This is a genomic window from Klebsiella sp. KP20-425-1 (assembly GCF_025813515.1).
GTDB lineage: Bacteria > Pseudomonadota > Gammaproteobacteria > Enterobacterales > Enterobacteriaceae > Klebsiella > Klebsiella pneumoniae.
On the sequence record NZ_CP109614.1, the window covers coordinates 1,351,181 to 1,464,197 of the forward strand.

The following is a 113,017-nucleotide window of genomic DNA, read 5'->3' on the forward strand; positions in this document are numbered from 1 at the left end:
CGCTCTCAGGGCAGCATGGCGCTGACCTATAAGCCGCTGTCTGACAGCAGCTGGCAGGAGCTGGGCGCACGTGACCCGCAGCTGGTCTCCGGCGACTACAAACTGCAGGTCGGCGACCTCGATAACCGCAGTAGCCTGCAGTTTATCGACCCGAAAGGCCACACCCTGACGCAGTCGCAAAATGACGCCCTGGTAGCCGTATTCCAGGCCGCATTTAACAAGTAATCAAAAGGGCTGGAGCAATCCGGCCCTTTTAATATATAGTGACGCAAACGTGTGCGTATATACATCATCCTTCAAATTGCCTCTTTGTTGGCCGCCTTCGTTCACCCCAGTCACTTACTTTTGTAAGCTCCTGGGGATTCGCTCAGTTGCCGCCTCGATGCACTTTGAATGATTTTGTGTATAGGTGGAAACGTATTTTTAGGCTCAATATCACTGGAGTAGTGAAAGATGAAAAAGCAAGCTGAGTTGTATCGTGGTAAGGCGAAGACAGTATACAGCACCGATAATCCGGACCTGCTGGTACTGGAATTCCGTAACGATACGTCAGCAGGTGATGGCGCGCGCATCGAGCAGTTCGATCGTAAGGGCATGGTGAACAACAAATTCAACCATTTCATTATGAGTAAACTGGCAGAAGCGGGCATCCCTACCCAGATGGAAGCGCTGCTCTCCGATACCGAATGTCTGGTGAAAAAACTGGATATGGTGCCGGTAGAGTGCGTGGTGCGTAACCGTGCGGCAGGCTCGCTGGTAAAACGTTTAGGCATTGAAGAAGGTATCGAGCTGAATCCGCCGCTGTTCGACCTGTTCCTGAAAAACGATGCTATGCACGATCCGATGGTCAACGACTCCTACTGCGAAACCTTCGGCTGGGTGAGTAAAGAGAATCTGGCGCGGATGCGCGAGCTGACCTACAAAGCCAACGACGTGCTGAAAAAACTGTTCGATGACGCCGGTCTGATTCTGGTGGACTTTAAGCTGGAGTTTGGTCTGTTCAAAGGCGAAGTGGTGCTGGGCGACGAGTTTTCGCCGGACGGCAGCCGCCTGTGGGATAAAAACACCCTCGATAAAATGGACAAAGACCGCTTCCGCCAGAGCCTTGGCGGCCTGATCGAAGCCTACGAAGAAGTGGCTCACCGCCTGGGCGTTAAGCTCGACTAACCCGCCCGCCGCCAGAAGATGGCCTCATCTTCTGGCGTCTCTTGCTGTTTCCTGTGGTAATCCTGCGCTGAACCGCCTACGATCTCTGCTATTGATACATAACAGGGAATGAGGTGCTTATGCGCTGGCAAGGGCGTCGCGAAAGCGACAATGTTGAAGATCGACGTGGACAATCAGGCTCGCCGTTTGGCGGCGGCGGGGGCGGCGGCTTCCGTCTGCCGAGCGGGAAGGGCGGCATTGTACTGCTGATTATTGTGCTGGTGGCGGGCTACTACGGCGTGGATTTGACCGGCATGTTGACCGGCGAACCGATGCCGCAGCAGCAGACCTCCACGCAGCGCTCCATCAGTCCGAAAGACGATGAAGCGGCGAAGTTTACTTCCGTCATTCTGGCTACCACCGAAGATACCTGGGGGCCGATCTTTGAAAAGATGGGCCGCCAGTACCCGCAGCCAAAGCTGGTGCTCTACCGCGGCGCGACCCGTACCGGCTGCGGCACCGGTCAGTCGGTGATGGGCCCCTTCTATTGTCCTGCCGACAGTACGGTCTATATCGACCTGTCATTCTACGATGAGATGAAAAATAAACTGGGCGCCGACGGCGACTTTGCCCAGGGGTACGTCATTGCTCATGAAGTGGGTCATCACGTACAAAAACTGCTGGGCATTGAGCCGAAGGTCCGCCAGCAACAGCAGCATGCCACGCAGGCCGAAGCCAACCGCCTGTCGGTTAAGATGGAGCTGCAGGCAGACTGCTTCGCCGGCGTCTGGGGTCATAATATGCAGCAGCAGGATATTCTGGAAACTGGCGATCTGCAGGAGGCGCTGAACGCCGCCGAGGCCATCGGCGACGATCGTCTACAGCAGCAGAGCCAGGGACGCGTGGTGCCGGACAGTTTTACCCACGGCACCTCGAAACAGCGCTACACCTGGTTCAAACGCGGTTTCGATAGCGGCGATCCGGCGCAGTGCAATACCTTCGGCAGCGCGCTGTAATCGTCCCCCATGATGGACGCGCTGCTTAACCTCACCGCGCAAATGGCGCGGGAGGGGATCCGTCGCCTGCTGGTGCTCAGCGGCGATGAGAGCTGGACGCTGCAGCAGGCGCAGGCGCTACGGGAGAGGCTCGGCGGCGATGGCCTGTGGGTTGGCCCCGAGCCGGTTTCTGCGCCCTGCGTGGCGCCCGGCGCGCTGAAAACGCTGCTGGGGCGGGAAGTGATGCACGCCTTTTTCGATGCCCGGCGCGGGTTTGATGTGGCCGCCATGGCGGCCCTGAGCGGCACGCTGCGGGCGGGAAGCTGGCTGGTGCTGCTGACGCCCCCCTTCGCCGACTGGCCGACCCGGGCGGATGAGGACTCTCTGCGCTGGAGCGATACGCCTGACCCTATCGTTACCCCTAACTTTGTTCACCGCTGCTGTCGGCAGTTTATCGCCGATCCGGAGGTGTTGCTCTGGCGGCAGTCGGACCGGCCACGTTTCCCGCTGGCCGCCCCGCGTCCCGACTGGCATCCCGCCGATGGCCGCCCGCAGGCCGAGCAGGCGGCAATCCTTGAGCAACTGATACGCCTGCCGCCCGGTATCGCGGCGGTGACGGCGGAGCGTGGACGGGGGAAGTCCGCGCTGGCGGGCATGCTCCTGCGCCAGCTTGGGGGCGAGGCCATCGTCACCGCCCCAACGCGTAGCGCTGTCGAGGTGCTGGCCAGCTTTGCCGGGGAGACGTTGCGCTTTATGGCGCCCGATGCGCTGCTGGCGTCGAAAGAAAAGGCGGCGTGGCTGATAGTCGATGAGGCCGCGGCTATCCCGGCTCCGCTTCTCCGGCAACTGGTGAGCCGTTTTCCCCGCACGCTACTCACCACGACGGTGCAAGGGTACGAGGGCACCGGTCGCGGGTTCCTGCTGAAATTTTGCGCCAGTCTGCCCCATCTGCAATCGTTCACCCTGAACGCCCCGATCCGCTGGGCGGCGGGCTGTCCGCTGGAGTCAGCCATCAGTCAGTTGCTTATCTTTAACGATGAGGCATTTCGCGACGCGCCGATGGGGGAGCTAGCCCTGGAGGCGGTCAATCAGTCCTGCTGGCAAACGCAGCCAGCGCTACCGGAGGCGATGTACCAGCTATTGTCCGGGGCGCATTACCGAACTTCCCCGCTCGATCTGCGGCGCATGATGGATGCTCCGGGCCAGGCTTTCCGCTGCGCTCGCGCCGGCGGCGCGGTAGCGGGCGCCCTGTGGCTGGTGGCCGAGGGGGGACTTTCTCGCGAACTGAGCCGGGCGGTATGGGCGGGTTTTCGCCGGCCGCGCGGGAATCTGGTCGCCCAGTCGCTGGCGGCGCACGGCGGCAGTCCCCTGGCGGCGACGCTGCGCGGGCTGCGGGTCAGTCGGATCGCTGTCCATCCCACCCGCCAGCGGGAAGGCCTGGGGCGGAAGATGATCGCCGATATCGCCGCCGATGCCGCTGGCTATGACTATCTCTCCGTCAGCTTCGGCTATACCGCTGAGCTGTGGCGCTTCTGGCAACGCTGCGGGTTTACCCTCGTACGGCTGGGTACCCATCGCGAGGCCAGCAGCGGCTGCTATACGGCGATGGCCCTCTATCCGTTGACCGCGGCAGGGCGCCAGCTGGCGCAGCGGGAGGCGCAGCGGCTGCAGCGCGATGAATACTGGCTTCGCCCGTGGCGAGAGGAATCCGCGCCGCTGCCGGCCGTCGCAGACGCTATGCTTAGTGATGAGGACTGGCTGGAAGCGGCGAGCTTTGCCTTCGCCCACCGCCCGCTGGCCGCGGCGCTGGGCTGCCTCAACCGCCTACTGATGCAGGCCGACATGCCGTTGCCGGCCCTGCGGGGACGACTGCAGGGCAAAGAGGAGGCCGCACTCTGCGCCGTGCTGCAGCTGACGGGGCGTAAAGCCTTGCAGGCGAGATGGCGTCGGGAGGCCGCTGACGCCTTGCGCTTCCTTGATGCAGCGCGCGCTGATGCGCTGCGTCAGCAGGTGGCGCATCTGCAATTTTTTTAACTAACTCATTCAGTTAAATGGCATGGTCATATCTGGCGAGCGGCGTACACTGCCCGCAAACACTAAGGAGACAGCCATGAAACACGATCATTTTATTGTTCAAAGTCCTGCGACGCCTGCGCAACAGCTGTTGCTGCTGTTTCATGGCGTAGGGGATAACCCGGTCTCCATGGGGCAAATCGGCAGCTGGTTCGCGCCGCAGTTTCCCGATGCGCTGATCGTCAGCATTGGCGGTGTGGAACCTTGCGGCCCCAACGGTCGGCAGTGGTTTTCGCTGCAGGGGGTGACGGAAGAGAATCGTCAGCAGCGCGTCGACGCCATTATGCCGACCTTTATTGAAATTGTACGCTACTGGCAGGAGAAAAGCGGCGTCAGTCCACTGGCCACCGCGCTGATCGGTTTCTCTCAGGGGGCGATTATGTCGCTGGAGAGTATCAAAGCGGCGCCGGATCTGGCTTCGCGGGTCATCGCCTTTAATGGCCGCTATGCGACGCTGCCGGAGACGGCAACGACGGCCACTACCATTCACCTGATCCACGGTGGTGAAGATCGGGTTATCGACCTGGCGTGGGCGGTGTCGGCCGAGGAGGCGTTACAGCAGGCGGGCGGCGACGTGACCTTAGATATTGTCGACGATCTCGGGCATGCCATTGACGATCGCAGTATGCAGTTGGCGATCGAGCGTCTGCGTTATACCGTGCCGAAGCACTATTTTGATGAGGCGCTGAGCGGCAGTACGCCAAAAGGGGATGATATCATCGAAATGCTGTAACCCCGGTGAGCGGGGTTACAGGCGGGCGGTACCGCGATAAAGGCAAACTTACGGTTTCTTCGACTGGTCGTGCTTCGGCCAGTCGTCGTCGTCGTCCCATTTATCGTTAAAATCACGGTGCGGCGGCAGATCGGGTTTGTTGTTGAGGAATTTTTTGTGGTCAACGCGATTCAGATCTTTAATCACGTTGATAATTACCCCCACCAAAAAGACCAGCACCAGAATCCACCAGTGTTTAATAAGCCATTCCATGCGCGCTTCCTCTTTACGTCAATTCGTCAGGCGACCAGCTGTTCCATGACGCGTTGATACATCCGCGCCAGCAGCTGCAGGTCGGCGGCGTTCACACATTCATTAATTTTGTGAATCGTTGCGTTTACGGGGCCCAGCTCAACCACCTGCGCCCCCATGCGCGCGATAAACCGTCCGTCTGAGGTGCCGCCGTTGGTTAACAGCTGCGGTTTGATCTCATTATAGTGCTCAATCGCGTTGACGACCGCATCCACCAGCTTGCCCTGTCCGGTGAGGAACGGCTGGCCGGAGAGCCACCACTCCACGCTGTAACGCAGCTGGTATTTTTCCAGCAGGGCGATCACCCGGGATTTGATCATCTCGTCCGTCAGCTCCGTACTGAAGCGGAAGTTGAACTGGACGAACATATCGCCGGGGATCACGTTATTGCTGCCGGTGCCGGACTGCACGTTGGCGATCTGCATGCTGGTCGGCGGGAAGAACTCATTGCCTTTATCCCACTCGATATTGACCAGTTCCGCCAGCATCGGCGCCGCGCGGTGGACAGGGTTATCGGCAAGGTGCGGATAGGCGACATGGCCCTGCACGCCGTGAATAGTCAGGTTGCAGGTCAGCGAGCCGCGGCGGCCGTTCTTCACCACATCGCCGACCACTTCGGTACTGGAAGGTTCGCCGACCAGACAATAGTCCAGACGCTCGTTACGCGCCATCAGCGTCTCCACCACTTTGACGGTGCCGTTTTTGGCGCTGGCCTCTTCATCAGAGGTGATCAAAAACGCCAGTCGGCCCCTGTGGTTCGGGTACTGCGCGACAAAACGCTCTGCGGCAACCACCATCGCCGCCAGCGAGCCTTTCATATCCGCCGCTCCGCGGCCAAACAGCATCCCGTCACGGATGGTCGGTTCGAACGGGGGATTGATCCAGCGGTCGGCGTCGCCTGCCGGGACTACGTCGGTGTGGCCGGCGAAGGCCAGCGTCTCGCCGTGGCCGCGCCAGGCCCAGAAATTCTGCGTATCGCCGAAATCCATCGGTTCAACGGTAAAGCCGATCGCACGCAGGCGTTCAATCATTAACGCCTGGCATCCCGCATCATCGGGGCTAAGGGAAGGGCGGCGAATAAGCTGCTGAGCCAGCTCAATGACCGGGCAAGACATAGACTATACCTCGTTAAACTGCTGATAACTTGCTTCACTAAAACCCAGCAGCATAGGACGACCGGGCGCGCAGAGCAATGGGCGTTTGATAATTGCCGGCATTTCCAGCATCAATGCGGCAGCGGCGTCGGCATTATCGATGCTGTTGCGCAGCGACTCGTCGAGTTTGCGCCAGGTGGTGCCACGGGTGTTCAGCAGCGCCTGCCAGCCCAGCTCGGCAATAAAGGTATCCAGTTGCGCGCGCTCAAGGCCATCGGCGCGGTAATCATGGAAGCGATACTCAATCTGATGCGCTTCCAGCCAGCGGCGGGCTTTTTTAATGGTATCGCAGTTTTTAATTCCGTACATGGTGAGCATAGATAAACCTTTTACATTCAATTAAGCGGTTAACTCAGATATTTCCGAATATATAAGTCTTACTGAAATAATACGTGATTCAGATGAATAAATATAACTTTTTACCGGGGATCTCATTCGATATATCGGGTGGTTAAATGTTGGCCACCTGTGGGCATGATGTGAGGGCTTTAACATTATTGCAAAAATGTTGTCTGAGGTTGCTCTACGTCACATTATGTTTACATACGAAGCGGCATAGTAGCGACAACCAGAGGTTTTATCTCTGTCAGCGGTCCATAAGACAATCAGAGCAATAGGGGAGCACAACTTCCCATCGGTAATGAAGTTATATAGAATCGACCATAATAATAAGAGAGGCTATTATGATTGAACATGAACTGGGGAACTGGAAAGACTTTATTGAAGGCATGCTTCGTAAATAAATTTCCGCAATGTGAGCAGGGGTATAACGCGAAATAAATAAGCGCGCTAGGGTTCTGAACACATAAAGAAGGCGACCACCGTGGTCGCCTTTTCTGTTATTACGCCTCGCCGCCGAAGCTCGTCGGTTTATTGCGGACGCTCCTTTAGCGGAAAACGGCGACGCACCAGCACAAAGAACAGCGGCACGAAAAAGATCGCCAGCACGGTGGCGGAGATCATCCCGCCCATCACTCCGGTGCCGACCGCATGCTGGCTGCCGGAACCGGCGCCGGTGCTGGTCGCCATCGGCAGCACGCCGAAGATGAACGCCAGCGAGGTCATCAGGATGGGGCGCAGGCGCTGACGGCAAGCCGACAGCGTGGCGCTGAGCAGATCCTGGCCCTTCTCGTTGAGCTCATTGGCGAACTCGACGATCAGAATGGCGTTTTTCGCCGACAGGCCGATCACCGTCAACAGACCCACCTGGAAGTACACGTCATTCTCCAGCCCGCGCATCCAGGTCGCCAGCAGGGCGCCAATCACCCCCAGCGGCACCACCAGCATCACCGAGAACGGCACCGACCAGCTCTCGTACAGCGCCGCCAGGCACAGGAACACCACCAGCAGAGAAATCGCGTACAGGGCCGGCGCCTGAGCGCCAGAGAGGCGTTCCTGGTAGGACATGGCGGTCCATTCGAGGCCAAAGCCGGTGGGTAACTGCGCGGCCAGCTTCTCCATCATGTCCATCGCGGTACCGGTACTGATACCCGGCGCCGCCTCACCGACGATCTCGACCGCTGAGTAGCCATTGTAGCGTTCCAGCCGCGGCGAGCCGGTCTCCCAGCGCGAGGTGGCGAAGGCCGAGAATGGCACCATCGTGCCGCTGCTGTTGCGCACGTACCAAAGATTGATATCGTCAGGCAGCATCCGGTATTTCGCCGCCGCCTGGACGTAGACTTTCTTTACCCGGCCGCGATCCATAAAGTCGTTGACGTAGCTCGACCCCCACGCGGTTTGCAGCGTATCGTTGATGTCGTCAATGGAGACGCCAAGCGCCTGCGCTTTACGCTGATCGATATCGACCTGCAGCTGCGGACTGTCATCGAGCCCGTTATGCCGGACGCGGGTCAACAGCGGATTTTTCCCGGCCAGCTCAAGTAGCGTATCGCGCGCCGCCATCAGCGCATCGTGCCCCTTCCCGGCATGATCCTCCAGCTCCATATCGAAGCCTGCCGAACTGCCGAGGCCGCTGATCGCCGGCGGGCTGCTGGCGATAACCCGCGCTTCGTTAATCTGATTAAACGCTTTGGTGGCGCGTTCAATAATGGCAAAGGAGGTGCCGGTTTGCGGGTCGCGCTGGTCCCAGTCTTTGAGACGAACGAACATACGGGCCACGTTCTGCCCATTGCCGCCGGGGCCGGAGCCAACGGTAGCGAACACCGACTCGACGTTCTGCTTCTCGTTATTGAGGAAGTAATCTTCCGCCTTCTGCACCACCTTCAGCGTCTGCTGCTGGGTGCTGCCGCTCGGCAACTGGACCGAGGTGGTGAACATCCCGCGATCCTCCAGCGGCAGGAACGAGGTCGGCAAATGCAGAAACAGGAACACCATCCCGCCGAGCAGGACGACGTAGATCAGCATCCAGCGCAGCGAGCGGTGCAGTATTTTGCCGACGAAGGTTTCGTAGCGGCTGGCGCTGCGGTTGAAGGTGCGGTTGAACCAGCCGAAGAAGCCTTTTCTTTCATGGGATTCACCTGGCTTAACAGGCTTAAGCAGCGTGGCGCAAAGGGCAGGGGTGAGGATCATGGCCACCAGCACCGAGAGGACCATCGCCGCGACGATAGTGATTGAGAACTGGCGATAGATGGCGCCGGTGGTGCCGCCGAAGAAGGCCATCGGCACGAATACCGCCGACAGCACCATCGCGATCCCCACCAGCGCGCCCTGAATTTGTCCCATCGATTTGCGGGTCGCCTCGCGTGGCGACAGGCCCTCCTCGCTCATGATGCGCTCGACGTTCTCCACCACCACGATGGCGTCATCCACCAGCAGGCCGATCGCCAACACCATCGCGAACATCGTCAGGGTGTTGATGCTGTAGCCACAGGCATACAGCACCGCGAAAGTGCCCATCAGCACCACCGGCACGGCGATGGTCGGGATCAGGGTGGCGCGGAAGTTCTGCAGGAACAGATACATCACGAGGAAGACCAGCAGGATCGCCTCCAGCAGGGTTTTCACCACGTCGGTGATGGAAGCCTTCACGAAGGAGGTGGTCTCGTAGGCGACCTTATATTCCAGACCGTGGGGGAAAAACTGCGCCAGCTCATTGAGGCGATTGATCACGCGCTCCGCGGTGGCCATTTCGTTGGCGCCGGAAGCCAGCTTGATCCCGAGGCCTGAGGCCGGCTGGCGGTTGTAGCGGCTAAGATAGTCGTACTTCTCCGCCCCCATCTCGACGGTGGCGACATCGCCCAGCGTCACCTCTGAACCATCCTGATTGACGCGCAGAGTGATATTGCGGAACTGCTCCGGGGTTTGCAGCAGAGATTGCGAGTTGATGGTGGCGTTCAGCGCTTGCTTATCGACCGAAGGCGTCCCGCCAAGCTGGCCGACGGCAATCTGGGCGTTCTGCGAACTGATGGCGTCGGTAACATCCTTGGTGGTCATCTGGTAGCTGTTGAGCTTCGCCGGGTCGAGCCAGATGCGCATTGAGTATTGCGAACCGTAGGCGTCGATATCCCCCACGCCGTTGACGCGGCTGAGCGGGTCCTGGATGTTACTGGCGACGTAGTCGGCGATATCTTGTTTATCCATACTGCCGTCAGTGGAGACGAAGGCGAGCGTCAGGATATTGGTATCACCGGTCTTGCGCACCGTCACCCCCTGGTTTTGCACCGCCTGCGGCAGCTTACGCATCGCCGACTGTAGCTGGTTCTGAACCTGCTGCACGGCTTCATCCGGGTCGGTACCGGCGGTAAAGCTGAGGGTGATCGTCGCCTGGCCGGTGGCGCTGCTCTGGGAGGACATATACATCAGGTTATCGAGGCCGGTCATATTCTGTTCGATAACCTGAGTGACGGTATTCTCCAGGGTTTGCGCGGAGGCGCCGGGATAGTTGGCGGTGATCCGCACATTCGGCGGGGCGAGGTCGGGATACTGTTCAACCGGCAGCGACAAAATGGCAAGGGTGCCCGTCAGGCATAACAGGATTGCCAGCACCCATGCAAAAATGGGGCGATCGATAAAGAAATTCGCCATCAGAATAAAAACCTCATATGCACATTTTCTTGTTATTGCACAGCCTGTGCCACTTTAGCGCCAGCCTCTCCGACAATCGTGGAGAAATTAAGGAGATAGTGTAATTTATCATGTTGCTTTTGCCGTATCGTAAAGAAACCTCGAGCTTTCCTGCCAGCAGGTAGCGAGTCTGCTTCGTCACCGCAGACCGGCGCATTATCCCTTGCCGGTGTGAAACCTCATTTCATTTAAGTCAAAAAAATTGATCCAAAACGGATTCTCTCCAGAAAAAGTTTATCCTGGGCAATTGGACATTGTTCCGGCGTCATCTTGTCGGGTAATAAATAGGCATGCGCATTGAGGGGTTATTCACCAAGAAGACAAAAGGAAGCCATGAACCACTTTATTTTGAGCGATAGCCGAAAGTGCATCGGCTGCCAGGCCTGCGAAGTGGCCTGCGTGATGGCGCATAACGAGGAGCAACACGTGCTGACCCCGCAGCGCTTTTTGCCACGTATCACCGTGATCAAAGCGGAGGGCCAGCGTAACGCCATCACCTGCCGCCACTGCGAGGACGCCCCCTGCGTCCGCAGTTGTCCCAACGACGCCATCGCCCAGTCCGGCGACAGCGTTCAGGTCCGTCAGGAGAAATGCATTGGCTGTAAATCCTGCATGGTGGCCTGCCCGTTCGGGGTGATGCAGGTGGTGGTGACGCCGCAGGCCGCAGACCTGGTGAAAGCCAGCGCGCACAAGTGCGATCTATGCCAGGGCCGCGAGGCGGGGCCGGCCTGTGTGGAAAACTGTCCCGCGCAGGCGCTGACTCTCGCCGACGATGAGACGTTGATCACCCTGGCGAAGCAGCGGCGACTGCGCTCGGCATGCCAGGAGGTGCAGCCGTGGCAGCGCGCTACGCCGCTCTGCAGCCAGCCCAATGCTGGCGCGAAGGTCAGGCAAATGGCGATGACGCCCCCGCGCGGGGAGCCGGATAAGCTGGCGGCGGAGGTGCGTAAGAGCCACTTTGAGGAGATCTATCAGCCGTTCACCCCGCAGCAGGCGCAGCAGCAGGCCGCCCGCTGTCTCACGTGTGGGGAGCACAGTATTTGCGAATGGACCTGCCCGCTGCATAACCATATCCCGCAGTGGATCGAGCTGGTTAAAGCGGGGAATATCGCCGCCGCGGTCGCGCTTTCCCATCAGACCAACTGCCTGCCGGAGATCACCGGCCGCGTCTGTCCCCAGGACCGGCTGTGTGAAGGCGCCTGCACCCTGCGCGATGAAAGCGGGGCAGTCACCATCGGCAATATTGAGCGCTATATTTCCGACCAGGCGCTGGCCAGCGGCTGGCGTCCGGACCTTTCGCAGGTTAAGCCGAGCGGCAAGCGGGTGGCGATTATCGGCGCCGGGCCTGCCGGGCTGGCCTGCGCCGATATGCTGGTGCGCCACGGCGTCCAGCCGGTGGTCTTCGACCGTCATGCGGAGATTGGCGGTCTGCTGACCTTCGGCATTCCGGCGTTCAAGCTGGATAAATCGCTATTGGCCCGGCGGCGGGCGATCTTCAGCGAGATGGGTATCCGCTTTGAGCTCAATTGCGAGGTGGGGAAAGATATCTCCATGGCGACACTGCTGGCCGATTATGACGCAGTGTTCGTCGGCGCCGGAACCTATCGCTCCATGAAGGCGGGGCTGCCGAACGAAGAGGCCCCCGGGGTCTACGATGCGCTGCCGTTCCTCATCGCCAACACCAAACAGGTGATGGGGCTGGCGGCATCGGCGCAAGAGCCTTATGTCAACACCGCCGGGCTGAACGTGGTGGTGCTGGGCGGCGGCGATACGGCGATGGACTGCGTGCGCACCGCGCTGCGCCACGGTGCCCGCCAGGTGACCTGCGCCTATCGGCGAGATGAAGCCAACATGCCGGGCTCGAAAAAAGAGGTCAAAAACGCCCGCGAAGAGGGGGCGCTCTTTGAGTTTAACGTCCAGCCGGTGACGCTTGAGCTGGACGAGAACGGGCGGGTTAACGGGGTACGCTTTTTGCGCACCGAGCTGGGCGCTCCGGACGCCGGGGGAAGACGCCGTCCGACGCCGATCCCCGGCAGCGAGTTTGTTATGCCGGCAGATGCGGTGATCATGGCCTTTGGCTTCCACCCGCACCGCATGCCCTGGCTGGAAGCGGCGGGGGTGGCGCTGGACAGTCAGGGGCGTATTAAAGCCGGAGTGGAGAGCCGTTACCGTTATCAGACCAGTCAGGAGAAGATCTTTGCCGGCGGCGATGCCGTGCGCGGCGCAGACCTTGTAGTGACGGCGATGGCGGAAGGCCGTCACGCGGCGCAGGGGATCCTGGACTATCTGGCGCGGAAAACGACGCCGCTTCACTGACGACAAACCCGGCTCCGCAGCGTAGTATGAGGGCGTCCTTTTACGCTGTGGGGTCGGTATGTCACTCAATATTCACGTCATTAAAGATAAAATCCTCTCTGAGAACTGGTTCGTACTACGCAACATGACCTATGAGCTGACGCGGGCGGACGGCAGCGTCGTGCGCCACAAGCGCGAGGTCTACGATCGCGGCAATGGCGCCACCGTGCTGCTGTATAACCGCCATAAGCAGACAGTGGTCCTGGTGCGTCAGTTCCGTGTCGCCACCTGGGTCAATGGCAATCATGACGGCATGCTGATTGAAACCTGCGCCGGGCTGCTGGACAACGACGAGCCGGAAGCCTGCATTCGTAAAGAGGCGGTGGAAGAGACCGGCTACGAAGTGGGCGAGGTGAGAAAGCTGTTTGAGCTGTTTATGTCGCCAGGGGGCGTCACCGAGGTAGTGCATTTCTTTATCGCCGAGTACAGCGACGCGCAGCGAACCACCAGCGGCGGCGGGGTGGATGATGAAGCCATCGAGGTGCTGGAGCTGCCTTTTAGCCAGGCGCTGCAGATGGTCGCTGACGGGGAGATCCGCGACGGTAAGGCGGTCATTCTGCTGCAATATCTGCAAACCTCCGGCCTGATGTCGGGGAACTCTGACAAATCCGATTGAGTAACCCGCTGCCGTTGTCCAGGATAGGCGCCGTGGTCGGGTTTATCTGGGGTCGGGCGGTTCATGCTTTTTCGCGTCATCTTTTTCCTTTTTCTGGCGGTGCTGCCTTGCTCGCAGGCATGGTCGGCACCGACGCAGCAGCGCTTCAACGACTGGCTGGTCACCTGTAACAACCAAAATTTCTGCGTCACCCGTAACGTGGGGCTGCATCATGGCCTGGTGATGACCCTCAGCCGCAGCGCTGGGGCAGTCACTGACGCCAGTCTGCGTATCGAGCTGGGCGGCACCGGCAATCCAGTGGCGACGCTCGCGCCGATAGCGCCGCGCCTGCTGCTGGATGGTAAACCGCTGTCCCTGACCGACAAGCGCTGGCACATTGAAGATAAGCTCATTAAAACCGCCGACAGCGTGACGATCGATGCGTTTCTCCAGCAGGTTCAGGAGGGTAAAGCGCTCTCGCTGGCCAATGGCCTGCAGACCATCTCCCTGCAGGGGTTGAAAGCGGCTCTGTTTTTTATCGACGATCGGCAAAAGCGGGTAGGTAGCGAAACGGCCTGGGTCGGCAAAGGGGAAGAGCCGCCGCTCAGCGTACCGCCGGCGCCGGCGCTGCGCGCGGTGGCGAGCGCGGAAACGGCGCAGTCGCCGCTGGGGCGTGAGGAGCTCAACGATCTGATGGACTACGGTAATGAGCGGATGACCAACAGCCACTGCTCCCTCGATCCCTTCCGCCGTGAAATTCGCGTTACTGCGCTGACGGATGACAAAGTGCTGCTGATGACCAGCTGCGAATCCGGCGCCTACAACACCGTCTGGCTGGCCTGGCTGGTCTCCCGCCAGCGCCCCTATGTCGCCCGTCAGGTGCGGCTAACGTTGCCATTCCAGCCGCCGGGCGAGGCGCCGCGTGAGATTGAGCTGATCAACGCCAGCTATGATGACCGCCGCCATGAGCTGGTGACCCTGGATAAAGGCCGCGGGGCCGGCGATTGCGGGATCCAAACCCGCTGGCGTTTTGACGGCCAGCGGTTCAGCCTCTCCCGCTACGCGCAGCAGCCGACGTGCGACAACTGGCAGGGGCCAGATGCCTGGCCCACGCTGTGGATCACCCGTTAAGCACCTGTTCGGCGGTGGCGACGATATGGTCGACCGTAAAGCCAAAGAACGGGAACAACTGCTCTGCCGGGGCGGATTCGCCATAGCCGGTCATGCCGACGATCTTGCCTTTTAAGCCGACATATTTATACCAGTAGTCCGCTATCCCGGCTTCGACCGCCACCCGGGCGCTGACGTCCGACGGCAGCACGGATTCGCGCCAGGCCTCATCCTGGGCGTCAAACACATCAGTGGAAGGGAGCGAGACGACCCGCACATTTACCCCTTTGGCCAACAGTTTTTCCGCGGCCAGGACGGTGATCTCCACTTCCGAGCCGGTGGCGATGAGGATCAGGTCGGGCTTGCCGCCGGCATCCTTAAGCACGTAGCCACCCCGGGCGATATCCTGCACCTGTTCCGGGGTACGCGGCATCTGCGCCAGGTTTTGTCGCGACAGGATCAGCGCCGTCGGCCCGCCCTGTCGCGCGATAGCCGCCTGCCAGGCGACGGCGGTCTCCACCTGGTCGCAGGGGCGCCAGGTGCTGAAGTTGGGCGTCAGCCGCAGACTGGCCAGCTGTTCCACCGCCTGGTGCGTCGGCCCGTCTTCCCCAAGACCGATCGAGTCATGGGTATAGACCATGATCTGCCGGGCCTTCATCAGGGCTGCCATGCGCGCGGCGTTGCGGGCGTACTCCACAAACATCAGGAAGGTCGAGGTATAAGGAATAAAGCCCCCGTGCAGGGCAATGCCGTTGGCCACCGCGGTCATGCCAAACTCGCGCACGCCGTAGTGGATATAATTGCCCGCAGGATCTTCTTTAATCGATGTCGATCCAGACCAGATGGTCAGGTTACTCGGCGCAAGATCCGCAGAACCGCCCAGCAGTTCCGGGAGGTGCGGGCCGTAGGCGTTCAGCGCGTTTTGCGAAGCCTTGCGGCTGGCGATTTTCGCCGGCTCGGCCTGCAGTTTCGCCACGTAGTCGCGGGCGGTCGCGGCAAAGTCTTCCGGCAGGGCGCCATTCATACGTCGGGTTAGCTCAGCGGCCAGCTCCGGGAACTGCTGCTGGTAGGCGGCGAATTTCTCGTTCCAGGCGTGCTCCGCTTTTTCCCCGCGCGGACGCGCATCCCAGCCCGCGTAGATCTCTTTCGGGATCTCGAACGGAGGATATTTCCAGCCAAGCTGCTGGCGGGCCAGCGCTACCTCTTTTTCGCCAAGCGCCGCCCCGTGAGACTCCTCTGAGCCGGCTTTGTTGGGCGAACCGAAGCCGATGATGGTCCGGCAGATAATCAGTGACGGTTTATCTTTCACCGCCTGCGCTTCCGTTATCGCCTGTTTGATAGCCTGCGGATCGTGGCCGTCGATATCGCCTATGACGTGCCAGTGATAGGCGCGGAAGCGTTCCGCCGTATCATCGGAAAACCAGCCTTCGGTTTTGCCGTCGATGGAGATGCCGTTGTGATCGTAAAAACCGATCAGCTTGCCCAGTCCGAGCGTGCCGGCCAGCGAACAGGCCTCATGGGAGATCCCCTCCATCAAACAGCCATCGCCCATGAACACCCAGGTGTGATGGTCAATGATCTCATGGCCGGGGCGATTAAATTGCGCCGCCAGCGTCCGTTCGGCGATGGCCATCCCAACGGCGTTCGCCAGCCCCTGGCCCAGCGGGCCGGTGGTGGTTTCCACCCCAGGGGTATAGCCATGCTCCGGGTGGCCGGGCGTTTTAGAGTGCAGCTGACGGAACTGCTTCAGTTCAGACAGCTGCAGATCGTAGCCGGTCAGGTGCAGCAGACTATAGAGCAGCATCGACGCGTGGCCGTTGGACAAGATGAAACGGTCGCGGTCCACCCAGTCAGGGTTCTGCGGATTGTGCTTGAGAAAATCGTTCCACAGCACTTCGGCAATATCAGCCATCCCCATCGGCGCACCGGGGTGGCCGGAGTTGGCTTTCTGCACGGCGTCCATACTCAGGGCGCGGATGGCGTTGGCAAGCTCTCTTCGGGACATATTTTTCTCCGTGAGACTAAAGTGACAGTTTGGCGGCAAGCAGATCTTCCAGTTTGCGCTGATCGACGGCGAACAGGCGGATCCCCTCCGCTAGCTTTTCGACCGCCATCGGATCCTGATTATGTTCCCAGCGGAACTCCGCTTCACTGAGCGGCACCGGACGCGGCAGGATCTGGCTGGCAGGGATCAGTTTGCGCACCACCGGGGTATCGCTGGCCTGCAGCTCTTTTAATAAAGGCGGGGCGATGGTCAACCGGTCGCAACCGACCAGCGCCAGGATCTGCTCGGTGCGGCGGAAGCTGGCGCCCATCACGATGGTGTTGTATTTATGCTGTTTGAAATAGTCATAGATATTGCGCACCGATTTCACCCCCGGATCTTCCTCCACCACGTAAGGCTCCAGCGGTTTGCGCGCCTGATACCAGTCATAAATACGCCCAACGAACGGGGAGATGAGATAAACCCCGGCCTCGGCGCAGGCCCGGGCCTGGGCGAAGGAAAACAGCAGCGTCAGGTTGCAGTGGATCCCCTCTTTCTCCAGCACCTCCGCGGCGCGGATCCCCTCCCAGGTGGATGCCAGCTTGATCAGGATCCGCGACTTATCAATGCCCATCTCCTGATACAGCGCCACCAGGTGGCGAGCCTTCTCGATACTTTTCTCGCGGTTGAAGGAGAGCCGGGCGTCCACCTCGGTGGAGACCCGCCCGGGAATGCTTTTGAGGATCTCCGCGCCAAAATTGACCGCCAGCTTATCGCAGGCGTGAGCCACCTGCGCTTCGCGGCCGCCACCCTGTTTTTTGGCCCAGGCGATAGCGTCGTCGATGAGGCCGCTATAGGACGCCAGGCCGGCGGCCTTCAGCAGCAGAGAGGGGTTGGTGGTGGCGTCTTCCGGATGGTAGTGGCGGATGGATTCGATGTCTCCGCTGTCGGCGACCACCGTGGTGAACTGCTTGATGCTGTCTAACTGATTCATGGATAAGTCCTCCTGGAACAAGGTGTTACATGAGTGCTTGCCGGTATACGGTATAAACATTGATGAGGTACATAACCAAAAAGCATAGCAGACAGGGCTATTATTGGCGGCGAATCCGGGTAACATAACCGCTATAAATTGATAACAACAAAATCATAACGATGGCCAGAGTTTGGCGGTGTTCAAAGTTTATCGCCCCGCCAGGAGGGATACTGTCTGCCACTGAAAGGTGAACGACAGGATGGTCATCACGCTTTTCCCCTACGAACGATACGTGAAAGAAAGGAATAGAAAATGGATGAGCAGTTAAAACAGAGCGCCCTCGACTTCCACGAATTTCCGGTTCCCGGAAAAATCCAGGTCTCGCCGACCAAACCTCTCGCCACCCAGCGCGATCTGGCGCTGGCCTACTCGCCGGGCGTCGCAGCCCCCTGCCTGGAAATCGAAAAAGATCCGCTGGCCGCCTACAGATACACTGCCCGCGGCAACCTGGTGGCGGTCGTCTCCAACGGCACCGCGGTGCTGGGGCTCGGCAACATCGGCGCGCTGGCCGGTAAGCCGGTAATGGAGGGCAAAGGCGTCCTGTTTAAGAAATTTGCCGGTATCGATGTGTTTGATATCGAAGTCGATGAGCTGGATCCGGACAAATTCATTAACGTCGTTGCCGCCCTCGAACCAACCTTCGGCGGTATCAACCTGGAAGATATTAAAGCGCCGGAGTGTTTCTACATCGAGCAGCAGCTGCGCGAGCGGATGAATATCCCGGTCTTCCATGACGATCAGCACGGCACGGCGATCATCAGCACCGCGGCGATCCTCAACGGTCTGCGCGTCGTCGAGAAGAATCTGTCCGACGTGCGGATGGTGGTCTCCGGCGCGGGCGCGGCGGCGATCGCCTGTATGAATCTGCTGGTGGCGCTGGGGATGCAAAAGCACAACATCGTGGTCTGCGATTCGAAAGGCGTTATCTATAAAGACCGTGAGCCGAACATGGCGGAAACCAAAGCGGCCTATGCGGTGGAAGACGATGGCAAACGCACCCTCGATGACGTGATCGACGGCGCCGACATTTTCCTCGGCTGCTCTGGCCCGAAAGTGCTGACTCAGGAGATGGTGAAGAAGATGGCGCGGGCGCCGCTGATCCTCGCCCTGGCCAACCCGGAGCCGGAAATCCTGCCGCCGCTGGCGAAGCAGGTCCGCGATGACGCCATCATCTGTACCGGCCGCTCCGACTACCCTAACCAGGTCAACAACGTACTTTGCTTCCCGTTCATCTTCCGCGGCGCGCTGGACGTCGGCGCGACGGCGATCAACGAAGAGATGAAGCTGGCGGCGGTGCATGCGATTGCCGAGCTGGCCCATGCCGAGCAGAGCGAAGTGGTGGCCTCCGCCTACGGCGATCAGGATTTAAGCTTTGGTCCGGAGTACATCATTCCGAAACCATTCGACCCGCGGCTGATCGTCAAGATCGCCCCCGCGGTGGCGAAGGCGGCGATGGACTCCGGTGTGGCGACGCGCCCGATCGCTGATTTTGACGCCTATATCGAGAAACTGAGCGAGTTCGTCTATAAAACCAACCTGTTTATGAAGCCTATCTTCTCTCAGGCGCGCAAAGAGCCGAAGCGCGTGGTGCTGGCGGAAGGGGAGGAGACTCGGGTGCTGCACGCCACCCAGGAGCTGGTGTCTCTGGGACTGGCCAAACCGATTCTGGTGGGGCGCCCGAGCGTGATTGAAATGCGCATCCAGAAGCTGGGCCTGCAGATCAAGGCCGGCGTTGACTTTGAGATCGTCAATAATGAATCCGACCCGCGGTTTAAAGAGTACTGGAGCGAGTACTACCAGCTGATGAAGCGCCGCGGCATTACCCAGGAGCAGGCGCAGCGGGCGGTGATTAGCAACACCACGGTGATTGGCGCCATCATGGTGCATCGCGGTGAAGCGGATGCGATGATCTGCGGGACTATTGGCGAGTACCACGATCACTACCGCGTGGTGCAGCCGCTGTTTGGCTATCGCGACGGCGTCAGCACCGCCGGGGCGATGAATGCGCTGCTGCTGCCGAGCGGCAACACCTTTATCGCCGATACCTATGTCAATCACGATCCGTCGCCGGAAGAGCTGGCGGAGATCACCCTGATGGCGGCGGAAAGCGTGCGACGCTTTGGTATTGAACCGCGCGTGGCGTTGCTGTCGCACTCCAACTTTGGCTCTGCCGACTGTCCGTCAGCCAGCAAAATGCGTAAAACCCTGGAGCTGGTGAAGGCCCGCGCCCCGGAGCTGATGATCGATGGCGAAATGCATGGCGACGCCGCGCTGGTGGAAAGCATCCGCAACGATCGCATGCCGGACAGCCCGCTGAAGGGGGCGGCCAATATTCTGGTGATGCCGAATATGGAAGCCGCCCGGATCAGCTATAACCTGCTGCGCGTCTCCAGTTCGGAAGGGGTGACCGTCGGGCCGGTGCTGATGGGGGTGGCGAAGCCGGTGCATATCCTGACGCCGATCGCCTCCGTACGTCGGATCGTTAATATGGTGGCGCTGGCGGTTGTTGAAGCGCAAACCGAACCGCTGTAATTTTCTATTTCCCCCGTTAACGCGCGGATCCGTTTCCGCGCGCAATATCAGGCAGGCCGGTGAGTAAAAAACGTTGAGCCTGCCTTTTTAATTCCACCGCAATATTATTTTCTCTCCTGAGTGATCCACTTCACCTTTTAACCCCACTTGCCGAAATTTGTTATTTGCCGCGCTGAAATGTCGTCACCATGAGGACAGATTTCAGGGGGCAATCAGTCATGGATAAAGAACGCATTATTCAGGAATTCGTACCAGGCAAACAGGTCACGCTGGCGCATCTGATTGCCCACCCGGGAGCGGAGCTGGCGAAAAAGATCGGCGTACCCGAATCCGGCGCGATCGGCATTATGACGCTGACGCCGGGAGAAACAGCGATGATCGCCGGCGATCTGGCGATGAAGGCCGCCGACGTGCACATCGGTTTTCTCGACCGGTTTAGCGGCGCGCTGGTGATCTACGGCTCGGTCGGCGCGGTGGAGGAGGCGCTTCTGCAGACCATCGGCGGATTAGGCCGCTTATTAAATTATACCTTGTGCGAATTAACGAAAAGTTAATTGAGAGCGACCATGAAGCGTATTGCGATTGTCGGCGCCGTCGGTGCAGGAAAAACCACGTTATTTAATGCCCTGCAGGGGAATTATTCCCTCGCCAGAAAAACGCAGGCGCTGGAATTTAACGATCGTGGCGACATCGATACACCCGGGGAATATTTCAGCCATCCGCGCTGGTATCACGCCTTAATTACCACCTTGCAGGATGTGGACACCCTGATTTATGTCCATGCGGCCAATGATACCGAAAGTCGCCTGCCACCCGGGTTGCTGGATATTGGCAGCCGAAAGCACCTTATCGTGGCGATCAGCAAAACGGATCTGCCGGATGCCAACGTCGCCGCGGTGCGGCAGCTGCTGGACGGGATGGGGTTTCAGGCGCCGGTTTTCGCCCTCAACGGTTGCGATCCGCAAAGCGTTGCGCCGCTGGAAAATTACTTGAGTGAGCTCAGCCAAAAGGAGGAAGGGCCAGGTGAAGAAACTCATTACCGCTAACGATATTCGTGCCGCCCACGCGCGCGGCGAACAGGCGATGTCAGTAGTTCTGCGCGCCAGCATTATCACCCCGGAAGCGCGCGAAGTCGCCGAGCTGCTGGGATTCACTATCACCGAAGACGATGGCGCCGCGCCGGCGGCGACAGCGGCGGACAGCGACAAAACGGAAAGCCAGCGGATCCGGGAAACCATCCTGGCGCAGCTGCCGGAAGGCCAGTTTACCGAAAGCCTGGTGGCGCAGCTGATGGAAAAGGTAATGAAGGAGAAGCAGTCCCTGGAGCAGGAGGCGATGCAGCCGGGATTTGACTCCGTGACCGGCAAAGGCGGCATCAAAGTGATCGACGGCAGCAGCGTGAAGTTTGGCCGCTTCGACGGCGCCCAGCCGCACTGCGTTGGCTTAACGGACCTGGTGACTGACCAGGATGGCAGCAGCATGGCGGCCGGATTTATGCAGTGGGAGAACGCCTTCTTCCCGTGGACGCTGAACTACGACGAAATCGATATGGTGCTGGAGGGCGAGCTGCATGTGCGCCATCAGGGGGAAACGCTGGTCGCCAAAGCGGGGGACGTCATGTTCATCCCGAAAGGCTCCAGCATCGAATTCGGTACCCCGTCGACGGTGCGCTTCCTGTACGTCGCCTGGCCGGCAAACTGGCAATCGCTATGAACGATTTCATTACCGAAGCGTGGCTCAGAGCGAATCATACGCTCAGCGAAGGCGGTGAAATCCATCTTCCTGCCGATGCCCGCCTGACGCCCTCGGCGAGGGAACTGCTGGAAAGTCGGCATCTGCGGGTCAAATTTCTCGACCGCCAGGGGCGCCTGTTTGTCGAGGATGACGAACAGACGCCGCAGCCGGTGCATGTCCTGACCAGCAGCGACCATCCGCCCCAGGCCTGCTGCGAGCTTTGTCACCAGCCGGTGGGCAAAAAGCCGGACACCTTAACTCATCTGACGGCCGATACCCTGGTGGCGAAAAACGATCCGCGGCTGGCCTTCCGCGCGGTGCTGGACAGCACCATCGCCCTGACGGTGTGGCTGCAAATTGAACTGGCGGAGCCCTGGCAGCCGTGGCTGACGGATATCCGTTCGCGGCTGGGCAACATCATGCGCGCCGATGCGCTGGAGGAACCGCTGGCGGCGCAGTCGATAGCCGGATTCAGCGAGGCGCAGCTGCATCGTCTGTCCCATCAGCCGCTGCGTTACCTGGGTCACGATCACCTGGTGCCGGAGGCCCGCCATGGGCGCGATGTCGCGCTGCTTAATTTGCTGCGCGGCAAAGTGCGCGAGGCGGAGGTGACCGCGGCGCAGGTGTTTATTACGCCGCAATTTGCGGTCCAGCGTGCCGATATTCTACAGGCGCTCAACCGCCTCTCCAGCGCGGTCTACGTGATGATGATCCTGGGCGTGACGGACGCGCCGCCGGCGCTCAGCCAACTGCAGCAGCTGGGAGGTGAAGATGATCATTGACCAGTGTCGCAAACTGGCGCTGCGCGCCCCCGCCAGGGTGGTGTTCCCGGATGCGCTGGACGTCCGTGTGTTGAAGGCGGCGCATTATCTGCAGCAGCAGGGCCTGGCGCATCCGATCCTCGTCGCCAGCCCCTTCGCGCTGCGGCAGTTCGCCCTTGGCGAACGTCTGCCGCTGACCGGGGTGCAGGTCATCGATCCGCACAGCAACCTGGCGATGCGCAAGGCGTTTGCCGCCGCCTGGCAGGCGCGCGCCGGCGATAAAGCGCCCGCTGACGCGGTCGACAAGCTGGCCGACCCGCTGATGTTCGCCGCGGCGATGGTCAGCGCCGGGCAGGCCGAGGTGTGTATCGCCGGAAATCTCTCGTCAACCGCCAGCGTGCTGCGCGCTGGTCTGCGCCTTATCGGCCTGCAGCCGGGGTGTAAAACGCTCTCTTCGCTGTTTCTGATGCTGCCGCAGTATACCGGACAGCCGCTGGGGTTTGCCGACTGCAGCGTGGTGCCGCAGCCGACCGCGGCGCAGCTGGCGGATATCGCGATTGCCAGCGCCGAGACCTGGCAAGCGATCGCTGGCGAAGCGCCGCGGGTGGCAATGCTGTCCTTCTCGACACACGGCAGCGCCCGGCATCCCTGTGTGGCTAACGTCCAGCAGGCCACGGAGATCGTGCGTCAGCGGGCGCCGCAGCTGATGGTCGATGGCGAGCTGCAGTTTGACGCCGCCTTTGTACCGGACGTCGCTGCGCACAAAGCGCCCGGCAGCCCGCTGCAGGGACGGGCCAATGTGCTGGTCTTCCCGTCGCTGGAGGCGGGCAACATCGGCTACAAAATCGCCCAGCGGCTGGGCGGATATCGCGCCATCGGGCCGCTGATCCAGGGCCTGGCCGCCCCGCTTCACGACCTCTCGCGAGGCTGTAGCGTAGAGGAAATTATCGAACTGGCGCTGGTGGCGTCGGTACCGCGCCAGACGGACGCAAGCCGGATCCCCGACTCGTCCACGCTGGTTGAATGAATGGTCCCCTTCAGGACCCCTTATGAGAGGAAAACACAATGGAAGCATTAGGAATGATTGAAACCCGGGGCCTGGTTGCACTGATTGAGGCCTCCGACGCCATGGTCAAAGCGGCCCGCGTCAAGCTGGTGGGAGTGAAACAGATCGGCGGGGGCCTGGTGACCGCCATGGTGCGCGGCGATGTCGCGGCGTGCAAAGCCGCGACGGATGCCGGGGCGGCGGCGGCTCAGCGTATCGGTGAGCTGGTCTCTGTACATGTCATCCCGCGCCCGCATGGCGATCTGGAAGAGGTCTTCCCGATTAGCTTCAAGGGCGACAGCAACATCTAACGGGGGAGGGGGTGCCGGAAAGTTCTGGCCGGATAAGACGCCAGCGCGTCGCTATCCGGCCATGAAAAGGCATGAATGCCGGATGGCGTTGCGCTTTTCCGGCCTGCACATCACACGCGGAGACGGACATGAAGCTGGCTGTGGTAACCGGATATGTGGTCTGCACCGTACGCCATGAAGGTCTGGCCCACGACAAACTGCTGATGGTGGAGATGCTCAATGCCCGCGGCGAGCCCGACGGGCAATGCGCGGTCGCCATCGACAGCATCGGCGCGGGATGCGGAGAGTGGGTACTGCTGGTCAGCGGCAGCTCGGCGCGACAGGCGCACGCACACGGCGCCTCTCCGGTCGATCTGTGCGTGATTGGTATCGTGGATGAGGCTGCGGCCGATGGTCAGGTGCTCTTCCATAAGTAGGGTGAAAAATCATGAATCAACAGGACATTGAACAGGTAGTGAAAGCGGTACTGCTGAAAATGAAAGACAGCAGCCAGCCTGCCGGCACCGTTCATGATATGGGCGTTTTTGCCTCACTGGATGACGCTGTCGCGGCGGCAACGGTGGCCCAGCAGGGATTAAAGCGGGTGGCGATGCGTCTGCAGGTGATTCAGGCCATTCGTGAGGCGGGTGAAAAGTATGCCCGTGAACTGGCGGAGCTTGCGGTGACGGAGACCGGCATGGGACGCGTTGAAGATAAGTTTGCCAAAAACGTGGCGCAGGCGCGCGGCACGCCGGGCGTGGAGTGTCTGACTCCGCAGGTGCTCACCGGCGATAACGGCCTGACGCTGATTGAAAATGCGCCCTGGGGCGTGGTGGCCTCGGTGACGCCGTCCACCAATCCGGCGGCGACGGTGATCAACAACGCCATTAGCCTGATAGCCGCCGGCAACAGCGTGGTCTTCGCCCCCCATCCGGCGGCGAAAAAGGTCTCGCAAAGGGCAATTACCCTGCTTAACCAGGCGGTAGTGGCCGCCGGCGGCCCGGCCAACCTGCTGGTGACCGTGGCGAACCCGGATATCGACACCGCCCAGCGGCTGTTTAAGTACCCTGGCATCGGCCTGCTGGTGGTGACCGGCGGCGAAGCGGTGGTCGAGGCGGCGCGCAAACATACCAACAAACGCCTGATCGCCGCCGGGGCCGGCAACCCGCCGGTGGTGGTGGATGAGACCGCCGATCTGCCGCGCGCCGCGCAGGCGATCGTCAAAGGCGCCTCGTTTGATAACAACATCATCTGCGCCGACGAGAAGGTGCTGATCGTGGTCGATAGCGTCGCCGACGAACTGATGCGCCTGATGGAAGGCCAGCAGGCGGTGAAACTCACGGCGGCGCAGGCCGAACAGCTCCAGCCGCTGCTGCTGAAAAATATCGACGAGCGCGGCAAAGGCACGGTCAGCCGCGACTGGGTCGGCCGCGACGCGGGCAAAATCGCCGCGGCGATTGGCCTGCAGGTGCCGGCGCAAACCCGTCTGCTGTTCGTGGAAACCCCCGCCAGCCATCCGTTTGCGGTGACTGAACTGATGATGCCGGTGCTGCCGGTGGTGCGGGTGGCGAACGTCGAGGAGGCCATCGCCCTGGCGGTGCAACTGGAAGGCGGCTGCCACCATACGGCGGCGATGCACTCGCGCAATATCGACAACATGAACCAGATGGCGAATGCCATCGACACCAGCATCTTCGTCAAAAACGGGCCGTGCATCGCCGGGCTTGGGCTGGGCGGCGAGGGCTGGACCACCATGACCATCACCACCCCAACCGGGGAAGGGGTAACCAGCGCGCGGACCTTCGTTCGTCTGCGTCGCTGCGTACTGGTGGATGCGTTTCGAATCGTATAAGGGATGAACATGGCGCACGACGAACAACGCTGGCTTTCGCCGAGACTACAAAAAGCCGCTGCCCTGTGTAACCAGGCGCCCGCCGCCAGCGAGTCGCCGCTGTGGCTGGGCATCGATTTGGGCACCTGCGACGTGGTGTCGATGGTGGTTGACCGTGACGGCCAGCCGGTTGCGGTATGCCTTGACTGGGCCGACGTGGTGCGCGACGGCATCGTCTGGGATTTCTTTGGCGCCGTCACCCTCGTGCGCCGACATCTTGCGACTCTCGAGCAGCAGCTGGGCTGCCGCTTCACCCATGCGGCGACCTCGTTTCCGCCCGGTACCGATCCGCGCATTTCGATCAATGTCCTGGAGTCCGCCGGGCTGGAGATCAGTCATGTGCTGGATGAGCCTACCGCGGTGGCCGATCTGCTGCAGCTCGATAACGCCGGGGTGGTGGATATCGGCGGCGGCACCACCGGGATCGCCATCGTTAAACAGGGCAGGGTGACGTATTCGGCGGATGAAGCCACCGGCGGCCACCATATCTCCCTGACTCTGGCCGGGAATCGCGGCATCGGGCTTGAGGAGGCGGAGCAGTACAAGCGCAGCCACGCCGGGGAGATCTGGCCGGTGGTTAAGCCGGTGTACGAGAAGATGGCCGAAATTGTCGCCCGACATATTGCCGGACAAGGGATTGTCGATTTGTGGCTGGCAGGCGGCGCCTGTATGCAGCCGGGCGTGCATGAGCTGTTTCGTCAGCGCTTCCCGGCATTACCGGTGCATTTGCCGCAGCACAGCCTGTTTATGACCCCGCTGGCAATCGCCAACAGCGGGAGGGAAAAAGCGGAGGGGATGTATGCAAGCTGAACTGCAGACGGCGCTGTTCAATGCCTTTGATACGCTGAATCTTCAGCAAATGAAAAGCTTCAACGTTCCGCCGGTGACGCTGCACGGCGTCGGCGCGCTGGCGGCCTGCGGTCCGCAAGCGCAGTCCCGGGGCCTTAGGCATCTGTTTGTCATGGTTGACAGTTTTCTCCATCAGGCGGGAATGACCGCCGGGCTGGAGCGTAGCCTGGCGATGAAAGGGATTGCTATGACTCTCTGGCCCTGTCCCGCCGGCGAACCCTGCGTCACCGATGTCTGCGCCGCCGTCGCCCAGCTGCGGGACGCGCGCTGCGACGGCGTGGTGGCCTTTGGCGGTGGATCGGTACTGGATGCGGCGAAGGCGGTGGCGCTGCTGGTCGCCAATCCTGAGCAGACGCTGGGGGAGATGACGGAGCACAGCGAGTTGCGTCCACGTCTGCCGCTGATCGCGGTGCCGACCACCGCTGGCACCGGGTCTGAAACCACCAATGTAACGGTGATTATCGATGCGGTGAGTGGACGCAAACAGGTGCTGGCGCATGCCTCGCTGATGCCGGATGTGGCGATCCTCGACGCCGCGCTGACCGAGGGCGTCCCGCCGCATATCACGGCAATGACCGGGATTGATGCGCTGACCCACGCCGTCGAGGCCTACAGCGCCCGCCACGCCACGCCGTTTACCGACAGTCTGGCGATGGGGGCGATAGCCATGATCGGCGAGGCGCTGCCGAAAGCGGTGGGCTGCGGTCAGGATCTGGCGGCGCGGGAGAACATGCTGCTGGCTTCCTGCATGGCGGGGATGGCGTTTTCCAGCGCCGGGCTGGGGCTATGCCATGCCATGGCGCATCAGCCGGGGGCGGCGCTGCATATTCCGCACGGTCTGGCCAACGCCATGCTGCTGCCAACGGTGATGGAGTTTAACCGCATGGTGCGCCGGGCGCGCTTCAGCCAGATCAGCCGGGCGTTAACCGGCAAGAAAACCGATGACCGCGAGGCTATCGCCGCCGTGCGCGAGCTGATCGCCGAGGTCGGTCTGACGATGCGGCTGACGGAGGCTGGCGCGACGTCCGCGCACTACGCCGCCTGGGCGCAAGCGGCGCAGGAGGACATCTGTTTGCGCACCAATCCACGCACCGCCAGCCGGGAGCAGATTATCGAGCTGTACGCGGCGGCGCGATAAATGCCGATTTTCCCGGAGGCGTGTGGCTGTGGCTTTCCCGGCTCGTGCTGCGCTTAGCCGGGCTACAGGATCACAGCCGTCTGCTATGCCGTAGCCCGGGTAAGGCGTTCACGCCGCGGCCCGGGAAAGTCGCCTGAGTGCGGCTAATGTCCCGGTATTCACAGTATCTACAAATCATAAATGACAGGGAGTAAGGGCTATGGGAATTAACGAAATCATCATGTACATCATGATGTTCTTTATGCTGATTGCCGCCGTGGACAGGATCCTGTCGCAGTTCGGCGGCTCGGCGCGCTTTCTCGGCAAACTGGGGAAAAGCATTGAGGGATCCGGCGGTCAGTTTGAAGAAGGGTTTATGGCGATGGGCGCGCTGGGCCTGGCGATGGTCGGGATGACCGCCCTGGCGCCAGTGCTGGCTCATCTGCTTGGTCCGGTGATTATTCCGCTGTATGAGATGCTCGGCGCCAACCCGTCGATGTTCGCCGGCACGCTGCTGGCGTGCGACATGGGCGGTTTCTTCCTCGCTAAAGAACTCGCGGGCGGCGACGTGGCGGCCTGGATGTACTCAGGCCTGATCCTCGGCTCTATGATGGGTCCGACCATTGTGTTCTCCATTCCGGTGGCGCTCGGCATTATCGAACCAACCGATCGCCGCTGGCTGGCGCTCGGCGTGCTGGCGGGCATTGTCACCATTCCCATCGGCTGTATCGCCGGCGGTCTGGTGGCGATGTATTCCGGGGTGGAGATCAACGGCCAGCCGGTAGAGTTTACCTTCGCGCTGATCCTGATGAATATGATCCCGGTGATCATCGTCGCCGTGCTGGTGGCGCTGGGGCTGAAGTTTATTCCGGAAAAAATGATCAACGGCTTCCAGATCTTCGCCAAATTCCTCGTGGCGCTGATCACCATCGGCCTGGCGGCGGCGGTGATCAAGTTCCTGCTCGGCTGGGAGCTGATCCCCGGGCTCGATCCGATCTTTATGGCGCCTGGCGACCAGCCCGGCGAAGTGATGCGCGCCATCGAAGTCATTGGCTCTATCTCCTGCGTGCTGCTCGGCGCTTATCCGATGGTGCTCCTGCTGACCCGCTGGTTTGAAAAGCCGCTGATGCGCGTTGGTAATCTGCTAAAAATCAACAATATGGCTGCCGGCGGCATGGTCGCTACCCTGGCGAACAATATTCCGATGTTCGGCATGATGAAGCAGATGGATACCCGCGGAAAAGTGATCAACTGCGCCTTCTCGGTGTCAGCGGCGTTCGCCCTCGGCGACCATCTCGGTTTTGCGGCGGCCAATATGAACGCCATGATCTTTCCGATGATTGTCGGCAAGCTGGTCGGCGGCGTTACCGCGATTGGCGTGGCGATGCTGCTGGTGCCAAAAGATGAAAACGTACCGGCGCCTGCCAACAACGAAGCGGAGGCGCACTCGTGAACACGCGCCAGCTGTTGAGCGTCGGTATTGATATCGGCACCACCACCACGCAGGTGATCTTCTCGCGCCTGGAGCTGGTGAACCGCGCGGCGGTTTCCCAGGTGCCGCGTTATGAATTCATCAAACGCGACATTAGCTGGCAAAGCCCGGTCTTCTTTACGCCGGTTGATAAGCAGGGAGAACTGAAAGAGGCCGAGCTTGAGGCGCTGATTCTGGCTCAGTACCGGGCCGCAGGGATCGCTCCACAAGCGGTGGATTCCGGGGCGATCATCATCACCGGCGAAAGCGCGAAAACCCGCAATGCCCGCCCGGCGGTGATGGCGCTCTCGCAGTCGCTGGGCGATTTTGTCGTCGCCAGCGCCGGGCCGCATCTGGAGTCGGTCATTGCCGGACACGGCGCCGGGGCGCAGACCCTGTCCCGGCAGCGGATGTGCCGGGTGCTCAATATCGATATTGGCGGCGGTACCTCGAACTATGCCCTGTTTGACGCCGGAAACGTCAGCGCCACCGCCTGCCTCAACGTCGGCGGCCGCCTGCTGGAAACCGACGCTCAGGGGCGCGTGGTCCACGCGCACCCGCCGGGGCAGCGGATTGTCGATGCGCTGTTTGGCGCCGGCACTAACGCCCTGGCGCTGACCGCCGGGCAGCTGGCGCAGGTGGCGCGCCGGATGGCGGCGCTGATCGTCGAGGTGATCGACGGCACCCTCTCACCGCTGGCGCAGGGGCTGATGCAAACCGAAGTACTGCCTGCGGGTATTCAGCCGGAGGTGATTACCCTTTCCGGCGGAGTGGGGGAGTGCTACCGCCATCAGCCCGCCGATCCTTTCTGTTTTTCCGATATCGGGCCGCTGCTGGCCACGGCCCTGCACGAGCATCCGCGCCTGCGTGAGATGAACGTGCAGTTCCCGGCGCAAACCGTGCGCGCCACGGTGATTGGCGCCGGGGCGCATACGCTGTCCCTGTCCGGGAGCACCATCTGGCTGGAGGGGGTTCCATTGCCGCTGCGCAATCTGCCGGTGGCTATCCCGCAGGATGCCGCCGATCTGCCGAACGCCTGGCTCCAGGCGCTGACGCAGCTCGATCTGGCTCCCGAGGCGGACGCTTACGTGCTGGCGCTTCCCGCTTCACTTCCGGTGCGCTACGCCACCTTACTGACCGTAATTGACGCCCTGCTGGCGTTTGTCGCCCGCTTTCCCAATCCCCGTCCGCTGCTGCTGGTGGCCGAGCAGGATTTTGGCAAAGCGCTGGGCATGCTGCTGCGGCCACAGCTTCCACACCTTCCGCTGGCGGTCATCGATGAGGTGAGCATCCGGGCGGGAGACTATATCGACATTGGTACGCCTCTTTTTGGCGGATCGGTTGTGCCGGTGACGGTGAAATCACTCGCATTTCCTTCCTGAGGGAACGACTTATGAAACTAAAGACCACATTGTTCGGCAATGTTTATCAGTTTAAGGATGTAAAAGAGGTGCTGGCGAAAGCCAACGAACTGCGTTCGGGGGATGTGCTGGCGGGGGTAGCGGCGGAGAGTTCGCAGCAGCGCGTGGCCGCCAAGCAGGTGCTCTCCGATATGACGGTGGCCGATATCCGTAATAACCCGGTGATCCCGTATGAGGAGGACTGCGTTACGCGCCTGATCCAGGATGACGTGAACGAAACCGCCTATCAGCGGATTAAACACTGGACCATCAGCGACCTGCGGGAATACGTGCTCAACGACGAGGTCACCAGCGACGATATCGCCTTTGTCCGCAAAGGGCTGACCTCCGAGGTGGTGGCTGCGGTGGCCAAGATCTGCTCCAACGCCGATCTGATCTACGGCGGTAAAAAAATGCCGGTGATCAAAAAAGCCAATACCACCATCGGTCTGCCGGGGACCTTTAGCTGCCGCCTGCAGCCGAACGATACCCGCGACGACGTGCAGAGTATTGCCGCGCAAATCTATGAAGGGCTCTCCTTCGGCGCGGGCGACGCGGTGATTGGCGTCAACCCGGTCACTGACGACGTGGAGAACCTGAGCCGGGTGCTGGATACGGTGTACGGGGTGATCGACAAGTTTAACATCCCGACCCAGGGCTGCGTGCTGGCGCACGTCACTACCCAGATTGAAGCCATCCGCCGCGGCGCGCCGGGGGGGCTTATCTTCCAGAGCATCTGCGGCAGTGAAAAAGGGCTTAAAGAGTTCGGCGTCGAGCTGGCGATGCTCGATGAAGCGCGGGCGGTGGGGGCGGAGTTTAACCGCATCGCCGGGGAGAACTGTCTTTACTTTGAAACCGGGCAGGGCTCGGCGCTTTCCGCTGGCGCTAACTTCGGCGCCGACCAGGTGACCATGGAAGCGCGTAACTATGGCCTGGCGCGGCACTACGATCCGTTCCTCGTCAACACCGTGGTGGGCTTTATCGGGCCGGAGTATCTCTATAACGACCGGCAAATCATTCGCGCCGGACTGGAAGACCACTTTATGGGCAAGCTGAGCGGCATCTCAATGGGCTGCGACTGCTGCTATACCAACCATGCCGATGCCGACCAGAACCTCAACGAAAACCTGATGATCCTGCTGGCGACCGCAGGCTGCAACTACATCATGGGCATGCCGCTCGGCGACGACATCATGCTCAACTACCAGACCACCGCCTTCCACGATACCGCGACCGTGCGCCAGCTGCTGGGCCTGCGGCCGTCGCCGGAGTTTGAACGCTGGCTGGAAACGATGGGCATTATGGCAAATGGTCGCCTGACCAAACGGGCGGGCGATCCGTCACTGTTCTTCTGATGACGCGGGGATGACACATCATGGATCAAAAACAGATTGAAGACATTGTACGCAGCGTAATGGCGTCAATGGGACAACCACAGTCGCAGCCGCAGGCCCCCGCAGCGTCGACACCGGCCTGCCATGCCGCCTGCGCCAGCGAAGCGGTGGTGGAAAGCTGCGCGCTGGACCTGGGCTCAGCGGAAGCGAAAGCCTGGATTGGCGTACAACATCCGCACCGCGCCGAAGTACTGACTGAACTGAAACGCAGTACCGCGGCGCGCGTTTGCACCGGCCGCGCCGGCCCGCGTCCGCGCACTCAGGCGCTGCTGCGCTTCCTGGCCGATCACTCGCGCTCGAAAGACACGGTGCTCAAAGAGGTGCCGGAAGCGTGGGTGAAAGCGCAGGGGCTGCTGGAAGTGCGTTCCGAGATTAGCGATAAGAACCTCTACCTGACGCGTCCGGATATGGGCCGTCGCCTCAGTCCGGAAGCGATTGATGCGCTGAAGGCGCAGTGCGTGATGGATCCGGATGTGCAGGTGGTGGTGTCCGATGGCCTGTCGACGGATGCCATCACCGCCAACTACGAAGAGATCCTGCCGCCGCTGCTTGCCGGCCTGAAACAGGCGGGTCTGAAGGTCGGGACGCCGTTCTTCGTGCGCTATGGCCGCGTCAAGATTGAAGATCAGATCGGCGAGATCCTCGGCGCGAAGGTGGTGATCCTGCTGGTTGGCGAGCGCCCGGGGCTCGGCCAGTCGGAGAGCCTCTCCTGCTACGCGGTGTACTCCCCGCGGGTGGCGACCACCGTCGAGGCCGACCGGACCTGTATCTCCAATATCCACCAGGGCGGCACCCCGCCGGTAGAAGCCGCCGCGGTGATCGTGGATTTAGCCAAACGCATGCTGGAGCAGAAAGCCTCCGGCATCAACATGAGCCGTTAAGGAGGCATCATGCCAGCATTAGATTTGATTCGACCCTCGGTTACCGCGATGCGCGTGATTGCCTCGGTGAATGACGGTTTCGCGCGCGAGCTTAAATTACCGTCGCATATACGTAGCCTCGGACTCATCACGGCAGATTCTGACGATGTGACGTATATTGCCGCCGACGAAGCGACAAAGCAGGCGATGGTGGAGGTGGTCTATGGCCGCTCCCTCTACGCCGGCGCGGCCCATGGTCCGTCGCCTACCGCCGGCGAAGTACTGATCATGCTTGGCGGCCCGAACCCGGCGGAAGTTCGCGCCGGGCTGGATGCCATGATGGCGCATATTGAAGGTGGGGCGGCATTCCAGTGGGCTAACGACGCGCAAGATACCGCCTTTCTGGCGCACGTGGTGTCGCGTACCGGCTCTTATCTTTCATCGGCCGCTGGCATCGCGTTGGGCGATCCGATCGCTTATCTGGTGGCGCCGCCGCTGGAGGCGACGTTTGGTATCGATGCGGCGATGAAGTCGGCCGACGTTCAGCTGGTGACCTACGTCCCGCCGCCATCGGAAACCAACTATTCGGCCGCCTTTTTGACGGGAAGCCAGGCCGCCTGTAAAGCCGCCTGCAATGCCTTTACCGATGCCGTTCTCGATATTGCCCGTCATCCTGTACAGCGTGCGTAATGGAGGGAGCGATGATCAATGCGCTGGGATTGCTCGAAGTGGAGGGCATGGTCGCGGCTATAGACGCTGCGGATGCCATGCTTAAGGCGGCCAATGTGCGCCTGCTTAGTCATGAAGTGCTCGACCCGGGCAGGTTAACGCTGGTGGTGGAGGGCGACCTGGCGGCCTGCCGCGCCGCGCTGGATGCCGGGGCCGCCGCTGCCCGGCGGACCGGCTGCGTGATCAGCCGTCGGGAAATTGGCCGCCCGGAAGAGGATACCCAGCGGCTGATCGGCGGTTTTCAGCCACCGCCGCCAGCGCCCATGCCGCCTGCTGACCCGGCTTCATCGGAAGCCTTACTGACGCTGCTGGCTTCAGTTCGTCAGGGCATGACGGCCGGCGAGGTCGCCGCGCATTTTGCCTGGCCGCTGGATAAGGCCCGCCAGGCGCTGGAGCAGCTCTTTTCCGCAGGGACGCTACGAAAACGCAGTAGCCGCTATCGTCTCAAAAATCCATAACCTGTCGGAGGTGCCGGGAGCGGCTTGCCCCCGGCTTTAACGATTATGAAAAAGCGTCGTTCTGCAAATTTGCACCATCTCTGTTGCGAGGCGTTGCCGGAAGACACCAGGCTGACGCCTCAGGTTGAAATTGACAATATTCATCAACGACACACAACCGATGTGTATGAGCACGCCCTGACCATTACCGCCTGGCAACAGATCTACGATCAGCTGCATCCGGGGCAGTTTCGCGGCGAATTTACCGAAATCCTGCTCGATGAGATCCAGGTCTTCCGCGAATATACCGGGCTGGCGCTGCGCCAGTCCTGCCTGGTCTGGCCGAACTCCTTCTGGTTTGGCATTCCGGCGACCCGGGGAGAACAAGGTTTTATCGGCTCGCAGTGTCTGGGCCGGGCAGAAATCGCCACCCGTCCCGGCGGTACGGAGTTCGAGCTCAGCACGCCGGATGATTACACCATTCTCGGGGTAGTGATTTCGCAGGAGGTGATTGCGCGTCACGCCAGTTTCCTGCACCACCCGGAACGGGTGCTACATATGCTACGCAACCAGTCAGCGCTGGCGGTCCGCGAGCCGCATAAGGCCGCGCTGTGGGGGTTTGTCCAGCAGGCGCTGGCCACCTTTAGCGAGCATCCGGATACCCTTCATCAGCCGGCCGTGCGTAAAGTCCTGCGGGATAATCTGTTGCTGGCGATGGGCACGATGCTGGAAGAAGCGCAGCCGATGGTAAGTGCAGAGAGCGTCAGCCACCAGAGCTACCGCCGCCTGCTGGCGCAGGCGCGCGAATATGTGCTGGAAAACAGCGCGGAGCCGTTAACCGTTCTCGATCTGTGCCAGCAGCTGTACGTCAGCCGTCGCACCTTGCAAAACGCCTTCCATGCAATACTGGGGATTGGTCCTAACGCCTGGCTCAAACGGATCCGCCTGAACGCCGTGCGTCGGGAGCTGATAAGCCCCTGGTCAGAGCGCGAGACGGTCAAGGAGGCGGCCATGCAGTGGGGATTCTGGCATTTGGGGCAGTTCGCCACCGACTATCAGCAGCTGTTTGCTGAGAAACCGTCGATGACGCTGCACCATCGCCTGCGCCAGTGGGTGTGAGGGAAGAGACTCCGCTACCGGGTGGCCAGCCGCCATCCGGCCGTTACAGCCAGTCGCGCACCTGAATAAACTCGCTCAGCGCCGCCTCGGGGCTGCCGGGCTCGGGCTGATAATCATATTCCCAGCGCACCAGCGGTGGCATCGACATCAGAATCGACTCCGTACGCCCGCCGGTCTGCAGACCGAACAGGGTGCCGCGGTCCCAGACCAGATTGAACTCGACATAGCGGCCGCGACGGTAGAGTTGAAAGTGGCGCTCGCGTTCGCCGTACGGCGTGGCATTCCGGCGTTCGACGATAGGTAAATAGGCGTCAGCATAGCCGTTCCCGACCGCCTGCATAAAGGCGAAGCAGTGGTCAAAATCCGGGGTGTTCAGGTCGTCAAAGAACAGACCGCCGATGCCGCGCTGCTCCTGGCGGTGCTTGAGATAGAAGTAATCATCGCACCATTTTTTATAGCGCGGATAGACTTCCTCGCCGAACGGCAGACACAGATCGCGGGCGGTACGATGCCAGTGGACGGCATCCTCTTCAAAGCCGTAGTAAGGGGTTAAATCAAAGCCGCCGCCGAACCACCACACCGGGTCGGCGCCAGGCTTTTCGGCAATAAAGAACCGCACGTTGGCATGGCTGGTGGGCACGTAGGGGTTCAGCGGATGAACCACCAGCGAGACGCCCATGGCTTCAAAACTGCGTCCGGCCAGCTCCGGGCGGTGCGCGGTGGCGGAGGCAGGCATGGCGTCGCCATGGACGTGGGAAAAGTTGACCCCCGCCTGCTCGAACACCCGGCCTTCGCGCAGCACCCGGCTGCGTCCGCCGCCACCGCCTTCCCGCTGCCAGGCATCTTCAATAAACGGCGCGCCATCCACGGCGCTCAGCTGCTGACAGAGGTTGTCCTGGAGCTGGAGCAGAAAAGTTTTTACCTGCGCGGCATCGGGTTTCATTAACGTCTCTTCGAATGGGCTTTCTGGTTATCGAACCAGTGGAAATAGCTGATAATGCCGTTGGCAATCGCGGTGGCGATTTTCTGCCGGAAGGCGGTGGTGCCGAGCAGTTTCTCCTCGTTCGGGTTGGTGATAAACGAGGTTTCCACCAGCACAGACGGTATGGATGGTGACTTCAGCACCACGAACGCCGCCTGCTCGGTATTGCGGCTGTGCAGCTTATGTACCGGCTTGATCTTTTTCAGGATATGCGAGCCCAGCGTCAGGCTGTTTTTGATGGTGTCGGTCTGCACCAGATCGAACAGTACCTGCTGCAGCAGATGGTCTTTATCCGTCGCTTTCTTACCGGCGACCTCATCGGCGCGGTTTTCGCGATCGGAGAGGTATTTCGCCATGGCGCTACTGGCGCCGCGGTTTGACAGGGCGAACACCGAGGCGCCGGCGGCGCTCGGGTTGGTAAAACCATCGGCGTGGATTGACATAAACAGATCGGCGCCGTGCTGATGGGCGATCTCCACGCGGTCGTACAGCGGGATAAAGGTATCGCCGGTGCGGGTCAGGCGGGCGTCGATGCCGTTGCTGCGCAAAATGCTGCGCACGTTCTTAGCGATCGCCAACACCACATGCTTCTCTTTCGAGCCGTTATGGCCGATAGCGCCGGTATCGATGCCGCCGTGGCCCGGATCTAACATTACAATCCGGCGACCCCCGGCCTTTTTGGCGGCGGGTTTGCTATGTCCATTTGACGTTTTCAGTGGCTGTTCTTTTGCGCTGACCTGTGAGGCGACGCCGCTCAGCGTCATCGCAGCCAGCCCGGCTTTCAGCACCTGACGGCGCGAAGCAAGTATTTTTAAGGGTTTAAAAGTGCTCATTCGGCCTGAATTGTAAACAAGTGATGTCCAATGTTATATCGTATCGCGTTTGCCGTTACGACCATTCAAAATAAGAATTGTTTTACTTTTCATTTCAATACATGACAAAGTCATATTATGCCATTTTTTGTCGCTGATTTCGCCTGATATTGGCTATCAGTTATATTCGCGCCATAATCACTGTTTTTAACCGTCAATGGTGGGGAATACCATGGAGATTCGCGTTTTTCGCCAGCAGGATTTCGAAGAGGTTGTGACGCTGTGGGAGCGCTGCGATCTGCTGCGCCCGTGGAACGATCCGGAGATGGATATTGAGCGCAAGCTGAATCACGACGTCAGCCTGTTTCTGGTGGCGGAAGTGAATGGCGAAGTGGTCGGCACAGTGATGGGCGGATATGACGGTCATCGCGGATCGGCCTATTATCTCGGCGTCCATCCGGAATATCGCGGCCGGGGTATCGCGAACGCGCTGCTCAACCGTCTGGAGAAAAAGCTGATTGCCCGCGGCTGCCCGAAAATCAACATTATGGTCCGTGAAGACAACGACGTGGTGCAGGGAATGTACGAGCGGTTGGGCTATGAGTACGCCGATGTCCTGACCCTGGGCAAGCGCCTGATCGAAGATGAAGAATACTGAGTTTATCCCCGCCGATTTTGATGCCCATGGCCGTCTGCGCCTGCCTTTGCTTTTCTGGTGCGTGCTGTTGTTGCAGGCCCGCACGTGGGTGCTGTTTTTGATGGCCGGCGCATCGCGCCAGCAGGGCGACGCGATTCTTAATCTGTTCTATCCCGATCACGAGCGCTTCTGGCTTGGTTTACTGCCAGGCGTGCCGGCGGTGCTGGCCTTTCTGCTTAGCGGCTATCGTCAGCGCCTGCCGCGCCTGTGGCGGGCGATGCGCTGGCTGCTGGTGCTATCGCAAGTGCTGCTGTTGCTGTGGCAGCCGATGCTATGGCTGAGCGGCGAATCTCCCTCCTCGTTGACCATTGCGCTGCTGGTCGCGGATGGCTATGCCCTGTGGTGGCTGTTAACCAGCCGTCGCCTGGGCGCCTGTTTTCACCAGACCACCTTTTAATGGCACTTTTTGCCGATCGTGAACTCCAACATGCGTTGAATGACTCAGAAAGGATTGAGATATGAAATCGCTACGTGTAATGCTCTGTGCACTTCCGCTGGCGCTGACCGGCTGCTCCACGATGAGCGCAGTCAACTGGTCGGCGGCCTATCCGTGGAACTGGTTTGGCGCTTCCACCGAGGTGACCGAGCAGGGAGTGGGTAAACTGACGGCTTCCACGCCGCTCAATGAACAGGCGATTAGCGATGCGCTGGGCAGCGACTACCGTTTACGCAGCGGAATGAAGACCGATAAGGGCAATATCGTCCACTACTTTGAAGCGCTGAAAAACAACAGCGTGGCGCTGACCATCAATGGCGACAACGGTGCTATCAGCCGGATTGACGTGCGTGATGCGGATATCAAAACCGCCAGCGGCGTGAAAATCGGCACACCGTTTAGCGACCTGTACAGCAAAGCCTTCGGCAACTGCCAGAAAGGCAGCCATGACAACGGGGCGGTCGTCGAGTGTCAGGCCGAGGGGAGCCAGCATATCAGCTATGCCTTCACTGGCCACTGGAGCGGTCCGGACGAGCTGATGCCCTCCGACGATACGCTGAAAAACTGGAAGGTCAGCAAGATTATCTGGCGTCGCTAAATTGATCTGAAGAGACACGACAGCTCTGAAAAACGGTTACAATGGCGCGTTAGCAACGCGACAGCGTTGTGGTTGCATCATTTCAGGAGGAGCGATGTCTCAGGTTCAGAGCGGCATTTTGCCGGAACATTGCCGCGCGGCGATTTGGATTGAAGCCAATCTCAAAGGGGACGTTAACGCCCTACGCGAAGCGAGCAAAATTTTTGTCGATAACGTGGCCACCTTCCAGGCTAAATTCCCCGACGCCAAACTCGGTGCGGTGGTGGCGTTCGGCAATAACGTCTGGCGTCAGCTGAGCGGCGGCGAAGGGGCGGATGAGTTAAAAGATTTCCCGGTCTATGGCAAAGGGCTGGCGCCGTCCACCCAGTATGACCTGCTGATTCATATTTTATCCGCCCGTCATGAAGTTAACTTCTCGGTGGCGCAGGCCGCGCTGGCCGCCTTTGGCGACGCTATCGACGTGAAAGAAGAGATCCACGGCTTCCGCTGGGTGGAAGAGCGTGACCTCAGCGGCTTCGTCGATGGCACCGAAAACCCGGCGGGGGAAGAAACCCGCCGCGAAGTGGCGGTCATTAAAGACGGCGTGGATGCGGGCGGCAGCTACGTGTTCGTCCAGCGCTGGGAGCATAATCTCAAACAGCTGAACCGCATGAGCGTGCCGGATCAGGAGATGATGATCGGCCGTACTAAAGACGCTAACGAAGAGATCGATGGCGATGAACGTCCGGTCACGTCGCACCTGAGCCGCGTGGACTTAAAAGAAGATGGCAAAGGGTTGAAAATCGTCCGTCAGAGCCTGCCGTACGGCACCGCCAGCGGCACCCATGGCCTCTATTTCTGCGCCTACTGCGCGCGCCTGTATAACATCGAGCAGCAGCTGCTGAGCATGTTTGGCGATACCGACGGTAAACGCGACGCGATGCTGCGCTTCACCAAACCGGTGACCGGCGGGTATTACTTCGCGCCGTCGCTGGAGCGTATCCAGGCGCTGTAATTTTTCCCCTCACCCTAACCCTCTCCCCAAAGGGGAGAGGGGACGGTAAGGTGCGGCTATGGAATCTGCGTGCGGATTCTTTTACTCCCTCTCCCTCAGTCAGAGGGGAGGGGGGAGGCGACTCAGGCGCTTCAAGTATCCCCTCCATCACCGCATCACCATGCTCTTCAAACTCATTATTCCAGAAGCGTAAAACTCGCCATCCCTCGCTCTGTTGCCAGAGGGTGCGGCGTCATCGTGTTGGCCGCCGTCCAGTCCAATCGCCAGCCGTATTGCGCAGCAGGCGAAATCGAGAATATAGGGGCCAACGGGGTGCTGACGGCGAAACGTGTCGCTAGCAAAACGGCGGTTGCCCAGTAAGTACCCTGGTCGACGTTCTGCGGGCGTTAAGCTACGTCTGAGCTGACGAGCAAATATCTGTGTGTTTTTCATATAAACACAGTGCACGCCTGGCTGCCGTTTGTCACAATGACCCGTCTAATCTGCGAGCCGCTTTCAGCTAAGCTTTGCCAGTTGCTTATTCCCTTTTCGACTTCCAAATCGCCAAACGGTATATAAAACCGTTACTCCTTTCGTACCCGTTATAAATATGATGATCATCAGAAAATGTTCAACGTTGATAAGGGTGCGCAATGGCCGTTAAATCACTGAAAAAAGGATATCTGGCGCTGGCGGCTTCCATGCTGCTGGTGGCGCAGGCGCAGGCGACGGAGCTGCTGAACAGCTCCTATGATGTCTCCCGCGAGCTGTTTGCCGCCCTTAACCCGCCTTTTGAGCAGCAGTGGGCGAAAGACAATGGCGGGGACAAGCTGACCATCAAGCAGTCGCATGCCGGTTCATCCAAGCAGGCGCTGGCTATTTTGCAGGGCCTGAAGGCGGACGTGGTCACCTACAACCAGGTGACGGACGTGCAGATCCTGCATGACAAAGGCAACCTGATCCCGGCCGACTGGCAAAGCCGTCTGCCGAACAACAGCTCACCGTTCTATTCGACGATGGGTTTCCTGGTGCGTAAAGGCAATCCGAAAAACATTCATGACTGGAACGACCTGGTTCGCTCTGACGTCAAGCTGATCTTCCCGAACCCGAAAACCTCGGGTAACGCCCGATACACCTACCTGGCGGCATGGGGCGCGGCGGATAAAGCCGATGGCGGCGATAAAGCTAAAACCGAACAGTTTATGACTCAGTTTCTCAAGAACGTCGAAGTCTTTGACACCGGCGGGCGCGGAGCGACCACCACCTTCGCCGAGCGCGGCCTCGGCGATGTGCTGATTAGCTTCGAATCGGAAGTGAACAATATTCGCAAGCAGTATGAGGCGCAGGGATTTGAAGTGGTTATCCCGAAAACCAACATTCTGGCGGAGTTCCCGGTGGCCTGGGTCGATAAAAACGTCAAAGCCAATGGCACGGAAAAGGCGGCGAAAGCCTACCTGAACTGGCTCTATACGCCACAGGCCCAAACTATCATTACCGACTACTACTATCGGGTAAACAACCCGAAAGTGATGGATGCTCTGAAGGATAAATTCCCACAGACCGAGCTGTTCCGCGTGGAAGATAAGTTTGGCTCCTGGCCTGAGGTGATGAAAACCCACTTCGCCAGCGGCGGCGAACTGGACAAACTGCTGGCGGCGGGGCGTAAGTAATGTTTGCTGTGTCGTCCAAGCGCGTGCTGCCGGGTTTTACCCTGAGCCTTGGCACCAGCCTGCTGTTTGTCTGTCTGATTTTGTTATTACCGCTCAGCGCGTTGGTGATGCAGCTGGCGCAGATGAGTTGGGCGCAGTACTGGGATGTGATCACCAACCCGCAGGTGGTGGCTGCCTATAAGGTGACGCTGCTGTCGGCGTTTGTGGCCTCGATTTTTAACGGCGTCTTTGGTCTGCTGATGGCCTGGATCCTGACCCGCTATCGTTTTCCGGGCCGCACGCTGCTGGATGCCTTAATGGACCTGCCGTTTGCGCTGCCGACGGCGGTAGCCGGTCTGACCCTGGCCTCGCTGTTTTCGGTGAACGGTATTTACGGGGAATGGCTGGCGAAGTTCGATATTAAAGTCACCTATACCTGGCTCGGCATCGCCGTGGCGATGGCCTTCACCAGCATCCCGTTTGTGGTACGCACCGTGCAGCCGGTGCTGGAAGAGTTGGGGCCCGAGTATGAGGAAGCGGCGGAAACGCTGGGTGCCACGCGCTGGCAGAGTTTCCGCAAGGTGGTGCTGCCGGAGCTGTCGCCGGCGCTGCTGGCGGGCATTGCTCTGTCGTTTACCCGCAGCCTCGGCGAATTCGGCGCGGTGATTTTTATCGCCGGCAACATCGCGTGGAAGACGGAAGTGACGTCGCTGATGATCTTTATTCGTCTGCAGGAGTTTGACTATCCGGCGGCGAGCGCCATCGCCTCGGTGATCCTGGCCGCCTCACTGCTGCTGCTGTTTTCCATCAATACCCTGCAGAGTCGCTTTGGTCGACGCGTGGTAGGTCACTAATGGCGGAAGTTACTCAATTGAAACGCTACGACGCGCCCCGTATCAACTGGGGAAAATGGTTTCTGATTGGCGTCGGGATGCTGGTCTCCGCCTTCATCCTTGTGGTGCCGATGCTCTACATCTTTATCCAGGCCTTCAGCAAAGGATTGATGCCGGTGCTGGAAAACCTGGCGAACCCGGACATGCTGCATGCCATCTGGCTGACGGTGATGATTGCGTTGATTACCGTACCGGTGAACCTGGTGTTCGGTACCTTGCTGGCCTGGCTGGTGACACGTTTTACCTTTCCGGGGCGCCAGCTGCTGCTGACGTTGCTGGATATCCCGTTCGCCGTCTCGCCGGTGGTGGCCGGTCTGGTGTATCTGCTGTTTTACGGCTCTAACGGTCCGCTGGGCGGCTGGCTTGACGCGCATAATCTGCAAATCATGTTCGCCTGGCCGGGCATGGTGCTGGCGACCATCTTTGTTACCTGTCCGTTTGTGGTGCGTGAGCTGGTGCCGGTGATGATGAGTCAGGGCAGTCATGAAGATGAGGCCGCGGTGCTGCTGGGCGCGTCCGGCTGGCAGATGTTCCGCCGGGTGACGTTGCCCAATATTCGCTGGGCGCTGCTGTACGGCGTGGTGCTGACCAACGCCCGCGCCATCGGCGAGTTTGGCGCGGTGTCGGTGGTTTCCGGCTCGATCCGCGGCGAAACGCTGTCGCTGCCGCTGCAAATTGAACTACTGGAGCAGGATTACAACACCGTCGGCTCGTTTACCGCCGCCGCCCTGCTGACGTTAATGGCTATTCTGACCCTGTTTTTAAAGAGTATGTTGCAATGGCGTCTGGCCAATCAGAAAGAACGCGCGCAACAGGAGGGAAATCATGAGCATTGAGATTGCCAATATTAAGAAATCGTTTGGTCGCACCCAGGTGCTGAATGATATCTCGTTGGATATCCCTTCCGGACAAATGGTTGCGCTGCTGGGGCCCTCGGGCTCCGGAAAAACCACCCTGCTGCGAATTATCGCCGGTCTGGAGCATCAGACCAGCGGTCATATCCGCTTCCACGGTACCGACGTCAGTCGGATGCACGCTCGCGACCGTAAAGTGGGCTTCGTTTTCCAGCACTATGCTCTGTTCCGCCATATGACGGTGTTCGATAACATCGCCTTTGGCCTGACCGTGCTGCCGCGCCGCGAACGCCCCAATGCGGCGGCGATTAAAGCCAAGGTGACCAAACTGCTGGAGATGGTGCAGCTGGCCCATCTGGCGGATCGCTATCCGGCGCAGCTGTCCGGAGGCCAGAAGCAGCGCGTGGCGCTGGCGCGCGCCCTGGCGGTGGAGCCGCAAATTTTGCTGCTGGATGAACCTTTCGGTGCGCTGGATGCGCAGGTGCGTAAAGAGCTGCGCCGCTGGCTGCGTCAGCTGCATGAAGAGCTGAAATTCACCAGCGTGTTCGTCACCCACGATCAGGAAGAGGCGATGGAAGTTGCCGACCGGGTGGTGGTCATGAGCCAGGGCAACATCGAACAGGCCGATGCCCCGGAGCGCGTATGGCGTGAGCCGTCTACCCGTTTCGTGCTGGAGTTTATGGGGGAAGTGAACCGCCTGCAGGGTGTCATCCGCGGTGGACAGTTCCACGTCGGCGCCCACCGCTGGCCGTTAGGCTATACCCCGGCATACCAGGGGCCAGTGGACCTGTTCCTGCGCCCATGGGAAGTGGACATCAGCCGGCGGACCAGCCTGGATTCGCCGCTGCCGGTGCAGGTCCTGGAGGCCAGTCCGAAAGGGCACTACACCCAATTAGTCGTTCAGCCTCTGGGGTGGTATGACGAACCGCTGAGCGTGGTGTTAACGGGCGATGAGGCGCCGTCCCGCGGCGAACGGCTGTTCGTCGGGCTGCAAAACGCGCGGTTGTACAACGGTACCGAGCGTATCGAGCCGCGCGGCGAGCTTGCTCTGGCGGAGTCGGCCTGATAGCTTAAATCAATGTGCTTTTGCCGGGTGAGGCTCTGCTTACCCGGTCTGGAATTATCACGCGTCTGCCAGGCCGGGTAAGCGAAGCGCCGCCCGGCTTTTTTATTGAGTAAAAATCGTGAATACACTCGAACAAACCATCGGCAATACCCCACTGGTCAAACTTCAGCGTCTGGGACCGGACAACGGCAGCGAAGTGTGGGTCAAACTCGAAGGCAATAATCCGGCCGGCTCGGTGAAAGATCGCGCCGCGCTGTCGATGATCGTCGAAGCGGAAAAGCGCGGCGAAATTCAGCCCGGCGACGTGCTGATCGAAGCGACCAGCGGCAACACCGGTATTGCGCTGGCGATGATCGCCGCGCTGAAAGGCTACCGGATGAAGCTGCTGATGCCCGACAACATGAGCCAGGAGCGTCGGGCCGCGATGCGCGCTTACGGCGCCGAGCTTATCCTGGTCAGCAAAGAGCAAGGGATGGAGGGGGCCCGCGACCTGGCTCTGGAAATGGCCCAGCGCGGAGAAGGCAAACTGCTCGATCAGTTTAACAACCCGGATAACCCCTACGCCCACTACACCACCACCGGCCCGGAAATCTGGCAGCAGACCGCGGGGCGTATCACCCACTTTGTCTCCAGTATGGGGACCACCGGCACCATTACCGGCGTGTCACGTTTTCTGCGTGAACAGAGTAAACCGGTGACCATTGTTGGCCTGCAGCCGGAGGAGGGGAGCAGTATTCCCGGGATCCGCCGCTGGCCGGCAGAGTATATGCCGGGGATCTTTAACGCTTCTCTGGTGGATACGGTGCTGGATATTCATCAGCAGGATGCCGAGAACACCATGCGTCAGCTGGCGGTGCGGGAAGGCATTTTCTGCGGCGTCAGTTCGGGCGGTGCGGTAGCGGGCGCGTTACGCATAGCCCGCGAAAATCCTGGCGCGGTGGTGGTGGCGATTGTCTGCGATCGCGGCGATCGTTACCTTTCCACCGGCGTGTTCGGCGAAGAACACTTTAGCCAGGGGGCGGGCATTTAATCATCAAGCAGGTCGGTGCCGTAGGAGTTATCGACGGTGCACAGCCAGCGTTCGCCCTGCTTCTGAAAGACATAGGTGGCGCGTCGCGTAACCTGGGATATCCCGTCCGCCGTCGGGATATCCAGCCGGGTCTCCATAATCACCAGCGCATTGCCGCCGCCTTCAATAACCTCCATTTTCCCCTGAGTCACCACCAGTCGGTGCTGGAAATAGTCGGCAATGGCGATAAAGGCTTTGCGGATATTCTCTTTCCCTCTGACCACCATGCCCGGTTTGACGACCAGCGCGGCGTCTTCTGCGTAATAACTCATCAGGGTATCGTAATCTTCCTGCGAGATAGCGCGATCGCAGGCTTCAATGACCGCTTTCAGTGCCGGGTCAGCGTGATGCATCTCTGGTGCTCCTTGTTGTGAGCGATTTGTCCGCCTCGGCGATCAGGGCATGCAGGTAAGACTAGCCTGCTGTCGTTTATTTTTCATTAATTTGTCGGCAGCTGCCATCACTCCCCGATACGTTCGGTGGACTGCCTGCGTCAGGGGGCGTCTAAGGCCTGCGCAATATCGGCCGCCAGGCGGGAAATCTCAGCGTCACTCAGACGGCCCAGCGACAGGCGTAGCCCGTGGGAGGGCGTCCGGATGCCAAACACCTCTCCCTCCCGGACCAGCCAGCCGGCGCGGGCCAGGCGTAAGGCGTAGGGCTGGCTCGCCGCTGTCAGCGGCAGCCAGAAATTGAGGCCATCCCCTGGCGTAGCATGGCTGAAGCCGTGCCGGGCCAGCGCCGCCGCCAGTTTCTCATTCTGCTGGCGATAGTGACGACGGGTCTCCGTCATCGAGGCGATAAACGCCTCGTCGGTCAGGCAGGCCAGCGTCAGGTCCTGCAGCAGATGGCTGACCCACTGGCTGCCGGCGTTAAGCCGCAGGCGCAGCGCCGCTGAAGTAGCGGCATCGCTGGCGATAAAGGCCAGCCGTAGGTCTGGTCCGAGGGTTTTTGACATCGAGCGCACCAGCGCCCAGCGTTGGGTGCTTGCAGGAAGAGGGGAGTGCCATGGCGTGGCCGACAGCAGGGCAAAATGGTCATCAACAATCGCCAGTACCTGCGGATAGCGGGCTAGCACCTCCCGCAGGGCATGCGCCCGGGTTTCCGTCAGGCTACAGCCGGTAGGATTATGCGCGCGCGGGGTTAAGATCACCGCCCGTGCGCCGTTGCGTAACGCCTCCTCCAGGCCGTCAGGATCCATCCCTTCGGCATCCACCGCCACCGGGCAGGGGGTAAAACCGGCGTAACGCACCATATTGATGCTGCTGAGAAAACAGGGATCTTCCACCACAACGCCGTCGCCGGGGAGCAGCAGAGCGCACAGCAGGCGCTCCAGGGCGTCTATCGCCCCGCTGGCGAGATTCACCGCAAAGGGAACGGCTATCTCTCTGGCAAACCACGCCTCGGCCCATTGGCCAAGCCGCGGCTCGATGGGCGCATCGCCATACAGGCGGGGCGTGCGGGCAATCTGGCCCAGATAGCGGGGTAAATCAGGCAGTCTGGCCGGATCCGGATTGCCGCTGGAGATATCGTTCAGCGGGGTCGTTGGGTCACCACCCTCCAGCGCCGGCAGTGTGTCCCGCGCTTTAATGGCTGTACCGTTGCGTCCCTGACTGACGGCCAGCCCGGAGGTCACCAGCCGTTTATAGGCGGCGGCGACAGTGTTGCGATTCACTGCAAGCTGGCTGGCGAGCTCACGTACCGGCGGCAGAACCTCTCCGGGCTGCAACCCGCCGCTCTGCACCAGATGGCGGATGTTATCGAAGATTTCGCTGGCGGTTTTTCCGGCTAACATTATTGACCTATGACAAAATGGAATTTAGCATAGGACGAATCATAATCAGTGCGTGACCCGCTGTCCAGCGGGGGGAGAAAAGATGGGCCAGCAGGATGATATACAATCAGTGCTCTTTCACGACAAAAGCCGGGCGTCGGAAGTGGATATCGTCGCCGTGCAGTCGCAGGTAGTCTATGGCAGCGTCGGCAACAGCATCGCGGTTCCGGCGATTAAACAGCATGGTCTGCGCGTGCTGGCGGTGCCGACGGTGCTGTTCAGTAATACGCCCCATTATGAGACGTTCTATGGCGGCATTATTCCGGAAGAGTGGTTTGTCGGGTATCTGCAGGCGCTGGAGGAGCGCGACGCGCTGCGCGAACTGCGTGCGGTCACCACCGGCTATATGGGCAGCGCTGTGCAAATCGAACGCCTGGCGCAGTGGCTGACGCGCGTACGGGCCCGCCATCCCGGGTTATGCATTCTGGTGGATCCGGTCATCGGCGATGTCGACAGCGGCATCTATGTCAAGGCTGAGATCCCGGACGCCTATCGTCAGCACCTGCTGCCGCTGGCGCAAGGGATCACCCCCAATCTGTTCGAACTGGAGACGCTGAGCGGCCAGCGCTGTCGCGATCGGCAGGAGGCGGTCGCCGCGGCGCGAAGCCTGCTGTCGGACACCCTCAAATGGGTGGTGATCACCAGCGCGCCGGGAGAGGCCGATTCGACGATCAATGTGCTGGTGGTGACGGCCGATGCAGTGGAAGTGGTGGTTCACCCGCGGGTGGAGACAGACTTAAAAGGAACCGGCGATCTGTTCTGCGCGGAGCTGGTGAGCGGGTTGCTTTCCGGCCTGGCGCTGGGGGCAGCGACGCAGGCTGCTGCCCAGCGCGTGCTGGAGGTGATGAACTGGACTGCCGCCCAGGGTTGTGACGAATTGATCCTACCGCCGCTGGAGCAAAGCAGATGAAAAGCTATCGGTTAGTGATCCGCCAGCAGGGACGCATTGTTGGTCATTTTGATACGACAGGTGAGGCGGCGCTGGAGGATGCCTGCGTGGCGCGGTCGCTGTTCGGCCTGGCCGGTGGATATCAGTGCGAACTGCTGGTCGCTGACAGCGAGCGGCGAATTCTGGAGAGCACCCCGGAGGGATTGCGCGTCTTGTCTCGCGAGAAGTGCTATCGACCGGTAACCTGCGCGGTATAAAAAAAAATGGCGCCTTTCGGCGCCATTTTTATGCAGCAAGCATTACTTCTTGATGCGGATTACCGGGGTTTCACCCACGGTCACGCTACCGGACAGTTTGATCAGCTCTTTGATCTCGTCCATGTTGGAGATAACCACCGGCGTCAGAGTCGACTTGGCTTTCTCTTCCAGCAGCGGCAGATCAAATTCGATAACCGGATCGCCGACTTTCACGCGCTGACCTTCTTCCGCGATACGCTTGAAGCCTTCGCCTTTCAGTTCAACGGTATCAATACCGAAGTGAACGAACAGCTCGATGCCGCTATCAGATTCAATAGAGAACGCGTGGTTGGTTTCGAAAATTTTACCAATGGTACCGTCTACCGGCGCGACCATTTTGTTGCCAGTCGGTTTGATGGCAATCCCATCGCCCACAATTTTTTCCGCAAAAACCACATCCGGCACGTCTTCAATGTTGACGATCTCACCGGAGAGGGGAGCAACAATCTCAATAGTTCCGGTGTCTTTCTTGTCATCAGAAACCAGAGATTTCAATTTATCAAACAAACCCATGATCTTCTCCTAAGCAGTAATTTGGGCCGCGCATCTCGTGGATTAGCAGATTGTTTTTTCTTCAATGAACTTGTTAACCAGCGTCATTAACTCGTCCGTTGTCGGTTGAGCAAGAGCCTGCTCTGCTAATACTTTCGCATCTTCGAAGTTCGTATTACGAATAATCTTCTTGATGCGCGGGATGGAAATGGCGCTCATAGAGAATTCGTCCAGCCCCATACCCAGCAACAGAAGTGTAGCACGTTCATCGCCCGCAAGCTCACCGCACATGCCAGTCCATTTACCTTCAGCGTGAGAAGCATCAATAACTTGCTTAATCAGATTCAGTACAGACGGTGACATCGGCTGGTAAAGATGTGAAATCATATCATTACCACGGTCAACTGCCAGAGTATATTGCGTTAAATCATTGGTGCCGATACTAAAGAAATCAACTTCTTTGGCCAGATGACGAGCAATAGTCGCCGCAGCCGGTGTTTCCACCATCACGCCGATCTCAATGGATTCGTCAAATGCTTTACCTTCGTCACGCAGTTCCTGTTTGTAGATTTCGATCTCTTTCTTCAGCGCACGCACTTCTTCAACAGAGATGATCATCGGGAACATAATGCGCAGCTTACCGAAAGCGGAGGCACGCAGGATGGCGCGAACCTGGTCGCGCAGGATCTCTTTACGATCCATCGCGATACGCACGGCACGCCAGCCGAGGAACGGGTTCTCTTCTTTCGGGAAGTTCATGTACGGCAGCTCTTTGTCGCCGCCGATATCCATGGTACGGACGATAACGGCCTGAGAGCCACAGGCCTCAGCCACCGCTTTATAGGCCGCAAACTGTTCTTCCTCAGTTGGCAGCGCGTCACGGTCCATGAACAGGAATTCGGTACGATACAGACCTACGCCTTCGGCGCCGTTGCGCTCAGCACCTTCGACATCGCGAACGGTACCAATGTTGGCGCAGACTTCAACCTGATGGCCGTCGAGGGTAATCGCCGGCAGATCTTTCAGTTTCGCCAGTTCGGCTTTTTCTTCCGCAACCTGAGCCTGCAGACTACGCAGCGCTTCAATTTGCTCGTTAGACGGGTTGATCAGAACCTGGTTGTTCACCGCGTCGAGAATCAGATAGTCGCCGTTTTTCACCTGCGCCGTGATGCTGCCGGTGCCCACGATGGCCGGCAATTCCAGGGAACGCGCCATGATAGAGGTGTGGGAGGTACGACCGCCCGCATCGGTGATGAAACCCAGCACTTTTTTCAGGTTCAGCTGTGCGGTTTCAGACGGGGTCAGATCGGCGGCGACGAGGATGACTTCATCCTGAATCGCACTCAGATCGATGATTGCCAGACCAAGGATGTTGCGCAGCAGGCGCTTACCGATATCACGTACGTCAGCCGCACGTTCTTTCAGGTATTCATCATCCAGCTCTTCCAGGGCAGTGGCCTGACCGTCGATAACTTCATTGGCTGCCGCGTCGGCAGTCATGTGCTTATCTTTAATCAGGGCTATGATTTCCTGCTCAAGCTCCTCATCTTCCAGCAGCATAATATGCCCTTCGAAGATGGCTTCTTTTTCTTCACCGAAAGTTTCACCAGCTTTGGTTTTGATGACCTCCAGCTGGGCGGAGGCCTTGGCGCGGCCGCTCAGGAAACGTTCGACTTCCTGATCAACCTTATCGGCAGAAATTTTCTTCCGGTCGATGACAATTTCATCTTCCTTCAGCAGCAATGCTTTGCCGAAGGCGATACCCGGGGATGCTAAAATGCCTGAAATCATAACCCTACCTTACTTGTGACTGATATGAAAAAGAACCCGTGAACTTACTCGAGTTCAGCCATCAGTTTAACCAGATGCTCAACAGCTTTCTGCTCATCTTCGCCTTCAGCGGAGAGGGTCACTACGGTGCCCTGGGTCAGGCCCAGAGTCTGCAGTTTGAACAGGCTTTTGGCGCTGGCGCTTTTGCCGTTGGAGGTTACAGTGATCTCAGAAGTGAAGCCTTTAGCTTCTTTAACAAACTGAGCAGCAGGGCGGGTGTGCAGACCGTTCGGAGCGGTAATGGTAACTTCTTGCTGGAACATTATATTTCCCCAACTTATAGGTTTAGTGTTGTGGACCTAAAGTCTAGTCTAACGACTCGACTTTAGCCTGTATTGTTAGCGCCGGCGTTACGTTTCCGGCCTTGGCGTCGGCAGCGCCTGGCGCTGCGAAGACCTGCGGGCCATTGACGTCTAGCACGTCATTAAACATTATGCCGCGAAAGGAAGACTTGAACCAAATCATAAAATCGATTCAGCTGGCGGAAATCCTCTTCTGAATAATTTCGCGCATCAAAATAAATGTGCTGGTTAAATACCAGACCCTACGAGGTGAATCAATGCCAGGAGGGGTAAAACTTTGACGTGTGCCACAAAAAAGCACCCGAAAAGGTGCTTTTTTACACATTATTTACAAGCTGGCACTACTGTTGCAGCTCTTTCTCAGTGAAGAGATCGGCGAACAGCGCGGTGCTTAAATAACGCTCACCTGAGGAAGGCAGGATAACCACAATATTCTTATTGGTAAAGGCCTCATCTTCCTGCAGCTTCAGCGCGGCTGCAACGGCGGCCCCGGAAGAGATACCCGCCAGGATGCCTTCTTCTTCCATCAGGCGGCGCGCCGTGGAGATAGCTTCCTCGTTGGTAATGCCGATCACTTTGTCGACCAGCTTCAGATCCAGGTTGCCAGGAATGAAGCCGGCGCCGATACCCTGAATTTTGTGCGGACCCGGCTTGAGCTCTTCCCCCGCCAGCGCCTGGGCGATCACCGGGGAATCGGTCGGTTCAACAGCGACGGTGATCAGATCTTTTTTACCTTTGGTGTTTTTGATATAGCGGCTGACGCCGGTCAGCGTTCCGCCGGTACCTACGCCGGAGATAAACACATCCACCTGACCATCGGTATCTTCCCAGATTTCCGGGCCGGTAGTCTTCTCGTGGATTTCCGGGTTAGCCGGGTTGCTGAACTGCTGCAGCAGCAGGAATTGTTCCGGGTTGCTGGCGACAATCTCTTCCGCTTTCTGGATAGCGCCTTTCATGCCTTTGGCGCCTTCGGTCAGCACCAGGTTGGCGCCCAGGGCTTTCAGCAGCTTACGACGCTCGATGCTCATGGTTTCCGGCATGGTTAGCGTCAGTTTGTAGCCGCGGGCCGCCGCCACGTAGGCGAGGGCGATACCGGTGTTGCCGCTGGTCGGCTCGACCAGTTCCACGCCAGGTTTCAGAACGCCGCGCTTTTCAGCATCCCAGATCATATTGGCGCCGATACGGCATTTTACGCTAAAGCTCGGGTTACGAGATTCTACCTTTGCCAGGATACGGCCATTACCGATGCGGTTCAGTCGTACCAGCGGCGTATGACCGATAGTCAGGGAGTTGTCTTCAAAAATCTTACTCATGGCCCGTCCTTAACTGTATGAAATTTGGGGGTACGGCATCAGCATACCCGCTTAAAGAATATGCGGAAGTAAGGATTTAGCATATCTATATGCGGAAGGGAAATAATGATAAGCAAGAAGGAATAAGCGCGATATAAGGGAGCGGCCTTTGCCGCCCCCAAGTGAAGGTGTTACCGCTATTTCCAGCTGGCGTGTCTATCGCGATAGCAATCGACCCACATGGCGGTGGCGCCGCAGATAGCCACCGGGAGGATCACCAGGTTTAACACCGGGATCATTGTGAACAGGCTGGTGAGCGCCCCAAACTGCATATTCATCACTTTGCGACTGCGCAGCGCTTCGCGCATGGTTTTGAAGGGAACCTTGTGATTATCAAAGGGATAATCACAGTATTGAATCGCCAGCATCCATGCGCTGAACAGGAACCAGAGTACCGGGGCTACCGTCTGGCCAACGCCGGGAATAAAGTAGAGCAGCAACAGCACGATGGCGCGCGGCAGATACCAGGCCAGCTTCTGCCACTCACGCTTCATAATCCGCGGAATATCTTTCATGATGCCAAAGACGCCGACGTCCGGCGGGGTAGCGCCGGTCAGGCGCGCTTCCAGCTGTTCCGCCAGCAGGCCGCTGAACGGCGCGGCTATCCAGTTGGCGATCGTCGAAAAGAAGTAGCCAAACACCAGCAGGATTGAGAGCACTACCACCGGCCACAGCAGGTAGTTTAGCCACTGCAGCCAGTCCGGCACATGGCTCATCAGCGAGGGGATCCAGCTGCCGAGACGGGTAAACAGCCACCAGAAGGCAGCGCCCATCAGCAGCACGTTAACCAGTAAAGGCAGGAAGACATAACGCCGTATGCCCGGCAGCCCGATGAGTTTCCAGCCCTGCGAAAAATAATAAACGCCGCTGCGCGGGGTCGGTGCGGATGATGAAACCATAGCCAGGCATTGCTCCTTTTTTAACATCCGGTGTGAATGCTCGCTTATTTTATCGGGTCGTCAGACAATAACCAGTTAGGAAATGTTCGAAAAAACAGCAAAAAGCACGATTTAGTTCATCTTTATGTGGTGAAAGCGACCGACGCACTTGCACTTGAGGTAATCGGCAAATACTCTTAGTGAGTAAATGTTTGCCGTGGTGGCAAGGTGTTAGAACAACAGAGAATATAATGATGCAGGATTTGCGTCTGATATTAATCATTGTTGGCGCGATCGCCATAATCGCTTTACTGGTACATGGTTTCTGGACCAGCCGTAAAGAACGTTCTTCGATGTTTCGCGATCGCCCACTGAAACGTATGAAGTCGCGCGACGATGAGTCGGAAAACGACGACTTTGATGATAATGTTGAAGGCGTAGGAGAAGTCCGCGTTCATCCGGTGACTCACGCCCCGCACGGCGCGCATGGGGAGCATGAAGCCCCTCGTCAGGCGCCGCAGCACCAGTACCAGCCGCCTTACGAGCGCCAGATGCAGCAGCCTGCGCGTCCTGAAGAACCGGTTCGCCAGCCGCCGCAGCCGCCGCGCCAGGCCCCGGTTCCACCGCAGCAACAGCCTGCGCCGCATGCGGCTCCGCAGACTGGCTGGCAACAGCCGCAACCTGCGCAGCCGCCCGTACAACCGCAACACCAGCCGCAGCCTGTTGTGCAGCAGCCTGTCGCGCCGCAACCGGTGACGCCGACCGTCGCTCAGCCGCAGCCAGCCGCCCCGCAGCAGCCTGCGCCACAGCCTGTTGCCGCGTCGCAGCCCGCCGTCGCGGAACCGCAGCCGGTAGAGCCGCAGCAGCCCGCCGCGCCGCAGCCGAAAGAGCGCAAAGAGACGGTCATTGTGATGAACGTCGCCGCGCATCATGGCGCCCAGCTTAACGGTGAAGTGCTGATCAACAGTATCCAGCAGGCCGGCTTTAAGTTTGGTGAAATGAATATTTTCCACCGCCACCTAAGTCCGGACGGCAGCGGTCCGGTGTTGTTCAGTCTGGCCAACATGGTGAAACCGGGAACCTTCAATCCGGACAGCATGGCGGATATGATGACCCCTGGGGTGACTATCTTTATGCAGGTCCCTTCCTACGGCGATGAACTGCAGAACTTCAAGCTGATGCTGCAGTCTGCGCAGTATATCGCTGACGAAGTGGGCGGCGTGGTGCTTGACGATCAGCGTCGCATGATGACGCCGCAAAAACTGCGTGAATACCAGGATCGTATTCGCGAAGTGAAAGACGCGAACGCCTGACGTTCCGCGTTAACTCAATCCTTTCTCAACCCCCGCCTGTCGGGGGTTTTTTATCATTGATGGTGTGATATGGAACCAATCGAACAACAACTGACTGAACTGCGAACCACGCTTCGCCATCATGAATATCTGTACCACGTTATGGACGCGCCGGAAGTGCCGGATGCGGAATATGACCGCCTGATGCGCAAGCTGCGCGAGCTGGAGAGCCAGCACCCGGAGCTGATTACCCCGGATTCGCCAACACAGAGGGTGGGGGCGGCGCCACTCACCGCCTTTAGCCAGATCCGCCATGAAGTGCCGATGCTGTCGCTGGATAACGTGTTTGACGAAGAGAGCTTTCTCGCCTTCAACAAGCGGGTACAGGATCGCCTGAAAAGCACAGATCATCTTACCTACTGCTGCGAGCTTAAGCTCGACGGCCTCGCGGTGAGCATTCTCTATGAAAACGGCGTGTTGGTGCAGGCGGCAACCCGCGGCGACGGCACCACCGGCGAAGATATTACCTCTAACGTGCGAACTATTCGCGCCATCCCCCTCAAGCTGCATGGCGAGAATATTCCTGCACGCCTTGAGGTACGTGGGGAAGTGTTCCTCCCGCAGGCCGGGTTTGAAAAAATCAATGAGGAAGCTCGCCGCACCGGCGGGAAAGTGTTTGCTAACCCGCGTAATGCGGCTGCGGGTTCGTTGCGCCAGCTCGATCCGCGCATCACTGCGAAGCGACCGCTTACTTTCTTCTGCTACGGCGTGGGCGTGCTGGAGGGCGGCGAGCTGCCGGCCAGCCACTCGGCTCGGTTGCTGCAGTTCAAAGCATGGGGGCTGCCGGTGAGCGATCGCGTCACCCTGTGCCACACCCCCGAGGAAGTGCTTACTTACTATCGTAAAGTCGAGGAAGAGCGTCCCCACCTGGGCTTTGACATTGATGGCGTGGTGATCAAAGTCGATTCGCTGGCGCTGCAGGAACAGCTGGGTTTCGTCGCCCGCGCGCCGCGCTGGGCCGTGGCCTTTAAGTTCCCGGCACAGGAGCAGATGACCTTCGTCCGGGACGTGGAGTTCCAGGTGGGCCGCACCGGGGCGATTACGCCGGTGGCGCGTCTGGAGCCGGTCCATGTTGCCGGCGTGTTGGTGAGCAATGCCACCCTGCATAATGCCGATGAAATTGAACGCTTAGGCTTGAAAATCGGCGACAAGGTGGTGATTCGCCGGGCAGGCGATGTGATCCCGCAGGTGGTTAACGTGGTGCTTTCCGAGCGTCCGGCGGATGCCCGGGATGTCGTCTTCCCGACCCACTGTCCTGTATGTCAGTCAGACGTTGAACGGGTGGAAGGCGAGGCGGTAGCCCGCTGTACGGGCGGCCTGATCTGCGGCGCGCAGCGCAAAGAGTCGCTCAAGCACTTCGTCTCCCGTCGCGCGCTCGACGTTGACGGCATGGGCGACAAGATCATCGACCAGCTGGTGGAGAAAGAGTACGTCCATACCCCGGCGGATCTGTTCCGGCTGACGGCGGGGAAACTGACCGGGCTGGATCGGATGGGGCCGAAGTCCGCGCAAAACGTAGTCAACGCCCTCGAGAAAGCCAAAGAGACGACCTTCGCACGCTTCCTCTACGCCTTAGGTATTCGCGAGGTAGGAGAAGCGACGGCGGCGGGCCTGGCGGCGCATTTCGGCACTCTCGAAGCCCTGGAGCAGGCTTCCATTGAGGAGCTACAGAAAGTCCCTGATGTCGGCATCGTCGTCGCTACCCATACCTTCAACTTCTTTGCCGAAGAGAGCAACCGCGATGTCATTGCGCAACTGCTGGCGGAGGGGGTTCGCTGGCCTGCGCCAGTGGTGGTGAAGGCGGAAGAGATTGATAGCCCGTTTGCAGGCAAAACCGTGGTCCTTACCGGCAGCCTCAGCCAGCTGTCGCGCGATGACGCCAAAGCGCGTCTGGTGGCGCTGGGGGCGAAGGTGGCAGGCAGCGTGTCGAAGAAAACCGACCTGGTGATTGCCGGCGAAGCGGCGGGGTCTAAGCTGGCGAAAGCGCAGGAGCTGGGCATCGAGGTGATTGACGAAGCCGAAATGATGCGTCTGCTGGGAGAATAACGTGGATAAAGCGCAGCTGGTCGAGATAGCCAATACCGAAATGCCGTTCGGTAAATACAAGGGACGTCGCTTAATCGATGTCCCGGAAGAGTATTTATTGTGGTTCGCGCGTAAGGATCAATTCCCTGCCGGGCATCTTGGCGAGCTGATGGCGTTGACCCTGCTGATTAAAACTGAGGGGCTGAGCGATCTGGTCCAGCCCCTGAAGAAAGCGCGTTAGGCTTTGGCCGCGTTGGCCTTTTCCTCAGCGAGACGCGCATCGGTTTGCTGCTTGTAGCGCCGCGCCAGCACCGCGCAGACCATCAGCTGGATTTGGTGGAAGATCATCAACGGCAGCACCATGATGCCGAGGATGGAGGTCGGGAAGAGAATATTGGCCATCGGAATGCCGTTGGCCAGGCTCTTTTTCGAACCGCAGAAGACGATGGTAATCTCATCGGCTTTGTTAAAGCCGCAGCGGCGGGCGACAAAGACGTTGACCGCGATGACGATGGCCAGCAGCACCAGGCTGACCACCACGATAAACAGCAGCGATCCCAGACCGACTTTATGCCAGATGCCATTCACCACCGCCTCGCTAAAGGCGGAGTAAACCACCAGCAGAATCGAGGTCTGGTCGGTCTTACCAATCCACTTCTTATGCTTCGCCACCCAGTCGCCAATCCACGGCCGCGATAAGTGACCGAGCACGAAAGGCAGCAGCAGCTGCAGCATAATTTTACCGACCTGCTCCAGACTGCCGCCTGCGCCGTGAAGGTTCATCAGGACCCCCACCAGTAGCGGGGAAACAAAGATCCCCAGCAGGCTGGAGGCCGAGGCTGAGCAAACCGCAGCCGCGACGTTGCCCCCGGCCAGCGAAGTAAAGGCGATAGCGGATTGCACGGTGGCCGGCAGAATGCACAGATAGATAAAGCCGCTGTAGAGCATCGGATCGACATTCACCGGCGCCCACCAGGCAAACAGAACCCCGAGTAGCGGGAAGAGAATAAAGGTGCTGCACATCACCCATAGATGCAAACGCCAGTGGCTGCCGCCGGCGATAATCGCCTCCCGGGAGAGTTTAGCGCCATGCATAAAGAACAGCAGCGCGATGGCGGCGGTGGTCAGATGTTCAAAGAAGGGGACGAAAGCGCCACGGGCCGGGAAGAATGAGGCCAGCAGGACAACGGTGATTAGCGTTGCCGTAAACGGATCGAGAATACGGAAAAGTTTCATAAACGCTCCTGAAAAGAGATGCGCTATTGTGCTTTTTTTCATTTGAGAAATAAAATTGATTTATTGCATCTATTCATGAATAAAAAAGATGAATTACTCTCTGCGTCAGTTAAAAGTATTTGTCACCGTCGCCCGGGCCAGAAGCTTCAGCCGGGCAGGGGAGATGATTGGCTTAAGTCAGTCGGCCGTCAGCCATAGCGTCAAGGAGCTGGAGCATCAGACCGGCGTCCGTCTGCTCGACCGTACTACTCGCGAAGTGGTGCTCACCGAGGCGGGTCAGCAGCTGGCGGGCAGGCTGGAACGTTTGCTCGATGAGTTGACGATTACCCTGCGCGACGCCGGGCGGGTTGGCCAGCAACTGAGCGGCACCGTCAAGGTCGCCGCCAGTCAGACGATTTCCGCCCACCTTATTCCGCAGTGTATTGCTCACAGCAATCGTCGTTATCCCGATATCGATTTTGTGCTGCACGATCGGCCCCAGCAGTGGGTGCTGGAGAGTATCCGCCAGGGGGAAGTGGATTTTGGCATCGTGATTGATCCGGGCCCGGCGGCAGACCTTCAGTGTGAAGTGGTTCTGGCGGAACCATTTTTGCTGCTCTGCCGGGAGGATCATCCTTTTGCCAGCCTGACAGAAGTGCCGTGGCAGGCGCTGCAGGATGAAAGGCTAATACTGCAGGATTATGCGTCCGGCAGCCGCCCGCTGATCGATGCGGCCCTCAGCAGGCTGGCTATCCGGGCGAACATCGTCCAGGAGATTGGCCACCCGGCAACGCTGTTTCCGATGGTAGAATCGGGAATTGGCATCAGCGTTCTGCCGGCGCTGGCGCTACCGTTACCGCAGGGGAGCCATCTGACGGTGAAACGGCTGACTCCGGTGATGGAGCGGCAGCTGATGCTGGCATGCAGGAAAAATCGCTCGCTGTCGACCGCCGCTCAGGCGTTATGGGAAATTGTGCGTGAAGAAGGGGAGAATTTAACCGCCGCCAGGGTTGAAGATCCGCTATATCAGCGCTGACAGGGGAGATTGCTGCGGAGGGACTCGTGGCAGGGCCATGTTCCGCGCATAGCAAAAAGGCGCCTTTAGGGCGCCTTTTTACATTGGTGGGTCGTGCAGGATTCGAACCTGCGACCAATTGATTAAAAGTCAACTGCTCTACCAACTGAGCTAACGACCCGAAGTGGTGGGTGATGACGGGATCGAACCGCCGACCCCCTCCTTGTAAGGGAGGTGCTCTCCCAGCTGAGCTAATCACCCACTTCGGTACTTCACATTTTGACAGAAAATCCAGCTGGCGAGAAAGTGGTGGGTGATGACGGGATCGAACCGCCGACCCCCTCCTTGTAAGGGAGGTGCTCTCCCAGCTGAGCTAATCACCCACTTCTCAATTTTCTGTTCTACACGGCGGAGACTACGTTAAGTAGTGGTGGGTGATGACGGGATCGAACCGCCGACCCCCTCCTTGTAAGGGAGGTGCTCTCCCAGCTGAGCTAATCACCCCCGCTGTGTGGAGTCGCATTATAGGGAGAGTTGAAAATGAGTCAACGCCTTTTCTAAAGAATTCGTTCGTTCGTCGTAAAATTAAACAAAGCGATCGCGAAACCGGCGCCATAGCATGATTTATAAACAAAAATGGCAAACCGTGACGTTCCGATGGGAACAACATTGAGGAATCAGCCCACGGTGTTAGAATATTGACCCATAATTTCCACCGGACATTGCCGGCTATCGGCATCTTTATTAAACGTAAGGCCAATTCATGAAAATCAAAACTCGCTTCGCGCCAAGCCCAACCGGCTATCTGCACGTTGGCGGTGCGCGTACTGCTCTCTATTCCTGGCTTTTTGCCCGTAACCACGGCGGTGAGTTTGTGCTGCGTATTGAAGACACCGATCTTGAACGCTCCACCCCGGAAGCAATTGAAGCCATCATGGATGGCATGAACTGGCTGAATCTGCAATGGGACGAAGGCCCCTATTTCCAGACCAAACGTTTCGATCGTTATAACAACGTAATCGATGAGATGCTGGAAGCCGGTACCGCTTACAAATGCTATTGCTCGAAAGAACGTCTGGAAGCGCTGCGCGAAGAGCAGATGGCGAAGGGTGAGAAGCCGCGTTACGATGGCCGCTGCCGCCATAGCCACGAGCACCATGCTGATGATGAGCCGTGCGTCGTGCGTTTCGCCAACCCGCAGGAAGGTTCGGTTATTTTTGACGATCAGATCCGCGGACCTATCGAGTTCAGCAACCAGGAACTGGACGATCTGATCATTCGCCGTACCGATGGTTCCCCGACCTATAACTTCTGCGTGGTGGTAGATGACTGGGATATGGCGATCACTCACGTGATCCGCGGCGAAGATCATATCAACAACACGCCGCGCCAGATCAACATCCTCAAAGCGCTGAATGCGCCGGTGCCGGTTTATGCGCACGTGTCGATGATCAACGGCGATGACGGTAAAAAACTTTCCAAGCGCCACGGCGCAGTGAGCGTGATGCAGTATCGCGACGACGGCTACCTGCCGGAAGCGCTACTCAACTATCTGGTGCGCCTGGGCTGGTCTCATGGCGATCAGGAGATTTTCACTCGCGAAGAGATGATTGAGTTCTTCTCGCTGGGCGCGGTGAGCAAATCCGCCAGTGCCTTTAACACCGATAAACTGCTGTGGTTAAACCATCACTATATCAATACCCTGCCGGCGGAGTATGTGGCAACGCATCTGCAGTGGCATATCGAGCAGGAAAATATCGACACTCGCAACGGCCCGCAGCTGGCTGAGCTGGTGAAACTGCTGGGCGAGCGTTGCAAGACGCTGAAAGAGATGGCCCAGAGCTGCCGCTACTTCTATGAAGAGTTCGCTGAATTCGATGCCGACGCCGCGAAAAAACATCTGCGTCCAGTGGCGCGTCAGCCGCTGGAAGTGGTTCGCGATAAGCTGGCGGCGATTAGCGACTGGACGGCGGAAAACGTCCATCACGCGATTCAGGCAACTGCTGATGAGCTGGAGGTGGGGATGGGTAAAGTCGGTATGCCGCTGCGCGTGGCGGTTACCGGGGCAGGGCAATCTCCTGCGCTAGACGTTACTGTCCATGCTATCGGTAAATCCCGTAGCGTAGATCGTATCAATAAAGCGCTGGCTTTTATCGCTGAACGCGAAGGCCAGGCGTCCTGACGGCGACGCAGCTGAAACAACGGCAGGTTACCCTGCCGTTTTTTTTGTCTGTTATTCCGGACTGGCGATGCCGAGGCGGGCAAGAAAACCGCTAATCCCTTCCCGGGCCAGCAGATCGCGGAGCTGCAGCTGTTCTGCCGGAGTCATCAGCTGTAGGGTTTCCGTGATTTGCCGCCAGATCGCGTCTGCCTCATTGACCAGGTATGCACCTGGTGATTCCGCGAGATGATTGTCGGTAAGCAGATGGCGTCTGGCAGGGATGTTGGTCAGAAACTCGCGTACCGGTTGGTCGATAACCACCAGTCGCGCTCGCCCCCCTTTAACGCCGGGTATTGCTTCGGTGCGCCATTGTTTCTCGCGAACCCAGCGATTGATCGTTTGTCTGGCCAGCCCCAGGCAGTCGGCAAGCTCTGCGGGCGTCATTTTATCTTTCAGTTTCATCATGGTTTACCGATCGCGGATCCCTAACCGAAGCAGTAACCCGGTGATCCCCTCGCGCAGCAACAATGACATAAGCTGCTTCTGCTCGCTGGGGGTGAGTTCTTTACTGAGGGTCAGCAGCAGCGATTCCAGATCGCTATCATGGGGAGAATAGATGCCGGGCGTCTCCGCCACGCGCTGGGCGCTGCGGATAAACTCCCTGACTTGCTCATTGACATGGACCAGGCGCGCTTTGCCGCCCTGGACGCCAGGTCGCGGAGAGGTTTGCCAGCCTTCTTTCCGCACCCACTTATTGATAGTTTGCCGACTGTAGCCGGTTAGATGGGCAATTTCTTCAGGTGTCATTCGTTCCTTGAGCATACTATTTCCTGAGTAAATGTATGGGAATTAGCTGCCCATGTTATAGCATCCTTTTACGTGAAAAGGTGACCTGTTTAACTTCTGACTGCGATAAGGCTCGCAATGTCAGCAAGTTGCCTGCTTTTTCAGCGATTGAATCGGGAAGGATAATTTTGCCGTTGACACCTGAGCGAGGAATTCATATTATGCCGCCCGTCAACACGACACGCTTTACGTTACGGGGCTATAGCTCAGCTGGGAGAGCGCTTGCATGGCATGCAAGAGGTCAGCGGTTCGATCCCGCTTAGCTCCACCAAATTCTGCACCCAGCGGATTTGGTTCGTAAAGAAGTCCTGTGGGGCTATAGCTCAGCTGGGAGAGCGCTTGCATGGCATGCAAGAGGTCAGCGGTTCGATCCCGCTTAGCTCCACCAAAATTCAGAACCCTCGCTTCGGCGGGGGTTTTTGTTTTTAGCGGGTTTCATGTAAAGCACTTTCTGGTTACGTCAGTTAATCTCCAGCAATTAAAATCGAAAGTAATTTCAGACTTTTTCCTGATAATTCGCCTTGCCTGCCCTAAATAAGCAACATAACATTTCCCCCATTAAACGTGATGAGGTTTCTGGAGTTTTAATTAACAATAATGCTTGATAAAATTAACATTAATATCAAAAAAACTCTATTGGCCTTTATCATTTGTTTAGTCGCTATTCCGCTGGCTCGTTTTATTTCACCGCAAACGATAATTGACGGCAACCTTATTTATATTGCCTGGCTGCCAATCAGCGTGATGTTTTCTGTTATTTTTATCTTTGGCCGCTATGCAATTGCGCCATTAATTCTCGCGTTTGCCATCACCAATAGTTTTCTCATTAAATTAACGCTGCCGCAGGCGTTTATCTTACTTTTTTGTCAACTGTTCGCCGTGTTTGTCTCCTGCGCTATTCTGCGACTGTTGGTGGGGAAGCGCTGGCGCTGCGGTCCAACGGCAAAACATATGGGGGCGCGGATCTTCTGGGGCGGCTTCTTCGCGCCGGTGCTCCTGAAAATCACCATGTATCTCGCCGGACAATATTTTGCGTTTCCATTAGCTATTACCAGTTACTTTGGTAGTATGCCGTTGATTTATACTGTAATAGATATCCAAAGTTTAATCAGTGCGGCATTAATTTTTACGACGTTTCTTTATTATCCAATGCGGATGATTATCAGTCCGCGCTACGCCCGACGTTTCTGGCAGCAGGAATGTTTACCGTGGCTGGCACCGCAATATCGCTCCTTTACCCTATATTGGTTTATCGCGTTGGCGGTGATATTAACGCTATTGTGTGCGCCGTATCAGTCTGAATTTATTGCCGGTTATTTAGTTCCGGTTATTTTTATTGTCTACTTTATCGGTATCAGTCGAATAGGCCATGCGCTATTGCGTATTTCATGGTCTGTCTCGGCCTTTTTGCTGGTGGTATATAACAAAAACTTTCTCCAGGGGGTGCAAAGCGAGTATTCACTCTCCTTTGTGCTGTCGGTTCTGATCTCCTTTACTATCTGTTTGTTTTATATGGCCGACATCTATGCCCGCAGCGACCGCAACAAACGCCGCTGGCGTAGCCAGGCGGAAGAGGATCCGCTGACCGGCTTGCCTAACCTGCGCGCGCTGGAGAGCCATTTACAGAGCTGTCCTCAGCAGGCTATCTGCAGCCTGCGTATTGATAATCTCGACTTTCTCAGTCGGCATTATGGTCTGATGATGGGGGTGGACTGTAAACGGCAGATTATTCGGGCGCTGCAACCGCTGCTGGGAGCGGCGGATAAAGTCTTCCAGGTACCGGGCAGCGAACTGATCCTCGTGCTTGATGGGCCGGAGCCGTCGTCCCGCTTGAACCATATGGTCGCGGTCCTCAACCACAAAAAGTTCAGCTGGCACAATCAGCCGCTGGATTTGGAGTTTGGCGCGGCCTGGGGCCGCGATGACGGCCAGGGTGAGGGACTTTACCAGATGCTGGGCCAGCTAAGCTGGCTTTCCGAACAGGCGGGCAGTGAACGTCGGGTGCTGGCGCTGGACGAGGAGCAGGATCTGGTGGTGGATCAAACTACCGAGCAGGTGCGCCTCCTTATGCGCGTCAAGCAAGTGCTCAAAGATCGCGCGCTGATGCTCTATGCGCAACCGATTCAGAATCCGGAGGGGGAGGGTTATCATGAGATCCTCACGCGCATGCGCTGTGGCGATAGCGTCATTATGCCCGACCGATTCATTCCGCTGATTGTGCAGTTTAACCTCAGCCAACGTTTTGACATGCTGGTGCTGGAGACCTTGTTCAGTATGCTCCATAAGCATCCCGGCCAGCGATTCTCGGTCAACCTGCTGCCTGCAACTCTGATGCAAAAGAACAGCGCAGGGCAGATTATCGCGCTGTTTCAACGCTATAGCGTCTCGCCAGAACTTATAACTATTGAGGTGACCGAAGAGCAGGCCTTCTCTAATGCGGACACCAGTCGGCAAAATCTTGAAGCGTTGCGCGCGTTTGGCTGCGCCATCGCTATTGATGACTTTGGCACCGGCTATGCGAACTATGAACGTCTGAAACATCTACAGGCCGATATCATTAAGATTGACGGCTGCTTCGTCCGCGATATCCTCACGGACCCGCTGGACGCCATCATGGTGAAATCGATTGTCGAGATGGCGTGGGCGAAACAGATGAGCGTGGTGGCGGAATATGTCGAAAGCGAACCGCAAAAAGCGCGCTTGCTGGAGCTGGGCGTGAATTATCTGCAGGGTTATCTGATCGGTAAACCACAGCCGCTGGGTGAATGTCGGGCAAAAAAAAGCCGGGCATTGCCCGGCTCAGATGACTGACGTCTGTTACAGAACCAGCGCCGCAATCGAGGCGGACAGCACGCTAACCAGCGTGGAGCCGTACACCAGCTTCAGACCGAAGCGAGAAACTACGTTGCCCTGTTCTTCGTTCAGACCTTTGATCGCCCCGGCAATAATACCGATAGATGAGAAGTTGGCGAAGGAGACCAGGAAGATAGAGATAATGCCTTCCGCGCGCGAGGAGAGCGTCGAGGCAATTTTCTGCAGATCCATCATGGCGACGAATTCATTGGAGACCAGTTTGGTAGCCATAATACTGCCCACCTGCAGCGCTTCGCTTGCCGGCACACCCATCACCCAGGCGACCGGGTAGAAGATATAGCCGAGGATACCCTGGAAGGAAATGCTATAGCCGAACCAACCGGTCACGGTGGCGAACAGGGCATTCAGCGCCGAGATCAGCGCGATGAAGCCGATCAACATCGCCGCCACGATAATCGCGACTTTAAAACCTGCCAGAATATACTCGCCCAGCATCTCGAAGAAGCTCTGACCTTCGTGCAGATTCGACATCTGCAGATTTTCTTCGCTCTCTTCCACGCGGTAAGGGTTAATTAATGACAGAACGATAAAGGTGCTGAACATGTTGAGCACCAGCGCCGCAACGACATACTTTGGCTGCAGCATGGTCATGTAAGCGCCTACGATGGACATGGACACGGTGGACATCGCCGTCGCCGCCATGGTGTACATGCGGTTGCGCGACATTTTGCCGAGAATATCTTTATACGCGATAAAGTTTTCCGACTGGCCGAGGATCAACGAGCTCACGGCGTTGAAGGACTCCAGCTTGCCCATGCCGTTAACTTTCGACAGGACGGTACCGATCGCGCGAATGACAATCGGCAGGATACGAATATGCTGCAAAATGCCGATCAAAGCCGAAATGAAGACTATAGGGCACAAAACTTTGAGGAAGAAGAAGGCCAGGCCTTTATCGTTCATGCCGCCGAACACGAAGTTTGTCCCTTCGTTGGCAAACCCGAGGAGTTTTTCAAACATCTCGGAAAATCCTTTCACAAAACCCAGACCAATATCGGAGTTGAGGAAGAACCAGGCCAGCAGGACTTCAATGACAAGCAGTTGAACAACATAACGAATACGGATCTTTTGGCGGTCATGGCTGACCAACAGGGCCAGTATAGCCACCACAACGATCGCGAGGACAAAATGCAAGACGCGGTCCATAGTTGCTCCAAATATGAGGCAGGTTAAATTTCCGTGCACATTCTATGCAACGGCTTTAAAGAAAACGAGATCAATTGCACACTATTGCAAGGAACTGTGACCAATGGCAAAAATAGTGATCCAACATCCACTTTTGTTATGTTACGTAAAGGTTTTAAAAGTTGCATTCTTGTACTACTCTTAATAGCGGGTTGGATCTCATTTTCTGACGCCCGTATTTCATTTCCGGCCAGCTATTGTTCCCTTCTATCACAGCAATCATTATCTCCATTCTAAATGAACTTGATAATCATTCGCATTTTGATAGCATGAAACATAGCAAAGGCTATATTTCCAGAGGCAGAAGATGACTAGCAGTCGCGTTGAGAATAGCAGTAGTCGCGCCGCGCGCAAGGTGAAGCTCGCCTTAATGGGCCCGGCTTTCGTCGCTGCCATTGGCTATATCGATCCGGGTAATTTCGCCACTAACATTCAGGCCGGCGCCAGCTTTGGCTACCAGCTGCTGTGGGTCGTGGTGTGGGCTAACCTGATGGCGATGCTGATCCAGGTGCTTTCTGCCAAACTGGGCATTGCCACCGGCAAAAACCTGGCCGAGCAGATCCGCGACCATTACCCGCGTCCTGTTGTCTGGTTTTACTGGGTACAGGCGGAAATTATCGCTATGGCCACCGATCTGGCTGAATTTATCGGCGCCGCAATTGGTTTTAAGCTGGTACTCGGCGTATCGCTTCTGCAGGGTGCGGTGCTGACCGGGGTGGCGACTTTTCTGATCCTGATGCTGCAGCGGCGCGGGCAAAAACCACTGGAGAAGGTGATCGGTGGATTGTTGCTGTTTGTCGCCGTGGCCTATGTCGTGGAGTTGATCTTTTCCCAGCCCGCGCTGGCTCCTCTGACGAAAGGGCTGGTGATCCCCACGCTGCCCAACGGGGAGGCGGTATTCTTAGCCGCCGGGGTACTGGGTGCGACAATCATGCCGCACGTCATTTACTTACATTCCTCGCTTACCCAGCATCTGCATGGCGGAACGCGAAAAGAACGCTATAACGCGACCCGCTGGGATGTGGCGATCGCCATGACCATTGCCGGGTTCGTCAATCTGGCGATGATGGCGACCGCTGCGGCGGCATTCCACTTTAATGGCCATACCGGCGTCGCCGATCTCGATCAGGCCTACATGACGCTGGAGCCGCTGCTGAGCCACGCGGCGGCGACCATCTTTGGCCTCAGCCTGATTGCCGCCGGTTTATCGTCGACCGTGGTGGGCACTCTGGCAGGTCAGGTCGTTATGCAGGGGTTTATCCGCTTTCATATTCCGCTGTGGTTTCGCCGGGCGATCACCATGCTGCCGTCGTTTGTCGTCATTCTGCTGGGGCTGGATCCTACGCGCATCCTGGTAATGAGTCAGGTGTTGCTCAGCTTTGGCATTGCGCTTGCCCTGGTGCCGCTGCTGATATTTACCAGCAATGCGAAGCTGATGGGGGACCTGGTGAATACCCGTTGGGTGAGAGGCATCGGCTGGGCGATAGTCGCTATTGTGGTGAGCCTGAACGGCTGGTTAATAGTGGGGTCGCTGCTCGGGGTGGATTAATTGATTCCTGATGCTGAATAAAGTAAAGAGGAGCCGATGGGCTCCCCTTTTCGTTTGTTAGTGATGGCCATGTCCATGACCGTGACCGCGCCCACCCGGGCCGCGTCCCCAGCCGCCGCGGTGGTCATCGCGGTCGTTCCAGCCAGCACGATAGCCGCGCTCCCAGGCTTTATCTCTGCCTTTGTACCAGCCTTTGTGCCAGCCGTTGTCATGACGATGCCAACGGTTATCACGCCATTCATAGTGACGACGCCAGTAATCACGGTCGCGCCAGCTGCCACCGTCCCAGTAGTTACCGTAATTGTCACGATCGCCTATTTGTAATTTTACCGACGGCAGCAGGGTGATTTCACCAGCGTTAGCGACCAGTGGCCCTGCGGCCAGCAGTACTGCTGCCAGAATCAGTGACCTGAACATACTCTTCTCCTTCACGATCGGGGCCGTAAGCGGCCTGTTAACCTGATATTACGGGCCGGTAAAGACCCGCCGCATCGGACGAACTCCGAAAGCGCAGGAAAGAGCACTTTTTGCTAAAGTAACATTTGCTTTACAGCGCAAGGATAGCGTCGATGGCCGCGCACTCCTCGGTGGTGAAATGGCGATTCTGCAGCATGCCGACGGCATCATCCAGTTGCGCGGTTTTGCTGGCGCCGATCAGCACCGAGGTGACTTTCTCTTCGCGCAACACCCAGGCCAGCGCCATCTGCGACAGCTTCTGCCCACGCGCTTCCGCCTGCCTGTTAAGCTGACGAATTTTTTCTAATCGGGCAGGAGTCAGTTGCTCCGGCTGCAGAAAACGACTGCTGCTGGCGGCGCGCGAGTCGGCCGGAATGCCGTTGAGATAGCGGTCGGTAAGTTGCCCGCCGGCCAGCGGTGAAAACGCTATGCTTCCAATCCCTTCCGTCTGCAGAAAATCCAGCAGTCCTTCTTCCACGCCGCGTTCGAACATCGAGTAGCGAGGCTGGTGGATGATGCAGGGGGTGCCGAGGTCGTTAAGGATCTTCACCGCCTCCCGCGCCTGGGCCAGAGGATAGTTGGAGATCCCGACATATAGCGCTTTACCCTGACGAACCAGATGATCGAGCGCACGCATCGTTTCCATCAGCGGCGTCTGTGGATCAGGCCGGTGATGGTAAAAAATATCGACGTATTCCAGCCCCATGCGTTTAAGGCTCTGGTTAAGACTGGCTACCAGATATTTTCGCGATCCCCAGTCGCCGTAAGGGCCGTCCCACATCGTGTAACCTGCTTTAGTGGAGATGATTAACTCATCGCGATAAGGCAGGAGCGACTCTTTCAGGATGCGGCCAAAGTTGCTTTCCGCCGAGCCCGGCGGCGGCCCATAGTTGTTGGCCAAATCGAAATGAGTTATACCGAGGTCAAAAGCGTGCAGGAGCATCTGCCGGCTGGTTTCCACTCGCGTTTCATCGCCAAAGTTATGCCACAGGCCAAGGGAAATGGCCGGTAGCTGCAGACCGCTGCGGCCGCAGCGACGGTACTCCATCGTTTGATATCGCGTGGTGCTTGCCTGGTAAACCATTCTTCCTCCGCCGACAAAACAGGTTGTGTATACGTTTACACTAAACAATGTTCTGCGTGGAGTACACTGCTTTTTCTGCGTAATTATTGCTTTACACTGCCATTATCACCTCCCATCTGGACAGGCGGATCGCTTATTCAATACTCAAATTACACCTGCACCAAAATGAGGATAATGGATATGCAACCGACCTACACTATTGGGGATTATCTGCTGGATCGCCTTGTCGACTGCGGTATTGACCGCTTGTTCGGCGTGCCGGGAGATTACAACTTACAGTTTCTCGATCGCGTCATCGCGCACAGCGCCTTGGGGTGGGTCGGCTGCGCCAACGAGCTGAATGCGGCATATGCCGCTGACGGCTATGCGCGCATCAAAGGGGCCGGTGCGCTGCTGACCACTTACGGCGTCGGCGAATTGAGCGCGCTGAACGGCATTGCGGGTAGCTATGCGGAACATATTCCGGTATTGCATATCGTCGGTGCGCCCTCTACCGGCGCCCAGCAGCGCGGCGAACTGCTGCACCATACCCTCGGCGATGGCGATTTTCGCCATTTCGCCCGCATGAGCGAGCAGATCACCTGTAGCCAGGCGCTGCTGACCGCCGGCAACGCCTGCCATGAAATCGACCGTGTGCTGCGCGATATGTTGACGCATCATCGCCCCGGCTATTTGATGCTGCCAGCCGATGTCGCCAGAGCGGCAGCGATTGCCCCAGCCCAGCGCTTGCTGGTAGAGCCCGCTCCGGCGGATGAAAACCAGCTTGCCGGGTTCTGCGAACATGCCAGCCGCCTGCTGCGGGGCAGCCGACGCATTTCCCTGCTGGCGGACTTCCTGGCGCAACGTTATGGCCTGCAGAAGACGCTCCGGGAGTGGGTGGCGAAAACGCCTGTCGCCCATGCGACGATGCTCATGGGCAAGGGATTGTTTGATGAGCAGCAGAGCGGGTTTGTCGGCACCTACAGCGGGATTGCCAGCGCGCCGCAGACCCGGGAGGCGATTGAAAACGCCGACACCATCATCTGCATTGGCACGCGCTTCACCGACACCATCACCGCAGGATTTACCCAACATCTGGCGCGGGAAAAGACTATTGAGATCCAGCCCTTCGCCGTCAGGGTGGGCGATCACTGGTTCAGCGGGGTGCCGATGGATAAGGCTTTGGCCGCGCTGATGACGCTTTCCGCCCCGCTGGCGGCGGAGTGGGCTACGCCTCAGGTCGTGGCGCCGGAGGCTGAGGAGGGCGCTGAAGGCGAGTTGACCCAGAAAAATTTCTGGGCGACGGTGCAGGGCGCCCTGCGTCCGGGGGATATTATTCTCGCCGATCAGGGGACGGCCGCCTTTGGCATTGCGGCGCTGAAGCTGCCCTCTGAAGCATCGCTGATCGTCCAGCCGCTGTGGGGCTCGATTGGTTTTACTCTCCCGGCCGCCTATGGCGCACAAACCGCGGCGGCGGAGCGGCGGGTGGTGCTAATTGTCGGCGATGGCGCGGCCCAACTGACCATTCAGGAGATGGGCTCCATGCTGCGTGATAAGCAAAAGCCGCTTATTCTGCTGCTGAATAACGAAGGGTATACCGTGGAACGGGCGATTCATGGTCCAGAGCAGCGCTACAATGACATCGCTCTGTGGGACTGGCAGCGGCTGCCGGAAGCCTTCGCCCCTGACGTTGCTTCGCGCTGCCGGCGGGTCACTCAGACGTCTGAACTGCGGGAGGCGATGACGGAGAGCATCACCTCCGATACCCTCACCCTGGTAGAAGTGATGCTGCCGAAAATGGATATCCCCGATTTCCTGCGCGCGGTGACGCAGGCCCTTGAGGAGCGAAACAGCCGCGTTTAATCGGTATGCCGTTTGGCAATCATCAACGGTCTCCCGGCCAGCAACAGCCAGGCCGGGAGCATCACCATACACAACAGCGGCAGCAGAGTCGTATCCGGGACCACCACGGCGGCCATAAACAGGCTCAACCAGCCGTCGCGAGTGACGACCAGCACCATGCCGAGGATCGCGCAGGAAACGGTGATTGCCGCCGGCACCGCGTCAACATGAGCATGCAGCATCAGCCCCAGCGCTACCCCGACGAACACCGCCGGGAAAATTCGCCCGCCGCGAAAGCCGCTGGCTGAGGCAAGAACCAGGGCTGCCAGTTTGACCAGCGCGATAAGCAGAAAATCCGCGGCGGTTAGCGTCTGGCTGAAGGCCAGCTGCTGCATCTCATCCAGCCCTTTAAAGAGCGTTAAGGGCCCGCCTATCGTCCCCACGATCCCCAGCAGCAGCCCGCCGATACCGAGGGTCAGGATTGGATTTTTCAACCGATGCATCAGGGCATGCAGTCGCGGCAGACACCAGACGGCCACCATGCCGACGGCGATAGCGATCAGGGCGACGATAATGCCGCTGAGAATATCAACGAAGCGCATCTGACCATAGTGCGGGATCGGCAGCGAAAAATGGGGATGGAAAAACAGACCCGTCGTCAACGCGCCGGCGGCGGCGGCGAGGAGGGGAGCAAAGAGGCGATCCCACAGTGGCGTATCGTTGCTGCTATTGAGGGTTTGCGAAAAAATCAGCGCGGCGGCAACCGGGGTACCGAAGAGGGCGCCGATGGTGCCTGAGGCCGCGAGGATGGTCCAGTCCAGCGAGCTGACGCGCGGAAACAGTCGGGAGCCGACGGCGACAGCCAGCGCGATATTCACCACCATAATCGGATGCTCCGGGCCGAGGCTGACGCCGCCGGCGAGGCCGAGGATCAGCGCGGCCAGGAGTCCGGGCAGCGCGCCGGTGGCAATGGGAGCGCCGATTAACGACTCGGTCGCTGGATCCGGCCCGGCGTGTCCGGGGCTGTAACGAATGACCAGACCCACCGCGATCCCTGTCGCCGTCAGCATGGCGATGATCCACAGCGGGCTGTCGGCGCTCACCCCTAACTGCGCGGGCAGATTGCTCCACAGCACGCGCTGCAGCAGCGCGGCAACCTTCATCGCCACGATCAGGATCAGGCTGCAGGCGATACCTATCAGGATGGCCGGCACCGACAGGATCAGCATTGTTCTGGCGCGAGGATGGAGCATGGAAATGTCCTTGTAAAAGTGCTGGAGCACTACTTTGCCTTCGTCAGCGGAGACCGTCGATGCAAATGGTGCTGAAACGATAAAGTTAAGGTGACATCTGATATCCGGCGCGTCCTTTACAGGCTACCTTGCATAGATTACAAACTAAATGTGACCTGTGTCGCTAAACAAGGGGCGTCTGCGCGTTGGACGTTGTTGTTAAGCCGCCATGAATTTACAGTGTGCCAAAAGATTTATTTTGACTTTAGCGGAGCCGTAACGGAATGACAAAATTTGCTTTAGTAGGAGATGTCGGGGGGACCAACGCCCGCCTGGCGCTATGTGATCTGGCGAGTGGAGAGATCTCTCGCGCAAAGACCTATTCCGGGCTCGATTACCCCAGTCTGGAGGCAGTGGTGCGCGTCTATCTCGAGGAGCATCAGGTAACGGTCAACGAAGGTTGTATCGCCATCGCATGCCCGATTACCGGCGACTGGGTGGCGATGACCAACCATACCTGGGCTTTCTCTATCGCCGAAATGAAGCGCAACCTCGGCTTTGCCCATCTGGAGATAATTAACGATTTTACCGCTGTTTCAATGGCCATTCCGATGCTGAAAGCTGAGCACCTTATTCAGTTTGGCGGCAGTGCGCCGGTAGCGGGCAAACCGATCGCCGTTTATGGCGCCGGGACCGGGCTCGGCGTGGCGCATCTGGTCCACGTTGATAAGCGTTGGGTCAGCCTGCCGGGCGAAGGCGGTCATGTTGATTTTGCCCCGAACAGCGAAGAAGAAGGGATCATTCTGGAAGAGCTACGCGCCGAGCTGGGGCATGTTTCCGCAGAACGCGTGCTCTCAGGTCCCGGGCTGGTCAACCTGTATCGCGCGATTGTCAAATCGGACGGCCGACTGCCGGAGAACCTGCAGCCGCGTGAGGTGACCGAGCGAGCGCTGGCGGACAGCTGCACCGACTGTCGTCGGGCGCTGTCGCTGTTCTGCGTCATTATGGGACGCTTCGGCGGTAACCTGGCGCTGACCCTCGGGACGTTTGGCGGGGTGTATATCGCCGGCGGCATCGTGCCGCGCTTCCTGGAGTTCTTTAAAGCCTCTGGTTTCCGCGGCGGTTTTGAAGACAAAGGCCGTTTTAAAGCTTATGTTCAGGATATCCCGGTTTACCTGATTGTGCATGATAACCCAGGCCTGCTGGGCTCCGGCGCGCATCTGCGTCAGACGCTGGGCCAGGTGCTTTAAGCATTCTTCTCCCGGGCTACCGTCGTAGCCCGGATGGCGGTGCTTTCCGCTCTCTACAGATTCATCAGCTGGCGAAACTCTTTCACTTTACTGCGACTGACCGGAACCTGAAACTCCAGGTCACGCAGGCGCAGCACATAGGTGTTGTTGAACCACGGCTCAATTTCCCGAATTTTGCTGAGATTTACGCAATACGAGCGGTGGCAGCGGAAGAAATGCGCGGTGGGCAGTTTGCTGCAGAATTCAGTAATGTTCATCGGCATGACGAATGACTCCCGGCGGGTATAGACGAATGTCATCTTTTCATGTGCCTCGGCATAATAAATATCATGAATACTGGTGACGATGATCCGCTCATCTTTGATCAGATTGATGGTGTCGTTTTCCCGTGGCGCTGCGCTGGCTAATCCTGAAGCAGCGTTATTTTGCTGCTGCCAGGCGGTGGTCAGCTTTTGCAGCATATTGATGATGCGCGACTCCTGGTAAGGTTTCAGGATGTAGTCAAAGGCTTCCAGCTCAAAGGCTTCCACCGCATGTTCTTTCCACGCGGTGATAAAGACGATAAAAGGTTTATGGGCAAACTGGCTGATGTTTTGCGCCAGCAGAACCCCGTCGAGCGACGGAATATTGATATCGAGAAAGATGGCGTCGACCTTGTTGTGCTGGAGAAATTTCAGCACGTCCAGGCCGTCGTCAAAGCTGCCGACGATCTCCATCTGGCTATGGGTGTTAATAAGCCAGGAGAGCTCCTGCTGGGCCAGAAACTCATCCTCCACAATGATAACTTTCATCTTTTCTCCGCTCATGACAACAGCGACTCCGTCAGCGCCTGCGGCGTAGAGTTATTGGGGACATAAAAGGCGATTTCGGTTCCCGGCGTCAGATTGCGGATATGCAAACCCTCGCCGTAGAGAAGTTTCACCCGATGATGCACATTGAGCAGGCCGATTTTGTTACCCGGCATCTCATCGGCTTCCACGCGGGCGACCACGGCGGGATCGATACCGTTGCCCGTATCGCGAACGCTGATGCGTACCCGATTGCCGCACTCGTTAATGCCGATCGTCACCACGCCTTTGCCTTTACAGGGTTGAATACCGTGAACGATGGCATTTTCCACCAGCGGCTGGATAAGCAGGCTCGGGATCACGCAGCTGACGTCGTCGTCAATATCGTAGATGACCGTCAGCTTGTCGCCGAATCGCGCCTGTTCAATAGCGATATAATCTTTGATCTGATACAGCTCTCGTTTGATATCAATCTGCTCATCGTCTTTTAATTCGATGTTATAGCGCAGGTAGCGCGACAGATTAAAAATGAGCTGGCGCGCGGTGTCCGGATTAAGGCGAATCGAGGAGGAGATCGCGTTCAGCGCATTAAATAAAAAATGCGGGTTAATTTTGCTTTGCAGGGCGCGCAGCTCCGCTTTGTTGGCCATCTCCCGCAGCTGTTCGGCGCGGGAGACTTCCAGCTGGGTGGAGATTATTTGCGACAGGCCAATCGCCATCTCCTGCAGCGTCGAAGTGATGCGATGGGCGTGGCAGTAATAAATTTTTAGCGTGCCGGTCACCACCCCTTTTTCCCACAGCGGGATCACCATCAAGGAGTGGATCTCCGGGGTGCGGTGGGCTTCGTCATTGTTTTTTATGATGATTTTCCCATAACGAATCGCCTGCCGGGTGGTGGGGCTAATCATATCGTCGTGGCGTTGATAGTTGGCTTCACCGACGCCCACGTAGGCCAGCACGTGCTCGGTATTGGTGATCGCCACCGCGTCGGCGGTAATGTCGCGGCGGATAATCTCGCAAACCTGGCGCAGAGAATCGCTGTTAACGTGTCGAAACAGCGGCAGGGTTTTGTTGGCGATATCGAGCGCCAGTTTCGCCTGCCGCGCCGCGCTGGCCTCCTTTTCCCCTTCAACGCTCTGCACCAGCAGCACGATAAAGCCGATGCAGACGCTGCCGAGGATCATCGGGATACCAATTTTCGAAACAATATCTACGCCGAGACTCAGGGAAGGCGCCCAGACCACCACCAGGATCATGGTCAGAGTTTCACACATCATCCCCGCCAGAATGCCGATTTTCCACCGTTGTTCGCGGGCCACTTTACGATTAATCAACCCCGACAGCAGGCCGGCGACAATGCTGGTGATAAAGCAGGGCACTGCGGTCACGCCGTCGATATCAATCAAATAGCGGTGCACGCCGGCAATCGCCCCGACAATCGCGCCCACCCAGGGACCAAACAGGATCCCACCGGACATCACGGCGATAATGCGGACGTTCACCAGGGACCCCTCAACCGGGACGCCGGACCAGGTACTAAATAGCGCGAACAGCGAGAAAATGGCTGTCACCGCCAGCAGCTCTTTCGGAGTATGGGCCGACTTATGCAACAGTTCGCGGAACAGGCGCAGGCGAATAAGGAAAAAGAGGCAAATAAGCATCAGGGCCGCACGATCATAGACCGCCAGCATCATAGTAAAGATTTCGTGCATGGGTGCGCCGCGTCAGTGGCCAGAAAGGGACATGATAAAAAACCTGACGGCAGAAGACCAGCCGTGGAACCATAAAGCGGAAAAGTCGCACTTTTTAAAGGGGATTAATTAAAAAGCATCGCGATAGCGGCGGTCTTCGCCATTAACGATAATATTCTGTGTTAAGAAAGATATCAGTGTGTTACCACTTTTATACAACCCGGGATTATTCCGCCCATGAACTGCCGCATTTAGCGCAGTCGATACCCGTTTTATATGCCAGGGAATATTTTTTAACGGGCCTCTCGACAACATGAATTTTTTCAGGTTATTTTCTAAACGAGCCGCAACAGCGGCAGCGTCGCTCGGACGGTCCGGGCGCTAACGTTAATTAGAGGAACCTATGGCTGAATCCAGTCCTGAACGCCGTTTTACGCGTATCGATCGTCTCCCTCCGTACGTTTTTAACATTACTGCTGAACTGAAAATGGCTGCGCGTCGGCGCGGCGAAGATATTATCGATTTCAGTATGGGTAATCCCGATGGCGCGACGCCGCCGCATATCGTGGAAAAACTCTGCACCGTTGCTCAACGGCCTGACACCCATGGTTACTCTACCTCGCGGGGGATCCCGCGCCTGCGTCGCGCCATTTCACGCTGGTATGAAGAACGCTATAACGTCGATATCGATCCGGAATCGGAGGCGATCGTCACCATTGGTTCGAAAGAGGGGCTGGCGCACCTGATGCTGGCGACGCTGGATCATGGCGACACCGTACTGGTGCCGAACCCCAGCTATCCGATTCATATCTATGGTGCGGTAATCGCCGGGGCGCAGGTGCGCTCAGTGCCGCTGGTGGAAGGGGTGGATTTCTTCAACGAGCTGGAACGCGCCATCCGCGAGAGCTATCCGAAGCCGAAGATGATGATCCTTGGCTTTCCCTCAAATCCGACCGCGCAGTGCGTCGAACTGGATTTCTTTGAAAAGGTTGTCGCTCTGGCGAAGCAGTATGACATTCTGGTCGTCCACGATCTGGCCTATGCCGATATCGTGTATGACGGCTGGAAAGCGCCCTCCATCATGCAGGTGCCCGGCGCGCGAGATGTCGCCGTCGAGTTCTTTACCCTGTCGAAAAGCTATAACATGGCCGGCTGGCGCATTGGCTTTATGGTGGGTAATAAGACTTTGGTGAATGCCCTCGCTCGTATCAAAAGCTATCATGACTACGGGACTTTTACTCCGCTGCAGGTGGCGGCGATAGCTGCGCTGGAGGGCGATCAGCAGTGCGTGCGCGATATTGCCGAACAGTATAAGCGCCGTCGCGATGTGCTGGTCAAAGGGCTTCATGAGGCCGGCTGGATGGTGGAGTGTCCGAAAGCGTCTATGTACGTGTGGGCGAAAATACCGGAACCTTACGCCGCCATGGGGTCGCTGGAGTTTGCGAAAAAGCTGCTTAATGAAGCGAAGGTTTGCGTCTCGCCGGGGATTGGCTTTGGCGACTATGGTGATACCCACGTCCGCTTCGCGCTGATCGAGAACCGGGACCGTACGCGCCAGGCGATCCGCGGTATCAAGGCGATGTTCCGCGCGGATGGTCTGCTGGCCTCCGCGAGCTAGCGCTGCGGGCAGCACGGCAAAATAAAAACGGGAGCATGAAGGCTCCCGTTTTTTTTGACACCGCTGCAGTCTAGATCATCAGGGCAAAAGTACCGGCCCAAACGATGACCATAAAAGAGAGGCCCATAAAGAAGTATTTCACGACTCATCACTCCACGCGCTTGTGCGACGTTCAAATGAATTAATTGTTCTGTTTTTCAAGGGCTGTCGCCAGTGTAACTTCACCCTGCAGCAGCCCGTAATTCTGTGCGTTTAGTGCTCCAGATGGCGCTAATGTACGCCTAAAAAATCAGGGAAACAAGAGGCATTTTTTTATTAATTTTTAGTTACTTACGAGTGTCGTGATTCGGCGACACATTAATTTCACAGGGTAATAAATTTAGCGCCAGCGACGCGAAGGAAACGGGTTTTAGCGATGGGGCGGGCGGAGAAGGCCAACGAGAGCGCGCGGCATTATCTTTGCCACGCGCCGCCGTCGGTTCAGGGCAGGTCTGAGGCGCGCTGTCGCCACTCGGCCGGGTAGTGTGCCGGGATAAAGCGCAGCGTCAGCGCCATGAGTAGCAGGACGCAGATCGCATGCCAGGACCAGTCAAGCGTGTAGTTCCCGCTCAGGCTACGCAGCAGGCCGGAAAGCCAGGGCGACAGACCGGCGATGATAAATCCGATCCCCTGCATAAAGGCTACCAGCCTGCCGGCCACCGCCGGTTGTCCGGCGTGATCCAGCGCCAGCACCAGGCACAGAGGAAACGCGCCGCCCAATCCCACGCCGCAGGCAATGGCCCAGAGCGCAGAGAAATGCTCTGGCAGCCAGATAAAGCCGCAGAAGCCAATCAGCTGTAGCGCCAGCGCTAGCAGAAGAAGCTGGCGCCGATCCTCCTGGCGAGCCAGCGCCGGGAGCAGCAGCGCGCCGGCGGTTTGCCCGACGGTCAGCAGCGCCAGCAGCGAACCGCTGTACTGGGCGCTATCGCCTAGCTGGATGTAGTAAGGAGGCAGCCAGGCGATCAGGCTGGCGTAACCGGCATTGATCAGTCCGAAATAGAGTCCCAGCGTCCAGGCGCGGCGCTGGCCAATAATCGCGACCCGGGGGGAAGCGCTGGTCTGATGCGGTGCGCGAGGCAAATGCCGACAAATCGCCAGCCAGCTGAGCAGAGCCAGGAGCGCAGGGAGCGCCCACCAGGCTAGCGCATCATGCCAGGCCGCGCTATGTGACGCCAGCCATGGGGTGAACGCGGCGCCTAACCCGCCGCCGCCCATCAGCGCCGCTGACCATAGTCCCATCACCAGCGGCGTCCGTCGGGGAAAGAGGTGCTTAATTACCGCCGGGATGGCGGCCTGAATAATGCCGATGCCAATTCCTCCGGCCAGAGCGCTGGTGAGCAGTAAGCCACTATTCGGGGCGATTTCCCGCAGCAGGGCGCCTGCCGCGATAATCAGCAGGCTCAGCGCAATACTGCGCTTTTGACCGATATAGCGATCGACCCAGCCAGCGGCCAGCGCCAGCACCCCCATCGCGATCACCGGCAGCGCGGTCAGGAGTGCGGCCAGGGTATAGCTCATGCCGCTGGCTGCGCGGATGTCCGGCAGCAAAGGACCAATGGAGGTAAGCAGCGGCCGCATATTGATCCCAGTCAGTACCAGGACTGCCAGCGTCAGGTTCTGTCGCAGCGCTGGTGTCATGACTGCCGTTCCGCCCAGCGCTGATAAAGTTCAGTTCCCTCCGGCTGCGGGCGATGATGGATCGGCAGCGTTTGCTGGGCCAGCGGCTGCTGCAGCTGCTGATAAATCGCGGCGGTCGAGAGCTGAAAAGGCTCCCCGTCCTGATTGCTATTGGCGAAAAACACTTCCCGCACGCCGGTTAAATAGAGCGCGCTCAGGCACATAGGGCAAGGCTGTCCGCTGGCATAGATGACGCATTCGCGCAACACCGCGCTTCCCAGTCTGGCGGCAAGATCGCGTACGGCGTTCAGTTCGGCATGCGCCGTTGGGTCACCGCTCAGATGAAAGGTATTGACGCTTTCAGCGACAATCTCATCATTCCGCACCAGCACGGCGCCGAAGGGGCGCCCACCGTCAGCAATGTTTTGTTTTGCCAGCACTAATGCGCGCTGAAGATAATGATCGTGAGCGGACATAGTCACTCCTGCATAAAACGATGTTAAAGGTGAAATATGTTGAGGGTCGTGCGAAGAGGGTACGTCTCTTATTTCATAAGTTAAAAGACTTATTTATGATAATGCCTATTGGATTTCTTATAGGTGGGCCGATGCTTCTGCGCCAACTTTCCTACTTTATCGCTGTGGCTGAACATTGTGGCTTTTCCCGCGCCGCCGCGGCGCTGCATGTCTCCCAGCCTGCGCTGTCACAGCAGATACGCCAGCTGGAAGCGATGCTGGAGGTTCAGCTTTTCGACCGCTCTGGCCGACGTATTCGCCTGACCGATGCCGGAGATATCTGGCTGGAGTATGCCCGTCGCGCGTTACGCGAGCTTGAGGAAGGTCGGCGCGCCTTGCATGACGCAGAAGATCTCCAGCACGGTAAACTCCGCATTGCTATGACGCCAACTTTCACTACCTATATGCTGGGCCCGCTGATGGAGGCGTACTACCGACGCTATCCTGGAGTAAAAGTGCTTATCCAGGAGATGAACCAGGAGCGGATGGAGGCGATGCTGCTGGAGGATGAACTGGATGTGGGGATTGCCTTTGACGACAGCCGGTCACAGGAAATTGTGGTTCAGCCGCTGCTGACGGAAACGCTTGCGCTGGTGGTGAGCCGTGCGCATCCGCTGGCAGGAGAGCGCGACTTGCAACTTCAGGCTCTCGACGCCCAGCCGCTAATTTTACTGAGCAGCGAGTTTGCTACCCGCGAGCAGATTGATCGTTATTGCCGCCTTCATCGGCTCGAACCAGACGTGCGGATGGAGGCCAACTCCATCGGGGCCGTTCTGTCGGTTATTCGAAGCACAACGTTAGCAACGCTGCTGCCGGCGGCGATCGCCGGACAGTTTGATGATGTGGTGGCGATTGAGCTAAGACCTGCGCTGCTGCAGCGCACGGCTTGTTTATTGCAGCGGCAGGGCGCCTGGCAGAGCGCCGCAGCGCGCGAATTCATCACCCTGGCCCGAGAGAACGCGATAACGATTGAGCAGGAAAACCGCCAGTCCCTTGCCTGAAGGACTGCGTTACTCGCCGGCGAACTGCGACTCACGGCTGGCTTCGCTGCCGATATCGCCTTCATCGGGCTGGGCATTCTCTATAAGCATGCCTTCTTCCTTAAGCCTTTCCAGCACGTGATGAAAGAGCTGAGTCTTGTCTGGCTCAGCCATATTCTGCAACTTCTCATTAAATACAGTATGGGACTGAACAAGATAATGGATAAATTCCAGCAATACCTCACTTTGCGGCAGGACGGTTAATTCCTGCTGGATGTAACGGGTTTGATCCAGTAGCGGATTTTTCGTCACGTCCATAGGCCGGGCGCTAATACTGTGGGCATATATTTTCTCAATGGCCTGGCTGGTGATATAGATGCGGTTCAATGATATCGAGGGGCGTTCGTCTTCCTCTGGAATGAAATGACAATAAACAAATGGTTTATCCGGCAGCATCATGCTGAGGCGGTTTTCGAAAAGAATATCATCTGGCGCCTCCAGCAGCGCCATTAGGTTCCGACAGTGTGGATGCCAGAGTCCTGAAGCAAATACCTTTACGTTGAACTGGGTTACCGTATTTCCGCGCAGGGTTTCCATCGTCGGAATATCGCCTTCAAGCCGCAGAATGCTGCGGATATGGGAGTGATGCGACCAGACTGTTTCTCCTGCCTCGACTGAGGTAAATGGATTAAACGCGCTGGTTACCTCTTTTTCCTGATGGGAGAGGACGGCGATTTTTAATATTCCCGGCGTTGGGTTAAGCTTAAGACATAGATTGATTGCGCCTATATCATGCCAGTGAAGAATGTCTTCCAGTTCGCAGTTTAATAATTTTTGCGCCCGCGCCAGAGAGCAATACTCCATTGGCGGTAAATTATTTAGCTTCCAGATATTCCGTTCTGTAATATTCATAAGAATTGTATGTCGATGAAAAAATAAATCGCCATGGTGAGCAAAAGCATCAATGACAATGATTTATTTTTTCTGCTGACTTCCTTTACCTGATTAACAAAATCCATTCACATTGAGAATAATATATCGATAAATTGGCTGTTTTTATTGTTTTGCTGCCGCATATTTACTCTTTCCCGTTATCTTATCATCTCTTATTCGTAGAGAAAAATAGTTTGCTGAATATAAGCGTTACTTCCTGTTTAGCAGCAATATTTAAGGTGAGTATGAGCGGAGCACGAAAAAAGGGACGGTCAATTTGGCAAACTTTGTGGTCGGCAGGAAGTATCAAACAGACGCCTGCGGCGCCTGTCGAAGCTACCTGTAGTTATTGCGGCATAGACAGGAAGCGGTCACCCGGTTGCGCGATGGCATACCAGGCCATCATTTCGGCAGTGCCTGGCTGGCCTTCAGCAGGCGCCCAGGCCATAGTGTCCATTTCGGCAAGCGGTTGATAAGCACCTTGCTTAACTTCAAAAACCATCCCGCCAGCGTCGAGTGAGAGCACCGTATGCCAGGTACCGGCTTCCATTTCCAGCGCCGTGCAGGTTTCACCCAGCACCACCCGGCGGGTAACCACGCCGTGGTCATCAAAATTCAGTACCACAAATCGGCCTTTCAGCGGCAGTAAAAGTTCGAAGGTATGTCTGTGCCGGTGGGGGCGGATATAGGTGCCGGGTTCCATGGCGATGGCCAGACGCTGTATCGGGTCGCTTAGTTCGGGATGAAAATTGCGATGGGCACGCAGGCGCGGAGCACTGGCTGCCGCTTCGCTCTGCTGCTGCATATCGCTGAGGGTGATCTGTTTCATATCAACGCCTGGCTCCTGTATCGTCCAGAGAAGGTTGTAAAAGGTCGCGGCTAGTGACTGAAAAAGTCAGAAGGTATTGTACGCAGAAATGCGCGTTGCTGTCGGTTTATTGTGTGCGTGATTGACAAGAAGGACTCAGGGCTGACGCCACCGGGATGACTGTGACGCCGGGCCCGGGTTGTGCAGCCACGCACAGAACCCGGCCCGGGCGATATTCAGTACCCATCACATCACACCCATACAGTGCGGTGTTCATTGATAAAGCGGTACTTCAGTCGGGCTCCCTTGCAAAGCACCGCGCGGTCTTTTTCAGCATATCCCGTTCTTCTTCGGCGCGTTTTAGCAGCGCCCGTAGTTTCAGGAACTCGTTTTGACTTTCAGTAAATCCCGGGCATGCTGTTCGCTGTTATCGGGTTAAATAGCCCGTAACCACTAATAGAGACTATGTGCGGAAACGCCCAGACGGTTAGGTGCTTCGGCAACAGAATAACCGCGTTTCGTTGTCTGGCGGACGGCTTCTTCCTTAAATTCAGGTGTAAATGTGGTGTGCCCATACGCTCCTCCCATACGCAAACTATAGGGCAGGATCGTCTACCGTGGTGCAGTCCAGTGACATCCATGATACTGATCACACTAAGCGTGACGCCTTGCAAAAGGCAATTGCTTATACCGCTAAGGTGGATACAGCTGTACGGCTGAGTTTGCTCCAGAGAGCACGTAAATACAGGCGCGGTGAATGCCTTTTACAAACAGGGAAAAAACGAGGGAGGCCAAGACATAACGTATTGTTGTGAGCGTTCAGATCTTTGAAGTCATTGGTAGGGTATGGAGTAACGGTGCATTAGAGGAACATGAAAATAGTCTGAACACCCTGAAACACCAGATCTTTGGCCAGACTGACTTAGAGTTACTTAGGCAACGGATAATGAGTTCTTTGGCTTGAAAGTTTACTCTAAGGTTGCAGAAAACCCTCTTTCACATAGCTAATGACTGACGGGGCCTGTCATCATAATAAATCGCAGCGCGGGGATCCTTTTGTTTGCTTAACCCGCATTATTGCGGATAAAACAAAACTCGTAGAGGATCTTTCTGGCGCCAGATCCTGCGCAAAGCCAGACATGGCAAGGGCTGCAGGCCATCTGAGCATTTTTGGGAGAAATGGGGTTATGCCAGGACAGACAGCTATGTTGAAACTGGCATAAATGAAGACGAGAAACGGCTACCTTCCAGATGCGATCGGCAGGTATGATCTTTAACATGTTCCATCTGTGGTTGAGATTGGTGGATATGACTTGCAGCGTAGAATTAATCAGAATTTAATCATTTGTTAAATATGAATATTATAGATTATTATACAGTTATATGGTCCGATATCTAAGTGAGATAATTAAAATGGAGCAATCTTCAGTAGAATTAATAAAATTAACAACGCCATTTTTTCAAATAATAGTAACAGTAATACTAATTCCTCTTATAAAAAAAGGATATGAATCGCGAAGAACATTTTTTTCTCTTCCTCTACAGAAAAAAATGGACGCTATAGCCTATTTAAAAAGACACCAATCGTCAGATAGTAGATTAGAAAAAGCCAAACATAAGATCATCATGGGAGGATATCGATTATTTAATGATGTGGAATTATCAACGGGAATTATTGAATTTTACTGTGAGAATGAGGAAAAAAACGCCAGGTTTTGTAAAGCAGTCCTTAGTGAGAGATCTTATATTACTTTTGAGAATGGTGTAATTAAAGCAAGTAAGAAGAAATATCATATAAATTTTATGATATATATTATAACAGCGTTACTGTTTGTTAATTATCATTATGTTGATTCTACAACGGTCATTTACAACGCCCAACTTCCGGCTGAGCCTTTTATTATATTAGCTATAATTTTGTATAGCTACCTGTCATTGCTGGTGTTATATAGATACTTATGCATTCAGTTAAATAAGAAAAGATTTTGTAATTTCCTTCGACAGGGTTATAGGTAAAAATACAATTTATAAATTAAAATCATGGTGTTAAATTTTAGTATGTGGATTTATAATTAAATAATAAAAAGAGATTGCGCAGAGTGATGTGAATGATGGACTTCCATACAGTTTCAGAACTAAGCTTATAGCAGGTGACTATGGTATGTACGAATTACACAGAAAATTGAAAAAGTAAAGGATTGAGACCGAAAGTAATTCTGCAAAAACATAAAGATAAAAGCATTATCTATATACACCCCACATGACAAAAATAGTAATTTGTCATGTGAGGTGTATTCACTTTACAATTAGATAAATATTTAAGATAAATGTTTATATTAAAGGCTTTTTAACTTCCACGCCTGAAGAACTTTCAACAAACTGAATCAGCTCATGGAGTACATTCCAGATCTCTTCCTGCCGCGCTGAAACAATAGTCCATCCCAGAATCTCACCTTTTTGCAAGGTATCACCAGGTTTCTTCATAAATTCAAAAGATTGAATATAACTTGCGAGATTTTGTGGTAACGCTCTGGATGTACCGTCCAGTACTTTACCGTATTGTTCCGCTTTAAAGAAAAACGAAACCGCTTTTTGCCCCTGGTAAACGGACTCTGCTTTTGGTTCAGCACGTTGAGAAATATTGATAAGATGTTCAAACATGCTATTACCAGTCGCAAGTTCATAAAGAACCGGAATGGTGCGACCTCCGAGCCTGCCATTAACTTCTACTATTGCAGGGCCGGAATTAGTGTAAATCATTTCGATATGAAAAATACCATTATCGAGTCCTATTTTATCCAGTGCGGATATTGCCAGTTTAAAACATTCCTGCTCCTCCTTATCATTAAGAGAAGAAGGCATAACACTACCCAGTTCAATAACGTTATCACTGGCACAACGAATTCTGCTAGTTACCATAAATGGGTAATAAGAATTACCTATTCTTCCGATCTCAACAGAAACAAGAGGCCCAGTTAAATATTTTTCTACAAGAAAACCACGGTTAAAGAAATCGGTATAGGATGATGGTAACTCATTGATTTCTTCTTCGATATTATTAATAAGTAGGTTAATCTGAGCCCGTTCCTTAATAATGTATGCCAGCCGGCTTGAAGCTGATGTGACAGGTTTGACTATTACCGGCAATTCTACGGACGCCAGAACAGACGGAAGTTTATGATAATCACGTTCATGAATAACCCAAGGGGCATTTTTATCTGTTCCTTCGAGAATCTGGCGTGACAATAACTTATTTTTGGTTGTTTTAACAGCGTTCACACTGCTGAATGGTACATTTATATGCTCGGCTGCACAGGCAGCAGCTTCTAATGAAAAATCATCGATACAAATAAGTGCATCAACCGGTTGACTGTCATTTAAAATACCAACAGCATCTCTGACAATTTCTGGTGTATGTGTATTAGGTAGATCAATAACATTATGAAGACGTCGAAGAACATCGTCCGTTCTGGAGGAGTCCCAGTCCCGTATGTAAGCAAGATTACGAAAGTAGCTGACTTTGTATTTTTCTTTAAGCAATTTATCTAATAACTCAACACCACTGAATTCAGAACTATTGATAACTACAATGTGTTTCATACTTTCCCTCAAATTAGGATAATTGTATTTAGTGATGATTGATATTTAAAATATCTGTAAACATGTACCTTGACATCTGGTGTGAAAATGGTTAAGTCCATGATATTTTTATCACACCCTGATAAAATATATAGACACTGAAACTTATTAATGTCAGAACGGAAAAATATCGAATCGCTATTTTTACTGAATGTCCATCTGTTTCATTCTTTATAAAATTCCCTGAACACAACCAAAAAGCCGATGCTGTAAACAAAACCATGGTAAAACGTATTAAAATCTCAGAGTATAAAAATAAATCATCTGTGATTTTTACAGGGAAAATTATCGTTGCAAAAATGAAAGATTTTGGATTTAGAAAGGTTGTATAAAATATTGTTTTTGAATTAATAATTACCTTTTTTGCATTTTCTATATGTCCCGAAAACCATAGTTTTATCGAAAGAACAAAAAGATACAATGAACATGCAATCTTAGTAATGATATCCACCCACCCATAGGAACTAAAAAACAATCCTGCAGCGATAGACCATAAAGTAATGCTGATGATATAACCAGACCATTCTGATAACATCAAAGATGGGGCTTTATTGAAGCCATTGCTATATCCTGAATTAAAAATCAAAATATTAGTAGGTCCAGGAATGAACAATAACGAAGCACAGGTAAGGAAAAATAAATTATGCATATCTTCTCCAGTCTTTTAAAGCCAGCGCAACGAGAAAAAAACCAGTTATAGCGGCAAAGGCGATGACCATAAATATTGATCCTGAACTGATATTCTCTACAAGCCACCCAGTTGCCGCCGGATTGATAGCAGCTCCCACACCGGTAAGCATCTGTAATGAAAAGAGACTGGCTTTGCTCGTATTTGTCTTTAAAGAATCCAGCATCAAATACTGCACCGGATTAAGGAGAACCTCTCCCAGTGTAAAGAATATCATTCCTGTGACCCACATAGTTAAATGTCCGAAAGATCCTGCGAAGAGCATCACGCCAATAATTAAGCTACAGCTACCAATAAAAGAACTTAAGACAACGTTATCTTTAGATACCCTTGAACCTAATGGGATCTGGAGTAAAATTACAAAAAGCGCATTTGTTACCATCAGCGACGTAATAATTTGGTAGGTGGTTTCCTTGTCAAATATTACAGTAAGCACCTGTGTTATGCTTGATGAAAATCTGCCATAACAAAAAGAATAAATAAATCCAGCAAGAATTATCAAACATAAAGTGTTATTAGAGTGGTTCCGATGATCTGTCTCAACAGGAGCGTACTGAGCATTTTTTGTTAATTGCTTCTCCTCAATTAATCGCACTTTGTATAAAATGAAAAATGAAGCGAGCAAAACACCTATTACTCCTGAGATCCAGAACATTATGCGACCATCGAGTCCAGAGCAAAGGCTCCCTAGTAAAGGCCCAATAACCCATCCAACATTTGTCATGGTGTAATTTATCGAAAATAGCCTTGATTTGTTTATTTTCTCAGCATCAGAAATCACAACTTTAAGTACTACACTGTATAAAGAATATGCTAAATTTAGTAGCGCATAAAAAAATATTATTAAATATTGACTCCTCAATTCAGACATGAAAATGTTACTTGCGCTGAATAGTAGCAGTGCCAGGATAATACACTTTTTGCAGTTCAGTAATTCCATTATTTTTCCACAAAGAGGTGAGAAAAACAGCCCTAAAATTATTCCAGCTGTAATAATATAACCAGTTTCATCTACCCCAAACCCTCTTTGAAAATGTAAAAATACAACAAGAAAAGGTAATGTTATTCCCCTGGCTACAGTCAATATTAACGATGTTAAAAACAGACAGTAGTATGGACGAGTTGGCCCACTGCCTCCAATAATATGAATTAGATTTTTTTTCATTTGCTTTAAGTTAAAATATAATCAGTTTTAATGCTCATCAGGAGACGTTTCGATAACGATTTCCTTGATTCTGACTCTTTCAGGAGAGTTAACAAGCCAGATCATCAACGAGGAAATATCTTCAGGTTGAAGTATTGAGTTGCTTGCTCTCTGGCATCCACCTTCAATAGCCATCGCAGTGTTAATCCATCCCGGACATAATACGGTAAAACGAATTTTATTAAGCGCTGGATCTGACGATAAGGCTGCCATATAGAGCTGTAAACCTGCTTTTGACGCCCCATAAATGCCCTTATCCGCGAAGCCTATTTTTCCCGCTCTTGATGAGAGGCAGATCACCGACGGTGATTCCGCTCTCAATAGGAATGGCAACAAGTCATTTATAACAAAAACAGGCCCAAGCAGATTACTGCTTATTACATTCTGTATTTCTTGTCCTGTTGCCCCTGTGGTTTTATTACAGGTGATCCCTGCTGCAAGTATCAGCAAATCCAAATGGCCAAACTCCGCTATTCGGTCCCGGATACCCCTCACATCTTCAGTAGACTGAATGTCAGCACAGATGGTATGAAGCTTGTTTTTGTAAAGCTCAGTCCTGGCGACGAGCACACCCAGTTTACGGCGATCACGACCAACTGCAATAACCCGAAACCCATTCTGCAGCAAGTCATCAACACTTCTCTGCCCGACTCCCCCCGTCGCACCGATAACCAGTGCGACGCGGTCTGCGGAAGTATTCTGGGTGTCAGTCGTTCTGGTGAAGAACGGCATTAACACCTCCCCATACACTGCTGTCAGTTGTCAGCACTTCAACACTACCAGTCAGGCTGTTACGTCGGAACAGAAGATTATTTTTGCCTGATAAATTACGAGCATAATCGACGGATCCGTCCGGCAGCGTCACTTTCGTCCCTGACGTCACATATAACCCTGCCTCCACAATGCAGGAATCTCCCAGAGAGATCCCTATCCCTGCATTAGCCCCCAGTAATGAGCCTTTACCTATCTGATTTTTCTGTTTACCGCCACCGGACAGGGTTCCCATGATAGAGGCTCCTGCGCCGACGTCACTTCCATCACCGACGGTTACCCCTGGGGTGATCCTCCCCTCTACCATACATTGCCCTAAAGTACCTGCATTAAAGTTGATAAACCCTTCATGCATAACAGTCGTTCCCTGAGAAATGTAGGCTCCCAGACGTACCCGGTCAGCATCGGCAATACGCACACCTGAAGGGACTATGTAGTCAACCATTCTTGGAAATTTATCCACGCTAAATACGGTAAGTTGATGATAATCCTCCGCAATAATATGGCGTAAACGTTGTACATACTCAGGGAATACCGGGCCTGCACTGGTCCAGGCTACATTGGGAAGATGCTGAAAAATGCCTTCCAGATTTATTTCGTTTGGTTTGTATTCACGAGATGAAAGAAGCTGTAAACGAAGATAAGCATCTTCAGTCGACGTGATATCTTTTGAAATATCTGTCTCAATTTCAAATGATTCGCAGCGGATAATTTTGTGCTTGACGGCAAGACAGGAACGCTTATTCATGTCTCCTTTTGGATAATAAGCATCAATTGTCTTACCACTGCTGATATCAATGTATCGATTACCCGTTCTTTTGATGATATACGTAATCATTTTTTTACCTCTGATGTAGTTCTGATAACAGTTCCTTTTTGTATATCAAAGTGATTACCATTACCAGCAATCATCTTGTTAACCAGAACGGAAACATCGCCCCCAGTTTTATCTGAATTCACCTGATTGTAACGAGATTTTACATCAATAAAGCGCATGACAAATGCACGACGTGATAACTGAGGTCCGGGTAAAAATCGATTGCTTTTATGGAAAACATCTTTATCAAATGCAATGGCATCCCCGGGCGCAAGACGGTAACGTACCGATTCACTGTCGAATAAATTACGTGCAAACCCTGAAATATAAAGAGATTCACTGAACAGGTGTGGGATTTTTTCCTGAATAAATGGATAAAGCTCTTTGAATTTTTTTTGTTCCTCAGTTCTGAACCGTGGTCCAAGGACGGTTTTAAATATCGCCGGGATTTTATATTTTCCCTCGGTAAGAGATTTTGTTACTTTTGACTGTAACTTGTAAAACTCATGACCGGAGAATGCCTGTGTGGAAAGAAGACTCATCCCCCCATCCTGCTTTTCCGGATCAACATCATCAAGAGCTATCCAAATAGAGAAGGCTCTGTCTTCAGGATAGATATATTTGAAACTGGTCACACCGATATGCCAGTCGAAACCAACAGAATTGCTGTCCGTTTCAAAAATTATCCCATCAGTGAATACACAATCTTCATAACCAAGTTTTTTAACAAGATCGGCAAACTTTTCTGTGCGTATAAAGGACAGAATTTTTTCATCTTCGATTGCTACATTATATGTATTTCTTTTGAATGAATCGAATGCGCTATTGCTTTTTGTTTGATTATTAATATCACGAAGATATTCTACCATTTCTTTTGAAATTAATTCCCTGACATCTGCAAATCCATGTTCAAGATAATAATTAGCATCCACACTGGTATTTTTACCGAATGATGAGGCTGGTGTGAAATTGTTATTTTTCATAATTAACTCCATTTATGTTAGTTCGAAAGCATGCCGATCAGGTCGGATTTATTTAAATTGAGAGCATTCAGATAGTTATGATAATAATCAAGGCCATCTGTATTCACCTTCAGGGCCTGTAGCATTTGAGTAATCTGGTTGACATAGTCCCGGGTGATCATAAAGTCTTCACCAGAGATTTCGGCAAACCAACTCATCGTTAATAACCCAGGATAGTCCTCCTGAATCATACGGCCTGTTTTAAGTGAGTTGAGTGATTTTTCTGATAATGAACGATAGATACTTTTTGTGCTCTTTGCCATTTCAAAGAAAGTAGGTTGTTGAGGAAGCCCATATTGCTCAGTCAACATAGTGGTAAATAGTCGTGTCTCAGCACCATAAGAACGAGCGAGTGCTACTCGTTCGTGATCAAGTGAATTAATGAGACCGGCATTTTCCTCGTGAACACCATCGCTATAATGAAGGTATTGAGTTCCAGAAGCCGTTTTTGTGAGATTTGTCTTATCCAGAGCAACAGCAAGATGAATAATGTAACCCAGTGGGTCAAACTGCAAGTCCAGAGGTCTTACTCGTTCAAACTGATGTTGATTGTCAGGCACAGATGGCCCGAAAAACAGTTGATTGACACAATCCATTGCTTCATCAGGTTTTTCACTAAGTGTAGCGACTCGAGTGATGTTTTTCCTTTTAAACTCGATGATATTATCAATGCATCTGGTACCGTAAAAACTGTCTTCTACCATCAGCAAATGCAATTTATTCAACCGTGAGCTTTTACGCCATTTGTCCATAAGGACGAGCTGTCCGCCCTGACCTGCGCGAACAAATGCTACAGTCGCTCCTGGATTTACTGGACACGCTTCCAGATATTCAATCAGCACCTTACGTAATAATGGAATATCCGGTACAGTAATAATAATTGCAACGGCACTTTGCATCAGATGTCTGATGTCGTGATTTATTGCATGAACATTTTGAGAAGGGAATACCGTTTCATTGACTTCCCCTGTCATGATATTTTCACATCTGAATGATCTTTTCCCTGAATTTTTCAGAAACAGATGATTTCCGTAGTGCATTAATACCAGATGAGGGTCGAGGTTGGTTTCATTTCTTCTCAGGAACATGTCTACTGCAAGTGTCGAACCCACATGACCGCCACCAATAATAATTACGTTTTCCATCATACAGCCCTGTATGTAATATTGAATTAGTTTCTAATGGATATCATGGTGTTACCAGAAAACGAATCAACGACATTCTGTGACACGACATAGGAACGTAATAAAAGACGCTGGATGTTGTCTGATGTAAAAACATCACGACCATGAACAGCATAATTATTAGGAATGATTAATGCTTCCCCTTTTTGAATGCTGTGTCCATTTTCGCGTCCCACACGAAGCGCCAGCGAAGCTAGTTTCTCCAGTAACTCTTCGGCCTGTTTATACAAGGGCTCGCTCAGGCCTGGTGCCGGTTTTATGTTGGAGAAGTTAAGTTTAATCTTGATTCTTCCATTTATTTCCTTCTCAATTATTTTCATTTTCCTTATTTCTTCATTGGGCCATAATAATTTTCCACCGGCACGCATTTCAAATATTTCACTTTGTAGAATAGAGAGTTCTTCTTTTGTAAAAAATTCCACCAACTGTGCTGATGTAGCCAGTAGGGTTTTAGGTATGTCACCATTCGCTATATGTGGCACCAATACCAGATACTCGGGTCTGCATCTGTCTGATGCAAAGCATAAATCGTTATGCATCGTGAGCAATTCAGAACTGCTGCTCAGCTCTCTGGAGGTCAGGGTAGGACGAATATCTGTGACGTAACTTTGATTATAATCAGAGTATGCAACACATCGGCCGATTGACTCACCTAATGTTAGCAGGAGAATTTTACTTAGTTCTATGTTTTCAAATTCAGGTAGATTGCTGATAAGCAAGGGCTCATGAAAATTGAATTTTTTCACGATTCTACTATTAGTAATTTTATCTTTTATCTCTTTTATTCTGGAAAGATAGCGACTCTGTATTTGACCGGGACATTCGCTATGAATGTCTCTTACCACTGCCGACAGTTCTTCTTTTTCACTTTCATTTAAAGATACAGCTGAATAACTAAAAACATCCATATTGAACTCACGTTTGATTATCTGGGAACACTTAAATTTAAAATGGTTATCGGCATTCTTTTCAAATGGCAAGTTGTAAATAAATATTAATTTTAAAATGGAATAGTCTATGTCAAAAAATAATAAACAAGTAAAGGTGTATGATGAATGTTATTTCTTAGATAGAAATTCTTTAATGTGAGAAAATATTTATTTTTCATATCGCTTTTTTTCTTTTCTCTTGCTTTTCTCTCAATGAATACGTCTGGTAGCAGCACATCAAAAAATTGTCAAAAAAGTTAGTGTTAAGAATAAAATGTAAATAAAATGTAAATCTCAGTGTGATTTTTGTAAACCAATGGCCTTTCTGGCTGTCTTTCGTATGACGCTCGAGAATGATTGCGAAGAGGTTGAAATTTGTCAGGGAAGGGGCCGGCTCATACTTTACTTAAGCTCTTTACCCTGCGGACAATGGGCTGTCCGCACTTCTTTGTGAGTTGCGAGGCGATGGTGAACAAATAGGCAGGAGATAAGCGATGAGCCAGACAGTATGTCTTGATACCGGTGTACGCCAACATGGCAATCAATCATCCTGACTAACTGCCTTCACCAAGGAGTACTGAATAGTTTTCGCGTTCATTACTCGTGCCGAAGAGCAACAGTTGTGTAATCCTGGATGTGGCTCCTTTGTTTCTCAACAAAGGAACAGGACCTGTACAGGGAGTATTAAAGCCCGCCCTGCCATTTACATCCGACCGGATCAGAATCCTTCCTTCATTCGCAGCTGCACTGACTGCCATGTGAGTTCTTCCAGATCGCCCGGAACAATCCTCTCAGGATTGGTGAAGATGGCGCTGGCATCCCCGGTCAGCCACCAGGAGCCTGAGACCAGGATACGTTCAGCCACCGTCAGACCGTCCCAGGTGACAATCAGCCAGGTGTTTACACCGTGATTTTCAGGAGGGCGGAGCCAGAGCTGTTGATGGCCGAGAGCGGTCAGTGCTCGCCAGACTGCTTCAAGAGAAACCGGGATGCGCTCGCTTTCAAAGGAATATGTATTCATACGTAACAGTTATGCTTGGTTATTATTGTGGGTGACATCCCTGATGAAGAACGTCCTCAGCTTACCCTATAGTAATCATTACATGTATTGTAACTAGCAAGCATATAGCCACGACATTAAATTACCGGACGTCCGTTCCGGTTGGATCCTACTTTTCCGTAATAGAGACGTTTCAGGAAGTGTACCACGGTCACGGAACAAGCAAAGTGCGCATTTCCGGTGGTGAGCGGGCGGTAACGGGAAAGGGGAGTGCCACAACATATAGGGTCATTACCAGCTGAGAAAACCGCTACATCTTGTGTTTCCGGGCCGCTGCGCGCCGGCGGGGCTGAAGCAGATCCGGAACCACCAGAAATCGGATCTGCGTGGAAATAAGAAGGGGCGATCGTTGCTGTAGCATTACAACCATCACATTCAGTAATTTAAGAAACATCACAAGTTTTATAAAATAAAACATAGGTATATAGCAAATAATTAAATGCTAGGTTAGCAGTAATAACAAAACAAACATGAAAGGAACGATGATGCTCAGCCAGCTTAACCTGCGTTTTCATAAAAAGCTGATCGAGGCGCTGAAAACGCGCGCCGGTCGGGAAAATACTTCGGTCAACGCCCTGGCCGAACGCTTCATCGATGACGGTCTGAAAACGGTCGCGCCCGGCGACGGGTATTTTCAGCTCATTGCCGATCCGGAAGCCACGGTCCGGCAGCTGTACCGGCATATCATTCTTGGCCAGACCTTCGGCACATCAGTGCTCTCCCGCGACGAGCTGCGCTTTATGCTGGTTCACGCCAGGGAAGCCTTCCTGCGCGGGCATAACAGGCTGGCGACCCTCCCGGCCCTGGATACGCTGCTCGACATCACCGGCGACCTGCTGGCCTGGCAGGTGGAACATGACCGTCCGGTGGATGGCCACTACCTGAAGGGGATCTTCCGCCTGGCCGGGGAAAACTGGACGGAAGAATTTGACGCCTTCCGGGCAGAGCTGCGCCCGGTAGTGGATCAGATGTATGCCGAACACCTCCTGCGTCCGCTCGAAAGCGACTGTTTTGCACTGGCGCAGGTGCCGGACGCAGTGCTGGCAGAAATCTTCACCCAGCCGCGGCTGAAAGCCGTTTTCCCGCTGATGCTGCATGGGCTGGCCTGGAACACAGAACAGGCCAGAGCGCTGGCACAGGAGCTGCGTCCGGCTATCCCGGCCGTAACGGAAACCATCGGGGCAGGCACGCTGCGTCTTGAGATCCGCATTGACGGCCAGCACCCCGGAGAACGCCCGGGGGCCTGGTACAACACGCCCCGTTTGCACCTGCTGATCACCGGCCAGGACTTCGTGGTGCCGTACGGCTGGGAAGAGTTCTCCGACTGCTGGGCCTGTTCAGTCTGTACGCCCGACATCCGGAAGCCCTGGCGCACGGTCACCAGGGGGAGCGCGTGATGTTCTCCCCGCCCGGAAATGTCACGCCGGAGGGTTTCTTCGGGATAGACGGCCTGCGGATTTTTTTGCCGGCGGACGATTTTGAGACGCTGGTTCAGGAATTGGTTACACGCTGCGGCGACGATGTTCTGACCGATGTCCTGAACGGTCTGCGTGGCCTGTATGGGGATCTGTGACCATGACACAAACACCGGAAGTAAAACCGCAGGGAAAACACCTTGATCGCGCCGTTATCAGCAAGGACGAAGACCGCTATGGATACTCGCACATTGCCACCGAATTAGCCCATGCTATTCAGGGTATCGGCCGTAAGGGCAGTGCCGTCATTGGTATTGAAGGTGCCTGGGGGACGGGGAAAACCAGCCTCCTGAATCTGCTGCGCGCGGCGCTGGAGAAACAGAAAGAAGACCGGACTTATGTACTGAGCATTTCCCCGTGGCTTGATGGCAGTGATACGTCTCTGGTGGCGTCTTTACTGCTTCCCGTCGCCGGCATTATTGCGACAGAAGAAGAACGCCTACTTCCTGCCGGTGAACTGGCGGAACTCAAAAAGAAAGAGGCGCTGACCCGTACCGCCCGGACGCTGATGGACTATACCCGGGCCACCGCACGGAACCTGTCACCTCTTGCTAAGTTTGCCGCGATTATCCCCGGGATCCCCGACGCCAGCGGTGCCCTGACCGCTCTGTCGGAATCGCGCTGGCTAAAAGAAAAAGAAAAAACCACGACACAAATGCGCGCCGAAATCTCAGAGAAAATCGCGGAGTTGGATCTGAGCTTCATTGTCATGCTGGACGATCTCGATCGCCTCGAACCAGCACAGGCCGTTGAAGTGATCCGGCTGGTAAAATCGGTCGCGGATTTTCCCCGTTTCCGTTACCTGCTCTGTTATGACAAAGCGGTCCTGTCAGAGGCCATCCGCCAGGGACTTGGTGTGACCGATGGCAGCCTGTATTTACAAAAAATTGTGCAAATTTCATTCGGGCTTCCACGTCCGGAATCCTTTGTACTACGTCGGGAATTCCGCGATGCGGCGGCGGAGTTATACCGCATGGTAAATGACCGGCCACCGGAGGCTGACGTTATGGAAGACCTGACGAGGGTGGCGGATATCTATGGCGGCGCGCTGAAAACTCCAAGAGAGGTGCAGATCGTTTTGAACGCGCTGAGGTTCCGCTACGCCGGTATGCGAGACTACGTGTATTTCCCGGATCTGTGCTTCCTGCTGCTGCTTCGCACCACAAACCCGGGGCTGTATGACTGGGTGGAGGAATACCTGTCTGAACGGGCCGTGGTGGAATCCGGAGATGGACATATCAGTGATAAGGAAATGGAGGTTCTGACAAAGAGTCTGAACGCTCATCTGATGAGGTATTTTCCTGCCAGGGCTTATTCTGCATCGGAACTGAGCGAATGGGTTCCGGGGATTTCCGGTGGACTGGCGCAACTGCCGGTCAGTCTTTTTAACCGAACCGCAGAGGGGGACAGTGCCATGTTGACCGCGGGAAAACGGCTGGGTAGCCTGCCATACTGGCGCTACTACTTCGCCTTCTCTGCCCCTCAGAATGTCCTGGAGCCAAAGATTTTTGAGGAACTCTTTGCGCTCGCCCGCCAGCCTGAACAGCAACAGGCACTTGCGAAACAGCTGCTTGGATATATCCAAAGCAAGAACTTATCCACCCGGACCTGGTTTGAACATATTCTGGCCCAGATGACGAAGCCCCTGATTGAGAGCAGAACGTCGGAAGAATGTTGCGGCCTGCTTCAGTTCTTCTTTGACACCGGCGATAGCATGCTGGAACGCTATCGGGAGAATAACGAGTGGTTTGTCCTGCATGACCTGGATACCTACAGCGTGACTGATCGGCTCATCACGCGGATGTTCCGGGAAAACGCAGACCACACAGCAGAATTCCTGTCTGAAAAGGTCAAAAACGGGCAGGCCTGGTACTGGATCGCGGAATATGTTCGTCACCTTCTGTGGCAGCATGGCATGGCCGGAAACAGAGAAAAACACGAGCTGCAGCCGTGGCTGCCGTTGGAAATATTAGGGGCAGTACAAGAGGCCCTGGCTGAAAGGCTGAACGGCGACGAAGTCACCGACCGGCTGGTAGATTTTCCACTTATGAATTCATACGTCTGGGCCTGGCGTGATATCAGTGGGAATGAAGCCGTACGCAAATGGGTCGACACTCAAACCCAGGACGATGAAGCGTTTCTGAAACTGCTTTTGCAACTGCGCTATCATGGCGTCAGTTCAGTCGCTGGTCGTTACCGCGCCCTGGCACTGTCAAATATGACGGAAATTCTGGGGGATGTTGACGCGATCACTGGACGAATCACCCGCATCAAAGAAGCTGGTCATTGCACAGAACTCGTTGCTCAGATCGAGCAATCAATCGAGAGAAACCGTTTTTAAACCAGCTCTCATCTGGCTGCCGCAAAGGCCCCGCAGGGCCTTTTTGTCATGGTCAGCAGATTAACGTGGTGCGCTGACCATAACTAATTCATCATGAGAATGAGATCTGCCCGGCAGGCGCAGACGACTATCAAGAAAAACAGGTGCGCTAAGCATTACCGGACCGATAGCTACGGCACAGATACCGGAAAACCGTGGCGACTGGACCGCTAACGGCTAGCATGTGCATATCCAGCAGCGCTGTGCAGGATCTCACCTCAAGGCGAGAACTGTCAAAGGCCATCTCCCCTAACCTGCAATACCAGGCTTCATAGATTCGTCTGTACAGGATATTGTCGGTCCTGATCCAGCATTTGAGCGCCGCCTCAGTTTCTGCTGCGACATGACCCGGGTCGTCAAAAGTATTCATCATATTATCTCCCTCGCGCGGACAATCCGCCGTCCAGATATACGATCACGACCTGGCTGCAGCACAGAAAAATCCGGGTTAATGCCAGATAAAAGATGACCATCAGATAAAATGGTCCTTACCAGACTAATGTAACCCCTTGTTCTCTCAAACGTTGTCTGACACGTTTGACATATCCTTCATCCATCATTTCGTCGGGAAGCCGATCGCAAAGAATATTACTCAGGGTGGCGATCGCACTATCAGATAATCTGAAATCCTTCTTGAGCCCATACCTTGAACCGTCAGAAATGTTATGCAGCCGGCCAAAAAAATCCTTAAAAAAATCCGTTAACGATGCACGCCGTGCAGAAACAATCGTTGCAGTCGCCTCGTCCAGGATCTGTACTTCGGTATCTTCACCACCCAGTACCTGCAGCAGGTCGGCAATATCTGGCCAGTATTTCAGATCAAATCCGTTCAGTTCCTCAAGTCGTGGTTGAATATAGCTTCGGTATAAACTATTTTCACGGCCTGCCTCATCAAGGAAATCTGTCAGACGCAGCAGCCTGTCTATGGTGAAACTTCCGCTTCGGTTAAGTATGTCGCTTCTGCGCCGCAGCATCGCTTCCAGCCGCAAAGCCGTGCGGGGGATGTCCTCACTCAGGGATTGAAGCTCGCTGTAGTCCGCGCGTAAGCCTGCATGATTATCGGCCGTTGCAAATGTTCCTGCAAAAATACACTGTTCCAGAAGGATCCAGAGTCGACCTTCAATGACATGCAGTTCCTGCAGTTCGGCATAGACCGGTTTCATTTTATCGTGACGGGCTATCAGTCTCTCAAACACAGGCCACGTTGAACGCCAGGCTATATCCGGGCCATCACGCCAGTCATGGAGTTTTTCTTTCAGTATCTGAAGTGCCTGTGCAGCAACTTCATTTGGTCGAACAGTCATAGTGATGCTCACAGTTTGAACAGGTCAGATTTCATTATTAACCGAAAGATTGATCGTGTCGGTACCTGTAGGCAGGTTATCAGCAAACTTCAAGGTACCTGTTACTCCCGGCTTTGGTGGTATTCGGATCTGCGGTGGAGAAATGAGAAAACAGGATAGGTACAGCATATCCATATGCCACGCATCTGCATAGGCCAGACATACGCATATGTAAGTCATCTGCATATGTGACACCTATACAAACCAATCCAGCAGGCATATACTGCACATATGCACTCATACATGATCAGCCGGAGGAACATCCATGCGCACAGTTTCGATATTTAAAAACGGCAATAACCGCGCCATCCGTCTGCCCCGGGACCTGGATTTTGACGGCGTCAGCGAGCTGGAGATCGTCCGGGAAGGGGACAGCATCATTCTGCGTCCCGTCCGGCCGACCTGGGGCTCGTTCGCGCAGCTGGACAGGGCCGATCCGGACTTTATGGCGGAACGTGAGGATGTGGTCAGCGATGAAGGACGCTTTGAGCCATGAAGAAAACCTGGATGCTCGACACTAACATCTGCTCGTTCATTATGCGCGAGCAGCCGGCAGCGGTGCTGAAGCGCCTGGAGCAGGCGGTGCTGCGCGGTGATCGCATCGTGGTCTCGGCCGTGACGTATGCCGAGATGCGCTTCGGCGCCACCGGCCCGAAGGCCTCGCCGCGCCATATTCAGCTGGTCGACGCGTTCTGCGCGCGCCTCGATGCCATCCTGCCCTGGGACCGGGCCGCGGTGGACGCCACGACCGACATCCGGGTGGCGCTGCACCTCGCCGGGACGCCGATCGGCCCGAACGACACGGCCATTGCCGGCCACGCCATCGCGGCGGGCGCCGTCCTGGTGACGAACAATGTGAGAGAGTTTGCGCGGGTGCCTGGACTGACACTGGAAGACTGGGTTATTTAGTAGCAAATAGACTGTTACAAGATATGCCTGCTGATTAACTACCTCGGGCATTTTTTGTGAATTAATGGTAATGAGTAGTGTATAGCTGTTAGTGATCCGAGAAAACGGAGCCTGCAATGTATTCTGTATAACTAAACAGAGGGAGATTATTACACATGAAATTTAAAGACAGAAATCTCAGGGCTCTCGCGGAATGTATCATCGGAGATAATAAGGCATTTCTGTATCGCTCAAGCAGCCGTATCACTGAGTTTTTCCAGGACTGCGACATGGAAGTTGTGCATGATGGATCAACACGGTGGGCATGGACAGCTATGAGGCTGGAAGAGCTTCTAAATGAGCCGCAGCCCAAAGCCCACTCTTTACCGGAAAGGTTTGTTCATGTGCTCAGGTGTCTAATGTTAAAAGAGGATGCCATGGATGACGATCCCGGGAGATTAAAAGCCCTTGAAGAACTGAATAAGCCATTGTTGCGGGAGGGCTATGAAGCCTTCTATGGAGAAGATAACCTGCTGTATATCCGTCACAATGGCACCAAAACAGTATCAATAAGCAATAATCCTCATCGGCCCCTCACGCCTCACGAAATAAAACGAAGGACATTACTGACAACGTTTCTTGATACCTGCTCTGAAGATGAATTGATAGAGGAGGTACTCCTTCCTTTATTCCGGCAGCTCGGCTTCCACCGGATAACAGCAGCAGGACATAAGGATAAAGCGCTGGAATATGGAAAAGACATCTGGATGAAGTTTATTCTACCAACACAGCATGTTCTTTATTTCGGTATACAGGCAAAAAAAGGCAAGCTGGATGCGTCCGGCGTCAGTAAATCCACAAATTCAAATGTGGCTGAAATTCACAATCAGGTTCTGATGATGCTTGGTCATGAAATATTTGACCCGGAGACAAACAGAAAGGTGCTGGTCGATCATGCCTTTATCGTTGCTGGCGGAGAGATTACTAAACAGGCGAGAAACTGGCTGGGTGGCAAACTTGATGCCAGCAAAAGAAGCCAGATCATGTTTATGGACCGGGAAGACATCCTTAATTTATATATCGTAAGTAATCTTCCTTTACCTAATGCTGCGCTTGACTCTGATGAAGCTGCGTGGGGCGACGATATTCCTTTCTAATCCTTAGCGCGTCCTTTCAAAAAATAATTATCAGCTGACTGAGCGTTTGAGACGCTGGGCAGGGGATTTACAGTAACACCCTGAGCGGGCTGCGCTGCCTGTTCGGGGATATCTGCATGGTGCGTTTATTATACTGTAAAATGTGCTGAATTCGTTTGGCCGCTGGGTAACAGATTTGCTGCCCTGCCTTACCCTCATTCGAGTTCACTAGCTCGTTCAATGATCTCTTGACGTACAGCTGAAATATAGTTATCCCATGCTGTTGAGTATTTGCTGATATAGCTCAGAATGGTATGTTCGATGTTGTGTTTCCGTGCTAGGTTATTCAGTCTGTCGTAATAATCATGCCAGTCAGCTAATCCATTAATTGACATCGAAAACTGCCTTAGTTTGGCATACTCAGCGGCCTCATCCGCCGATACTGTTGCCGGATCGATAGCTTCGAACCAGCATTTATGGTTAAACTCCGGAGCACCTTTTTGATGAACCGTCTGAAGAGTAAATTCAAAGAGTCTGCCCAACACGTCACGTCGTTGCTGTTTTATCACCCTGTCCGTTCCTGTCAGACACTTCTGAATGATTTTAAGTTTTTCCTGAATCGTACGGTGCACATCGCCGTCAAGAACGCACATCACCTTTCCAATATCGCGGTCAGAAAGCAGAAGTCCCGCAAGCACAACAGCAGAGTTTTCTGCAGCACCAAAGAGCTGAACGTCCACCTTATCTGTCAGAGCCTCCCGCTCCAGAAGGACATTGATAGCCGTACGCGCCAGTTCATCTTCAACGAAAACACTTACCATTTCAGGCGGAACATCAGTCAACTGACGTAACGCATCAGCAGATACACCGGGAAATGCCCTAATCCCTGTACCCATATTAAAAATACTAACAATATTGATCGCTCGCTTGAACTGAACGACAGATTCCCTGTGAGTCGAAAAAACAATTTCCAGCAGCGACTCATCCGCTATGTCGATGAGCTCAGTGACCAACTTTTTGAAGGCTTTCTCATGGAGGAGAACATCGAGTTCGTCAATTAGAAGCAATCCATTTGGCATTATAGAGGGGTCATGTGCAGCTTTAAGCACTTCAAATACACGTTTCTCACCGGCTCCCATGGTGTGCTCAGTATAGGAGATACCATTTTTGGTAAATTTATAGAATGTGTAGCCCTTTTGGGTAGTACAGACCATCAAATCGGAGTAATTAGCCTCAAGAATCCGACACATAGAATCAAGTATTTTTTGTTTGAGGGGGGCAGGGCCGAAATCATGGCTAACGTACTTTGCATGTCGGGACGCAGCGAGATCATCAGATAAAGTGCCGAGTGTCTGAAGTCCCAGGTATAGGGATTCCTTGACCGGTCGACGTGCATAAACTGGCTGCCAGCGGGCGACTTTGGAATAAAGCTGTGTGAAGGTGTCATCCGGTGCTGGCGTAGGCTCGAAAATTATTCTATTCCCCTGATTATTCAGGGTTCCTACATAAAAATAGGCAGTAAAACCACTGTCACGCCAGTTGTTATCATCATGAGGAGTAAAAAAATCAGAGAATCGGTTATTTTCTTTCGAAGTAACAGTACGGGGTTTGTAACAGCAGGCAAGGGCGTGGATGATCGTTGACTTCCCAGATCCATTCATCCCCATAATAGCTGTAACTTTCTTATCTGCAGGAAAGTTGATGATACAGTTTGATATCCCTTTCAGGCTCTGAATCTGTATTTCCTTCAAGCGTAATTGTGCTGGAATGTTTTGCCTGGCAGCCATTCTGAACGGTTCCTTCATATGTTAAAAGTCGGATTAATCTCAAGTACATTACCTCAATTCAGGCAAAAAGTCTGGCATCTAAAACTGATATTTCGACATGGAGGAACTGCCAGGTCTGGCTTAGCCAGAAATCGGATCTGCGCGGCGGAAAACCGGTAAGTGATATGATAATTAAGTCAGTCTCACAAAATCATACTTAATATTATATTTCTCATTAATCATATAATAATATCTGATATGATGTTTAAATACCATGTAACAAATCATTTGCGATATGATTTTTAACCTAAACGGACATGTTCAGACGGAGCGCGAAGGATGGATGAGAAAGAAGTGAATTTTTCACTCAGTTATGAGCAGCTGTTGCAGGAAGCCGAAGAGTCGATACAGAAATGTGAGCTCAGCAAGGATGGCCCTTACTACCCTCAGGAGCTGAGTAAAGCAACGGACTTCCTGCAATTCTGGCACAGGCTTGCGAATCGTGACTATTCAGGCGTGGGAAATGATGAGCGCATTGAGGCCGACTGGCAGCGCCAGCACGCTCTCGTCTTTAAAAGAGAGGAATGACATCGTGACAACGGTGAACCACCCCAGGTCGTCACCGCTGCAGCGGCGGGTACTGATTGTGCTGGCCGCCCTCGATGCGAAACGTCCGGGGCCGGTGGCGACGCGGGATATCGAGCGGGTGCTGGAGCAGGGCGGGGACGCCCCGGTGTACGGGCCGAACCTGCGCGCCTCCTGCCGGCGCATGGAAGCCGCGGGCTGGCTGCGCACGCTGCGCGCCCCGAACCTGCAGCTGGCCGTCGAGCTGACGGAGGACGGTCGCTGCATTGCAGAACCGCTCTTCCAGGCAGAACGCGAGGCTGAAACGGCACGACAACGACTGGCAGACGTCCGGCGTCTACCGTTACGCCAGACGGCTGCCGGTGACGCGGTGGAACTGCAGCTGGGTGATGGTCATTACTCCCTGCGGGAAGCGGCCTACGTGATCCGTCTGGACGGTACCACCTGTTTGCAGCTGACGGATGCCGGCGGAATACGCCGGATAAAAGAGGGCGATCCCCTGCAGGTGGCCAGCTGGTATCAGACCTGTTTTGATGCAGGCCTGCCGGTCATCGTCCAGGTGAATGAGAGCCGGGACTGATCGCCACCACACAAGGAATATGAGCATAAAATGAAAGTAACTGAACCCAGACTGAATACGCTGATCGATAACCTGAACACCCTGATCTGTGAGGACAGCCTGCTCACGCGCAAGGAGCGTGAAACGCTGGTACTGGCCGTCGCCGCCATCGGCGCCATGAAAGCGCGCGTCGGCATGAAAAAGCCCGCGATACCGGCATCGTCGAAACCGAAGGAAGAGAAACAGGCACCTGTACCTGACCCACGCTTTCCGAATGCCCGCCAGGCCTGGGTGGCTGAAGAGGAAACTTTATTACTGGATGCGCTCGATGGCGTCCCGAATGATGATATTGGTAAGCATCTTTTCTGGCTTTCCGAGAAACTGGGGAGAACGCCGTTCAGCGTCGCCTGCAAAATCGCGTCACTAAGACGTCTGACAAATGGCTGGAAAGAGCAGTTCAGGGAAGTTTCGGATAAAATTCGCTTGTCCGGCCTGAGCATCAGTGATTATCTTAAGCAGAACGGCACGGTCCATAACGCCTGAATGAAATTTGCGTTAATTATAAAATTTAAAACCCGGAACATCTCAGGATATAAAAACTAATGACGAAACAGGAATGGATTTTACGACTACGACGCTGTACATCGGAGGACACCCTGGAAAGGGTGATAGAAAAAAATAAATATTCCCTGTCGGATGATGAACTTGAGTACTTCAATGCCGCAGTGGATCACCGGCTGGCGGAAATAGCGATGGGAAAATTTTATGATAAAATACCCGCTGGCGTCTGGAAATATGTTAAATAAGGTAACCAGTATCATTCTGCTCGCAGTTATCTTACATGGAGCATAATCTTGAATATTAAATTTGATCTGATTGCATTGCTTGTAGTCGGATGCTCATTCTTCACCACTTTTTTCGTAGCCCCAGTAACAAGCACTATGGAGGTTATTATTACATGGGGTATTTCTATTGTCACCCGACCGTGGCTAGCTGTACTAATGATTGCATCACTACTGTTTTTGATGCCAAACCCTTTGGCTGGCTACTGATTATGCTTTCAGCAACCATGCTGTTCTTTATTGTCATTGGAATCATCAAACGATAAACATTTCTTAGTACATAGCATACGCGCCACACCCGGCAAAGATATAGACGGGAGTTTTTAAGTATTCATTTCATTTTTATCAAAGTTAATGTATGCGTACATTAGCTTTTCTGAATGTTAATATTTGAGTAAGACAGTGAATTTTATTATATAAATCCGTTTTCAATCTGTGTACCATACACCATTATCCATTCCGCATGAACAGTTGTAGTTATGAAGATGCTCAGACTTATAAATAAGAGAGTCATGATGATTAATATCAAAAATACAATTAACTGATTAAAAACTACTAGTAATTAACTCTCAGTAACTATCTGAAAAATATCATAGTCTACAGAAGGTTTCCTCAACGCTATGAGACTGCGATAATACCTCAGGTCCACATATGCACTGGCGTGATCCCCCATCGTAATCCTGAAACTGTGAGCGATGTTGGCTTCTGTCTGGCAGATGCTTGCTTAAGCAAGACTTTAGCAACATGTTGCTAACATGGTGAATGACACACGATGGTGCACTATGTCAGCTAAAGAAGAACTTTATCATAAACTCAATGCCACCTGGCGAACTCCTCTGAGCAGTTTTACCACGCAGGATTGTTTACGCTTTACCTCAGCCAGTCGTAGCGTTATTAGTCTGTATCTAAACCAATTATGTGAGGAAGGTTATCTGCGAAAAGAATCCTCCCGTCCGGTGCGTTTCTGGTTAACAGAACAGAATATGGTGAAACATAAAGAACAGAAGGTATCAGCGACCTTCAGCTCACTTATTGGGGCGACGGGCAGCCTGAAAACAGCAGTTGAATTATGCATTGCCGCGGTAAATTATCCGGATGGTGGCCTTCCAGTGTTAGTCACTGGTGAGAGCGGTGTAGGGAAAAGCTATCTGGCGCAACTTTTGCATCAGTATGCCTGTGATACAGGCACAGTGGCACCCGGAACAAAACTTATAGAACTTAACTGCGCTGATTATGCCAATAATCCTGAACTCCTTTCCGGAGCACTTTTCGGATACGTTAAAGGAGCATTTACCGGCGCCGACCGTAATAAAACAGGTCTGCTTGATGAAGCCGACGGCAGCTTTTTATTTCTTGATGAAGTACACCGCCTTTCGGCTGAAAACCAGGAAAAATTATTCTTGTTTATGGATAAGGGGTATTTTTACCGTCTCGGTGATAATCATCAGCCATGTAGATCCCGTGTGCGTTTTGTATTTGCCACCACGGAAAACACAAGTAATGTACTACTGAAAACATTTAGGCGTCGTATACCAGTTACCGTAATGTTGCCGTCGTGGGAGTCGCGTCCATTTACTGAGCAACTCGCGCTCATTTCGCATTTTTTTTCCAACGAAGCTAAGCGCTTTCATCAGGACATCCATGTTGATAATACCCTTATTTATCAGTTGCTTTCTACGCCGGCGCAGGGGAATATTGGCGAACTGAAGAACCATATTAAAGTCCTCTGCGCCTCCGCATGGGCGCAAAGAAAGAATCACGGAATATATATTGAGAGTGCGACTGGCAGACATAATGAAAAAGACAGAGTGACTTTCTACGCCGATAATGAGGAGCAGGGTACACCATTACTTGCCTCGTACTTCTCGGGGCAGGGCGACAATCTGCTGGAAAACTTTTGCCGCACTGCAAATGTACAATTGTTTATTCGAAAACTCGAAGAACCGTCAGGCAAGTACCAGACCAGTCGCTTTTATCAGGGAACGCTATGGCAGTTAACAATAGAAACATTAGCAGAATTTTATGAACTGACAGGAGTATCTGTCGACCCGATAATGGAGAAAGCTGTATTTCATTGCCTGCAGTTGTCATTAAATGAGCCGGTTGCGATGGATAGAGTCAATTATCTAAACGAGATAACAGCATATTCTCCGTTGCGAGCACGTTTACTGGCACAGGAATGTGTTACGCTTTTCGCTTATCATTTCCCGCCCACGCAAATAACATTGATGGAGCCGTTGCTCACAGCCATATTCTACCATCAGGTCGAACCTGAGCCATTGATTCAGGGAATTATAGTCGCCCACGGTAGCACCACAGCCTCCAGCATTGCTGGCACCGCCAATAAACTGCTTGAAGGTTTTTATCTAAAAGCGTTTGATATGCCCTTGTCGGTTAATACCAAGGGCATTATCGATCGCCTTAAAAAGTGGATTACTTGTCTCGAACGGCAAAACGGAATGATAATCATGGTTGATATGGGATCATTACAGGATATCTACAGCGAGATAAAACTCCACATACAGGGTGATCTGTTGGTAATGAATAATGTTAGCACGGCAATGGCCCTGAATATTGCAGAAAAAATTCAGAAAAACTTACCTATGAAGGAAATTATTGACGGAGTTAAAGGGGCGTGGGAAGTTGAAGCGCGATATTATTCCGGAATTGTTGAGGGTAATAAAATTATAATTTCCTGCATCTCAGGTGAGGGGGTTGCCCGGCAACTCCAGGAAATTATCCGTCGTAACATTATCGATGAGGCTATTGATGTTGTCACGATGGAGTATGATGACCTGAAATGGAAAATTGCAAAAGCTGACAGTGCTTTGTATGGTACACGATTGCTTATCACTACGACTGAAATGGACGCCGGATATATTCCTCAAATAAACACACGAAAACTTATCAGTGAAAAACCTGAACTACTATGGAAGAACTACTTTTCCCAGATTATGCCTGTTCAGGCTATGCAAAAAATGGTAGATGAGATTGTTATTCTATTCACACTGGAGGGCATAGCCAGCCATCTATCCTTTCTTAATCCACGAATTATTATCGATGAGGTCGAGAATGTTGTGAAGTTTTTCGAGTTAGCATACGGCATTCATTTCGAAAGTTATCTTCGCATAAATCTGTTTATGCATCTGTCGGCAATGATCGAACGATTGCTGACACACGAGGGGCTATCGCACCGTGATGAGTTTGAGCTTACGCAACATCAGCAGTCATTTATGGCACTGATCCCAGGGGCATTTCGCTCCCTGATAAATAAATATCGATTTACCCTGACCACAACTGAAGCCTTAATGATTTATGAATTGATTGAACCATGGACTAGCCTCTCTCCGGTTCAATCTGAAGTGTTGAAAATAAGTAATAACAGTGTGCAAGCACAAATAAACTCTACACACAAATTATAACCTATTGATTTTTAACATAAATAAAAACTGGCACGCTATTTGTATTAACCAATAGAGAATCATAAACCGGAGCAATAACACAAATGGCGTCAACACAGTGGATCTCTCTCAATAGAAAAACCATTATTGTCACGGGTGGTAGCTCCGGGATTGGAGAAAAGATAGCGCAGGGTCTTATGCAGAATAATGCGCAGGTCGTAGTTGCAGACCTTCAGATTCCTGCACAGGAGCAGAGAATTGACGGCGTCGACTATCAACTGTGTGACATTACCGATCGCGATGCCGTTCGTGGTCTTATGCAGGGAGTGATACAGCGATATGGTCGTATTGACGGCCTGGTTAATAATGCCGCTGTAAACCGTGCTCGTCTGCTGGTTGATTTTTACGGCAAGGCACCCGGGTATGAGCTTAGCGATGAAGATTTTGAATTTATGGTTTCGATAAATCAAAAAGGTACATTTATCTGCTCGCAAGAAAGCGCACGACAGATGATCCGACAAAAAGCAGGAGTCATTATCAATATTCTTTCCGAGGCGGGTATCGAAGGCTCAAGAGGGCAAAGTTGTTATGCTGCCACCAAAGCGGCAGTTCAGGGTTTTACTCTTTCATGGGCGAAAGAGTTAGGCGCTTTTGGCATAAGAGTAGTCGGCGTTGCACCAGGCATTAACGAACCAACGCCGATGGGAAATATGGAGCATCGAAAAGCACTGGCTTATACACGTGGCATGGCCGAGAAGGATATCGTTGAAGATTACAGACAAAAAATTCCATTAGGCCGTCCGGGACGGTTGACGGAAATCGCGGATCTGGTGATATGGCTGGCTTCGGACAAAGCCAGCTATATTACTGGCACGACGATAAACATTACCGGAGGTAAATCTCGCGGTTAACTTCATTTTTTCAGGATTACTTTATGGAACATAAACTAATGCCACCCTGGCTTGTGGTCATATCTCATGGCAATTTTTGTAAAGAACTGGTAAATAGCTGTGAAATGATTTTAGGTAAAATACAGAACATATATAGCTTTTCGCTGGAACCTGGCATGGCACCTGAACAGTTGCTGGAGAATGTATCCGAACTGCTCACTCATGCACCAGAAAATGTTGTTATTTTTACAGACATTTACGCAGGTACACCATCAAATGTATCTGCGATCTTTGCAAAACAAAAAGGATATCAGGTTATTTGTGGAATGAATCTGCCAATGCTTATTGAAGCCGAAATGCAGCGTCATGACGTCCCATTTGAGGAGCTTATCGAAAAAATCATAATGGCGGGAAATGATAGTATCAAAAACATCACATCGATAACCAATGGTAGAGATTATGAATAATATTAAACTCGTAAGAATAGACTTTCGTTTAATTCACGGCCAGGTCATTACAAAATGGAGAAATATCATCTCGGCTACCGAAATTGTTATCGTAGATGATAAGTTATCGAAAGACAGTTTTCTCGCTGACATCTATGTAATGGCAGCGCCGCCAGGCGTGAGAGTTAACGTTCTTTCTGAGGAAGCATTCATTTCTGGGGTGCGAGCGGGCCAGTACGATAATGGTAAAGATAATGTACTGCTGCTGTTCAAATCGATTGGTAATCTGCGCCACCTGATTGAACAGGACGTGAATTTACCAACGGTACAAATCGGTGGCCTGGGTGGAGGCGTGAATCGCCGCAGCGTGGTAAATGGGATATCCATCGATGATCAGGATTTGCAGGATCTTAAGTTTATTCAAGAGAGGGGGACTGAAGTATATTTCCAGGTTACCCCGGAAGAAGTCAGGTTAACGCTCGACAAAGCAATTTCCCGGCTGGAGGGATGATCATGGTAGAAATCGCAATTTTTACTGGATTCTGGTACTGGATTTGTAAAACGGATATTGGCTACGCGGTAACACATGCATTACGCCAGCCCTTATTCTCATCTGTTCTTATTGGTTTAATAATGGGTGATATAACACAGGCGGTAATAATTGGTTCAGCGATCCAAATTCTCTATATAGGCCTGGTTGCAGCAGGCTCTAATTTACCGGCAGATGACTGCCTGGCAGGGCTTATCGCAATTCCGCTTGCGTTGAATACTGGTTTATCGCCAACGCTGGCCATTGCTATCGCCGTACCTATCGGTGTGATGGGGGTTTTCCTCGATCAATTCAGAAAAACGATTAACGCTATATTTGTGCATATGGCAGATAAGTATGCTGAGGAGGGTAATGTCAGTCAAATTAAACTTTGCGCTGTCGTGTGGCCGACGGTACTAGGTTTCTTTATCCGATTTCCTGTACCGTTTCTTGCCAATATGTACGGTAAGGACAGTATCAATTCCTTCCTGAACAGTGTTCCGGAGTGGCTGATTCACGGATTTAGCGTGGCTGGAGGGTTGCTTCCGGCGCTCGGCTTTGCCCTCACTATTTTTGTTATCGGCAAAAAAGAGCTACTGCCTTGGTTTTTTATCGGTTATTTCCTCGTGCAGTTTAGCGGCATTCCAGTTTTCGGTGCGGCTATTTTCGGTCTTAGCGCTGTGCTGCTTATCTCGTACTACCAGAACAAAAAAGAAGCGTAAGGGGCTGATAATGGAAACAAAACTGATTACTGAAAAAGATGTTAAAAACAGCTGGCTCTACTACTACATTGTTGCGGAAATGGGCATTTCCTATGAACGTTTACAAGCGCTGGGATTTACTACAGCACTGCTGCCAATATTACAAAAGCTGTACCCGGATCAGGAGGATTTAAAACAGGCTATAAAACGTCACCTGGTCTTTTATAACACCGAGGCAGTATACGGCGCACCGATTAACGGCATTGTTATTGCAATGGAAGAGCAAAAGGCACGTGGCGCAGATATTGATGACGACACCATAACTGGTATTAAAACAGGCTTAATGGGGCCGATGGCCGGGATCGGTGATTCTATAGACTGGGCGACGCTGAAACCGATTATTTTTGGTCTGGCGGTTACACTTTCAACTAATGGTAGTGTGCTGGGGGCTTTTTTCCTTCTCCTCCTGCCTTTGATTCAGATTATCGTAGGCCGCAAGCTAGCGGCCTACGGGTACCGGGCAGGACAAGCCTCAATTCGGGAAATATTGCATTCTGGCCATATCCGCACATTAATTACCGGGGCAAGTACGCTCGGTCTGTTTATGATGGGAGCGTTGTCTTCGACGTATGTTCGGTTAAGTACTCCACTTGAAATAAATTTTGGTTCTGAAAATAAACCGTTTGTTCTTCAGCAGGTCATAGACAATATCGTTCCGGGTATTTTACCACTGCTCGCTGTTTTCGGTATTTACTGGTGGTTGCTGAAACGAAATCAAAACTTCACGGTTATTATGCTGGTAATTATTACCGTTTCCATTGCCGGAGCTTTTCTTGGCATATTTTAATGGAGAGTAAATATGCAGGCTTTACATTTTGGTGCCGGGAGTATTGGTCGTGGATTTATCGGTGACCTGCTCAAAGAGTCCGGTTACGACCTAACCTTTGTTGATACTAACATCAAACTTAATGAACAAATGCAACAGCAGGGGGGCTATGACATTTATACAATTGAAAAAGGATATCAACTAAAATTCATACCTATTAAGCTGGCTCTTTCTCCCGTGACACAGCGGGACGAGGTGATTCGCCAGTGCATAACAGCCGATATTATTACTACTGCAGTTTGGGCGGATAACCTTGGTAAAATCGCACCGCTGTTGCTCGCCGGATTGCAGGCGAGACAGCGGGCAGGTAAACCAAAAATTAACGTCATCGTATGTGAGAACGCGCTGTTTAACGGCCATATACTCCGCCAAGAATTACTTAATCTTGGGGAAAAAGAAGTGGATTCACTGGCTTCCTTCCCAAATACCGCTGTCGACCGGATGGTGCTTTCCGCGGAACGTAATGGCAAAAATGTTATTGATGTGGGGGAGGATTTTGAACTGGTTATTGAGCGCCAGGCACTGACCAACCCTGAAAGCAAACCAATTTTAGGGGCAACTTACACAGATAACTTGCAAAAATATCTGGAGCGTAAGCTTTATATTATAAATGGAGGACATGCCTGGGCTGGGTATGTAGGGCATCTTAAAGGTTATGACACGATGCCTCAGATATTCTCTGATAGTCTTCTGGTAGATGAAATTAAAGAAAGTATGCGCGAAACGGCAAGATTGTTGCATGTTAAATATGGTTTCCCTATGGATTCTCTGGAAAAGTATATCCAGTTTGTGGTTAATCGATTCTGTACTCCAGGGGTCGTTGATACAGTAAAGCGTGTTTGTCGCTCCCCTGTACGTAAGCTCGCGCCCGGCGATCGCCTGACTGGTCCTTGCGAACAATGCGAAGCAGCTGGCTTACCGACAGATTATTTAGTTAAAGGAATCGCTGCTGCTTTGCACTACTACGACCCGGCAGATGAACAAAGTAATGAATTAAGAAATTATATTAAAATGCACAATATCTCCCAGGCCATTACGCATTTTACGGGCATCAAAGAAAATACGCGCATCCATGATGAAATAGTGTTTAATTACGCCTCAATGATGAATTGAATTCCAAATTAAACACAAGGGGTTAAATATGTCTTTTTTAAATAAAGATGGAATAACTATTGCCATAAAAATGGTGGAGATTATTCAAAATAACAAGGCCTGGCTCAGCGAAATAGATGGTGCAGCTGGCGATGGAGATCACGGGATCAATATGAGCAAGGGGTTCACTTTTGCACAAAATAAATTTGACCCCACTATGAATATGAGCAAAGCCTTCCAGGTTATCAGTCAGGTCCTCCTGGAGGAGATTGGTGGATCAATGGGGCCGTTATACGGTACCTGGCTCCATTCTCTTGGCTATGAATCGGCCAGTCATGAGGTCATTGATGCATCTGTGCTGAACTCCATGTTCACCGTTGCCCTTGCGGAACTGCAGAAACTTACCTCAGCAACGCCTGGCGATAAAACCATGCTGGATGCCCTGGTCCCGGCGACGCAGGCTTTAAACGCAGCACTGGCGGAAGGTCAAGGCTGCGTGGCCAGCCTGATAAAAATGAAGCAGGGTGCAGAAAATGGATTTAACTCCACCCGGAAGATGTATCCGCGTATGGGGCGGGCCAGCCGTCTCGGTGAGCGCAGCCTGGGTCATCCTGATGCCGGGGCTGGCTCCTGCATGTTGTTGTTATGTGCCTTTGCGGATACAGCGATTTCACTGATAAATAAGGAGGCTAATGATGCAACGGCTC

General features: G+C 54.7%; 110 protein-coding genes, 6 tRNA genes and 3 pseudogenes (3 of these 119 running past the window's edge). 72 read left to right on the forward strand and 47 right to left on the reverse strand.

Annotation, left to right across the window (positions count from 1 at the left end):
• From bamC to ypfH, 5 genes are all read left to right on the forward strand, one after another.
• Positions 1-225, forward strand: the final stretch of a protein-coding gene (gene bamC, locus OHJ17_RS06655; protein ID WP_004149279.1) for an outer membrane protein assembly factor BamC. The gene continues 810 nt to the left of window position 1, outside the view; 225 of the gene's 1,035 nt are visible here — the last part of the coding sequence; its start codon lies beyond the left edge, outside the window; it ends in the stop codon at positions 223-225.
• Positions 226-453: 228 nt separating this feature from the next.
• Entirely contained in the window at positions 454-1,167 is a 714-nt protein-coding gene (gene purC, locus OHJ17_RS06660; RefSeq protein WP_002913801.1) for a phosphoribosylaminoimidazolesuccinocarboxamide synthase, read from the forward strand.
• 119 nt (positions 1,168-1,286) lie between these two features.
• Positions 1,287-2,162, forward strand: coding sequence for a KPN_02809 family neutral zinc metallopeptidase (locus OHJ17_RS06665; RefSeq protein WP_002913800.1), 876 nt, complete (start codon positions 1,287-1,289; stop codon positions 2,160-2,162).
• Positions 2,163-2,171: 9 nt separating this feature from the next.
• Entirely contained in the window at positions 2,172-4,175 is a 2,004-nt protein-coding gene (locus OHJ17_RS06670; protein ID WP_032420342.1) for a tRNA(Met) cytidine acetyltransferase TmcA, read from the forward strand.
• Between the two features lie 76 nt (positions 4,176-4,251).
• Positions 4,252-4,947, forward strand: coding sequence for an esterase (gene ypfH, locus OHJ17_RS06675; RefSeq protein WP_032433419.1), 696 nt, complete (start codon positions 4,252-4,254; stop codon positions 4,945-4,947).
• Positions 4,948-4,995: 48 nt separating this feature from the next.
• On the opposite strand, the gene OHJ17_RS06680 is transcribed toward ypfH, so the two are convergent.
• The 3 genes from OHJ17_RS06680 to OHJ17_RS06690 are packed head-to-tail and all read right to left on the reverse strand — an operon-like array spanning position 4,996 to position 6,710.
• The gene (locus OHJ17_RS06680; RefSeq protein ID WP_002913768.1) at positions 4,996-5,199 is read right to left on the reverse strand and encodes a YpfN family protein; all 204 of its coding nucleotides are present in this window, start codon (positions 5,197-5,199) and stop codon (positions 4,996-4,998) included.
• A 26-nt stretch (positions 5,200-5,225) separates the two neighbouring features.
• A complete protein-coding gene (gene dapE / locus OHJ17_RS06685) occupies positions 5,226-6,353 on the reverse strand; it encodes a succinyl-diaminopimelate desuccinylase (RefSeq protein WP_032433417.1) in 1,128 nt (375 codons plus the stop codon).
• A 3-nt stretch (positions 6,354-6,356) separates the two neighbouring features.
• Positions 6,357-6,710 (reverse strand): ArsC family reductase, encoded by a 354-nt coding sequence (locus tag OHJ17_RS06690; RefSeq protein ID WP_002913764.1) that lies wholly within the window; start codon positions 6,708-6,710, stop codon positions 6,357-6,359.
• A gap of 365 nt (positions 6,711-7,075) precedes the next feature.
• On the opposite strand from OHJ17_RS06690, the gene ypfM reads away from it, so the two are divergent.
• Positions 7,076-7,135 (forward strand): protein YpfM, encoded by a 60-nt coding sequence (gene ypfM, locus OHJ17_RS06695; RefSeq protein ID WP_100181659.1) that lies wholly within the window; start codon positions 7,076-7,078, stop codon positions 7,133-7,135.
• A gap of 127 nt (positions 7,136-7,262) precedes the next feature.
• Here the strand turns inward: ypfM and acrD are convergent, their stop codons facing one another.
• Positions 7,263-10,376, reverse strand: a complete 3,114-nt coding sequence (gene acrD / locus OHJ17_RS06700) for a multidrug efflux RND transporter permease AcrD (RefSeq protein ID WP_004185072.1) — start codon at positions 10,374-10,376, stop codon at positions 7,263-7,265.
• Between the two features lie 372 nt (positions 10,377-10,748).
• Between acrD and aegA the strand changes: the two genes are divergently transcribed.
• The 3 genes from aegA to OHJ17_RS06715 all read left to right on the forward strand — a co-directional run bounded on the left by aegA (position 10,749) and on the right by OHJ17_RS06715 (position 14,496).
• A complete protein-coding gene (aegA, locus tag OHJ17_RS06705; RefSeq protein WP_023301184.1) occupies positions 10,749-12,731 on the forward strand; it encodes a formate-dependent uric acid utilization protein AegA in 1,983 nt (660 codons plus the stop codon).
• 58 nt (positions 12,732-12,789) lie between these two features.
• A complete protein-coding gene (nudK, locus tag OHJ17_RS06710; protein ID WP_002913754.1) occupies positions 12,790-13,386 on the forward strand; it encodes a GDP-mannose pyrophosphatase NudK in 597 nt (198 codons plus the stop codon).
• A gap of 63 nt (positions 13,387-13,449) precedes the next feature.
• Positions 13,450-14,496 (forward strand): DUF1176 domain-containing protein, encoded by a 1,047-nt coding sequence (locus OHJ17_RS06715; RefSeq protein ID WP_004149270.1) that lies wholly within the window; start codon positions 13,450-13,452, stop codon positions 14,494-14,496.
• On the opposite strand, the gene tkt is transcribed toward OHJ17_RS06715, so the two are convergent.
• Together tkt and tal are read right to left on the reverse strand one after the other, a co-directional pair.
• A complete protein-coding gene (gene tkt, locus OHJ17_RS06720; RefSeq protein WP_032421618.1) occupies positions 14,486-16,480 on the reverse strand; it encodes a transketolase in 1,995 nt (664 codons plus the stop codon). The two genes, OHJ17_RS06715 and tkt, sit on opposite strands and share 11 nt — an antisense overlap.
• A 16-nt stretch (positions 16,481-16,496) precedes the next feature.
• A complete protein-coding gene (gene tal, locus OHJ17_RS06725) occupies positions 16,497-17,453 on the reverse strand; it encodes a transaldolase (protein WP_004174884.1) in 957 nt (318 codons plus the stop codon).
• Between the two features lie 294 nt (positions 17,454-17,747).
• On the opposite strand from tal, the gene maeB reads away from it, so the two are divergent.
• The 18 genes from maeB to eutR all read left to right on the forward strand — a co-directional run bounded on the left by maeB (position 17,748) and on the right by eutR (position 35,124).
• Positions 17,748-20,027 (forward strand): NADP-dependent oxaloacetate-decarboxylating malate dehydrogenase, encoded by a 2,280-nt coding sequence (gene maeB / locus OHJ17_RS06730; RefSeq protein ID WP_032421617.1) that lies wholly within the window; start codon positions 17,748-17,750, stop codon positions 20,025-20,027.
• A gap of 218 nt (positions 20,028-20,245) precedes the next feature.
• Positions 20,246-20,581 (forward strand): ethanolamine utilization microcompartment protein EutS, encoded by a 336-nt coding sequence (gene eutS, locus OHJ17_RS06735; protein ID WP_002913729.1) that lies wholly within the window; start codon positions 20,246-20,248, stop codon positions 20,579-20,581.
• Between the two features lie 12 nt (positions 20,582-20,593).
• Positions 20,594-21,073 carry an ethanolamine utilization acetate kinase EutP gene (gene eutP / locus OHJ17_RS06740; protein WP_002913727.1) on the forward strand — a complete coding sequence of 160 codons (480 nt, stop codon included), beginning with the start codon at positions 20,594-20,596 and terminating at the stop codon, positions 21,071-21,073.
• The gene (gene eutQ / locus OHJ17_RS06745; protein WP_002913725.1) at positions 21,051-21,740 is read left to right on the forward strand and encodes an ethanolamine utilization acetate kinase EutQ; all 690 of its coding nucleotides are present in this window, start codon (positions 21,051-21,053) and stop codon (positions 21,738-21,740) included. The genes eutP and eutQ overlap by 23 nt, the downstream gene beginning before the upstream one ends.
• Positions 21,737-22,543, forward strand: a complete 807-nt coding sequence (eutT, locus tag OHJ17_RS06750; protein ID WP_002913723.1) for an ethanolamine utilization cob(I)yrinic acid a,c-diamide adenosyltransferase EutT — start codon at positions 21,737-21,739, stop codon at positions 22,541-22,543. Before eutQ ends, eutT begins: the two co-directional genes overlap by 4 nt.
• On the forward strand, positions 22,533-23,549 hold the full coding sequence (gene pta / locus OHJ17_RS06755; protein WP_032423569.1) for a phosphate acetyltransferase: 1,017 nt from the start codon (positions 22,533-22,535) through the stop codon (positions 23,547-23,549). Before eutT ends, pta begins: the two co-directional genes overlap by 11 nt.
• Positions 23,550-23,587: 38 nt before the next feature.
• Positions 23,588-23,878 carry an ethanolamine utilization microcompartment protein EutM gene (gene eutM, locus OHJ17_RS06760; RefSeq protein WP_000387720.1) on the forward strand — a complete coding sequence of 97 codons (291 nt, stop codon included), beginning with the start codon at positions 23,588-23,590 and terminating at the stop codon, positions 23,876-23,878.
• Positions 23,879-24,006: 128 nt separating this feature from the next.
• Positions 24,007-24,294 (forward strand): ethanolamine utilization microcompartment protein EutN, encoded by a 288-nt coding sequence (gene eutN / locus OHJ17_RS06765; protein ID WP_002913719.1) that lies wholly within the window; start codon positions 24,007-24,009, stop codon positions 24,292-24,294.
• An 11-nt stretch (positions 24,295-24,305) separates the two neighbouring features.
• Positions 24,306-25,709 (forward strand): aldehyde dehydrogenase family protein, encoded by a 1,404-nt coding sequence (locus tag OHJ17_RS06770; protein WP_032433416.1) that lies wholly within the window; start codon positions 24,306-24,308, stop codon positions 25,707-25,709.
• A gap of 9 nt (positions 25,710-25,718) precedes the next feature.
• Positions 25,719-26,558, forward strand: coding sequence for an ethanolamine utilization protein EutJ (gene eutJ / locus OHJ17_RS06775; RefSeq protein ID WP_004180842.1), 840 nt, complete (start codon positions 25,719-25,721; stop codon positions 26,556-26,558).
• Positions 26,548-27,735, forward strand: a complete 1,188-nt coding sequence (gene eutG / locus OHJ17_RS06780; RefSeq protein WP_032433414.1) for an ethanolamine utilization ethanol dehydrogenase EutG — start codon at positions 26,548-26,550, stop codon at positions 27,733-27,735. The genes eutJ and eutG overlap by 11 nt, the downstream gene beginning before the upstream one ends.
• Positions 27,736-27,934: 199 nt before the next feature.
• On the forward strand, positions 27,935-29,167 hold the full coding sequence (gene eutH, locus OHJ17_RS06785; RefSeq protein WP_004149260.1) for an ethanolamine utilization protein EutH: 1,233 nt from the start codon (positions 27,935-27,937) through the stop codon (positions 29,165-29,167).
• Positions 29,164-30,567 carry an ethanolamine ammonia-lyase reactivating factor EutA gene (eutA, locus tag OHJ17_RS06790; protein ID WP_004213212.1) on the forward strand — a complete coding sequence of 468 codons (1,404 nt, stop codon included), beginning with the start codon at positions 29,164-29,166 and terminating at the stop codon, positions 30,565-30,567. The genes eutH and eutA overlap by 4 nt, the downstream gene beginning before the upstream one ends.
• A gap of 11 nt (positions 30,568-30,578) precedes the next feature.
• A complete protein-coding gene (gene eutB, locus OHJ17_RS06795; RefSeq protein WP_004152001.1) occupies positions 30,579-31,940 on the forward strand; it encodes an ethanolamine ammonia-lyase subunit alpha in 1,362 nt (453 codons plus the stop codon).
• Positions 31,941-31,960: 20 nt separating this feature from the next.
• Entirely contained in the window at positions 31,961-32,860 is a 900-nt protein-coding gene (gene eutC / locus OHJ17_RS06800) for an ethanolamine ammonia-lyase subunit EutC (RefSeq protein WP_004174901.1), read from the forward strand.
• A gap of 9 nt (positions 32,861-32,869) precedes the next feature.
• The gene (gene eutL / locus OHJ17_RS06805; RefSeq protein WP_004174905.1) at positions 32,870-33,529 is read left to right on the forward strand and encodes an ethanolamine utilization microcompartment protein EutL; all 660 of its coding nucleotides are present in this window, start codon (positions 32,870-32,872) and stop codon (positions 33,527-33,529) included.
• Between the two features lie 11 nt (positions 33,530-33,540).
• Positions 33,541-34,026, forward strand: coding sequence for an ethanolamine utilization microcompartment protein EutK (eutK, locus tag OHJ17_RS06810; RefSeq protein ID WP_004174907.1), 486 nt, complete (start codon positions 33,541-33,543; stop codon positions 34,024-34,026).
• Between the two features lie 45 nt (positions 34,027-34,071).
• Positions 34,072-35,124 (forward strand): HTH-type transcriptional regulator EutR, encoded by a 1,053-nt coding sequence (gene eutR / locus OHJ17_RS06815; protein WP_002913642.1) that lies wholly within the window; start codon positions 34,072-34,074, stop codon positions 35,122-35,124.
• Positions 35,125-35,167: 43 nt separating this feature from the next.
• Here the strand turns inward: eutR and hemF are convergent, their stop codons facing one another.
• Together hemF and amiA are read right to left on the reverse strand one after the other, a co-directional pair.
• Positions 35,168-36,067, reverse strand: coding sequence for an oxygen-dependent coproporphyrinogen oxidase (gene hemF, locus OHJ17_RS06820; protein WP_032433413.1), 900 nt, complete (start codon positions 36,065-36,067; stop codon positions 35,168-35,170).
• A complete protein-coding gene (gene amiA, locus OHJ17_RS06825; RefSeq protein WP_002913639.1) occupies positions 36,067-36,939 on the reverse strand; it encodes an N-acetylmuramoyl-L-alanine amidase AmiA in 873 nt (290 codons plus the stop codon). Before amiA ends, hemF begins: the two co-directional genes overlap by 1 nt.
• A 211-nt stretch (positions 36,940-37,150) precedes the next feature.
• Here amiA and OHJ17_RS06830 point away from each other — a divergent pair, with 211 nt between their 5' ends.
• From OHJ17_RS06830 to OHJ17_RS06845, 4 genes are all read left to right on the forward strand, one after another.
• Positions 37,151-37,576, forward strand: a complete 426-nt coding sequence (locus tag OHJ17_RS06830) for a GNAT family acetyltransferase (RefSeq protein ID WP_002913637.1) — start codon at positions 37,151-37,153, stop codon at positions 37,574-37,576.
• Positions 37,563-38,012 carry a DUF2919 domain-containing protein gene (locus OHJ17_RS06835; RefSeq protein WP_002913635.1) on the forward strand — a complete coding sequence of 150 codons (450 nt, stop codon included), beginning with the start codon at positions 37,563-37,565 and terminating at the stop codon, positions 38,010-38,012. The genes OHJ17_RS06830 and OHJ17_RS06835 overlap by 14 nt, the downstream gene beginning before the upstream one ends.
• Before the next feature lie 61 nt (positions 38,013-38,073).
• Positions 38,074-38,649 carry an RpoE-regulated lipoprotein gene (locus OHJ17_RS06840; RefSeq protein ID WP_002913630.1) on the forward strand — a complete coding sequence of 192 codons (576 nt, stop codon included), beginning with the start codon at positions 38,074-38,076 and terminating at the stop codon, positions 38,647-38,649.
• Positions 38,650-38,743: 94 nt separating this feature from the next.
• Entirely contained in the window at positions 38,744-39,643 is a 900-nt protein-coding gene (locus OHJ17_RS06845) for a Dyp-type peroxidase (protein WP_004145614.1), read from the forward strand.
• Between the two features lie 147 nt (positions 39,644-39,790).
• Here the strand turns inward: OHJ17_RS06845 and OHJ17_RS06850 are convergent, their stop codons facing one another.
• Positions 39,791-40,075, reverse strand: a complete 285-nt coding sequence (locus tag OHJ17_RS06850; RefSeq protein ID WP_349815783.1) for an endonuclease domain-containing protein — start codon at positions 40,073-40,075, stop codon at positions 39,791-39,793.
• A 200-nt stretch (positions 40,076-40,275) separates the two neighbouring features.
• On the opposite strand from OHJ17_RS06850, the gene cysP reads away from it, so the two are divergent.
• The 5 genes from cysP to cysM all read left to right on the forward strand — a co-directional run bounded on the left by cysP (position 40,276) and on the right by cysM (position 45,114).
• On the forward strand, positions 40,276-41,292 hold the full coding sequence (cysP, locus tag OHJ17_RS06855) for a thiosulfate/sulfate ABC transporter substrate-binding protein CysP (protein WP_002913628.1): 1,017 nt from the start codon (positions 40,276-40,278) through the stop codon (positions 41,290-41,292).
• Positions 41,292-42,125, forward strand: a complete 834-nt coding sequence (cysT, locus tag OHJ17_RS06860; protein WP_002913626.1) for a sulfate/thiosulfate ABC transporter permease CysT — start codon at positions 41,292-41,294, stop codon at positions 42,123-42,125. The genes cysP and cysT overlap by 1 nt, the downstream gene beginning before the upstream one ends.
• Positions 42,125-43,000 (forward strand): sulfate/thiosulfate ABC transporter permease CysW, encoded by an 876-nt coding sequence (cysW, locus tag OHJ17_RS06865; RefSeq protein WP_002913625.1) that lies wholly within the window; start codon positions 42,125-42,127, stop codon positions 42,998-43,000. The genes cysT and cysW overlap by 1 nt, the downstream gene beginning before the upstream one ends.
• Positions 42,990-44,084, forward strand: a complete 1,095-nt coding sequence (gene cysA / locus OHJ17_RS06870; RefSeq protein ID WP_002913623.1) for a sulfate/thiosulfate ABC transporter ATP-binding protein CysA — start codon at positions 42,990-42,992, stop codon at positions 44,082-44,084. The genes cysW and cysA overlap by 11 nt, the downstream gene beginning before the upstream one ends.
• Positions 44,085-44,202: 118 nt before the next feature.
• Positions 44,203-45,114, forward strand: coding sequence for a cysteine synthase CysM (cysM, locus tag OHJ17_RS06875; protein WP_004145610.1), 912 nt, complete (start codon positions 44,203-44,205; stop codon positions 45,112-45,114).
• Here cysM and OHJ17_RS06880 read toward each other — a convergent pair.
• Positions 45,111-45,506, reverse strand: coding sequence for a YybH family protein (locus tag OHJ17_RS06880; protein WP_004174913.1), 396 nt, complete (start codon positions 45,504-45,506; stop codon positions 45,111-45,113). The genes cysM and OHJ17_RS06880 overlap by 4 nt on opposite strands.
• Positions 45,507-45,646: 140 nt before the next feature.
• A complete protein-coding gene (ptsJ, locus tag OHJ17_RS06885; protein ID WP_016947274.1) occupies positions 45,647-46,945 on the reverse strand; it encodes a MocR-like B6 salvage transcription factor PtsJ in 1,299 nt (432 codons plus the stop codon).
• 82 nt (positions 46,946-47,027) lie between these two features.
• Here ptsJ and pdxK point away from each other — a divergent pair, with 82 nt between their 5' ends.
• Together pdxK and OHJ17_RS06895 are read left to right on the forward strand one after the other, a co-directional pair.
• On the forward strand, positions 47,028-47,894 hold the full coding sequence (pdxK, locus tag OHJ17_RS06890) for a pyridoxine/pyridoxal/pyridoxamine kinase (protein WP_004174917.1): 867 nt from the start codon (positions 47,028-47,030) through the stop codon (positions 47,892-47,894).
• Positions 47,891-48,130 carry a hypothetical protein gene (locus OHJ17_RS06895; protein ID WP_002913605.1) on the forward strand — a complete coding sequence of 80 codons (240 nt, stop codon included), beginning with the start codon at positions 47,891-47,893 and terminating at the stop codon, positions 48,128-48,130. Before pdxK ends, OHJ17_RS06895 begins: the two co-directional genes overlap by 4 nt.
• Before the next feature lie 42 nt (positions 48,131-48,172).
• On the opposite strand, the gene crr is transcribed toward OHJ17_RS06895, so the two are convergent.
• From crr to cysZ, 5 genes are all read right to left on the reverse strand, one after another.
• Entirely contained in the window at positions 48,173-48,682 is a 510-nt protein-coding gene (crr, locus tag OHJ17_RS06900) for a PTS glucose transporter subunit IIA (RefSeq protein ID WP_000522253.1), read from the reverse strand.
• 42 nt (positions 48,683-48,724) lie between these two features.
• A complete protein-coding gene (gene ptsI / locus OHJ17_RS06905; protein WP_002913506.1) occupies positions 48,725-50,452 on the reverse strand; it encodes a phosphoenolpyruvate-protein phosphotransferase PtsI in 1,728 nt (575 codons plus the stop codon).
• Positions 50,453-50,496: 44 nt separating this feature from the next.
• The gene (gene ptsH / locus OHJ17_RS06910) at positions 50,497-50,754 is read right to left on the reverse strand and encodes a phosphocarrier protein Hpr (protein WP_002913505.1); all 258 of its coding nucleotides are present in this window, start codon (positions 50,752-50,754) and stop codon (positions 50,497-50,499) included.
• A 380-nt stretch (positions 50,755-51,134) separates the two neighbouring features.
• A complete protein-coding gene (gene cysK, locus OHJ17_RS06915) occupies positions 51,135-52,106 on the reverse strand; it encodes a cysteine synthase A (RefSeq protein ID WP_002913498.1) in 972 nt (323 codons plus the stop codon).
• Positions 52,107-52,282: 176 nt separating this feature from the next.
• Positions 52,283-53,044 carry a sulfate transporter CysZ gene (cysZ, locus tag OHJ17_RS06920; protein ID WP_004174922.1) on the reverse strand — a complete coding sequence of 254 codons (762 nt, stop codon included), beginning with the start codon at positions 53,042-53,044 and terminating at the stop codon, positions 52,283-52,285.
• Positions 53,045-53,274: 230 nt separating this feature from the next.
• On the opposite strand from cysZ, the gene zipA reads away from it, so the two are divergent.
• The 3 genes from zipA to OHJ17_RS06935 all read left to right on the forward strand — a co-directional run bounded on the left by zipA (position 53,275) and on the right by OHJ17_RS06935 (position 56,641).
• Positions 53,275-54,336, forward strand: coding sequence for a cell division protein ZipA (zipA, locus tag OHJ17_RS06925; RefSeq protein WP_004180822.1), 1,062 nt, complete (start codon positions 53,275-53,277; stop codon positions 54,334-54,336).
• 69 nt (positions 54,337-54,405) lie between these two features.
• Positions 54,406-56,421 (forward strand): NAD-dependent DNA ligase LigA, encoded by a 2,016-nt coding sequence (gene ligA / locus OHJ17_RS06930; protein WP_004180820.1) that lies wholly within the window; start codon positions 54,406-54,408, stop codon positions 56,419-56,421.
• 1 nt (position 56,422) lies between these two features.
• Entirely contained in the window at positions 56,423-56,641 is a 219-nt protein-coding gene (locus OHJ17_RS06935; protein WP_002913440.1) for a DUF3820 family protein, read from the forward strand.
• On the opposite strand, the gene OHJ17_RS06940 is transcribed toward OHJ17_RS06935, so the two are convergent.
• Positions 56,638-57,636, reverse strand: a complete 999-nt coding sequence (locus tag OHJ17_RS06940; RefSeq protein WP_002913439.1) for a bile acid:sodium symporter family protein — start codon at positions 57,634-57,636, stop codon at positions 56,638-56,640. The two genes, OHJ17_RS06935 and OHJ17_RS06940, sit on opposite strands and share 4 nt — an antisense overlap.
• Positions 57,637-57,724: 88 nt before the next feature.
• On the opposite strand from OHJ17_RS06940, the gene OHJ17_RS06945 reads away from it, so the two are divergent.
• On the forward strand, positions 57,725-58,651 hold the full coding sequence (locus OHJ17_RS06945; protein WP_002913438.1) for a LysR family transcriptional regulator: 927 nt from the start codon (positions 57,725-57,727) through the stop codon (positions 58,649-58,651).
• An 84-nt stretch (positions 58,652-58,735) separates the two neighbouring features.
• On the opposite strand, the gene OHJ17_RS06950 is transcribed toward OHJ17_RS06945, so the two are convergent.
• The 4 genes from OHJ17_RS06950 to OHJ17_RS06965 form a co-directional block, all read right to left on the reverse strand.
• Positions 58,736-58,811, reverse strand: a tRNA-Lys gene (locus OHJ17_RS06950).
• Between the two features lie 4 nt (positions 58,812-58,815).
• Positions 58,816-58,891 (reverse strand) — tRNA-Val (locus tag OHJ17_RS06955).
• A gap of 46 nt (positions 58,892-58,937) precedes the next feature.
• A tRNA-Val gene (locus OHJ17_RS06960) sits at positions 58,938-59,013 on the reverse strand.
• A gap of 45 nt (positions 59,014-59,058) precedes the next feature.
• A tRNA-Val gene (locus OHJ17_RS06965) sits at positions 59,059-59,134 on the reverse strand.
• 259 nt (positions 59,135-59,393) lie between these two features.
• Between OHJ17_RS06965 and gltX the strand changes: the two genes are divergently transcribed.
• Positions 59,394-60,812 carry a glutamate--tRNA ligase gene (gene gltX, locus OHJ17_RS06970; protein WP_004145598.1) on the forward strand — a complete coding sequence of 473 codons (1,419 nt, stop codon included), beginning with the start codon at positions 59,394-59,396 and terminating at the stop codon, positions 60,810-60,812.
• Between the two features lie 51 nt (positions 60,813-60,863).
• Here the strand turns inward: gltX and OHJ17_RS06975 are convergent, their stop codons facing one another.
• Both OHJ17_RS06975 and OHJ17_RS06980 read right to left on the reverse strand, forming a co-directional pair.
• Positions 60,864-61,256, reverse strand: a complete 393-nt coding sequence (locus OHJ17_RS06975; protein ID WP_002913435.1) for a MerR family transcriptional regulator — start codon at positions 61,254-61,256, stop codon at positions 60,864-60,866.
• Positions 61,257-61,259: 3 nt separating this feature from the next.
• The gene (locus tag OHJ17_RS06980) at positions 61,260-61,613 is read right to left on the reverse strand and encodes a MerR family transcriptional regulator (protein ID WP_002913434.1); all 354 of its coding nucleotides are present in this window, start codon (positions 61,611-61,613) and stop codon (positions 61,260-61,262) included.
• A 219-nt stretch (positions 61,614-61,832) separates the two neighbouring features.
• Between OHJ17_RS06980 and OHJ17_RS06985 the strand changes: the two genes are divergently transcribed.
• The 3 genes from OHJ17_RS06985 (at position 61,833) to OHJ17_RS06995 (ending at position 64,448) form a co-directional block, all read left to right on the forward strand.
• Positions 61,833-61,908: transfer RNA gene (locus OHJ17_RS06985), tRNA-Ala, on the forward strand.
• Positions 61,909-61,949: 41 nt separating this feature from the next.
• A tRNA-Ala gene (locus OHJ17_RS06990) sits at positions 61,950-62,025 on the forward strand.
• 209 nt (positions 62,026-62,234) lie between these two features.
• The gene (locus OHJ17_RS06995; protein ID WP_032433411.1) at positions 62,235-64,448 is read left to right on the forward strand and encodes an EAL domain-containing protein; all 2,214 of its coding nucleotides are present in this window, start codon (positions 62,235-62,237) and stop codon (positions 64,446-64,448) included.
• A gap of 6 nt (positions 64,449-64,454) precedes the next feature.
• Here OHJ17_RS06995 and nupC read toward each other — a convergent pair whose 3' ends face one another.
• Positions 64,455-65,657, reverse strand: coding sequence for a nucleoside permease NupC (gene nupC, locus OHJ17_RS07000; protein WP_009486216.1), 1,203 nt, complete (start codon positions 65,655-65,657; stop codon positions 64,455-64,457).
• Between the two features lie 346 nt (positions 65,658-66,003).
• Here nupC and OHJ17_RS07005 point away from each other — a divergent pair, with 346 nt between their 5' ends.
• Positions 66,004-67,245, forward strand: a complete 1,242-nt coding sequence (locus OHJ17_RS07005) for an Nramp family divalent metal transporter (protein ID WP_002913421.1) — start codon at positions 66,004-66,006, stop codon at positions 67,243-67,245.
• A 57-nt stretch (positions 67,246-67,302) separates the two neighbouring features.
• Here OHJ17_RS07005 and OHJ17_RS07010 read toward each other — a convergent pair whose 3' ends face one another.
• A complete protein-coding gene (locus tag OHJ17_RS07010; protein ID WP_002913419.1) occupies positions 67,303-67,662 on the reverse strand; it encodes a DUF2502 domain-containing protein in 360 nt (119 codons plus the stop codon).
• Positions 67,663-67,792: 130 nt separating this feature from the next.
• A complete protein-coding gene (mgrA, locus tag OHJ17_RS07015; RefSeq protein ID WP_004174934.1) occupies positions 67,793-68,785 on the reverse strand; it encodes an L-glyceraldehyde 3-phosphate reductase in 993 nt (330 codons plus the stop codon).
• 180 nt (positions 68,786-68,965) lie between these two features.
• Between mgrA and OHJ17_RS07020 the strand changes: the two genes are divergently transcribed.
• The gene (locus OHJ17_RS07020) at positions 68,966-70,627 is read left to right on the forward strand and encodes an alpha-keto acid decarboxylase family protein (RefSeq protein ID WP_004159719.1); all 1,662 of its coding nucleotides are present in this window, start codon (positions 68,966-68,968) and stop codon (positions 70,625-70,627) included.
• On the opposite strand, the gene OHJ17_RS07025 is transcribed toward OHJ17_RS07020, so the two are convergent.
• The gene (locus OHJ17_RS07025) at positions 70,624-71,859 is read right to left on the reverse strand and encodes an ion channel protein (protein WP_004154521.1); all 1,236 of its coding nucleotides are present in this window, start codon (positions 71,857-71,859) and stop codon (positions 70,624-70,626) included. The genes OHJ17_RS07020 and OHJ17_RS07025 overlap by 4 nt on opposite strands.
• A gap of 263 nt (positions 71,860-72,122) precedes the next feature.
• Between OHJ17_RS07025 and glk the strand changes: the two genes are divergently transcribed.
• Positions 72,123-73,088, forward strand: coding sequence for a glucokinase (glk, locus tag OHJ17_RS07030; protein WP_002913377.1), 966 nt, complete (start codon positions 72,123-72,125; stop codon positions 73,086-73,088).
• 53 nt (positions 73,089-73,141) lie between these two features.
• Here the strand turns inward: glk and OHJ17_RS07035 are convergent, their stop codons facing one another.
• Together OHJ17_RS07035 and OHJ17_RS07040 are read right to left on the reverse strand one after the other, a co-directional pair.
• The gene (locus tag OHJ17_RS07035) at positions 73,142-73,879 is read right to left on the reverse strand and encodes a LytR/AlgR family response regulator transcription factor (protein ID WP_002913374.1); all 738 of its coding nucleotides are present in this window, start codon (positions 73,877-73,879) and stop codon (positions 73,142-73,144) included.
• 11 nt (positions 73,880-73,890) lie between these two features.
• Positions 73,891-75,588 (reverse strand): sensor histidine kinase, encoded by a 1,698-nt coding sequence (locus OHJ17_RS07040; RefSeq protein WP_004149230.1) that lies wholly within the window; start codon positions 75,586-75,588, stop codon positions 73,891-73,893.
• Between OHJ17_RS07040 and OHJ17_RS07045 the strand changes: the two genes are divergently transcribed.
• Positions 75,587-75,700: a hypothetical protein gene (locus OHJ17_RS07045; RefSeq protein ID WP_004153200.1), complete on the forward strand. Its 114-nt coding sequence runs from the start codon at positions 75,587-75,589 to the stop codon at positions 75,698-75,700. The two genes, OHJ17_RS07040 and OHJ17_RS07045, sit on opposite strands and share 2 nt — an antisense overlap.
• Here OHJ17_RS07045 and OHJ17_RS07050 read toward each other — a convergent pair.
• Positions 75,697-75,882: a hypothetical protein gene (locus tag OHJ17_RS07050; RefSeq protein WP_009486222.1), complete on the reverse strand. Its 186-nt coding sequence runs from the start codon at positions 75,880-75,882 to the stop codon at positions 75,697-75,699. The two genes, OHJ17_RS07045 and OHJ17_RS07050, sit on opposite strands and share 4 nt — an antisense overlap.
• A gap of 88 nt (positions 75,883-75,970) precedes the next feature.
• Between OHJ17_RS07050 and alaC the strand changes: the two genes are divergently transcribed.
• On the forward strand, positions 75,971-77,185 hold the full coding sequence (gene alaC / locus OHJ17_RS07055) for an alanine transaminase (protein ID WP_002913372.1): 1,215 nt from the start codon (positions 75,971-75,973) through the stop codon (positions 77,183-77,185).
• 70 nt (positions 77,186-77,255) lie between these two features.
• On the opposite strand, the gene ypdK is transcribed toward alaC, so the two are convergent.
• The 3 genes from ypdK to OHJ17_RS07070 all read right to left on the reverse strand — a co-directional run bounded on the left by ypdK (position 77,256) and on the right by OHJ17_RS07070 (position 79,317).
• The gene (ypdK, locus tag OHJ17_RS07060; protein WP_099119320.1) at positions 77,256-77,327 is read right to left on the reverse strand and encodes a membrane protein YpdK; all 72 of its coding nucleotides are present in this window, start codon (positions 77,325-77,327) and stop codon (positions 77,256-77,258) included.
• A gap of 338 nt (positions 77,328-77,665) precedes the next feature.
• A complete protein-coding gene (locus OHJ17_RS07065; RefSeq protein WP_004174937.1) occupies positions 77,666-78,862 on the reverse strand; it encodes a cyanate transporter in 1,197 nt (398 codons plus the stop codon).
• Complete coding sequence (locus tag OHJ17_RS07070; protein WP_025861128.1) at positions 78,859-79,317, reverse strand: nucleoside deaminase; 459 nt, start codon at positions 79,315-79,317, stop codon at positions 78,859-78,861. The genes OHJ17_RS07065 and OHJ17_RS07070 overlap by 4 nt, the downstream gene beginning before the upstream one ends.
• Before the next feature lie 131 nt (positions 79,318-79,448).
• Between OHJ17_RS07070 and cynR the strand changes: the two genes are divergently transcribed.
• Positions 79,449-80,357, forward strand: a complete 909-nt coding sequence (gene cynR, locus OHJ17_RS07075; RefSeq protein ID WP_023342033.1) for a transcriptional regulator CynR — start codon at positions 79,449-79,451, stop codon at positions 80,355-80,357.
• A 9-nt stretch (positions 80,358-80,366) separates the two neighbouring features.
• Here cynR and OHJ17_RS07080 read toward each other — a convergent pair whose 3' ends face one another.
• The 3 genes and pseudogenes from OHJ17_RS07080 to OHJ17_RS07090 form a co-directional block, all read right to left on the reverse strand.
• On the reverse strand, positions 80,367-81,248 hold the full coding sequence (locus tag OHJ17_RS07080) for a hypothetical protein (protein ID WP_004149226.1): 882 nt from the start codon (positions 81,246-81,248) through the stop codon (positions 80,367-80,369).
• A 367-nt stretch (positions 81,249-81,615) separates the two neighbouring features.
• Positions 81,616-82,098: a WbuC family cupin fold metalloprotein gene (locus tag OHJ17_RS07085; RefSeq protein ID WP_002913367.1), complete on the reverse strand. Its 483-nt coding sequence runs from the start codon at positions 82,096-82,098 to the stop codon at positions 81,616-81,618.
• A gap of 144 nt (positions 82,099-82,242) precedes the next feature.
• Positions 82,243-82,665: pseudogene (locus tag OHJ17_RS07090) on the reverse strand (transposase); the annotation flags it as partial.
• Between the two features lie 825 nt (positions 82,666-83,490).
• On the opposite strand from OHJ17_RS07090, the gene OHJ17_RS07095 reads away from it, so the two are divergent.
• Positions 83,491-84,093: a hypothetical protein gene (locus OHJ17_RS07095; protein WP_123677151.1), complete on the forward strand. Its 603-nt coding sequence runs from the start codon at positions 83,491-83,493 to the stop codon at positions 84,091-84,093.
• A 315-nt stretch (positions 84,094-84,408) separates the two neighbouring features.
• Here the strand turns inward: OHJ17_RS07095 and OHJ17_RS07100 are convergent, their stop codons facing one another.
• The 9 genes from OHJ17_RS07100 to OHJ17_RS07140 all read right to left on the reverse strand — a co-directional run bounded on the left by OHJ17_RS07100 (position 84,409) and on the right by OHJ17_RS07140 (position 93,352).
• Entirely contained in the window at positions 84,409-85,677 is a 1,269-nt protein-coding gene (locus OHJ17_RS07100) for an ATP-grasp domain-containing protein (protein WP_032433405.1), read from the reverse strand.
• 91 nt (positions 85,678-85,768) lie between these two features.
• Complete coding sequence (locus OHJ17_RS07105) at positions 85,769-86,365, reverse strand: LysE family translocator (protein WP_123677150.1); 597 nt, start codon at positions 86,363-86,365, stop codon at positions 85,769-85,771.
• Positions 86,358-87,569, reverse strand: a complete 1,212-nt coding sequence (locus OHJ17_RS07110) for an MFS transporter (RefSeq protein ID WP_071557786.1) — start codon at positions 87,567-87,569, stop codon at positions 86,358-86,360. The genes OHJ17_RS07105 and OHJ17_RS07110 overlap by 8 nt, the downstream gene beginning before the upstream one ends.
• A gap of 27 nt (positions 87,570-87,596) precedes the next feature.
• Complete coding sequence (locus OHJ17_RS07115; RefSeq protein WP_032433401.1) at positions 87,597-88,340, reverse strand: SDR family NAD(P)-dependent oxidoreductase; 744 nt, start codon at positions 88,338-88,340, stop codon at positions 87,597-87,599.
• Positions 88,315-89,217: a DapH/DapD/GlmU-related protein gene (locus OHJ17_RS07120; RefSeq protein ID WP_032433399.1), complete on the reverse strand. Its 903-nt coding sequence runs from the start codon at positions 89,215-89,217 to the stop codon at positions 88,315-88,317. The genes OHJ17_RS07115 and OHJ17_RS07120 overlap by 26 nt, the downstream gene beginning before the upstream one ends.
• A complete protein-coding gene (locus tag OHJ17_RS07125) occupies positions 89,214-90,179 on the reverse strand; it encodes a phytanoyl-CoA dioxygenase family protein (RefSeq protein ID WP_038435033.1) in 966 nt (321 codons plus the stop codon). The genes OHJ17_RS07120 and OHJ17_RS07125 overlap by 4 nt, the downstream gene beginning before the upstream one ends.
• A 17-nt stretch (positions 90,180-90,196) precedes the next feature.
• Positions 90,197-91,366, reverse strand: a complete 1,170-nt coding sequence (locus tag OHJ17_RS07130; RefSeq protein ID WP_077255457.1) for an NAD/NADP octopine/nopaline dehydrogenase family protein — start codon at positions 91,364-91,366, stop codon at positions 90,197-90,199.
• Between the two features lie 23 nt (positions 91,367-91,389).
• Positions 91,390-92,310, reverse strand: a complete 921-nt coding sequence (locus tag OHJ17_RS07135; RefSeq protein ID WP_040175435.1) for a Fe(II)-2OG oxygenase family protein — start codon at positions 92,308-92,310, stop codon at positions 91,390-91,392.
• Between the two features lie 739 nt (positions 92,311-93,049).
• A complete protein-coding gene (locus tag OHJ17_RS07140; protein WP_032433392.1) occupies positions 93,050-93,352 on the reverse strand; it encodes a hypothetical protein in 303 nt (100 codons plus the stop codon).
• A 524-nt stretch (positions 93,353-93,876) separates the two neighbouring features.
• Here OHJ17_RS07140 and pifC point away from each other — a divergent pair.
• Positions 93,877-94,964 (forward strand): annotated as a pseudogene (pifC, locus tag OHJ17_RS07145) (transcriptional repressor PifC).
• 2 nt (positions 94,965-94,966) lie between these two features.
• Positions 94,967-97,207: a KAP family P-loop NTPase fold protein gene (locus tag OHJ17_RS07150; RefSeq protein ID WP_045326788.1), complete on the forward strand. Its 2,241-nt coding sequence runs from the start codon at positions 94,967-94,969 to the stop codon at positions 97,205-97,207.
• 527 nt (positions 97,208-97,734) lie between these two features.
• On the opposite strand, the gene OHJ17_RS07155 is transcribed toward OHJ17_RS07150, so the two are convergent.
• Positions 97,735-98,550, reverse strand: a complete 816-nt coding sequence (locus OHJ17_RS07155) for a hypothetical protein (RefSeq protein ID WP_032433388.1) — start codon at positions 98,548-98,550, stop codon at positions 97,735-97,737.
• Between the two features lie 304 nt (positions 98,551-98,854).
• On the opposite strand from OHJ17_RS07155, the gene vapB reads away from it, so the two are divergent.
• From vapB to OHJ17_RS07170, 3 genes are all read left to right on the forward strand, one after another.
• Positions 98,855-99,085, forward strand: coding sequence for a type II toxin-antitoxin system VapB family antitoxin (gene vapB / locus OHJ17_RS07160; RefSeq protein WP_001261276.1), 231 nt, complete (start codon positions 98,855-98,857; stop codon positions 99,083-99,085).
• Complete coding sequence (locus OHJ17_RS07165; RefSeq protein WP_032433387.1) at positions 99,082-99,498, forward strand: type II toxin-antitoxin system VapC family toxin; 417 nt, start codon at positions 99,082-99,084, stop codon at positions 99,496-99,498. Before vapB ends, OHJ17_RS07165 begins: the two co-directional genes overlap by 4 nt.
• A gap of 155 nt (positions 99,499-99,653) precedes the next feature.
• Positions 99,654-100,634 (forward strand): hypothetical protein, encoded by a 981-nt coding sequence (locus tag OHJ17_RS07170; RefSeq protein WP_032433385.1) that lies wholly within the window; start codon positions 99,654-99,656, stop codon positions 100,632-100,634.
• A 194-nt stretch (positions 100,635-100,828) separates the two neighbouring features.
• On the opposite strand, the gene OHJ17_RS07175 is transcribed toward OHJ17_RS07170, so the two are convergent.
• On the reverse strand, positions 100,829-102,400 hold the full coding sequence (locus tag OHJ17_RS07175; protein ID WP_032433383.1) for an AAA family ATPase: 1,572 nt from the start codon (positions 102,398-102,400) through the stop codon (positions 100,829-100,831).
• 318 nt (positions 102,401-102,718) lie between these two features.
• On the opposite strand from OHJ17_RS07175, the gene OHJ17_RS07180 reads away from it, so the two are divergent.
• Positions 102,719-102,967: a hypothetical protein gene (locus tag OHJ17_RS07180; RefSeq protein ID WP_032433382.1), complete on the forward strand. Its 249-nt coding sequence runs from the start codon at positions 102,719-102,721 to the stop codon at positions 102,965-102,967.
• Positions 102,968-103,025: 58 nt separating this feature from the next.
• Positions 103,026-103,544, forward strand: a complete 519-nt coding sequence (locus OHJ17_RS07185) for a hypothetical protein (protein WP_045326794.1) — start codon at positions 103,026-103,028, stop codon at positions 103,542-103,544.
• A 30-nt stretch (positions 103,545-103,574) separates the two neighbouring features.
• Entirely contained in the window at positions 103,575-104,066 is a 492-nt protein-coding gene (locus OHJ17_RS07190) for a hypothetical protein (protein ID WP_032433378.1), read from the forward strand.
• A 59-nt stretch (positions 104,067-104,125) separates the two neighbouring features.
• The gene (locus OHJ17_RS07195; protein ID WP_032433376.1) at positions 104,126-104,329 is read left to right on the forward strand and encodes an HHA domain-containing protein; all 204 of its coding nucleotides are present in this window, start codon (positions 104,126-104,128) and stop codon (positions 104,327-104,329) included.
• Positions 104,330-104,377: 48 nt separating this feature from the next.
• Positions 104,378-104,631: pseudogene (locus OHJ17_RS26385) on the forward strand (hypothetical protein).
• Between the two features lie 516 nt (positions 104,632-105,147).
• Complete coding sequence (locus OHJ17_RS07200; RefSeq protein ID WP_077255458.1) at positions 105,148-107,787, forward strand: sigma 54-interacting transcriptional regulator; 2,640 nt, start codon at positions 105,148-105,150, stop codon at positions 107,785-107,787.
• A gap of 83 nt (positions 107,788-107,870) precedes the next feature.
• Positions 107,871-108,677 carry a sorbitol-6-phosphate dehydrogenase subunit gene (locus OHJ17_RS07205; protein ID WP_032433375.1) on the forward strand — a complete coding sequence of 269 codons (807 nt, stop codon included), beginning with the start codon at positions 107,871-107,873 and terminating at the stop codon, positions 108,675-108,677.
• 23 nt (positions 108,678-108,700) lie between these two features.
• A complete protein-coding gene (locus OHJ17_RS07210; RefSeq protein ID WP_032433373.1) occupies positions 108,701-109,123 on the forward strand; it encodes a PTS sugar transporter subunit IIA in 423 nt (140 codons plus the stop codon).
• Positions 109,116-109,613, forward strand: a complete 498-nt coding sequence (locus OHJ17_RS07215) for a PTS sugar transporter subunit IIB (protein WP_032433372.1) — start codon at positions 109,116-109,118, stop codon at positions 109,611-109,613. The genes OHJ17_RS07210 and OHJ17_RS07215 overlap by 8 nt, the downstream gene beginning before the upstream one ends.
• Before the next feature lie 2 nt (positions 109,614-109,615).
• The gene (locus tag OHJ17_RS07220) at positions 109,616-110,353 is read left to right on the forward strand and encodes a PTS mannose/fructose/sorbose/N-acetylgalactosamine transporter subunit IIC (RefSeq protein ID WP_032433370.1); all 738 of its coding nucleotides are present in this window, start codon (positions 109,616-109,618) and stop codon (positions 110,351-110,353) included.
• A gap of 10 nt (positions 110,354-110,363) precedes the next feature.
• Positions 110,364-111,179 (forward strand): PTS system mannose/fructose/sorbose family transporter subunit IID, encoded by an 816-nt coding sequence (locus OHJ17_RS07225; RefSeq protein WP_032433369.1) that lies wholly within the window; start codon positions 110,364-110,366, stop codon positions 111,177-111,179.
• 12 nt (positions 111,180-111,191) lie between these two features.
• On the forward strand, positions 111,192-112,331 hold the full coding sequence (locus OHJ17_RS07230) for a mannitol dehydrogenase family protein (protein ID WP_032433368.1): 1,140 nt from the start codon (positions 111,192-111,194) through the stop codon (positions 112,329-112,331).
• A 28-nt stretch (positions 112,332-112,359) separates the two neighbouring features.
• Positions 112,360-113,017: the 5' portion of a dihydroxyacetone kinase subunit DhaL gene (gene dhaL, locus OHJ17_RS07235; RefSeq protein ID WP_032433366.1), read on the forward strand. Its footprint extends 5 nt past the window's final position; only the first 658 of its 663 coding nucleotides appear in the window; the start codon lies at positions 112,360-112,362; its stop codon lies off the right edge, out of view.
• Positions 113,006-113,017, forward strand: the 5' end (the start) of a protein-coding gene (locus OHJ17_RS07240; RefSeq protein WP_032433364.1) for a dihydroxyacetone kinase subunit DhaK. The gene runs 993 nt beyond the window's last position; 12 of the gene's 1,005 nt are visible here — the first part of the coding sequence; it begins with the start codon at positions 113,006-113,008; its stop codon lies off the right edge, out of view. Before dhaL ends, OHJ17_RS07240 begins: the two co-directional genes overlap by 17 nt.

Excerpts from the sequence above, each read along its gene's own strand:
- purC (WP_002913801.1), top strand. The coding sequence starts at position 454 with ATGAAAAAGCAAGCTGAGTTGTATCGTGGTAAGGCGAAGACAGTATAC.
- OHJ17_RS06665 (WP_002913800.1), top strand. The coding sequence starts at position 1,287 with ATGCGCTGGCAAGGGCGTCGCGAAAGCGACAATGTTGAAGATCGACGT.
- OHJ17_RS06670 (WP_032420342.1), top strand. The coding sequence starts at position 2,172 with ATGATGGACGCGCTGCTTAACCTCACCGCGCAAATGGCGCGGGAGGGG.
- ypfH (WP_032433419.1), top strand. The coding sequence starts at position 4,252 with ATGAAACACGATCATTTTATTGTTCAAAGTCCTGCGACGCCTGCGCAA.
- OHJ17_RS06680 (WP_002913768.1), bottom strand. The coding sequence starts at position 5,199 with ATGGAATGGCTTATTAAACACTGGTGGATTCTGGTGCTGGTCTTTTTG.
- dapE (WP_032433417.1), bottom strand. The coding sequence starts at position 6,353 with ATGTCTTGCCCGGTCATTGAGCTGGCTCAGCAGCTTATTCGCCGCCCT.
- OHJ17_RS06690 (WP_002913764.1), bottom strand. The coding sequence starts at position 6,710 with ATGCTCACCATGTACGGAATTAAAAACTGCGATACCATTAAAAAAGCC.
- acrD (WP_004185072.1), bottom strand. The coding sequence starts at position 10,376 with ATGGCGAATTTCTTTATCGATCGCCCCATTTTTGCATGGGTGCTGGCA.
- aegA (WP_023301184.1), top strand. The coding sequence starts at position 10,749 with ATGAACCACTTTATTTTGAGCGATAGCCGAAAGTGCATCGGCTGCCAG.
- nudK (WP_002913754.1), top strand. The coding sequence starts at position 12,790 with ATGTCACTCAATATTCACGTCATTAAAGATAAAATCCTCTCTGAGAAC.
- OHJ17_RS06715 (WP_004149270.1), top strand. The coding sequence starts at position 13,450 with ATGCTTTTTCGCGTCATCTTTTTCCTTTTTCTGGCGGTGCTGCCTTGC.
- tkt (WP_032421618.1), bottom strand. The coding sequence starts at position 16,480 with ATGTCCCGAAGAGAGCTTGCCAACGCCATCCGCGCCCTGAGTATGGAC.
- tal (WP_004174884.1), bottom strand. The coding sequence starts at position 17,453 with ATGAATCAGTTAGACAGCATCAAGCAGTTCACCACGGTGGTCGCCGAC.
- maeB (WP_032421617.1), top strand. The coding sequence starts at position 17,748 with ATGGATGAGCAGTTAAAACAGAGCGCCCTCGACTTCCACGAATTTCCG.
- eutS (WP_002913729.1), top strand. The coding sequence starts at position 20,246 with ATGGATAAAGAACGCATTATTCAGGAATTCGTACCAGGCAAACAGGTC.
- eutP (WP_002913727.1), top strand. The coding sequence starts at position 20,594 with ATGAAGCGTATTGCGATTGTCGGCGCCGTCGGTGCAGGAAAAACCACG.
- eutT (WP_002913723.1), top strand. The coding sequence starts at position 21,737 with ATGAACGATTTCATTACCGAAGCGTGGCTCAGAGCGAATCATACGCTC.
- pta (WP_032423569.1), top strand. The coding sequence starts at position 22,533 with ATGATCATTGACCAGTGTCGCAAACTGGCGCTGCGCGCCCCCGCCAGG.
- eutM (WP_000387720.1), top strand. The coding sequence starts at position 23,588 with ATGGAAGCATTAGGAATGATTGAAACCCGGGGCCTGGTTGCACTGATT.
- eutN (WP_002913719.1), top strand. The coding sequence starts at position 24,007 with ATGAAGCTGGCTGTGGTAACCGGATATGTGGTCTGCACCGTACGCCAT.
- OHJ17_RS06770 (WP_032433416.1), top strand. The coding sequence starts at position 24,306 with ATGAATCAACAGGACATTGAACAGGTAGTGAAAGCGGTACTGCTGAAA.
- eutJ (WP_004180842.1), top strand. The coding sequence starts at position 25,719 with ATGGCGCACGACGAACAACGCTGGCTTTCGCCGAGACTACAAAAAGCC.
- eutG (WP_032433414.1), top strand. The coding sequence starts at position 26,548 with ATGCAAGCTGAACTGCAGACGGCGCTGTTCAATGCCTTTGATACGCTG.
- eutH (WP_004149260.1), top strand. The coding sequence starts at position 27,935 with ATGGGAATTAACGAAATCATCATGTACATCATGATGTTCTTTATGCTG.
- eutB (WP_004152001.1), top strand. The coding sequence starts at position 30,579 with ATGAAACTAAAGACCACATTGTTCGGCAATGTTTATCAGTTTAAGGAT.
- eutC (WP_004174901.1), top strand. The coding sequence starts at position 31,961 with ATGGATCAAAAACAGATTGAAGACATTGTACGCAGCGTAATGGCGTCA.
- eutL (WP_004174905.1), top strand. The coding sequence starts at position 32,870 with ATGCCAGCATTAGATTTGATTCGACCCTCGGTTACCGCGATGCGCGTG.
- eutK (WP_004174907.1), top strand. The coding sequence starts at position 33,541 with ATGATCAATGCGCTGGGATTGCTCGAAGTGGAGGGCATGGTCGCGGCT.
- eutR (WP_002913642.1), top strand. The coding sequence starts at position 34,072 with ATGAAAAAGCGTCGTTCTGCAAATTTGCACCATCTCTGTTGCGAGGCG.
- hemF (WP_032433413.1), bottom strand. The coding sequence starts at position 36,067 with ATGAAACCCGATGCCGCGCAGGTAAAAACTTTTCTGCTCCAGCTCCAG.
- amiA (WP_002913639.1), bottom strand. The coding sequence starts at position 36,939 with ATGAGCACTTTTAAACCCTTAAAAATACTTGCTTCGCGCCGTCAGGTG.
- OHJ17_RS06830 (WP_002913637.1), top strand. The coding sequence starts at position 37,151 with ATGGAGATTCGCGTTTTTCGCCAGCAGGATTTCGAAGAGGTTGTGACG.
- OHJ17_RS06835 (WP_002913635.1), top strand. The coding sequence starts at position 37,563 with ATGAAGAATACTGAGTTTATCCCCGCCGATTTTGATGCCCATGGCCGT.
- OHJ17_RS06840 (WP_002913630.1), top strand. The coding sequence starts at position 38,074 with ATGAAATCGCTACGTGTAATGCTCTGTGCACTTCCGCTGGCGCTGACC.
- OHJ17_RS06845 (WP_004145614.1), top strand. The coding sequence starts at position 38,744 with ATGTCTCAGGTTCAGAGCGGCATTTTGCCGGAACATTGCCGCGCGGCG.
- OHJ17_RS06850 (WP_349815783.1), bottom strand. The coding sequence starts at position 40,075 with ATGAAAAACACACAGATATTTGCTCGTCAGCTCAGACGTAGCTTAACG.
- cysP (WP_002913628.1), top strand. The coding sequence starts at position 40,276 with ATGGCCGTTAAATCACTGAAAAAAGGATATCTGGCGCTGGCGGCTTCC.
- cysT (WP_002913626.1), top strand. The coding sequence starts at position 41,292 with ATGTTTGCTGTGTCGTCCAAGCGCGTGCTGCCGGGTTTTACCCTGAGC.
- cysW (WP_002913625.1), top strand. The coding sequence starts at position 42,125 with ATGGCGGAAGTTACTCAATTGAAACGCTACGACGCGCCCCGTATCAAC.
- cysA (WP_002913623.1), top strand. The coding sequence starts at position 42,990 with ATGAGCATTGAGATTGCCAATATTAAGAAATCGTTTGGTCGCACCCAG.
- OHJ17_RS06880 (WP_004174913.1), bottom strand. The coding sequence starts at position 45,506 with ATGCATCACGCTGACCCGGCACTGAAAGCGGTCATTGAAGCCTGCGAT.
- ptsJ (WP_016947274.1), bottom strand. The coding sequence starts at position 46,945 with ATGTTAGCCGGAAAAACCGCCAGCGAAATCTTCGATAACATCCGCCAT.
- pdxK (WP_004174917.1), top strand. The coding sequence starts at position 47,028 with ATGGGCCAGCAGGATGATATACAATCAGTGCTCTTTCACGACAAAAGC.
- OHJ17_RS06895 (WP_002913605.1), top strand. The coding sequence starts at position 47,891 with ATGAAAAGCTATCGGTTAGTGATCCGCCAGCAGGGACGCATTGTTGGT.
- crr (WP_000522253.1), bottom strand. The coding sequence starts at position 48,682 with ATGGGTTTGTTTGATAAATTGAAATCTCTGGTTTCTGATGACAAGAAA.
- ptsI (WP_002913506.1), bottom strand. The coding sequence starts at position 50,452 with ATGATTTCAGGCATTTTAGCATCCCCGGGTATCGCCTTCGGCAAAGCA.
- ptsH (WP_002913505.1), bottom strand. The coding sequence starts at position 50,754 with ATGTTCCAGCAAGAAGTTACCATTACCGCTCCGAACGGTCTGCACACC.
- cysK (WP_002913498.1), bottom strand. The coding sequence starts at position 52,106 with ATGAGTAAGATTTTTGAAGACAACTCCCTGACTATCGGTCATACGCCG.
- cysZ (WP_004174922.1), bottom strand. The coding sequence starts at position 53,044 with ATGGTTTCATCATCCGCACCGACCCCGCGCAGCGGCGTTTATTATTTT.
- zipA (WP_004180822.1), top strand. The coding sequence starts at position 53,275 with ATGATGCAGGATTTGCGTCTGATATTAATCATTGTTGGCGCGATCGCC.
- ligA (WP_004180820.1), top strand. The coding sequence starts at position 54,406 with ATGGAACCAATCGAACAACAACTGACTGAACTGCGAACCACGCTTCGC.
- OHJ17_RS06940 (WP_002913439.1), bottom strand. The coding sequence starts at position 57,636 with ATGAAACTTTTCCGTATTCTCGATCCGTTTACGGCAACGCTAATCACC.
- OHJ17_RS06945 (WP_002913438.1), top strand. The coding sequence starts at position 57,725 with ATGAATTACTCTCTGCGTCAGTTAAAAGTATTTGTCACCGTCGCCCGG.
- gltX (WP_004145598.1), top strand. The coding sequence starts at position 59,394 with ATGAAAATCAAAACTCGCTTCGCGCCAAGCCCAACCGGCTATCTGCAC.
- OHJ17_RS06975 (WP_002913435.1), bottom strand. The coding sequence starts at position 61,256 with ATGATGAAACTGAAAGATAAAATGACGCCCGCAGAGCTTGCCGACTGC.
- OHJ17_RS06980 (WP_002913434.1), bottom strand. The coding sequence starts at position 61,613 with ATGCTCAAGGAACGAATGACACCTGAAGAAATTGCCCATCTAACCGGC.
- OHJ17_RS06995 (WP_032433411.1), top strand. The coding sequence starts at position 62,235 with ATGCTTGATAAAATTAACATTAATATCAAAAAAACTCTATTGGCCTTT.
- nupC (WP_009486216.1), bottom strand. The coding sequence starts at position 65,657 with ATGGACCGCGTCTTGCATTTTGTCCTCGCGATCGTTGTGGTGGCTATA.
- OHJ17_RS07005 (WP_002913421.1), top strand. The coding sequence starts at position 66,004 with ATGACTAGCAGTCGCGTTGAGAATAGCAGTAGTCGCGCCGCGCGCAAG.
- OHJ17_RS07010 (WP_002913419.1), bottom strand. The coding sequence starts at position 67,662 with ATGTTCAGGTCACTGATTCTGGCAGCAGTACTGCTGGCCGCAGGGCCA.
- mgrA (WP_004174934.1), bottom strand. The coding sequence starts at position 68,785 with ATGGTTTACCAGGCAAGCACCACGCGATATCAAACGATGGAGTACCGT.
- OHJ17_RS07020 (WP_004159719.1), top strand. The coding sequence starts at position 68,966 with ATGCAACCGACCTACACTATTGGGGATTATCTGCTGGATCGCCTTGTC.
- OHJ17_RS07025 (WP_004154521.1), bottom strand. The coding sequence starts at position 71,859 with ATGCTCCATCCTCGCGCCAGAACAATGCTGATCCTGTCGGTGCCGGCC.
- glk (WP_002913377.1), top strand. The coding sequence starts at position 72,123 with ATGACAAAATTTGCTTTAGTAGGAGATGTCGGGGGGACCAACGCCCGC.
- OHJ17_RS07035 (WP_002913374.1), bottom strand. The coding sequence starts at position 73,879 with ATGAAAGTTATCATTGTGGAGGATGAGTTTCTGGCCCAGCAGGAGCTC.
- OHJ17_RS07045 (WP_004153200.1), top strand. The coding sequence starts at position 75,587 with ATGGGTGCGCCGCGTCAGTGGCCAGAAAGGGACATGATAAAAAACCTG.
- OHJ17_RS07040 (WP_004149230.1), bottom strand. The coding sequence starts at position 75,588 with ATGCACGAAATCTTTACTATGATGCTGGCGGTCTATGATCGTGCGGCC.
- OHJ17_RS07050 (WP_009486222.1), bottom strand. The coding sequence starts at position 75,882 with ATGTTGTCGAGAGGCCCGTTAAAAAATATTCCCTGGCATATAAAACGG.
- alaC (WP_002913372.1), top strand. The coding sequence starts at position 75,971 with ATGGCTGAATCCAGTCCTGAACGCCGTTTTACGCGTATCGATCGTCTC.
- OHJ17_RS07065 (WP_004174937.1), bottom strand. The coding sequence starts at position 78,862 with ATGACACCAGCGCTGCGACAGAACCTGACGCTGGCAGTCCTGGTACTG.
- OHJ17_RS07070 (WP_025861128.1), bottom strand. The coding sequence starts at position 79,317 with ATGTCCGCTCACGATCATTATCTTCAGCGCGCATTAGTGCTGGCAAAA.
- cynR (WP_023342033.1), top strand. The coding sequence starts at position 79,449 with ATGCTTCTGCGCCAACTTTCCTACTTTATCGCTGTGGCTGAACATTGT.
- OHJ17_RS07080 (WP_004149226.1), bottom strand. The coding sequence starts at position 81,248 with ATGAATATTACAGAACGGAATATCTGGAAGCTAAATAATTTACCGCCA.
- OHJ17_RS07085 (WP_002913367.1), bottom strand. The coding sequence starts at position 82,098 with ATGAAACAGATCACCCTCAGCGATATGCAGCAGCAGAGCGAAGCGGCA.
- OHJ17_RS07095 (WP_123677151.1), top strand. The coding sequence starts at position 83,491 with ATGGAGCAATCTTCAGTAGAATTAATAAAATTAACAACGCCATTTTTT.
- OHJ17_RS07100 (WP_032433405.1), bottom strand. The coding sequence starts at position 85,677 with ATGAAACACATTGTAGTTATCAATAGTTCTGAATTCAGTGGTGTTGAG.
- OHJ17_RS07105 (WP_123677150.1), bottom strand. The coding sequence starts at position 86,365 with ATGCATAATTTATTTTTCCTTACCTGTGCTTCGTTATTGTTCATTCCT.
- OHJ17_RS07110 (WP_071557786.1), bottom strand. The coding sequence starts at position 87,569 with ATGAAAAAAAATCTAATTCATATTATTGGAGGCAGTGGGCCAACTCGT.
- OHJ17_RS07115 (WP_032433401.1), bottom strand. The coding sequence starts at position 88,340 with ATGCCGTTCTTCACCAGAACGACTGACACCCAGAATACTTCCGCAGAC.
- OHJ17_RS07120 (WP_032433399.1), bottom strand. The coding sequence starts at position 89,217 with ATGATTACGTATATCATCAAAAGAACGGGTAATCGATACATTGATATC.
- OHJ17_RS07125 (WP_038435033.1), bottom strand. The coding sequence starts at position 90,179 with ATGAAAAATAACAATTTCACACCAGCCTCATCATTCGGTAAAAATACC.
- OHJ17_RS07130 (WP_077255457.1), bottom strand. The coding sequence starts at position 91,366 with ATGATGGAAAACGTAATTATTATTGGTGGCGGTCATGTGGGTTCGACA.
- OHJ17_RS07135 (WP_040175435.1), bottom strand. The coding sequence starts at position 92,310 with ATGGATGTTTTTAGTTATTCAGCTGTATCTTTAAATGAAAGTGAAAAA.
- OHJ17_RS07140 (WP_032433392.1), bottom strand. The coding sequence starts at position 93,352 with ATGAATACATATTCCTTTGAAAGCGAGCGCATCCCGGTTTCTCTTGAA.
- OHJ17_RS07150 (WP_045326788.1), top strand. The coding sequence starts at position 94,967 with ATGACACAAACACCGGAAGTAAAACCGCAGGGAAAACACCTTGATCGC.
- OHJ17_RS07155 (WP_032433388.1), bottom strand. The coding sequence starts at position 98,550 with ATGACTGTTCGACCAAATGAAGTTGCTGCACAGGCACTTCAGATACTG.
- vapB (WP_001261276.1), top strand. The coding sequence starts at position 98,855 with ATGCGCACAGTTTCGATATTTAAAAACGGCAATAACCGCGCCATCCGT.
- OHJ17_RS07165 (WP_032433387.1), top strand. The coding sequence starts at position 99,082 with ATGAAGAAAACCTGGATGCTCGACACTAACATCTGCTCGTTCATTATG.
- OHJ17_RS07170 (WP_032433385.1), top strand. The coding sequence starts at position 99,654 with ATGAAATTTAAAGACAGAAATCTCAGGGCTCTCGCGGAATGTATCATC.
- OHJ17_RS07175 (WP_032433383.1), bottom strand. The coding sequence starts at position 102,400 with ATGGCTGCCAGGCAAAACATTCCAGCACAATTACGCTTGAAGGAAATA.
- OHJ17_RS07180 (WP_032433382.1), top strand. The coding sequence starts at position 102,719 with ATGGATGAGAAAGAAGTGAATTTTTCACTCAGTTATGAGCAGCTGTTG.
- OHJ17_RS07190 (WP_032433378.1), top strand. The coding sequence starts at position 103,575 with ATGAAAGTAACTGAACCCAGACTGAATACGCTGATCGATAACCTGAAC.
- OHJ17_RS07195 (WP_032433376.1), top strand. The coding sequence starts at position 104,126 with ATGACGAAACAGGAATGGATTTTACGACTACGACGCTGTACATCGGAG.
- OHJ17_RS07200 (WP_077255458.1), top strand. The coding sequence starts at position 105,148 with ATGTCAGCTAAAGAAGAACTTTATCATAAACTCAATGCCACCTGGCGA.
- OHJ17_RS07205 (WP_032433375.1), top strand. The coding sequence starts at position 107,871 with ATGGCGTCAACACAGTGGATCTCTCTCAATAGAAAAACCATTATTGTC.
- OHJ17_RS07210 (WP_032433373.1), top strand. The coding sequence starts at position 108,701 with ATGGAACATAAACTAATGCCACCCTGGCTTGTGGTCATATCTCATGGC.
- OHJ17_RS07215 (WP_032433372.1), top strand. The coding sequence starts at position 109,116 with ATGAATAATATTAAACTCGTAAGAATAGACTTTCGTTTAATTCACGGC.
- OHJ17_RS07220 (WP_032433370.1), top strand. The coding sequence starts at position 109,616 with ATGGTAGAAATCGCAATTTTTACTGGATTCTGGTACTGGATTTGTAAA.
- OHJ17_RS07225 (WP_032433369.1), top strand. The coding sequence starts at position 110,364 with ATGGAAACAAAACTGATTACTGAAAAAGATGTTAAAAACAGCTGGCTC.
- OHJ17_RS07230 (WP_032433368.1), top strand. The coding sequence starts at position 111,192 with ATGCAGGCTTTACATTTTGGTGCCGGGAGTATTGGTCGTGGATTTATC.